Annotated in this window: 99 protein-coding genes (2 of these 99 running past the window's edge); 47 read left to right on the top strand and 52 right to left on the bottom strand. The window is 65.9% G+C overall.

Features of this window, described 5'->3' with window-relative positions:
• Window positions 1-573 carry the 3' portion of an EamA family transporter RarD gene (gene rarD / locus ARTSIC4J27_RS05475; RefSeq protein ID WP_050054196.1) on the top strand. Its footprint begins 489 nt before the window's first position, so only the last 573 of its 1,062 coding nucleotides appear in the window; the start codon falls outside the window, past its left edge; it ends in the stop codon at window positions 571-573.
• A gap of 40 nt (window positions 574-613) precedes the next feature.
• Entirely contained in the window at window positions 614-1,876 is a 1,263-nt protein-coding gene (locus ARTSIC4J27_RS05470) for an NAD(P)/FAD-dependent oxidoreductase (RefSeq protein ID WP_050054195.1), read from the top strand.
• Window positions 1,877-1,957: 81 nt separating this feature from the next.
• On the opposite strand, the gene gabT is transcribed toward ARTSIC4J27_RS05470, so the two are convergent.
• Window positions 1,958-3,328 (bottom strand): 4-aminobutyrate--2-oxoglutarate transaminase, encoded by a 1,371-nt coding sequence (gene gabT / locus ARTSIC4J27_RS05465; RefSeq protein ID WP_050054194.1) that lies wholly within the window; start codon window positions 3,326-3,328, stop codon window positions 1,958-1,960.
• Between the two features lie 26 nt (window positions 3,329-3,354).
• Window positions 3,355-4,785 carry a gamma-aminobutyraldehyde dehydrogenase gene (locus ARTSIC4J27_RS05460; RefSeq protein ID WP_050054231.1) on the bottom strand — a complete coding sequence of 477 codons (1,431 nt, stop codon included), beginning with the start codon at window positions 4,783-4,785 and terminating at the stop codon, window positions 3,355-3,357.
• A 156-nt stretch (window positions 4,786-4,941) separates the two neighbouring features.
• Between ARTSIC4J27_RS05460 and ARTSIC4J27_RS05455 the strand changes: the two genes are divergently transcribed.
• Window positions 4,942-6,378 carry a PucR family transcriptional regulator gene (locus ARTSIC4J27_RS05455; protein ID WP_050054193.1) on the top strand — a complete coding sequence of 479 codons (1,437 nt, stop codon included), beginning with the start codon at window positions 4,942-4,944 and terminating at the stop codon, window positions 6,376-6,378.
• A 17-nt stretch (window positions 6,379-6,395) separates the two neighbouring features.
• Here ARTSIC4J27_RS05455 and ARTSIC4J27_RS05450 read toward each other — a convergent pair whose 3' ends face one another.
• Complete coding sequence (locus ARTSIC4J27_RS05450; RefSeq protein ID WP_235436564.1) at window positions 6,396-7,955, bottom strand: CYTH and CHAD domain-containing protein; 1,560 nt, start codon at window positions 7,953-7,955, stop codon at window positions 6,396-6,398.
• A 148-nt stretch (window positions 7,956-8,103) separates the two neighbouring features.
• On the opposite strand from ARTSIC4J27_RS05450, the gene ARTSIC4J27_RS05445 reads away from it, so the two are divergent.
• The 3 genes from ARTSIC4J27_RS05445 to ARTSIC4J27_RS05435 all read left to right on the top strand — a co-directional run bounded on the left by ARTSIC4J27_RS05445 (window position 8,104) and on the right by ARTSIC4J27_RS05435 (window position 11,573).
• Window positions 8,104-9,432: an MFS transporter gene (locus tag ARTSIC4J27_RS05445; protein ID WP_050054191.1), complete on the top strand. Its 1,329-nt coding sequence runs from the start codon at window positions 8,104-8,106 to the stop codon at window positions 9,430-9,432.
• 6 nt (window positions 9,433-9,438) lie between these two features.
• The gene (locus tag ARTSIC4J27_RS05440) at window positions 9,439-10,119 is read left to right on the top strand and encodes a FadR/GntR family transcriptional regulator (protein WP_050054190.1); all 681 of its coding nucleotides are present in this window, start codon (window positions 9,439-9,441) and stop codon (window positions 10,117-10,119) included.
• Between the two features lie 212 nt (window positions 10,120-10,331).
• Window positions 10,332-11,573, top strand: coding sequence for an AI-2E family transporter (locus ARTSIC4J27_RS05435; RefSeq protein ID WP_050054189.1), 1,242 nt, complete (start codon window positions 10,332-10,334; stop codon window positions 11,571-11,573).
• A 77-nt stretch (window positions 11,574-11,650) separates the two neighbouring features.
• Here the strand turns inward: ARTSIC4J27_RS05435 and ARTSIC4J27_RS05430 are convergent, their stop codons facing one another.
• The gene (locus ARTSIC4J27_RS05430; RefSeq protein ID WP_050054188.1) at window positions 11,651-12,187 is read right to left on the bottom strand and encodes a hypothetical protein; all 537 of its coding nucleotides are present in this window, start codon (window positions 12,185-12,187) and stop codon (window positions 11,651-11,653) included.
• A gap of 154 nt (window positions 12,188-12,341) precedes the next feature.
• Between ARTSIC4J27_RS05430 and ARTSIC4J27_RS05425 the strand changes: the two genes are divergently transcribed.
• From ARTSIC4J27_RS05425 to ARTSIC4J27_RS23145, 3 genes are read left to right on the top strand one after another with little or no spacing between them, the layout of a single operon-like run.
• Window positions 12,342-12,632: a hypothetical protein gene (locus tag ARTSIC4J27_RS05425; RefSeq protein WP_050054187.1), complete on the top strand. Its 291-nt coding sequence runs from the start codon at window positions 12,342-12,344 to the stop codon at window positions 12,630-12,632.
• Between the two features lie 3 nt (window positions 12,633-12,635).
• Window positions 12,636-13,463, top strand: a complete 828-nt coding sequence (locus ARTSIC4J27_RS05420; RefSeq protein ID WP_050054186.1) for a DUF1206 domain-containing protein — start codon at window positions 12,636-12,638, stop codon at window positions 13,461-13,463.
• 27 nt (window positions 13,464-13,490) lie between these two features.
• Window positions 13,491-14,789 carry an SRPBCC family protein gene (locus tag ARTSIC4J27_RS23145; RefSeq protein ID WP_235436563.1) on the top strand — a complete coding sequence of 433 codons (1,299 nt, stop codon included), beginning with the start codon at window positions 13,491-13,493 and terminating at the stop codon, window positions 14,787-14,789.
• A 14-nt stretch (window positions 14,790-14,803) separates the two neighbouring features.
• Here the strand turns inward: ARTSIC4J27_RS23145 and ARTSIC4J27_RS05410 are convergent, their stop codons facing one another.
• The 6 genes from ARTSIC4J27_RS05410 to ARTSIC4J27_RS05385 all read right to left on the bottom strand — a co-directional run bounded on the left by ARTSIC4J27_RS05410 (window position 14,804) and on the right by ARTSIC4J27_RS05385 (window position 21,789).
• Window positions 14,804-15,736: a TM2 domain-containing protein gene (locus ARTSIC4J27_RS05410; protein WP_050054185.1), complete on the bottom strand. Its 933-nt coding sequence runs from the start codon at window positions 15,734-15,736 to the stop codon at window positions 14,804-14,806.
• Window positions 15,737-15,876: 140 nt separating this feature from the next.
• On the bottom strand, window positions 15,877-17,343 hold the full coding sequence (locus ARTSIC4J27_RS05405) for an FAD-dependent oxidoreductase (protein ID WP_050054229.1): 1,467 nt from the start codon (window positions 17,341-17,343) through the stop codon (window positions 15,877-15,879).
• 87 nt (window positions 17,344-17,430) lie between these two features.
• Window positions 17,431-18,696: a uroporphyrinogen-III C-methyltransferase gene (gene cobA / locus ARTSIC4J27_RS05400; protein WP_050054184.1), complete on the bottom strand. Its 1,266-nt coding sequence runs from the start codon at window positions 18,694-18,696 to the stop codon at window positions 17,431-17,433.
• A gap of 165 nt (window positions 18,697-18,861) precedes the next feature.
• The gene (locus ARTSIC4J27_RS05395; RefSeq protein WP_235436562.1) at window positions 18,862-19,902 is read right to left on the bottom strand and encodes an ABC transporter permease; all 1,041 of its coding nucleotides are present in this window, start codon (window positions 19,900-19,902) and stop codon (window positions 18,862-18,864) included.
• Window positions 19,892-20,617 (bottom strand): ABC transporter ATP-binding protein, encoded by a 726-nt coding sequence (locus ARTSIC4J27_RS05390; RefSeq protein ID WP_050054183.1) that lies wholly within the window; start codon window positions 20,615-20,617, stop codon window positions 19,892-19,894. Before ARTSIC4J27_RS05390 ends, ARTSIC4J27_RS05395 begins: the two co-directional genes overlap by 11 nt.
• Window positions 20,618-20,649: 32 nt before the next feature.
• Entirely contained in the window at window positions 20,650-21,789 is a 1,140-nt protein-coding gene (locus ARTSIC4J27_RS05385) for an ABC transporter substrate-binding protein (RefSeq protein ID WP_050054182.1), read from the bottom strand.
• 320 nt (window positions 21,790-22,109) lie between these two features.
• Between ARTSIC4J27_RS05385 and ARTSIC4J27_RS05380 the strand changes: the two genes are divergently transcribed.
• On the top strand, window positions 22,110-22,520 hold the full coding sequence (locus tag ARTSIC4J27_RS05380; RefSeq protein WP_050054227.1) for an Hpt domain-containing protein: 411 nt from the start codon (window positions 22,110-22,112) through the stop codon (window positions 22,518-22,520).
• An 8-nt stretch (window positions 22,521-22,528) separates the two neighbouring features.
• Here the strand turns inward: ARTSIC4J27_RS05380 and ARTSIC4J27_RS05375 are convergent, their stop codons facing one another.
• Entirely contained in the window at window positions 22,529-23,695 is a 1,167-nt protein-coding gene (locus ARTSIC4J27_RS05375) for an RtcB family protein (protein WP_050054181.1), read from the bottom strand.
• Window positions 23,696-23,794: 99 nt separating this feature from the next.
• Here ARTSIC4J27_RS05375 and ARTSIC4J27_RS05370 point away from each other — a divergent pair, with 99 nt between their 5' ends.
• Window positions 23,795-24,232 carry an SRPBCC family protein gene (locus ARTSIC4J27_RS05370; protein ID WP_050054180.1) on the top strand — a complete coding sequence of 146 codons (438 nt, stop codon included), beginning with the start codon at window positions 23,795-23,797 and terminating at the stop codon, window positions 24,230-24,232.
• Window positions 24,233-24,322: 90 nt separating this feature from the next.
• Here ARTSIC4J27_RS05370 and ARTSIC4J27_RS05365 read toward each other — a convergent pair whose 3' ends face one another.
• Genes ARTSIC4J27_RS05365 through ARTSIC4J27_RS05345 form a run of 5 tightly spaced genes read right to left on the bottom strand, consistent with a single transcriptional unit; the run spans window position 24,323 to window position 30,146 of the window.
• Window positions 24,323-25,732 carry a sulfate adenylyltransferase subunit 1 gene (locus tag ARTSIC4J27_RS05365; RefSeq protein ID WP_050054179.1) on the bottom strand — a complete coding sequence of 470 codons (1,410 nt, stop codon included), beginning with the start codon at window positions 25,730-25,732 and terminating at the stop codon, window positions 24,323-24,325.
• On the bottom strand, window positions 25,733-26,680 hold the full coding sequence (gene cysD, locus ARTSIC4J27_RS05360; protein ID WP_050054178.1) for a sulfate adenylyltransferase subunit CysD: 948 nt from the start codon (window positions 26,678-26,680) through the stop codon (window positions 25,733-25,735).
• Window positions 26,677-27,477 carry a phosphoadenylyl-sulfate reductase gene (locus tag ARTSIC4J27_RS05355; protein ID WP_235436561.1) on the bottom strand — a complete coding sequence of 267 codons (801 nt, stop codon included), beginning with the start codon at window positions 27,475-27,477 and terminating at the stop codon, window positions 26,677-26,679. Before ARTSIC4J27_RS05355 ends, cysD begins: the two co-directional genes overlap by 4 nt.
• Complete coding sequence (locus ARTSIC4J27_RS05350; RefSeq protein WP_050054177.1) at window positions 27,477-29,222, bottom strand: nitrite/sulfite reductase; 1,746 nt, start codon at window positions 29,220-29,222, stop codon at window positions 27,477-27,479. Before ARTSIC4J27_RS05350 ends, ARTSIC4J27_RS05355 begins: the two co-directional genes overlap by 1 nt.
• A 54-nt stretch (window positions 29,223-29,276) precedes the next feature.
• Window positions 29,277-30,146 (bottom strand): sirohydrochlorin chelatase, encoded by an 870-nt coding sequence (locus tag ARTSIC4J27_RS05345; protein WP_050054225.1) that lies wholly within the window; start codon window positions 30,144-30,146, stop codon window positions 29,277-29,279.
• A 61-nt stretch (window positions 30,147-30,207) separates the two neighbouring features.
• Here ARTSIC4J27_RS05345 and ARTSIC4J27_RS05340 point away from each other — a divergent pair, with 61 nt between their 5' ends.
• On the top strand, window positions 30,208-30,876 hold the full coding sequence (locus ARTSIC4J27_RS05340; protein ID WP_050054176.1) for a trimeric intracellular cation channel family protein: 669 nt from the start codon (window positions 30,208-30,210) through the stop codon (window positions 30,874-30,876).
• Window positions 30,877-30,889: 13 nt separating this feature from the next.
• On the top strand, window positions 30,890-31,315 hold the full coding sequence (locus ARTSIC4J27_RS05335) for a hypothetical protein (RefSeq protein ID WP_050054175.1): 426 nt from the start codon (window positions 30,890-30,892) through the stop codon (window positions 31,313-31,315).
• Between the two features lie 132 nt (window positions 31,316-31,447).
• Here ARTSIC4J27_RS05335 and ARTSIC4J27_RS05330 read toward each other — a convergent pair whose 3' ends face one another.
• The 4 genes from ARTSIC4J27_RS05330 to ARTSIC4J27_RS05315 form a co-directional block, all read right to left on the bottom strand.
• The gene (locus ARTSIC4J27_RS05330) at window positions 31,448-32,269 is read right to left on the bottom strand and encodes an endonuclease domain-containing protein (RefSeq protein WP_050054174.1); all 822 of its coding nucleotides are present in this window, start codon (window positions 32,267-32,269) and stop codon (window positions 31,448-31,450) included.
• A gap of 437 nt (window positions 32,270-32,706) precedes the next feature.
• On the bottom strand, window positions 32,707-33,807 hold the full coding sequence (locus tag ARTSIC4J27_RS05325) for a polyprenyl synthetase family protein (protein ID WP_050054173.1): 1,101 nt from the start codon (window positions 33,805-33,807) through the stop codon (window positions 32,707-32,709).
• Entirely contained in the window at window positions 33,804-35,135 is a 1,332-nt protein-coding gene (locus ARTSIC4J27_RS05320) for a geranylgeranyl reductase family protein (protein ID WP_050054172.1), read from the bottom strand. The genes ARTSIC4J27_RS05325 and ARTSIC4J27_RS05320 overlap by 4 nt, the downstream gene beginning before the upstream one ends.
• 3 nt (window positions 35,136-35,138) lie before the next feature.
• Window positions 35,139-35,909 (bottom strand): demethylmenaquinone methyltransferase, encoded by a 771-nt coding sequence (locus ARTSIC4J27_RS05315; RefSeq protein WP_235436560.1) that lies wholly within the window; start codon window positions 35,907-35,909, stop codon window positions 35,139-35,141.
• 123 nt (window positions 35,910-36,032) lie between these two features.
• Here ARTSIC4J27_RS05315 and ARTSIC4J27_RS05310 point away from each other — a divergent pair, with 123 nt between their 5' ends.
• The 5 genes from ARTSIC4J27_RS05310 to ARTSIC4J27_RS05290 all read left to right on the top strand — a co-directional run bounded on the left by ARTSIC4J27_RS05310 (window position 36,033) and on the right by ARTSIC4J27_RS05290 (window position 41,615).
• The gene (locus ARTSIC4J27_RS05310; RefSeq protein ID WP_050054170.1) at window positions 36,033-37,421 is read left to right on the top strand and encodes an isochorismate synthase; all 1,389 of its coding nucleotides are present in this window, start codon (window positions 36,033-36,035) and stop codon (window positions 37,419-37,421) included.
• A gap of 169 nt (window positions 37,422-37,590) precedes the next feature.
• Entirely contained in the window at window positions 37,591-38,394 is an 804-nt protein-coding gene (locus ARTSIC4J27_RS05305; protein WP_050054169.1) for an ABC transporter substrate-binding protein, read from the top strand.
• A gap of 147 nt (window positions 38,395-38,541) precedes the next feature.
• Window positions 38,542-39,333: an amino acid ABC transporter permease gene (locus ARTSIC4J27_RS05300; protein WP_050054168.1), complete on the top strand. Its 792-nt coding sequence runs from the start codon at window positions 38,542-38,544 to the stop codon at window positions 39,331-39,333.
• Window positions 39,334-39,345: 12 nt separating this feature from the next.
• Window positions 39,346-40,149, top strand: a complete 804-nt coding sequence (locus ARTSIC4J27_RS05295; protein ID WP_050054167.1) for an amino acid ABC transporter ATP-binding protein — start codon at window positions 39,346-39,348, stop codon at window positions 40,147-40,149.
• Between the two features lie 257 nt (window positions 40,150-40,406).
• The gene (locus ARTSIC4J27_RS05290; protein WP_050054166.1) at window positions 40,407-41,615 is read left to right on the top strand and encodes an aminotransferase class I/II-fold pyridoxal phosphate-dependent enzyme; all 1,209 of its coding nucleotides are present in this window, start codon (window positions 40,407-40,409) and stop codon (window positions 41,613-41,615) included.
• A gap of 32 nt (window positions 41,616-41,647) precedes the next feature.
• Here the strand turns inward: ARTSIC4J27_RS05290 and menD are convergent, their stop codons facing one another.
• From menD to ARTSIC4J27_RS05275, 3 genes are all read right to left on the bottom strand, one after another.
• Window positions 41,648-43,459 (bottom strand): 2-succinyl-5-enolpyruvyl-6-hydroxy-3-cyclohexene-1-carboxylic-acid synthase, encoded by a 1,812-nt coding sequence (menD, locus tag ARTSIC4J27_RS05285; protein ID WP_050054224.1) that lies wholly within the window; start codon window positions 43,457-43,459, stop codon window positions 41,648-41,650.
• A gap of 217 nt (window positions 43,460-43,676) precedes the next feature.
• Window positions 43,677-45,746, bottom strand: a complete 2,070-nt coding sequence (locus ARTSIC4J27_RS05280) for a PhoX family protein (protein ID WP_050054165.1) — start codon at window positions 45,744-45,746, stop codon at window positions 43,677-43,679.
• Between the two features lie 204 nt (window positions 45,747-45,950).
• Complete coding sequence (locus tag ARTSIC4J27_RS05275; RefSeq protein ID WP_050054164.1) at window positions 45,951-46,958, bottom strand: o-succinylbenzoate synthase; 1,008 nt, start codon at window positions 46,956-46,958, stop codon at window positions 45,951-45,953.
• Window positions 46,959-47,025: 67 nt separating this feature from the next.
• Here ARTSIC4J27_RS05275 and ARTSIC4J27_RS05270 point away from each other — a divergent pair, with 67 nt between their 5' ends.
• The 3 genes from ARTSIC4J27_RS05270 to ARTSIC4J27_RS05260 are packed head-to-tail and all read left to right on the top strand — an operon-like array spanning window position 47,026 to window position 48,858.
• Window positions 47,026-47,367: an ArsR/SmtB family transcription factor gene (locus tag ARTSIC4J27_RS05270; RefSeq protein ID WP_050054163.1), complete on the top strand. Its 342-nt coding sequence runs from the start codon at window positions 47,026-47,028 to the stop codon at window positions 47,365-47,367.
• Between the two features lie 27 nt (window positions 47,368-47,394).
• Window positions 47,395-47,895: an SRPBCC family protein gene (locus ARTSIC4J27_RS05265; protein ID WP_050054162.1), complete on the top strand. Its 501-nt coding sequence runs from the start codon at window positions 47,395-47,397 to the stop codon at window positions 47,893-47,895.
• Between the two features lie 57 nt (window positions 47,896-47,952).
• Window positions 47,953-48,858, top strand: a complete 906-nt coding sequence (locus ARTSIC4J27_RS05260; protein ID WP_050054161.1) for a phosphatase PAP2 family protein — start codon at window positions 47,953-47,955, stop codon at window positions 48,856-48,858.
• 25 nt (window positions 48,859-48,883) lie between these two features.
• Here the strand turns inward: ARTSIC4J27_RS05260 and ARTSIC4J27_RS05255 are convergent, their stop codons facing one another.
• From ARTSIC4J27_RS05255 to ARTSIC4J27_RS05230, 6 genes are all read right to left on the bottom strand, one after another.
• Window positions 48,884-50,278: a dipeptidase gene (locus ARTSIC4J27_RS05255; RefSeq protein ID WP_050054160.1), complete on the bottom strand. Its 1,395-nt coding sequence runs from the start codon at window positions 50,276-50,278 to the stop codon at window positions 48,884-48,886.
• A 3-nt stretch (window positions 50,279-50,281) separates the two neighbouring features.
• Window positions 50,282-52,060 (bottom strand): N-acetylglutaminylglutamine amidotransferase, encoded by a 1,779-nt coding sequence (locus tag ARTSIC4J27_RS05250; RefSeq protein WP_050054159.1) that lies wholly within the window; start codon window positions 52,058-52,060, stop codon window positions 50,282-50,284.
• Between the two features lie 24 nt (window positions 52,061-52,084).
• Window positions 52,085-53,563, bottom strand: a complete 1,479-nt coding sequence (locus tag ARTSIC4J27_RS23460) for an aminotransferase class I/II-fold pyridoxal phosphate-dependent enzyme (RefSeq protein WP_050054158.1) — start codon at window positions 53,561-53,563, stop codon at window positions 52,085-52,087.
• Window positions 53,564-53,583: 20 nt separating this feature from the next.
• Window positions 53,584-54,717 (bottom strand): glutamate--cysteine ligase, encoded by a 1,134-nt coding sequence (locus tag ARTSIC4J27_RS05240; RefSeq protein WP_050054157.1) that lies wholly within the window; start codon window positions 54,715-54,717, stop codon window positions 53,584-53,586.
• A 261-nt stretch (window positions 54,718-54,978) separates the two neighbouring features.
• Window positions 54,979-55,797, bottom strand: coding sequence for a gamma-glutamyl-gamma-aminobutyrate hydrolase family protein (locus tag ARTSIC4J27_RS05235; RefSeq protein ID WP_050054156.1), 819 nt, complete (start codon window positions 55,795-55,797; stop codon window positions 54,979-54,981).
• Window positions 55,798-55,906: 109 nt separating this feature from the next.
• The gene (locus ARTSIC4J27_RS05230) at window positions 55,907-56,707 is read right to left on the bottom strand and encodes a carbon-nitrogen hydrolase family protein (RefSeq protein WP_050054155.1); all 801 of its coding nucleotides are present in this window, start codon (window positions 56,705-56,707) and stop codon (window positions 55,907-55,909) included.
• A gap of 249 nt (window positions 56,708-56,956) precedes the next feature.
• On the opposite strand from ARTSIC4J27_RS05230, the gene ARTSIC4J27_RS05225 reads away from it, so the two are divergent.
• The 3 genes from ARTSIC4J27_RS05225 to ARTSIC4J27_RS05215 all read left to right on the top strand — a co-directional run bounded on the left by ARTSIC4J27_RS05225 (window position 56,957) and on the right by ARTSIC4J27_RS05215 (window position 59,723).
• Window positions 56,957-57,430, top strand: coding sequence for a hypothetical protein (locus ARTSIC4J27_RS05225; RefSeq protein ID WP_050054154.1), 474 nt, complete (start codon window positions 56,957-56,959; stop codon window positions 57,428-57,430).
• Window positions 57,431-57,534: 104 nt separating this feature from the next.
• The gene (locus ARTSIC4J27_RS05220; protein WP_152683788.1) at window positions 57,535-58,953 is read left to right on the top strand and encodes a hypothetical protein; all 1,419 of its coding nucleotides are present in this window, start codon (window positions 57,535-57,537) and stop codon (window positions 58,951-58,953) included.
• 35 nt (window positions 58,954-58,988) lie between these two features.
• Window positions 58,989-59,723 carry a class I SAM-dependent methyltransferase gene (locus ARTSIC4J27_RS05215; RefSeq protein ID WP_083435344.1) on the top strand — a complete coding sequence of 245 codons (735 nt, stop codon included), beginning with the start codon at window positions 58,989-58,991 and terminating at the stop codon, window positions 59,721-59,723.
• A gap of 16 nt (window positions 59,724-59,739) precedes the next feature.
• Here the strand turns inward: ARTSIC4J27_RS05215 and ARTSIC4J27_RS05210 are convergent, their stop codons facing one another.
• Genes ARTSIC4J27_RS05210 through ARTSIC4J27_RS05200 form a run of 3 tightly spaced genes read right to left on the bottom strand, consistent with a single transcriptional unit; the run spans window position 59,740 to window position 62,567 of the window.
• The gene (locus tag ARTSIC4J27_RS05210) at window positions 59,740-60,630 is read right to left on the bottom strand and encodes an LssY C-terminal domain-containing protein (protein ID WP_050054153.1); all 891 of its coding nucleotides are present in this window, start codon (window positions 60,628-60,630) and stop codon (window positions 59,740-59,742) included.
• On the bottom strand, window positions 60,627-61,328 hold the full coding sequence (locus ARTSIC4J27_RS05205) for an esterase/lipase family protein (RefSeq protein WP_050054152.1): 702 nt from the start codon (window positions 61,326-61,328) through the stop codon (window positions 60,627-60,629). The genes ARTSIC4J27_RS05210 and ARTSIC4J27_RS05205 overlap by 4 nt, the downstream gene beginning before the upstream one ends.
• A gap of 21 nt (window positions 61,329-61,349) precedes the next feature.
• Window positions 61,350-62,567, bottom strand: coding sequence for an MFS transporter (locus tag ARTSIC4J27_RS05200; RefSeq protein WP_050054151.1), 1,218 nt, complete (start codon window positions 62,565-62,567; stop codon window positions 61,350-61,352).
• Between the two features lie 134 nt (window positions 62,568-62,701).
• On the opposite strand from ARTSIC4J27_RS05200, the gene ARTSIC4J27_RS05195 reads away from it, so the two are divergent.
• Window positions 62,702-63,043 (top strand): thioredoxin domain-containing protein, encoded by a 342-nt coding sequence (locus tag ARTSIC4J27_RS05195; protein WP_050054150.1) that lies wholly within the window; start codon window positions 62,702-62,704, stop codon window positions 63,041-63,043.
• Window positions 63,044-63,302: 259 nt separating this feature from the next.
• Window positions 63,303-63,629: a hypothetical protein gene (locus ARTSIC4J27_RS05190; RefSeq protein ID WP_050054149.1), complete on the top strand. Its 327-nt coding sequence runs from the start codon at window positions 63,303-63,305 to the stop codon at window positions 63,627-63,629.
• A 143-nt stretch (window positions 63,630-63,772) separates the two neighbouring features.
• Here the strand turns inward: ARTSIC4J27_RS05190 and ARTSIC4J27_RS05185 are convergent, their stop codons facing one another.
• The 4 genes from ARTSIC4J27_RS05185 to ARTSIC4J27_RS05170 all read right to left on the bottom strand — a co-directional run bounded on the left by ARTSIC4J27_RS05185 (window position 63,773) and on the right by ARTSIC4J27_RS05170 (window position 69,925).
• A complete protein-coding gene (locus tag ARTSIC4J27_RS05185) occupies window positions 63,773-65,548 on the bottom strand; it encodes a sensor domain-containing protein (protein WP_050054148.1) in 1,776 nt (591 codons plus the stop codon).
• On the bottom strand, window positions 65,545-66,381 hold the full coding sequence (locus ARTSIC4J27_RS05180) for an alpha/beta fold hydrolase (RefSeq protein ID WP_050054147.1): 837 nt from the start codon (window positions 66,379-66,381) through the stop codon (window positions 65,545-65,547). The genes ARTSIC4J27_RS05185 and ARTSIC4J27_RS05180 overlap by 4 nt, the downstream gene beginning before the upstream one ends.
• Before the next feature lie 104 nt (window positions 66,382-66,485).
• The gene (locus tag ARTSIC4J27_RS05175) at window positions 66,486-67,946 is read right to left on the bottom strand and encodes a TrkH family potassium uptake protein (RefSeq protein ID WP_083435336.1); all 1,461 of its coding nucleotides are present in this window, start codon (window positions 67,944-67,946) and stop codon (window positions 66,486-66,488) included.
• Window positions 67,943-69,925, bottom strand: coding sequence for an APC family permease (locus tag ARTSIC4J27_RS05170; RefSeq protein WP_050054146.1), 1,983 nt, complete (start codon window positions 69,923-69,925; stop codon window positions 67,943-67,945). Before ARTSIC4J27_RS05170 ends, ARTSIC4J27_RS05175 begins: the two co-directional genes overlap by 4 nt.
• 286 nt (window positions 69,926-70,211) lie before the next feature.
• Here ARTSIC4J27_RS05170 and ARTSIC4J27_RS05165 point away from each other — a divergent pair, with 286 nt between their 5' ends.
• Window positions 70,212-70,682, top strand: coding sequence for an Hpt domain-containing protein (locus ARTSIC4J27_RS05165; protein WP_200900756.1), 471 nt, complete (start codon window positions 70,212-70,214; stop codon window positions 70,680-70,682).
• 20 nt (window positions 70,683-70,702) lie between these two features.
• Here the strand turns inward: ARTSIC4J27_RS05165 and ARTSIC4J27_RS05160 are convergent, their stop codons facing one another.
• The 4 genes from ARTSIC4J27_RS05160 to ARTSIC4J27_RS05145 form a co-directional block, all read right to left on the bottom strand.
• Window positions 70,703-70,909, bottom strand: coding sequence for a helix-turn-helix domain-containing protein (locus tag ARTSIC4J27_RS05160; protein ID WP_050054145.1), 207 nt, complete (start codon window positions 70,907-70,909; stop codon window positions 70,703-70,705).
• On the bottom strand, window positions 70,909-71,388 hold the full coding sequence (locus ARTSIC4J27_RS05155) for a DUF2975 domain-containing protein (RefSeq protein WP_050054144.1): 480 nt from the start codon (window positions 71,386-71,388) through the stop codon (window positions 70,909-70,911). The genes ARTSIC4J27_RS05160 and ARTSIC4J27_RS05155 overlap by 1 nt, the downstream gene beginning before the upstream one ends.
• A gap of 98 nt (window positions 71,389-71,486) precedes the next feature.
• Entirely contained in the window at window positions 71,487-72,161 is a 675-nt protein-coding gene (locus tag ARTSIC4J27_RS05150) for a DUF6766 family protein (RefSeq protein WP_050054143.1), read from the bottom strand.
• A gap of 95 nt (window positions 72,162-72,256) precedes the next feature.
• A complete protein-coding gene (locus ARTSIC4J27_RS05145) occupies window positions 72,257-72,691 on the bottom strand; it encodes a hypothetical protein (protein WP_050054142.1) in 435 nt (144 codons plus the stop codon).
• A 307-nt stretch (window positions 72,692-72,998) separates the two neighbouring features.
• Between ARTSIC4J27_RS05145 and ARTSIC4J27_RS05140 the strand changes: the two genes are divergently transcribed.
• Window positions 72,999-74,618: a sensor histidine kinase gene (locus ARTSIC4J27_RS05140; protein WP_235436559.1), complete on the top strand. Its 1,620-nt coding sequence runs from the start codon at window positions 72,999-73,001 to the stop codon at window positions 74,616-74,618.
• Between the two features lie 356 nt (window positions 74,619-74,974).
• Window positions 74,975-75,772: a GAF and ANTAR domain-containing protein gene (locus ARTSIC4J27_RS05135; protein ID WP_161799554.1), complete on the top strand. Its 798-nt coding sequence runs from the start codon at window positions 74,975-74,977 to the stop codon at window positions 75,770-75,772.
• 35 nt (window positions 75,773-75,807) lie between these two features.
• Here the strand turns inward: ARTSIC4J27_RS05135 and ARTSIC4J27_RS05130 are convergent, their stop codons facing one another.
• The gene (locus ARTSIC4J27_RS05130; RefSeq protein WP_235436558.1) at window positions 75,808-77,082 is read right to left on the bottom strand and encodes a glycoside hydrolase family 26 protein; all 1,275 of its coding nucleotides are present in this window, start codon (window positions 77,080-77,082) and stop codon (window positions 75,808-75,810) included.
• Window positions 77,083-77,308: 226 nt separating this feature from the next.
• Between ARTSIC4J27_RS05130 and ARTSIC4J27_RS05125 the strand changes: the two genes are divergently transcribed.
• The gene (locus tag ARTSIC4J27_RS05125; RefSeq protein ID WP_050054139.1) at window positions 77,309-78,058 is read left to right on the top strand and encodes an ANTAR domain-containing protein; all 750 of its coding nucleotides are present in this window, start codon (window positions 77,309-77,311) and stop codon (window positions 78,056-78,058) included.
• Window positions 78,059-78,383: 325 nt separating this feature from the next.
• Complete coding sequence (locus ARTSIC4J27_RS05120; protein WP_050054138.1) at window positions 78,384-80,690, top strand: fibronectin type III domain-containing protein; 2,307 nt, start codon at window positions 78,384-78,386, stop codon at window positions 80,688-80,690.
• A 383-nt stretch (window positions 80,691-81,073) separates the two neighbouring features.
• Here ARTSIC4J27_RS05120 and ARTSIC4J27_RS05115 read toward each other — a convergent pair whose 3' ends face one another.
• Both ARTSIC4J27_RS05115 and ARTSIC4J27_RS05110 read right to left on the bottom strand, forming a co-directional pair.
• The gene (locus tag ARTSIC4J27_RS05115; protein ID WP_235436557.1) at window positions 81,074-82,405 is read right to left on the bottom strand and encodes a sensor histidine kinase; all 1,332 of its coding nucleotides are present in this window, start codon (window positions 82,403-82,405) and stop codon (window positions 81,074-81,076) included.
• Window positions 82,406-82,523: 118 nt separating this feature from the next.
• Entirely contained in the window at window positions 82,524-83,870 is a 1,347-nt protein-coding gene (locus ARTSIC4J27_RS05110) for a BTAD domain-containing putative transcriptional regulator (RefSeq protein WP_235436556.1), read from the bottom strand.
• Between the two features lie 547 nt (window positions 83,871-84,417).
• Here ARTSIC4J27_RS05110 and ARTSIC4J27_RS05105 point away from each other — a divergent pair.
• Window positions 84,418-89,595, top strand: coding sequence for a peroxidase family protein (locus ARTSIC4J27_RS05105; protein ID WP_235436554.1), 5,178 nt, complete (start codon window positions 84,418-84,420; stop codon window positions 89,593-89,595).
• Between the two features lie 145 nt (window positions 89,596-89,740).
• Window positions 89,741-90,058, top strand: a complete 318-nt coding sequence (locus tag ARTSIC4J27_RS05100; RefSeq protein ID WP_050054135.1) for a hypothetical protein — start codon at window positions 89,741-89,743, stop codon at window positions 90,056-90,058.
• A 102-nt stretch (window positions 90,059-90,160) separates the two neighbouring features.
• On the opposite strand, the gene ARTSIC4J27_RS05095 is transcribed toward ARTSIC4J27_RS05100, so the two are convergent.
• The gene (locus ARTSIC4J27_RS05095; protein WP_083435333.1) at window positions 90,161-91,459 is read right to left on the bottom strand and encodes an Nramp family divalent metal transporter; all 1,299 of its coding nucleotides are present in this window, start codon (window positions 91,457-91,459) and stop codon (window positions 90,161-90,163) included.
• Window positions 91,460-91,581: 122 nt separating this feature from the next.
• On the bottom strand, window positions 91,582-92,523 hold the full coding sequence (locus tag ARTSIC4J27_RS05090; RefSeq protein ID WP_050054134.1) for a dihydrodipicolinate synthase family protein: 942 nt from the start codon (window positions 92,521-92,523) through the stop codon (window positions 91,582-91,584).
• 164 nt (window positions 92,524-92,687) lie between these two features.
• Between ARTSIC4J27_RS05090 and ARTSIC4J27_RS05085 the strand changes: the two genes are divergently transcribed.
• Window positions 92,688-93,716, top strand: coding sequence for a LacI family DNA-binding transcriptional regulator (locus ARTSIC4J27_RS05085; protein WP_050054133.1), 1,029 nt, complete (start codon window positions 92,688-92,690; stop codon window positions 93,714-93,716).
• Between the two features lie 21 nt (window positions 93,717-93,737).
• On the opposite strand, the gene lepB is transcribed toward ARTSIC4J27_RS05085, so the two are convergent.
• On the bottom strand, window positions 93,738-94,343 hold the full coding sequence (gene lepB, locus ARTSIC4J27_RS05080) for a signal peptidase I (protein ID WP_235436553.1): 606 nt from the start codon (window positions 94,341-94,343) through the stop codon (window positions 93,738-93,740).
• A 348-nt stretch (window positions 94,344-94,691) separates the two neighbouring features.
• Here lepB and ARTSIC4J27_RS22750 point away from each other — a divergent pair, with 348 nt between their 5' ends.
• The 5 genes from ARTSIC4J27_RS22750 to ARTSIC4J27_RS05060 all read left to right on the top strand — a co-directional run bounded on the left by ARTSIC4J27_RS22750 (window position 94,692) and on the right by ARTSIC4J27_RS05060 (window position 98,471).
• A complete protein-coding gene (locus tag ARTSIC4J27_RS22750) occupies window positions 94,692-94,859 on the top strand; it encodes a hypothetical protein (protein ID WP_161799552.1) in 168 nt (55 codons plus the stop codon).
• Window positions 94,856-95,254, top strand: coding sequence for an Hpt domain-containing protein (locus ARTSIC4J27_RS05075; protein WP_050054132.1), 399 nt, complete (start codon window positions 94,856-94,858; stop codon window positions 95,252-95,254). The genes ARTSIC4J27_RS22750 and ARTSIC4J27_RS05075 overlap by 4 nt, the downstream gene beginning before the upstream one ends.
• A gap of 70 nt (window positions 95,255-95,324) precedes the next feature.
• Window positions 95,325-96,620: a glycosyl hydrolase gene (locus tag ARTSIC4J27_RS05070; RefSeq protein ID WP_407681117.1), complete on the top strand. Its 1,296-nt coding sequence runs from the start codon at window positions 95,325-95,327 to the stop codon at window positions 96,618-96,620.
• Between the two features lie 129 nt (window positions 96,621-96,749).
• Window positions 96,750-97,499 (top strand): SDR family oxidoreductase, encoded by a 750-nt coding sequence (locus ARTSIC4J27_RS05065; RefSeq protein WP_083435331.1) that lies wholly within the window; start codon window positions 96,750-96,752, stop codon window positions 97,497-97,499.
• A 162-nt stretch (window positions 97,500-97,661) separates the two neighbouring features.
• Window positions 97,662-98,471, top strand: coding sequence for an ANTAR domain-containing protein (locus ARTSIC4J27_RS05060; protein WP_235436552.1), 810 nt, complete (start codon window positions 97,662-97,664; stop codon window positions 98,469-98,471).
• Window positions 98,472-98,476: 5 nt separating this feature from the next.
• Here the strand turns inward: ARTSIC4J27_RS05060 and ARTSIC4J27_RS05055 are convergent, their stop codons facing one another.
• Window positions 98,477-99,094 carry a type II toxin-antitoxin system HipA family toxin gene (locus tag ARTSIC4J27_RS05055; RefSeq protein WP_407681119.1) on the bottom strand — a complete coding sequence of 206 codons (618 nt, stop codon included), beginning with the start codon at window positions 99,092-99,094 and terminating at the stop codon, window positions 98,477-98,479.
• Between the two features lie 126 nt (window positions 99,095-99,220).
• Window positions 99,221-100,051 (bottom strand): endonuclease/exonuclease/phosphatase family protein, encoded by an 831-nt coding sequence (locus tag ARTSIC4J27_RS05050; protein ID WP_050054130.1) that lies wholly within the window; start codon window positions 100,049-100,051, stop codon window positions 99,221-99,223.
• Between the two features lie 92 nt (window positions 100,052-100,143).
• On the opposite strand from ARTSIC4J27_RS05050, the gene ARTSIC4J27_RS05045 reads away from it, so the two are divergent.
• The gene (locus ARTSIC4J27_RS05045; protein WP_050054129.1) at window positions 100,144-100,947 is read left to right on the top strand and encodes an alpha/beta fold hydrolase; all 804 of its coding nucleotides are present in this window, start codon (window positions 100,144-100,146) and stop codon (window positions 100,945-100,947) included.
• Window positions 100,948-100,995: 48 nt separating this feature from the next.
• Here the strand turns inward: ARTSIC4J27_RS05045 and ARTSIC4J27_RS05040 are convergent, their stop codons facing one another.
• Window positions 100,996-102,189, bottom strand: coding sequence for an acyltransferase family protein (locus tag ARTSIC4J27_RS05040; RefSeq protein ID WP_050054128.1), 1,194 nt, complete (start codon window positions 102,187-102,189; stop codon window positions 100,996-100,998).
• 168 nt (window positions 102,190-102,357) lie between these two features.
• Between ARTSIC4J27_RS05040 and ARTSIC4J27_RS05035 the strand changes: the two genes are divergently transcribed.
• Window positions 102,358-102,828: an Hpt domain-containing protein gene (locus tag ARTSIC4J27_RS05035; RefSeq protein ID WP_235436550.1), complete on the top strand. Its 471-nt coding sequence runs from the start codon at window positions 102,358-102,360 to the stop codon at window positions 102,826-102,828.
• Window positions 102,829-102,867: 39 nt separating this feature from the next.
• On the opposite strand, the gene ARTSIC4J27_RS05030 is transcribed toward ARTSIC4J27_RS05035, so the two are convergent.
• On the bottom strand, window positions 102,868-103,698 hold the full coding sequence (locus ARTSIC4J27_RS05030) for a cation diffusion facilitator family transporter (protein WP_050054127.1): 831 nt from the start codon (window positions 103,696-103,698) through the stop codon (window positions 102,868-102,870).
• 89 nt (window positions 103,699-103,787) lie between these two features.
• Window positions 103,788-105,815 (bottom strand): multicopper oxidase family protein, encoded by a 2,028-nt coding sequence (locus ARTSIC4J27_RS05025; protein ID WP_050054126.1) that lies wholly within the window; start codon window positions 105,813-105,815, stop codon window positions 103,788-103,790.
• 338 nt (window positions 105,816-106,153) lie between these two features.
• Here ARTSIC4J27_RS05025 and ARTSIC4J27_RS05020 point away from each other — a divergent pair, with 338 nt between their 5' ends.
• From ARTSIC4J27_RS05020 to ARTSIC4J27_RS05010, 3 genes are all read left to right on the top strand, one after another.
• Window positions 106,154-108,070, top strand: a complete 1,917-nt coding sequence (locus ARTSIC4J27_RS05020) for a cytochrome c oxidase assembly protein (RefSeq protein WP_161799551.1) — start codon at window positions 106,154-106,156, stop codon at window positions 108,068-108,070.
• Between the two features lie 82 nt (window positions 108,071-108,152).
• Entirely contained in the window at window positions 108,153-108,878 is a 726-nt protein-coding gene (locus ARTSIC4J27_RS05015) for a YcnI family copper-binding membrane protein (RefSeq protein WP_050054124.1), read from the top strand.
• 65 nt (window positions 108,879-108,943) lie between these two features.
• Entirely contained in the window at window positions 108,944-109,348 is a 405-nt protein-coding gene (locus ARTSIC4J27_RS05010; RefSeq protein WP_050054123.1) for a nuclear transport factor 2 family protein, read from the top strand.
• Between the two features lie 18 nt (window positions 109,349-109,366).
• Here the strand turns inward: ARTSIC4J27_RS05010 and ARTSIC4J27_RS05005 are convergent, their stop codons facing one another.
• Entirely contained in the window at window positions 109,367-109,843 is a 477-nt protein-coding gene (locus ARTSIC4J27_RS05005; protein WP_050054122.1) for a hypothetical protein, read from the bottom strand.
• Between the two features lie 752 nt (window positions 109,844-110,595).
• Between ARTSIC4J27_RS05005 and ARTSIC4J27_RS22745 the strand changes: the two genes are divergently transcribed.
• From ARTSIC4J27_RS22745 to ARTSIC4J27_RS04995, 3 genes are all read left to right on the top strand, one after another.
• Window positions 110,596-111,453, top strand: a complete 858-nt coding sequence (locus ARTSIC4J27_RS22745) for a CAP domain-containing protein (protein ID WP_161799549.1) — start codon at window positions 110,596-110,598, stop codon at window positions 111,451-111,453.
• A gap of 645 nt (window positions 111,454-112,098) precedes the next feature.
• Window positions 112,099-112,233 carry a hypothetical protein gene (locus ARTSIC4J27_RS23385; protein WP_268794379.1) on the top strand — a complete coding sequence of 45 codons (135 nt, stop codon included), beginning with the start codon at window positions 112,099-112,101 and terminating at the stop codon, window positions 112,231-112,233.
• A gap of 183 nt (window positions 112,234-112,416) precedes the next feature.
• Window positions 112,417-112,872: the 5' portion of a hemolysin family protein gene (locus tag ARTSIC4J27_RS04995; RefSeq protein WP_050054120.1), read on the top strand. It continues 906 nt past the right edge of the window; 456 of the gene's 1,362 nt are visible here — the first part of the coding sequence; the start codon lies at window positions 112,417-112,419; its stop codon lies off the right edge, out of view.

Here is a 112,872-nt window from a genome sequence, read left to right as displayed (position 1 = left end):
CTGAAGGAAAAGCTGCGCCCGCTCCAGTGGGCGGCCGTGGGCATCGGCTTCATCGCCGTGGGGGTGCTCACCTACTCCTACGGCAAGCTGCCGTGGATCGCGCTGACCCTGGCCCTCAGTTTTGGCCTGTACGGCTTCGTGAAGAAGCGGGTGGGACCCAAGGTGGACGCCGTCACCAGCCTCAGCGTGGAAACCCTGGTACTGGCTCCATTTGCTGCCGCCACCATGATCTACCTGGCTGCGGCCGGAACAGCCACCCTCACCACCCAGGGCCCCGGCCACTTCTGGCTCCTGCTCTCTTCCGGCGTGATCACCGCGGTGCCGCTGGTGTTCTTCGGGGCTGCGGCGCGCCGGCTCCCCATGACCACCATCGGGTTGCTCCAGTACGCAGCACCGCTGCTGCAGTTCGTCCTGGCGCTGCTGGTGTTCAAGGAAGCGATGACCGTGGACCGGTGGATCGGTTTTGGTGTGGTGTGGGTGGCGCTGCTGGTGCTGACGGTGGACATGCTGCGCACCGCCCGCAAAACGTCGGTGGCCCGGCGGCGCGGTAAAGCTTCCGTGAAATCCCCCTAGGCCCCTGTTGCCCGGAACCCCGGTGGAGTAGGTTGCTCGGATGGAGGACTCATATCAGGTCATCGTCATTGGCGCCGGATTCGCCGGCATCGCCGCAGCCAAGGAACTTGGCCGCAAGGGCGTTCGGGTATTGCTGATCGACTCGAACAACTACCACCAGTTCCAGCCCCTGCTGTACCAGGTGGCCACCTCGCAGATCGGCGTCTCAGCCATTGCCCGGCCCATCAGGTCCGTGTTCCGGCGGCGCAGGAACGTGCGCGTCCTGACCGCCGAGGTGGCCGCCGTGGACGCGGCCAACCACACTGTCACCACCGCGGAGGGCGAGACGTTCCGCGCCCGGATCCTGGTCCTTGCAGTGGGCGCTGTGCCCAACTTCTTCAACACTCCCGGTGCCGAGGAGCACGCTTTTCCGCTGTACTCGGTCACGGATGCCACCAGGCTTGGAACCAGCGTGACCCGACTGCTGGACCGGGCCGACAGGGAGCCCGGCGCCGCAGTGGAGATGGTGGTGGTGGGCGGCGGGCCAACGGGTGTGGAAACGGCAGGCGCGCTGGCGGAAAACATCAAATTCGTGGTCGCCAAGTACTTCTCCCCCGACCTTGCGGCCCGGTGCCGGGTGCACCTGGTGGACATGGTCCCGAACGTCCTCACCATGTTTTCCACCAGGTCGCAGGAATACACCTGGAAACGCCTGGCCAAAATCGGCGTCCAGCTCCACATGGGCGTGAGCGTCAGCGAGGTCCGGGCCGACGGCGTGACGCTGGCTGACGGGACGGACATCCCCGGCGGAATAGTCGTCTGGGCCGGCGGCCTGAAGGGCGGCAGACTGCTGGCCGGCTCCGGGCTGCCGCAGGGAAAGGGCGGGCGGATCGACGTCCGCACCGACCTGACCGTTCCCGACGTCGAAGGCGTCTACGTCATCGGCGATGCCGCCAACATCACCGATTCAACCGGGGCAAAACTCCCCCAGCTCGGCTCCGTGGCCCAGCAGGCCGGCAAGTGGTCGGCCCGCAACATTTACGCCGACCTCACCGGGGGTACCCGCCAGCCATTCCGTTACGTGGACAAGGGGTACATGGCGATGATCGGGCGGGGCGCCGCCGTCGCCGAACTCGGCCGCAAACGCCTGCAGCTGCAGGGGCCGCTGGCGTTTGCGTCCTGGCTGCTGGTGCACCTGGCCCTCCTGTCCGGATTCCAGCAGAAAATCCGCGCACTGTTCTCCTGGCTCAACGGATACGTTCTGCACAGTCCGGCGCAGGTGGTTATCGGCGGGCCGGACAACGGCAAGCGACAACTGCCTTAAAACCCCCCGGCCCGGAACGGTAGTTCCGGGGCCGGGGGTTTTGTTCGCGCCGTTGCGAGGGGACGCTAACTCTGTGCAGTGCTACGCGTTGGCCTTGATGGCCGCAGCCAGGACCTCCAGGCCGTCGTTCAGCAGGTCATCGGTGATGACCAGCGGGGGCAGGAGGCGGATCACGTTGCCGTAGGTGCCGCAGGTGAGGATGATGACGCCTTCCTTGAGGCAGGCGGCGGCGACGGCCTTGGTCAGCTCCGGGTTCGGTTCCTTCGAACCTGCCTGGACCAGTTCGATGGCCAGCATCGCGCCGCGGCCCCGGATGTCCCCGATCACAGCGGTGCCGGCGCCGGCCAGTTCCTCCTGCAGGTCCCGCAGCCGGGTGGTGGCGAGGGCTTCGATGTGGCGGGCGCGGCCGGCCAGGTCGTATTCCTCCATGGTGCCGATGGAGGCAAGTGCGGCGGCGCAGGCCACCGGGTTGCCGCCGTAGGTGCCGCCGAGGCCGCCGGGGTGGACGGCGTCGAGCAGGTCTGCCCGGCCGGTGATCGCGGACAGCGGCATGCCGCCGGCGATGCCCTTGGCGAGGGTCATGATGTCCGGGATGACGCCTTCGTGGTTGACGGCGAACCATTCACCAGTGCGGCAGAAACCGGACTGGACCTCGTCGGCGATGAAGACGATGCCCTTTTCCTTGGCCCACGCTGCCAGTGCCGGGAGGAAGCCCTCTGCCGGGACGATGAAGCCGCCTTCACCCTGGATGGGTTCGATGATGATCGCGGCAACCTGGTCGCCGCCGATCTGCTTTTCGATCATGGTGATGGCGCGCTTGGCGGCCTCTGCACCGGTGATCTCCGGGTTTTCCTCGCGGTACGGGTAGCTCATGGGCATGCGGTAGACCTCGGGCGCGAACGGGCCGAAGTTGGTCTTGTACGGCATGGCCTTGGCGGTCAGCGCCATGGTGAGGTTGGTGCGGCCGTGGTAGGCGTGGTCGAAGGCCACGACGGCGTCGCGCCCGGTGGCGAGGCGGGCCACCTTGATGGCGTTCTCCACTGCCTCCGCACCGGAGTTGAACAGGACCGTGCGCTTCTCGTGGTCGCCCGGGGTGAGGCGGTTCAGCTGCTCGGCGACCGCCACGTAGCCTTCGTACGGCGTGACCATAAAGCAGGTGTGCGTGAAGTGCTCCACGGCTTCCTTCACGGCACCGACGACGGCGGGATCGGAGGCGCCCACGCTGGTCACGGCGATGCCGGAGCCGAGGTCGATGAAGGAGTTTCCGTCCACGTCGTGGATGATGCCGCCGTCGGCGTCGGCAACGTAAACCGGGACGCCGGAGGCGACGCCCGCGGCGACGACGGCCTTGCGGCGCTCGGCCAGGGCCAGCGACTTGGGGCCGGGGAAGTCGGCCTGGACGCGGCGCTTCTGCTCGAGGCGGAAGGTGATTTCACTTGCGGTGGCGGTCATGATGTTTCTTTCCTTGCTGGTGGGGACTAGGCGTCGAGTGCGGACATCACGTGCTTGATGCGCGTGTAGTCCTCGACGCCGTACATGGAGAGGTCCTTGCCGTAGCCGGACTGCTTGAAGCCGCCGTGCGGCATTTCGGCGGTCAGCAGGATGTGGGTGTTGATCCAGACGGCGCCGAAGTCCAGGTCGCGGCTCAGGCGCATTGCGGTGCCGTGGTTGGAGGTCCACACACTGGAGGCCAAGGCGTAGTCCACGTCGTTGGCCAGCTCCACGGCTTCCTGCTCGGTGCTGAACTTCTGCACCGTGATCACGGGGCCGAACGTTTCCTGCTGGACGATGCTGTCCGTCTGCCTGGCGCCGGTGACGATGGTGGGCTCGAAGAAGAAGCCCTTCTCCCCCGCCCGGTGCCCGCCGGTTTCGATCCGGCAGTGGGCCGGCAGGTTCTCCACCACGGAGGTGACCTGCTTGAAGTGGTTGATGTTGTTCAGCGGGCCGAAGTAGTTGTCTTCGTCGTTCTGCGAGCCGGTGTGCAGGGTCTTGGTGTGCTCCACCATGGCGGCCACAACGTCGTCGTGCACTGACTCCTCCACCAGCACGCGGGTGATGGCGGTGCAGTCCTGGCCGGCGTTGAAGAACGCGAACTCGGCAATGGCCGCGGCGCTCTTCTTGATATCGGCGTCCTTGAACACGATGGCCGGGGCCTTGCCGCCGAGCTCCAGGTGGGCGCGCTTGAGGCTCTTCGCGGCACCGGAGGCGACGGCGATGCCGGCGCGGACGGAGCCGGTGATGGACACCAGGCCGGGGACCTTGTGGTCCACCATCATGGCGCCGGTCTGGCCGGTGCCCAGCACAACGTTCAGGACGCCGGCGGGCAGGATCTCACCGGCCAGGCGGGCAAGGACCAAGGTTGACTCCGGGGTAGTGTCCGAGGGCTTCAGGACAATGGTGTTGCCGGCGGCGAGCGCGGGGCCGATCTTCCAGATGGCCATCAGGAACGGGTAGTTCCAGGGGGCCACCTGGGCCACAACGCCGATGGGTTCGCGACGGACGTAGGAGGTGTGGCCCTCGAAGTACTCACCGGCGGACTTGCCCTCGAGGATGCGGGCGGCGCCGGCGAAGAAGCGCAGCTGGTCGGCGCCGGCGGCAACTTCCTCAGAAGCGATCAGGGAGCGCACCTGGCCCGTGTTGCGGTGCTGCGCCTCCACCAGTTCGTCACTGTTGGCCTCGACGGCGTCCGCGAGCTTGAGCAGCATCAGCTGGCGCTGGCCGGGCGTGACGTGCTTCCAGCTCTTGAAGGCTTCCTTTGCTGCGGCCATGGCCGCGTCCACATCCTCCTGGTTGGAGATGGGCGAACGGGCCACCACTTCACCGTCAGTGGGGTTCACGATGTCCAGCGTGCCGCTGCCGGCAGGCGTGACAAAAGAACCGTTGATGAAGTTCTGCAAGGTTTGGACCACGGTGTGCAACCTCTTTCCTGGGGGCCATCGGCGTCGAAACTGATGGATCTGACTGCTCTGAGCCTATGCCAGCACCCCTGCCCCGTGAATAGCCACCTGCACACCCTTCCTGCTGATTTTTAGTGCGGTTGACTAGCGCGCGTTTATCCTTGGTCCATGGCCATTTCCCTTGCTGCGCTCCTGGGTGTCAAATCCCTGAACCTGTCCAAAGTGGGGGTCGCCGAGACCACCTGGCATCAGGACATCAACTGGGTGGCAGTGACCGAGCTGGAAGACCCGCAGCGCTTCATCAACGGCGGGGAGCTCATCCTCACCACCGGCCTGCGGCTGAAATCGGCACCCGAGCAGCGGCGCTTTGTCCGGCAGGTGCAGCGCGCCGGTGCCGTGGGCATCGGCTTCGGCGTAGGGCTTTCGCACGAAGCGGTGCCGCCGGCGCTGCTCGCGGAGGCCAACCGCTGGGGCCTTCCCGTGGTGGAAGTCCCCTACGAGACCCCGTTCATTGCCATCGGCAAGCTGGTGGCGGATGCACAGTCGGCGGACCACTACGCCAAGCTGGAACGCCTGATCGCAGGGCACCAGGTGCTGGCCCGCGCGCTGCTGACCGGCGGCGGCCTGGCCGAACTGCTGAAACACCTGGGCGGCATGCTTCGGGCGGACATCGCGCTCACCCAGTTCACCGCCCAGCTGTACAACAGCACCAAGGACAGCCCGCAGGCCGACACCTGGGCCTCCTACCCCATCCCCACCGGCCGGCGGGATGCCTGCACCCTCTGGGTCCGCAAGCCCTTTGAGGACTCCGGCATCATCGGGTACGCCCAGAACCTGATCAGCGTGGAGCTGAACAACATGGTCAAGCAGCGCCAGGCCGAACGCGCCCTGTGCGGGCAGGTGCTGGAGGACGTGATCCACGGGGCGCTGGAAACCAGTGAGGCCCAGCGCCGGCTCGCCGGCGTGGGGATCAACAGCACGCGCAAGAACGTGGTGCTGCTGGCCGTCTCCGCCGCCCATCACAAGGCCCTGGTGAGCACCTCGGTGCCGCGGGAACTGGAGAAGTCCGTTGCCGCCGTCGTGGGCAAGGACCTCGTGCTGGTGATGAACGACGACGGCGGGGCGGCGCCGTCGCTGGCGCGGAAGTTGAGCGACCACCTGGCTGAGGCGGGGATCCATGCGACGATCGGCATCGGCGGCGCGTACACAAAGCCGAACGGCCTGCGCTGGAGCTACTTCGAGGCGCGGGACGCGGCTAGCCACGGACTGCCCGTCAACGAGCCGGAGCGGTTGAGCCTGACGTCACTGCTGCTGGCCAGTGAGGACGTGCCGCTGGCGGACATGGCCCACGAGTCCCTGAATCCGCTGCGGACCTTCGACGCCGCCCACGGTGCCGAGCTGATGACCACGCTGGAAAGCTACCTGAACAACAACGGCTCCGTGGCCGCCGTGGCGGAGGAGCTCACCCTGCACCGGAACACGGTGAGGTACCGGCTGGCGCAGATCACCGAACTGACCGGCTACGACCCCGCCGTGACCACGGACCGGGTGCAGCTTTGGCTTGCCCTGGCGGTGGCCCGGCTGTCCGCCCGGCAGGGCAAGTAGCCGCTGCGCGGGGACCTTTAGATGACCCCGCGCCGCAGCAGGTCGCGGGACTTCTTCCGGGTTTTGCGGTATTTGGCTTCCGCCTCGCCCATCAGGTCGGCCTGGCGCTTCCCCAGGGCGGCCAGGGCGTCGGCGGTCGACTGCGGCAGGGCGGGGCCGGATTCGAGGTCCTGCAGCAGGTTCCTGGCCATCACGGCGTCGTGGTAGTCACCCAAAACCTTCTGCTGCTTGTGCGCAGCCTTAGCCACTTTCCCGGCGCGTTTGCCGGTCACCAGCGCGGCCGATTCGGCCACGTGGCGCAGCCGCTTGGCGTCCTTGCGTACCTGGTGGAGTGCGTTTTCGTGGTCCGTGCCGCGCCGGGCATGGCGGGCGGCCTTGTGCGAGCGCCGCAGCCGGCTTGCAGACTTGTCCACCGCCTTGGCCGCCAGCCTCCGGCCCGGCGCCACCGCATCCGCCCGCACCGGCGGGCGGTCCCGGAAGTCTTCCAGGTTGTCCAGCAGCCGGAAGTAGCGCTCGGACTGCAACGCCTCCTGCACACGGCGGTACCCGGCGTCGAACGCGTCCTTGGCCTTGCGCTCCACCAGGGCCCGGGCGGCATCCGTGCCCTCCCCCGGCGGCAGCTCGTCAAGGTGCCCGCGCAGCCTTTCCAGCGCCACCTCGGCGTCCCGCGGATCACCAAGTACCAGGCCCAGCCAGTCAAGCTCATCGCGCAGGCGCCGCACCGGCATGGCGCGGTAAAGCTTCCGGTACGCTGCCAGCACCGAGCGGAGGCGCCGGATGCTGGACCTCATGTTGTGGATTCCCTCGCCCTCTTCCAGCCTGACGGCCGCATCCTCGGCGAGGAGCCTGCGCAGCTGCTCCCCCAGGTAGATGGTCACGACGGCGGCTGCCGGGGCCTTCTTGCCGGCAATCAGTGCCAGCGGGGTCTCCTGTTCCTGTGCCGCGGCGCCCGAATCCCGGCCGAGCGCACGGGCCAGCTTGGAGGCGTGGCCGGCGGGCCGGGCGCCGGCGGCGATGAGGAGTTCGGCGGCAGGGGCAAACAGATCCGGGCCCCCGTGGACGAGTTCGAGCTCCCACTCGCGCCAGCTCTGCGACTGTTCCGCAGCCTCCCCCTGGCCAAGGCGGGTGGCTTCCACCTGGTCGTCGGCCAGGTCCGCAAGATGGACTCCGTCCCCGCCGTACAGGGCATGGGTGGTGCGCCGGGTGTGGAGCCGGACAACGGGCTTCACTTCGGCTCCGCGGAGATACGCCTGCACGTGCGCCAGCAGGCTGTCAGGCACGACGCCGGGCTGGCCCAGCGGCGCGTGCAGCTCGCGGCGCTGCTGGGGTTCTGTTGCCGCGCCGGCTTCCAGCGGCAGCTTCAGGTGCCAGCCGGCATCGGCTCCGCCGGTGCGGCGGCGGAGGGTGATGCGGCGGGAAGCCAGGGTGTGTTTGTCAGTATCGAAATAGACGGCCTCGAGGACGGCAGTGTTGGGAGTCCCGACGCGGGCCACGCCAGGCAGTTGCTCCAGCGCGGGCACTGTGGCGTCATCGCCGACGTCGTACTTCTCTTCGATCTCGATTCCCTGGGAAGCCATCACAGCCGTCCTTCCGCGTTGGTCCTGCCCGGGCCGGATGGATTGACGCCCCGGCCCCCGCTGGAAGTCTATTGCCCCGGCCCGTGCAGCCGGGAGAGCTTGCCCACAAAACTGGAAACATCAAACGTCTAACCTTTAGCCTAGGAAGATGCCCGCCACTCCCCCGTCCCCTGCCACCGCCCCGTTCACTGCCCCCGCTTCGGCGCGCGCCGCTGCCCCCGCCCCGGCTCGTCCCGCCGCGACCGCACCCGCTCGTGCACGCACCCAGGTGCAGGGCGCAACCAGGCCGCGCTCCGCCGTCGTTTTCGGCGTCATTGCGCTGGTGCTGATCGGGCTCAACCTGCGCGCGGGCATCACGGGGGCCTCCGCACTGCTGCATGACCTGCAGGCGGTCCTGGGTTACGGAACGCTGGTGGCCGCCATCATCCCTTCCATTCCCACGCTGTGCTTTGCCGTGGCGGGCGCGGCCACATCCTGGCTGACGGGCAAGCTGGGTGTAGAGAAGGCCATCCTGCTGTCCCTCTCCATGCTGGCCGGCGGCCTCCTGCTCCGCGGTATCCCCGCCACCGGAATGCTGGTGCTGGGCAGCGTGGTGGGAATGTCCGGACTGGCAGTGTGCAACGTGGCCATGCCGTCCTTCATCCGGGAGCACTTCGCGCACCGGACGTCACTCATGACGGCCGTGTATACGGTGACGATGACCACGGGAGCCACCGTGACGGCCGTCGCCGTTGTTCCGCTGGCACAGGCCCTCGGATCACCGTCCGCCGCCGTGGGCGCCATTGGTATCACCGCCGTGGCCGCCTTCCTCGGTTTCCTCCCCGTGGCCCTGCACGCACACCGCAACGGCACCCGGTCCACAACGCGCCATGTGTCCCCCTGGCCGCTGCTGCGGACCCGGAAAGGGCTGCTCCTGACCGCCATCTTCACCCTCCAGGCCCTGCTGGCTTATGCCTTGCTGAGCTGGTTCCCGTACATGCTCACCACCATGGGCATGAATGCCTCGGACAGCGGGCTGATGTTCGGGCTGATGCAGCTGGTGTCCGTCCCCGCCGGCATGCTGCTCATCGCCATCGGCTCCCGTCCCGGCATGCTGCGCCCGGCGTTTTACCTCGTGAGCATCACCATGGCTGTGGGTCTGGCCCTGCTCCTGGTCCTGCCCGTGGGGCTGGCTGTTGTTCCCGCCATCCTGCTGGGGTTTGGCCTGGGCATCTTCCCGCTGGTGATGGTGATGATCAGCCGCAGCGGCGCGAGCACGGCCGAAACCACGGCACTGTCCACGCTGGCGCAGTCCAGCGGCTACCTGCTCGCCACCACGGGCCCCTTTGGCATGGGACTGCTGCACAGCGCCACCGGCGGCTGGGTGCTGCCCCTTGCGCTGCTGCTGGCCCTGTCGCTCGCCCAGATTGTGGTGGCGCACCTGATTACCGGCAGCGCGATGACACGGAGCGTAGCCGGCGCCGCCGGAAGGAAGTAGGACGCCATGGCACTCAGCACCTCCCACCGCCCGCCGCTTGCCGAGGAAGTCACCGCCAAGCTGCGCACCATGATCCAGTCCGGCGAATGGCCCCTCCACCAGCGGATCCCCTCCGAAACCGGCCTGATGACCGATCTGGGCGTTTCACGCGGCACCCTTCGCGAGGCCATCAAGGCACTGGCGCACAGCGGCATGCTGGAAGTCCGCCGCGGCGACGGCACCTACGTGCGGGCCACCAGCGAGATCTCCGGCGCCGCCCGCCGCATGTACCAGGATCACACCGAGGCGCACATCCTGGAGGTCCGGCTTGGCCTGGATACCCAGGCAGCAAGGCTGGCGGCGCGGAATGCCACGGCCGACGACGTCACAGCCCTGCGCACCCTCCTTGCCGAGCGCGTCCACGCCTGGAACAGCGAAGACTTTGAGGCCTGGGCGCGGGCCGACTGGGGCTTCCATGAGCGGGTGGCCCAGGCGTCCGGCAACCCGCTGCTGCACGAGCTCTACGTCAGCTTCGGCGCCGTGGTCCATGAGGATATGCTCCAGCAGCTCCGCCGGCCGGGGTTCGACGGACTCCAGCACGAGGGGCACGACCTCCTGCTGGTGGCGATCGAGCAGCGTGATGAGGACGCGGCGGTGGCCACGGTTAACCAGAACCTCAACTCGTGCGCGGAGTGGCTGGCGGCCTAGCTCCTCCCCCTCCCTCGAGTTTTTGTCCATATATGCAGGCTTAGCGGCAGGTGAAGTCTGCATATCTGGACAAAAACTCCCCGCACCGGGGGAAGTCAGGCGGCCACGGGGTTTCATCCCTCCTCAATCGGTCAGTAGGCTTACTATCTGACGAAGGTTGTCTCCCTGGTGCGCACCGCACCAGGGCATCCGCCGACGAATGAGGAGTCCCCATGGCGCGAATACGCCTGACCGAACAGGTGCCGGGCACCGACACCCCGCAGGCGGCACCGGCGGCAGCCGACGGCGGGCAGGGGTCCGCCGGGGCCGTCGAACGCGCCCCGCGTGACCCTGCCACGGGCATAAAGAAGCCGGCAGCCAAACAGCCCAGCGCACTCTGGACGGACGGGTTGGGCAGGGTGGGTACCCGCGCGGCCCAGGTGCTGTTGATCCTCACAGTTGCCGTGGTGTCCGTCTATGCCCTGATGCAGATCAAGCTCCTGGTCATCCCGGTCCTCATTGCGTTGATCCTGGCCGCGGCGATAGGCCCGTTCGTCAACATGCTCCGGCGCCGCGGGGTTCCGGGCGGAGTGGCCACCGGAATCGCCTTCGTCGCCCTGCTGGCGTTGCTCGCCGGCATTTCCACCGTGATCTACTTTTCGGTCCGGAACCAGTGGGGCGAGTTGGCGGCCCAGGCTTCTTCGGGACTGGACGAGCTGGAGCAGTTCCTGCTCACCGGCCCGGTTCCCATCGAGCAGGAACAGCTGGACCAGGCACGCGAGGGGATCGTGCAGTTCGCCACCAGCAGCCAGGTCCGCTCCGGCGCCATCACCGGCCTTTCGGTGGTCACCGAATTCATCGCGGGGGCCAGCCTGATGGTGGTCATCCTGTTCTTCTTCCTCAAGGACGGCGCCAAGATATGGAACTTCCTGCTCCGGCCCTTCAGCGGGCAGCGCGAAGCGAAGCTGCGCCGGGTGGGCAGCCGGACCCTCGAGGTGCTGGGCGGGTATGTACGCGGCACCGCGATCGTGGCCCTGGTGGACACAGTGGCCATCGGCGCGGCACTGCTGATCATGCAGGTTCCGCTGGCCTTTCCGCTGGCCATCATCGTGTTCATCGGCGCATTCATTCCGCTCGTGGGCGCCACGGTGGCCGGCATACTGGCCGCGCTGGTGGCGCTGGTGGCGAACGGGCCGGTGGTTGCCCTGATTGTGGTGGCCGTGGTGGTGGCGGTCAACCAGCTCGAAGGCGACCTCCTGCAACCGGTCGTGATGGGCAAGTCACTGCAGCTCCACGCGCTGGTGATCCTGATGGCCCTGACGGCCGGCACTATCCTGGCCGGCATCGTCGGTGCGGTGCTGTCGGTGCCGCTGGCCGCCGTAGCCTGGGCCATCATCCAGGTGTGGACAGCGGAGGATCCCAACCTCGAGGACATGAATCCTGACCTGCCGCCGGCGGGAACCAAACCCGTCTAGCCGCCTCCAAGGGAGGGGATGCACGACGACGGTCCGGCACCTGGGTGCCGGACCGTCGTCGTACGTTTGGTGTTGCGTCAGCCCCGCAGGCCGGCGAACACGTTCTTGGGCCGCTGCATCTCCCCGTGCTTAGCACCGAGGATGACCACCAGGCCGGCGAACGCCGGGATGACCCACTGCAGCACCTTGAGCTGCTGCTGCGCCGCCTTCAGCTCATCCGACGCGTCCGGCCGCGGCTCCGTGGCGCCCTCCGCTCCCTGGTCCGCAAGCTTCTCGACCTTCTTGCCCAGGATGCCGGAATACAGTGTCACGGCAGCGCCCGCAACCGTGACCGCAGTCTTGATCACGGTGTCCCGTGCGACACCTTCCTGCTTGGCGATGCGCTCCTTGTTCTCCCAGGCGATGGCGAGGTCTGCGACCAGGTGCGAGGCGAACGCAGCCGTCTGGAAGGGCGCCCACTTCATCCAGCCCGCGCTCGAAAGCCGGGTACGCTCCGAAGGATCCTTGGCTGCCGCCGCTGCACCGTTCAGGCCGATGGCACCCATCAGGGATCCACCGAACCATGCCGCTGCCGTCAGGTCGTGAACCGACCGGGCAATAAGATTTCCTGCCATGTTGTGCATTCCTAACGTTGAACTGGTTTCAGATGCCGTGCCCGCAGACGTCACTTGCCGTGTCCCGTCAAGGTCATGGTCCGCCCATGGTAAGCACACTTACTAATGTTACGAAAGCCCGTCTTGCGGGGGCAGACCGCGTAATATCGTCGGCATGGGTACTACTGGGAGTTTGTTCGGCTGGGCCTTTGGTGACCCCGCCCGCGAAGATGACGGCAACTACGTAAAAGGGCTTCAGCGAGAAGCGTTCGGGAATGCCCGGGAAACCGCCGAAGCCAAGGGAGTGGCCGTAGTGCCAGGCTCGGAAGTCTTCACGGTGCTCAGCGGGCATGATTCCCTGGTGGAGCTGGAGAATGCCCCCGGCCAACTCGTGGTCCGCTGCACAGTCCACGTTGAGGGACCCGGGGCGGAGAAGATCCGCGCCGAAGGACCCATGAACGGCTAAGCCATGTCGGACAGCGAATCCACCATCAGCCAGGCTGCGGACGCCGTTGAGGAGGCCTCGAACCACCTGGCGCTCGACGTCCTGGCCAGGGCCGGGTTCGCTGTCATGGCCCTGCTGCACATCATTATCGGGGCCATCGCCATAGCTGTCGCGTTCGGCCAGCCCGGGGAGGCGGAACCCACAGGCGCCATTGAACAGCTCGCGGCCAATGCGTGGGGACCTGCCGTGATGTGGGCCTGCGTGGCTGCGTGTCTTGGACTGGCACTGTGGCAGGCCAGCGAAGCAACCCTGCGGGTCCGCCGCAAGGCCCGCAAGGAACGGGTGTCCAAGCTGATCTCCTCGGGATTCCTGGCCATCGCCTACGGCAGTGTGGGCTTCAGCTTCGCCGGATTCGCCGTGGGCCTGCGGGGCGACTCCAGCGAGAGCACCAAGGATTTCAGCGCCTCGCTGATGGGAACCACGTGGGGGCTGTGGGCACTGGTGGCCCTCGGCCTGACCATCATCGGGATCGGCATCTACTTCGTTTTCAAGGGCGTGCGCCGCGGCTTCAAGGAGGAGCTTTTCCACTTCGACGGCACCCGCCGCGGCCGCCTGATCGACAGCCTGGGCGTCTCGGGCCATATAGCCAAAGGCATGGCCCTGGGCCTCACGGGGCTGCTCTTTGTGATCGCCGCCGCCAAGCACGACCCCAACGAATCAACCGGACTGGATGGCGGCCTTAAGGCCCTCCGCGACCACCCGTTCGGCCCGTGCCTACTGGTAGCCATCGGGGCAGGATTTATCGCCTATGGAATCTTCGCCCTGATCCGGTCACGGTTCGGCCGGATGTAGGTCAGGGGTTTTGGGTAGGAAGGAAACATGACGCACTTGCTGCAGGACCACCCAACAACCGGCGGCCCCGGGCCGCGGGAGGTGGCTCCCGGAGTTTCGGAGGCGGCAGGCCATGCCTTTGCAGCCCTGTTCCGGATCCTCAAGGTGGCCCGGCCTGCCCGGCCCATCCATCCCAAGGGAATTGGCCTCACCGGCGAACTGACCCGCACCGGGAATACCGGCGAACCCAGCGGCGTGGACTGGCTCGATGCGCCGGGGACGGACTACGTCCAGGCCCGCTTCTCGCGTTCGGTGGGGCTGCCTGCCAGGCTTCCGGACGTCCTGGGCCTGGCGCTTCGTATCTCGCCGTCCGACGGCGGGACTTCCGGTAAGTCCGACGGCGGGGCGCGCGGCGGATCCCGCGGCGTGGCGGACGTGTTGTTTTCCTCCACCGGCTGGCGGCTCCCTGGAAGGTTCCTGCTCCAGCCCAAATTGGACGCCTCCACCGCAACCCTGAGCACGCTGATGCCCTACCGCGGCCGGAAGGGGCCGGTGCTGGTGGGGCTGCGGACCATCAGCTTGCCCGGCGGGTCGGTAACGTCCGGCCACTGGGTCCTTGGACTGTACTGGGCCAAACCCGCAGGTCCATGGCGCCAGTGCGGTGAACTCCGCCTGACGGCAGCCCCGCACGCGGCCGACACTTCCCTGCGGTTCAATCCGCTCGAGAACCAGCCGCCCGGCGCACAGGCCTACGCTTGGACGCGAAGGCTGCGGGAGCGCTCTTACCAAACCGCCCAGCAGCCGGCGCCGCCCGCTGCCGTCCACGCCGTCGTCCCGCAGGCCGCCGTCGGACGCCCGGAAACTCCAGGTAACCAGCTCGGCCCAGCCACCACAGGAAGGAACACCATGTCCACCGTGTCACAGCTGTTCAACACCCCCGCCGCGGATGTCTGGCGGGTCATTGCCGACGGTTGGCTGTACTCCGGCTGGGTGGTGGGCGCCTCGCGGATCCGCGCGGTGGACGACACCTGGCCGCAGGCCGGATCACGACTCCACCACTCCGTGGGCGCCTGGCCGCTGGTGATCAACGACAGCACCCGGGTAAGCGCTGCCGAACCGGGGAAGTCGCTGGAACTGGTGGCACGCGGCTGGCCGCTGGGTGAGGCCAAGGTGGTGATCACCCTGCAGGACCAGGGAAACCAGTGCCTCGTCACCATGGCGGAGGATGCCATCCGCGGGCCCGGCAAGAGGGTGCCGAAGGCACTGCGGGATCCCATGATCACCATGCGCAACCGCGAGACACTCAAGCGGCTGGAACTGATGGCGGCAGGCGGAGCCGGGAAGTAGCCCGGCCGGGTTGATTACTGCGCCGTCAGGGTGAAGGTCGACGCCTGGTCGCCATAGTCATCGGTGACCACCACCTTGACCGGCCCCTTCTTGACGTCGAAGGCGATGAGTCCCTGGCGGAGGTCCCCCGCGCCCACTTCCTCCGTGGGCAGGCCGCCGAGGCCATCTTCGAGAAAGATCCGCTCGGCCTCGTTACCCTCCGCGTCGTAGACCTCGAAGGCGGCCGGAGCGGCAGTGCTGGTTCCCGTCAGCGTCTCCCATGAGACCTCGAACACCAGGAACCCTCCGTTCGCCGGTTTCAGGTAGGACATGGCCGGGATCTCGGTGGTGTACAGGGAATCGAGGACACCGATCTTAACGGTGTTGCCCTCGGACACGGTGGTGACGAGTGTGTTTTCATCGGCGGCGCTTCCGGACGATGGCGGCCCTGCCTCCGAGGCGGAGGGAAGAGACGGCTGAACGGGAACGTTCCGGCCCTCGAGGGCTGCAGCCGTAATGCTGATGGACACGATGGTGAGCAGGATTCCGGTGATCATGCTGGCGAGCCAGAGGATTCCGGTGATGATCCATGCCTTCTTTTTGTTCTCCGGGTAGCCCTCCAGGGGACGTCCGTCCTTGTCCCTGGCGTTCCCCGTCAGGATGATAATCAGGTCAACGAGGGCCCAGATCCCAAATCCGCCCAGCGTCAGCAGCTTGGCGATGCCGCTGCCAATCTTGCCGAGGTAGAAACGGTCCACCCCGAGGGTGCCCAGCAGGAGGGACAGGATCCAGGTGGTGACGAAGGATTTACCCGGGCCGCCGGCATAGGGAACCTGCCCGTAGGGCTCAGGCTGGTATCCGCCCGGCTGCCCACCCGGGTAGGGGGCGGCAAAACTGGACGGAGCGGGCGGAACAGGCGGAACGGATGCGCTGTTTTCGGGCGCGGGCGGGTAACTGGGGTGACTCATGGAAGGTCCTTTGATGAGGGCAGGCCGGACAGGAGCGGCAGAGCGGAGCCGGAAGATGTTTGTCCAATGAATTTACTTTATGAGCCAAAAAAGTGGGATGGGCAGAAATGCCCATCCCACTGATTTGACTTAGAAAAGCGCTAGACCTGCGCAGCGACACCGTCGCGGGAGATGGCAACCATGTCCTCGCGCGGCACCACCTTGATGCGCTCGCGCCTGACCTCAACACCGTGCGAACCGCCGGATTCGGTGGCGGCTGCGCCGAGGGCGAGCTCGTGGGCGTCCAGGGCCAGCCAGCCTTCCCAGCTGGTGAACTTCACGCCGCGGGCGTCCAGGAGTTCGACGACGGCGTCAGCCTCGGGAACGCTGGCAACCGGAAGGTTCTCGCGGTCTTCCAGCAGGTAGGTGACGGTCTCGAGGGCGTCGCCCTTGGTGTGGCCGATCAGGCCGACGGGTCCGCGCTTGATCCAGCCCGTGGCGTAGACGCCGGGCACGTGGGTGCCGGAGGCGTCCAGGACGCGGCCGCCGTCGTTCGGGATGACACCCTTCTTGTGGTCGAACTCGATCTCCGGCAGGGCGGAGCCGAAGTAGCCGATGGCGCGGTACACGGCCTGGACCGGGTAGTCCACGAACTCGCCGGTGCCACGGGCGTTGCCCGTGCCGTCCAGCTCGGTGCGCTCGAACTTGATGCCGGCCACCTTGCCCGGCGTCTCGGCGTCGTCATAGATCTCCACCGGGCTGTGCAGGAAGTGCAGGTGCAGGCGGCGGGAAGCCTTGAGCTCGGAGAGGTCCTCGGGCTGCTCGGCGATCCAGTTGGTGAGCGTGCCCACCATGGTCTTGGTCTGGTTGTTCGTCTGGATCTGGCGGTCCGATTCCTCGTCGAACTCGAAGTCCTCCGGGTACAGGATGATGTCCACGTCCTTGGAGTGGGACAGCTCGCGCAGCTCCAGCGGGGTGAACTTGACCTGGGCCGGGCCCCGGCGGCCGAAGACGTGCACGTCGGTGACCGGCGAAGCCTTCAGTCCGGCGTAGACGTTGTCCGGGATTTCGGAAACCAGCAGGTCGTCGGCGTGCTTGGACAGGACACGTGCCACGTCCAGTGCCACGTTGCCGTTGCCGATCACGGCGATTTCCTTGGCCTCGAGGGGCCATTCGCGGGGAACGTCGGGGTGGCCGTCGTACCAGGAGACGAAGTCCGCGCCGCCGTAGGAGCCGTCCAGCTCGATGCCCGGGATGTTCAGGTCCGCGTCCTTGATGGCGCCGGTGGCGAAGATCACGGCATCGTAGTGGGTGCGCAGGTCCTCGATGGTGAGGTCCGTTCCGTAGTCCACGTTGCCGAAGAAGCGGATGTCGCCGCGGTCCAGGACCTTGTGCAGGGCGTTGACGATGCCCTTGATGCGGGGGTGGTCCGGGGCCACGCCGTAGCGGATCAGGCCGTAGGGTGCCGGGTAGCGGTCAAAGAGGTCGATGCTTACGGTCAGCTCGCCGCTCTTGACAGCTTCACTCTTGGTGAGGATGTCCGCGGCGTAGACGCCTGCCGGGCCGGAGCCCACGACGGCGACGCGCAGCGGACGGTCGGCAGAACCTACGGTGGTGCTTGATGACACGGCTGTGTTCCTTTTCTTCTGCATCGATTGCTCCGTAGATGCCGTTTTGAACCGTCATAACGGCAGTTATGGAGCAGTCGATGGGTTTCAGGTGGTGACGGAGGTCTTGCGGGGGCTGTTCGGGGTGGTGGTTCCGTAATCAGCGGTTTTGAAGTGCGACGGCGCGAACGGGCTCACGCGCACCACGTCACCGATGACTATGACTGCCGGGTTGGCCACACCGGCGGCTTCCGCCTGGTCCGCGATGGAACCGAGGGTGCCGATGGTGACGCGCTGGTTGGGCAGGTAACCGTTCTCCACGATACCAACCGGGGTGTCTGCCGGCATGCCGGCTTTGCCCAGCGCGGACGCGGATTCGCGCAGCTGGCCCACACCCATGAGCAGCACCACGGTGTGGTCAGGGCGGGCCGGAACTTCGGACAGTTCCTCATGGCCGGTCACCACGCTGAAGCCCTTGGCGAGGCCGCGGTGCGTAACGGGGATGCCGGCTGCGGCGGGGACGGAAATCGCGGAGGTGACGCCGGAAACCACTTCAACCTCGACGCCGTGCTGGCGGCAGTATTCGGCTTCCTCGCCGCCGCGGCCCAGGACGTACGGGTCGCCGCCCTTGAGCCGGACTACGCGGTGGCCCTTGAGGGCTTCCTCCACGAGGATCCGGTTGATGCCAGCCTGCGGCACGGGGTGGTGGCCGGGTGTCTTGCCAACCTCGATGATGCGGACATCCGGGGCGAGTTCGTTGAGCAGGTCGCGAGGGCCGAGCCGGTCTGCGACCACCACGTCCGCCTGACCCAGCAGGCGGCGGCCCCGGACGGTGATGAGGCCGGTGTCGCCGGGGCCGCCGCCCACCAGGGCAACCGACCCATTGCGGGCGGCACGGCGGCGGCGCAGGGGAAGGTCTCCGGTTTCGAGGGCGGTGGCGACGGCGTCACGCACGGCCATGGCGCGGCGCGGGTCTCCCCCGGCGTTGACGGCGATCTTGATGTCGTCCACTTCTGCAACGGCTGGGGTCCAGGCGGCTGAGGCTTCATGGTCGGAGGCGTTCACGCACCAGATGCGCTGCGCCTCGGCGTCGGCTGAAACCTGGGCGTCCACGGCGGAATCACCGGTGGCGGTCTGGACGAACCAGACGCCGTCGACGTCGGAGGAAGAGTAGGTGCGCGGCTCCCAGGTGAGGAGTCCGGCGTCGGCCAGTTCCCGGAGCGCGGCGGAGGCAACGGGAGCCACGACGGTGACCCGGGCACCGGCGTCGAGCAGCCCCTTGGCCCGGCGCGCAGCAACGGGGCCGCCGCCCACCACCAGCACGGGGCGGCCGAGGAGGCGCAGTGCTGTGGGATAGATATCCTGAATTGCCATGAATCAACGGTAGGGCCGCGTCACAATCGCCCACAAAGGCCGAGCAACAACAGGTCACGTAAGGTAACGCTGCGTAACGTACCGGCGCTGCGCCGTACGGACACAGCAAAGCCCGACGGCGGGAGTCGCCGTCGGGCTTTGCTGGAGGTCAGTGCGGGGGCTGGCTTAGCGGGTACTCCCCGAGAGGAGGCCCCGGCTGCGCAGGAGACGCTTCTCAATCGGCGCGAACACCAGCAGCTCGATCAGGATGCCAACGGCGAGGATCAGCAGGATCGCCGCCATCACCACAGTCATGTCGGACAGGATCCGTCCCTGGTCCAGCAGCGAGCCGAGGCCGAACCCGATGGTGCCGCCCACGGCAATGATTTCCGCCGCCATCAGCGAGCGCCAGGAGAACGCCCAGCCCTGCTTGAGGCCGCCCAGGTAACCCGGCAGCGCGGCGGGAAGGATGATCTGCAGCGCCATCTCGAGCCGGGAGGCGCCCAGGACAGTGCCGACGCGCCTGTACTGCGGCGGGATCTGGTCCACGCCGGAAATGAGCCCGTTGATGATGGACGGAATGGCGCCCATAAAAATCACGAAGTACACGGTGGCGTCGGTCAGGCCGAACCAGATGATGGCCGCCGGGACCCACGCCACGGACGGGAGCACCTGCAGGCCGGAAATCAGCGGCCCGAAAGCCCGGCGCAACGGGGCAACCTGGGCCAGCAGTAAACCAACAGGGGTTGCGATGGCCACGCTGATCACAAAGCCGACAACACCGCGCTGCATGGAGGTCCACACTGCTTCCTGGAGCTTGCCCTCGTTCCAGAGCACGCCCATCTGGGTCAGCACGTCCAGCGGGCCAGGCACCAGGTCGCGGCGCTTCACGCCGAGCGAGACGTAGAACTGCCAGATGAGCACCAAAACCACCAGCGCGGCGATGGGCAGGAGCACACGGCTCCAGTCGATCCGGTGTTTACGGTCGGCGTCGGACTGCAGGGAGTCCAGCCCGGACTCAAGTTCCCGCAGGTCCTCGTGCCCCGTGGAAGTCCGCGTCAAAGCGGCATGGACATGCTGAGTGGATGCAGGTGCAGCGCCCGGTGCCGCCCAGGGAGTGGCATCGGGCCTGTCGGAGCCGGCCGCTTCGTCCGCAGGACGAAAGCGGTCCGGCAAAGGGGCGGGGGCGGCACCGGGCGCGGAACCGGACAACGACTTACTTGGCATGGCGGCGAATCTCCTCACGCAGCCGGGCGGTGATGACCCCGGTCAGCTGGCCGGCAAGCCCGGCGTCGGTTCGGTGTTCCTCGGTGACTGCCCATTCCTGGACAACGCGGCCCGGGCGGGAGGACAGCAGCAGCACGCGCTGGCCCAGCCGGACGGCCTCGCGGACGTTGTGGGTCACGAAGACGATGGTGCGCCCGGTTTCCTTCCAGATGCGCTCCAGTTCGTCGTGCAGCAGGTCGCGGGTGATGGCGTCCAGGGCGGCGAACGGCTCGTCCATGAGCAGCAGCTGCCGGTCCTGTGCCAGGGAACGGGCCAGGGAGACGCGCTGGCGCATGCCGCCGGAGAGCTCGTGGGGGCGCTTGTCCCCGGCGGTGCCGAGGTGCACAAGTTCAAGGAGCTCCTGCGCCTTCGCTTTTCGTTCGGCCTTGCCCATGCCGCGCAGTTTGAGTGCCAGTTCGATGTTCTCCCGGGCCGTGAGCCAGGGGAACAGCGCGGCGTCCTGGAACATAAATGCGGCACCGTCGCTGGGCACCTCGAGGGCGCCCGACGTCGGCGCTTCGAGTCCTGCGATGATGTTCAGCAGGGTGGATTTGCCGCAGCCGGAGGCACCGAGGAGGGCAACGAACTCGCCCTGGCCGATGTTGGCGTTGACGTCGTCCAGCACCGGGGCGCCGTCGCCGAAGCGCTTGCCCAGGTTTTCCAGTACGACTGGCATGGTGCCGTCCTTAGGTAGGTGGTGGGGATGGATCAGTTCTGGCCGAGGCCGGCGGCGGAAATCCTGGTGGTGCTGCCTGTGGCGGCGGTGACCTCGTTCAGAGCGCGGAGGTCGAAGAGTCCGTTGAGGTCGGCCTGCTTGGTGGTGCCGGCCTCCACGCCGTCCTGCAGCAGCCGGGGGTAGCTTCCGGCCAGCGGGTCCAGGGTGTAGGTGATGTTGGCCAGGGACCGGGCGAGGACGTCGTCGGGCAGTGCCGCGCCTGCTGATTCCTGCAGGGCCGAATTGATGACGGAGGCCTTCTGCGCGGCAGGCGCTTCGTTCAGCCATGCCACCGACTTCGCGTGGCCGGCCAGGAGAGCTTTGACGGTGTCGGGGTGGTCGGCGGCGAACTTCTGGTTCACGATCAGGATGGTGGTGGGGAACTCGCCCGGCTTGCCGGTGCCCGTTCCGTCCCAGAGGTCCTTTTCGTCCACCAGCACCTTCGCACCGGCCTGGAGCACCAGGCGTGACGCCCAGGGCTCAGGCAACCAGGCGCCGTCGAGCTTTCCGTCCTGGAACAGCTTCAGGGCCTGGGCGTTTTCGGTGGGGTTGATGGCGACGTCGCCGCTGCCGTCCACGTTGGTTTTATAGCCCTGGTCCGCGAGCCAGGCTCGCAGGGCCACATCCTGGGTGCCGCCCAGCTGCGGGGAAGCCAGGGTCTTGCCCAAGAGGCCCGCAGCCGAGTTGATCTCCGGTTTGACCACCAGTTGCGCACCTCCGGCCGCAGCCCCGGCCACGATCCGGACGGACTTCCCCTGGCTCTTGACGAACGAGTTGATGGCCGGGTTGGGGCCGATGTAGGCGGCATCGATGGCGCCGGCATTCAGCGCCTCGATGGCTGCAGGACCGGCATTGAAGGTCTCGGTGCTGAGCGCGGTGCTCCCCAGCGCTTCGGCCAGGAAGCCCTGCTTGACGCCCACCAGGGCGGGCGCGTGCGTGACGTTGCCAAAATAGCCCAGCTTCAGTTCCGCGGCGGGCGTGGGTTCAACCGCCTGGGCTTCGGTATTGCGGGAAACAGTGGATGCCACCACGGCGCCGAGGGCGATCAGCAGGACCAGCCCGATGGCCAGGACAGCCTCGGTAGCACGCTTGCGCTGGGGAACCGCGCTTTCGCCTGCCACGATGCGGGTCATCCCGGGCTTGGAACTAGTCATTGTTTCACCATAGGGAGTGACCCAAACCCGTTCAATGACGCGGAAACGGGGGGTCACGAAGGTTCATCTAGCGTCATATTCCGCTGCACCACTTGGAGCCCCGGCTGTGCCCTGGACGCAAGATTCGAGTACTCACTACTCGTGCTTCCCGCTCCCCTTCCACGTAGCGTCCATAAAAGTCCTGCTGGGGAGGCTCATAAGCGAATTGACTTATAGGGGCAGGTCATGGGTATCGAGCTGTGCAGGCATGTGCGTTATCCGGTTCTGTCCGCCGTCGTGGTTGACCGCGGGTGGCGGCCGTGACACAGGGCGACGGTTATGCACCGCTCCTGGACCCGTCCGTGCTGGAAAGACTGCGCGAAGAACTCGACGACGATGAGGGCGTCTGGAAAGTATTCGTGCAGAACTTCATCGCCAACCTGCCGGAACGGAACGAGAAGCTGCGGCAGACGCTGACCACCGGGGATGTCACCGGAGCCATGGATGCAGTCCTCAGCCTCAAGACGTCAAGCCAGATGGTGGGCGCGGAACGGCTGGCGGGCTTGGCCATCGACCTGGAGCAAGCCATGCGCCATGACATCCTCGGTGCCGATCCCGCGGTGGCACTGCCCCAGTTGGCCGCTGCCCACCTCCGCCGGATCAAACAGTGCAGCCGGCAGACCACCTATCTGCTCCAGGCAACCTTGAAGAAGAAGCCGGACCTCGACTGAGCCGGCCCTCAGTTGCCCTTGACGTTGATCAGTTGCCGCAGCTTGTGCCGGACCTTCACGAGGTCTGCGGCGTCCTGCATCACCTGGTCGATGGGTTTGTAGGCAGCCGGGATTTCATCGATGAAAGCCTCCGAAGCCCGGAACTCGATCCCGCGCATGGCCTTCTTCAGCTCGTCCAGGCTGAAGGTCCTGCGGGCCGCGTTGCGTGAGTACTCCCGGCCGGCCCCGTGCGGGGAGGAGTTCAGGGATGCAGGGTCGCCCAGGCCTTCCACCACGTACGACGCCGTCCCCATGGAACCGGGGATCAGCCCGGGATCACCGGGGCCGGCTTGGATTGCGCCTTTCCGTGACACCCAGACGGACCGGCCGTAGTGGGTCTCCTGCTGGGTGAAGTTGTGGTGGCAGTTGATCCTTTCGCGTTCCTGCACCTTGCCGCCCGCCCAGCGGCCGAACTGCGTGCTGACGCGGTCCATCATTTCCTCCCGGTTCAGGAGCGCGAAGTGCTGGGCCCAGCGCAGCTCCGCCATGTAGCGGTCGAACTGCGGCGTGCCCTCGTCGAGGTAGGCCAGGTCCGGGTGGGGCAGGTGGATCTGGTGCTTCCGGGATACGTGCTGGGCGACGCCGATGTGATGCTGGGCGATCTTGTTGCCGACGCCGCGTGAACCGGAGTGCAGGAACAGCCAGACGGCATCAGCCTCATCGGCACAGACCTCGATGAAGTGGTTGCCCGAGCCCAGGGAACCCAGCTGCAGCTCCCACTTGGCCACGTACTGGGCGGGGTTGAACCCCGCTTTCGAGGCTAATTGCTTCAGCTCCGCGATCCGCGGCCCGGCCGTCGGCAGCACCGTCCTGTTGTTGTGCCCTGCGGAGAGGGGAATGACCCGCTCGATGTCTTCCCGGAGTTTCTTGCGGTCCTTCGGCAGGTCCGCCAGCGAGTACTGCGTCTGGACGGCGATCATCCCGCAGCCAATATCCACGCCCACTGCTGCCGGGATGATCGCGTGCAGTGTGGGGATCACGGAGCCAACGGTGGCGCCTTTGCCCAGGTGGGCGTCGGGCATCAGCGCCAGGTGCGGGTAGATGAACGGCAGTCCGGCCGTCATCACGGCCTGCTCGCGCGTCTGGTCGTCCAGGATGGACGCCCAGTTGAGCAGCTTGCTGTTGATGGTTTCCATGCTGCGCCTCCCACTGCCGGATGAGGACTAACGTGAGTCCTAGGCTATCGCCCAGGTCCCCGCGGCCGCCTGCAACCGGCTCCCAGAAGGAGATGCACCATGGTGAACGTCCAGACCGAGATCCTCATCAACCGGCCGAGGGCGGAGGTGGCGGAGTACGCGGCCAACCCGGACAACGCGCCGAAGTGGTACGTGAACATCCACAAGTCCCAGCGCCTCACCCCGGGGCCGGTGGGGCCCGGATCCAAGGTCGCGTTCACCGCGAAGTTCCTGGGCCGCGAGCTGAATTACACCTACGAGTTTGTTGAGTACGTTCCCGGCGAGAAGCTGGTGATGCGCACCGCCCAGGGCCCGTTCCCGATGCAGACCAGCTACACCTGGACCGACGCCGGCGGCGGGACCCGGATGACCCTGGGCAATGCGGGCAAGCCGTCCGGGTTTTCGAAGCTCGCCGGCCTGTTCATGGCCCCGATGATCCGGCGGGAGACCCGGAAGGACCTGCAGAAGCTCAAGTCGATCCTCGAAGCCGGGCGGTAAACCAGCCGTTAACCACGGAATCGCCGGAATGGTGCGGGGTAGCCGTAGCGTTCCGGCTACCCCGCACCATTCCGGCGACTTGGGCGAAAGCTAGATGCTGTACCGCTCGTCCTCGTGGTCACCCGGGTGGTCCTTGACCAGGCCGGCGGCCAGCGTGTTGCCGTCCTGCGGATCGATCACCAGGAACGCGCCGGTGCGGCGGTGGTGCAGGTAGTTCTCGAGCGGCAGCGGCGCTGCGAGCCGGAGCTGCGCGTGGCCGATGTCGTTGAGTTCCAGGGTGGATGCCGCCTCGACCTTGAAGGTGGACAGGTCCAGCTTGCCGTTGACGTTGCGGACCAGGGCCTGCACGGTGCGGGTGCCGTGCTTGACCAGCACCTTCTGGCCTTCGCGCAGCGGCTTCGGGGACAGCCAGCACAGCGACGCGTACAGGTCGGCGGAGGCTTCGCGGACGGTGCCGGCAGCGGCGATGGTGTCGCCGCGCGCGACGTCGAACTCCTCCGCGAGGCGGATGGCAACGGACTGCGGCGCGGCTGCTTCCTCCAAGGAGGCGCCGGCGAAGTCGATGCCCACCACTGTGGTGGTTCGCGGATCCTGGCCGGGCGTCAGCACGGAGACCTTGTCCCCCACCTTGACCGAGCCTTCAGTGATCTGGCCGGCGTACGCGCGGTAGTCGCGGTAGGCCTCGATGTCCAGGCCCGCTGCAACGGCGTCCGGAGCGAGGGCGCCCTGCGGCCGGATGACCAGCTGCACCGGGAAACGGAAGCTCTCGAGGTGGCTTTCCAGCTCGTCAGCAGCGGGGAGGGTTTCGAGGACCTCGAGCAGTGCCGGACCGGTGTACCAGGGAGTGCGCTCGGAGCGCTCCACCACGTTGTCGCCGTCGAGCGCGGACACGGGAACCACCAGCAGGTCGGCGATGCCATCCGAGCCAAGGCCCAGCTCGCGCCCCACCTGCTGCACGTCGGCTTCGATCTCGCGGAACACGGACTCGCTGAAGTCCACCAGGTCGATCTTGTTCACGGCCACAATCACATGGGCCACGCGCAGCAGCTGCAGCACGGACAGGTGCCGGCGGGTCTGCTCCAGCACACCCTTGCGGGCGTCAATGAGTACGACGACGGCATCCGCAGTGGACGCGCCCGTCACCGTGTTCTTGGTGTACTGCACGTGCCCGGGGCAGTCGGCCAGGATGAAGCTGCGGCGGTCGGTGGCGAAGTAGCGGTAGGCGACGTCGATGGTGATGCCCTGTTCACGCTCGGCGCGCAGGCCGTCGGTCAGCAGCGCCAGGTCGATGCCGCCCTTGTCGCCGCCGAAGCCGCGGTCCGCTGAGGTGCGGGCAACAGCGTCGAGCGTGTCAGCCAGGATGGCCTTGGAATCGTGAAGGAGGCGGCCCACCAAAGTGGACTTGCCGTCGTCGACCGATCCTGCGGTGGCGAAACGGAACAGTGTGGTGGGCAGGCCTTCGTTGAGTGAGCCTGTCGAAATCTCGGAAATCGTGCTCATTTAGAAATACCCGTCCTTCTTGCGGTCTTCCATGGCTGCCTCGGAGATGCGGTCATCTGCACGGGTGGCGCCACGTTCGGTCAGGGTGGAGCCGGCAACTTCAACCACCACGTCGGACACGCTGTACGCGTCTGACTCCACGGCGCCGGTGCAGGACATGTCCCCCACGGTGCGGTAGCGGACGGTCTTGGTGATGACTTCCTCGTGCGGCAGCGGCTGGGACACCTCGCCCACTGCGCGCCACATCCCGTCGCGGGCGAAGACGTCGCGCTCGTGGGCGTAGTACAGGCCCGGCAGTTCGATGTTCTCGCGCTCGATGTAGCGCCAGATGTCCAGCTCGGTCCAGTTGCTGATGGGGAACGCGCGGACGTGCTGGCCCACCGTGTGGCGGCCGTTGTAGAGGTTCCACAGTTCGGGGCGCTGGTTGCGCGGGTCCCATTGGCCGAACTCGTCACGCAGGCTCAGGATGCGCTCCTTGGCGCGGGCCTTGTCCTCGTCGCGGCGGCCGCCGCCAAAGACGGCGTCGAACTTGTTCCGCTGGATGGCATCCAGCAGGGGGACGGTCTGCAGCGGGTTGCGGGTGCCGTCGGCGCGCTCGGCGAGCTCGCCGCGGTCGATGAACTCCTGCACGGAACCCACCACGAGCTTCAGGCCCAGGCGCTCTACGGTGCGGTCGCGGAAGTCGATGACCTCAGGGAAGTTGTGGCCGGTGTCCACGTGCAGCACGGGGAACGGAACCTTGCCGGGCCAGAAAGCCTTGGTGGCCAGGTGCAGCATCACCACTGAGTCCTTGCCGCCGGAGAACAGCAGGGCAGGCTTCTCGAACTCGGCAACAACCTCGCGGATGATGTGGATGGCCTCGGACTCGAGGGTGTCCAGGCTGGAGAGGCGCGTGGATACGGCAGCTTCAGTCACCTGGGGGGTCTCCTCGGATAGGTAAGTGCTCATACGTGTAGTCCGCATTCTGTCTTGTCGGTCCCTGCCCAGCGGCCGGCCCGGGGATCGTCGCCCGGCGCCACCTTCCGGGTGCAGGGCTGGCAGCCAATGGAGGGGTAACCCTGGGAAAGCAGCGGGTTCACGGGCAGGAGGTTGTCGTCCGAGTACTGGACCAGCTGGTCGAACGTCCACGCGGCCACCGGGTTCACCTTGACCAGGCCGTTGGCCTCGTCCCAGGTCACCAGCGGAGTGTTGGTGCGGGTGGGTGCCTCGTCGCGGCGGACACCGGTGAACCAGACTTCGTAGCCGGACAGGGTGCGGCGCAGCGGGGCCACCTTGCGCAGGGCGCAGCACTGGGCGGCGTCGCGGGCGAAGAGGTCCTTGCCCAGGAGCCGGTCCTGCTGCTCCACGGTGTTCTCCGGGAGCACGTCCACCACGTTGACGCGGAGGTTCGCGGCCACCTCGTCGCGCGTCGCGTAGGTTTCCGGGAAGTGGTAGCCGGTCTCCAGGAACAGGACGTCGACGCCTGGCAGCTGGTCCGCGACCAGGGCCGGCAGGACGGCATCGGCCATGGAGCAGGCGACGGCGACAGCGGGCAGCTCAAAGTTGCGCTCCACCCAGGCGATGACATCGCGGGCGGGGGCGTCCCAGCCGAGCTCGGCAGCGCCGGCCTCGGCGAGGGCCTTCAGTTCGTCCTTGCTGCGGAGCCTGGGGGTTTCGGCGGCCTTGGTTTCGGCGAGCTCAACCACCGCTGCTTCCGCTTGGGCCGGCGCAACGACCGGGTCTACTCCGAGTGCATGCTTGCTCATTACTGGAGTGCCTCCTCTTCTGCTGCGTGGGCCCACTCGGCGAAGGTCTGGCCTTCGGCGCGCTGGGCCACGAAGGTGCGGACTACGCGCTCCACGTAGTCGGGCAGGTCGTCAACGTACACCTTGAGGCCGCGGACGGTGCGTCCCAGCCCGGCCTCCTCGCGGTCGTTGGAAGCCAGCCCGCCGCCCAGGTGGACCTGGAAACCCGGGGAGGGGTCGCCGTCGGGCGTGGGGAGCATCATGCCCTTGAGGCCGATGTCCGCGGTCTGGATGCGGGCGCAGGAGTTGGGGCAGCCGTTGATGTGCAGGGACAGTGCGTGCGGCAGCTCGCCCGAGGCGGCGAGGTCGGCCAGGCGGCGTTCCAGCTCGGCCACGGCGGTGGCGGCCGTGTGCTTGGTCTCCACGATGGCCAGCTTGCAGTACTCGATGCCGGTGCAGGCGATGGTGCCTCGGCGGAACACGGACGGGCGGGCGGACAGGCCCAGGGCGTCCAGCTCGGCCACGAGGGGCTCCACCTGGTCCTTTTCCACGTCCAGGACCACGAGCTTCTGGTGCGGCGTGGTGCGCAGCCGGTACGAGCCGCGGGCCTCGAGGGTGTCCGCGAGCTTGACCAGTGCGGCGCCGGACAGGCGGCCGGCCAGCGGGGTTGCGCCGATGAAGAACTTGCCGTCCTTCTGCTCGTGCACGCCGATGTGGTCGCCGGGGGTGGTGGGCTTGGGCGCGGCCGGACCGTCGGCCAGCTTGTAACCGAGGTATTCGTCCTCGAGGATCTGGCGGAACTTCTCCGGACCCCAGTCGGCCATCAGGAACTTCAGGCGCGCCTTCGTGCGCATGCGGCGGTAGCCGTAGTCGCGGAAGATGCTGGTGACGCCGAGCCAGACATCCGCGGCCTGCTCCGGCTTCACGAATGCGCCGAGGCGCTTGCCGAGCATCGGGTTGGTGGACAGCGCACCGCCGGCCCAGAGGTCGTAGCCGACACCGAGCTCGGGGTGGCGCACACCGACCAGGGCGAAGTCGTTGATCTCGTGGACCACGTCCTGGCTCGGGTGGCCGGTGATCGCGGTCTTGTACTTGCGGGGAAGGTTGGACAGCAGCGGGTTGCCAATGAACCGCTCGCCCAGTTCCGCAATGAGCGGGGTGGGGTCGATGATCTCGTCCTTGGCGATGCCGGCCACGGGCGAGCCCAGGATGACGCGGGGAACGTCGCCGCAGGCCTCGGTGGTGGACAGGCCAACACCTTCCAGGCGGTTCCAGATTTCGGGGATGTCCTCCACGCGGATCCAGTGCAGCTGGATGTTCTGCCGGTCCGTAAGGTCGGCGGAGTCCCGGGCGAAGTCCACGGAGATCTGGCCGATGACGCGCAGCTGCTCGGTGGTGAGTGCGCCGCCGTCGATCCTCACCCGGAGCATGAAGTACTTGTCTTCGAGCTCGTGCGGCTCAAGGGTTGCGGTCTTGCCGCCGTCGATCCCGGGCTTGCGCTGGGTGTACAGGCCCCACCAGCGGAACCGGCCGTGCAGGTCCTGGCCGGGGATGGCGTCGAAGCCCTCTTTGGAGTAGATGGTCTCGATACGCTCGCGCACGTTAAGGCCGTCGTCTTCCTGTTTCCAGGTTTCGTTGGCGTTCAGGGGCGTTTTGCCGTCCACTTTCCACTGACCGTGCGGTTTTGCAGTGGGTCGGGACGGGCGGGCCGGGCGCTTCGGGGCGGCGCTGTCCGCGGACGCTCCGGCTAGAGCTGTATCAGTCATGCATCGACTGTAGGTCCCGTTCGAAGAGCGTCACAAAGGGCCGGAAACGCTAAGTCACCTAGGGAAATATTTCGTCACGAAACGCCGGACGGCCTTGAACACGCCACCCTCCTGTGTTTCGGAAGGCACGGCCTTTGATGCTTCAGCGGGCGGCTCGGCAGCTGCTTGAGCCGGCGCCGCCGCGGCGGCTTCCTGAGCTTTGGCGACGGCGGCGTCGTACCGTTCCAGCGCGATCTCGGCCAGCACCGGGGAGGGCAGCAGTGGTGCGGTCACAACGTCAGCCCCCGCTTTGGCGAGCTGGTCGTGGAAGTAGCCCGGCGCCAGGAGGTAGGAGGCGATCACCACGCGGCCGCCGACGTCGACAGCCCCCGCGGACTCCCCCGCACCGGCACCTCCCTCCAGTTCCTCGCGAAGCATCGCGACGGCGTCGGGCACGGAAGGCTTGGCGGAGGCACCATACGCGGCCACCATCCGGTTGGACCGCAGCTCCTGGAGCTGGCCCAGCAGTTCCTCCACGCTCACGGCGGCCCTGGGGTTGGAGGAGCCCGCGGCGGCAAGGACAATCACGTCGTTATCCGTGACCCCTGCTTCGCGCAGCCGCTGGTCCAGCAGCGCGGCAAGGCGCGGATCCGGGCCCAGCGGAGCGGCCGCCGCACTGCCCGGCCGGCTCTTCACGGCCCGGGCGATATCCACTTTCACGTGGTAGCCCACGCTGAGCAACAGCGGAACCACGACGGCGGACTCCCCCGCCGGCAGCCCCGCCACCACGTCCACCAAGTCCGGCTGCTGGACGTCCACGTAGGCTTCCCGGACGTCGAGGCCCGGGCGGAGCGCGGCGATGGCATCGCGCAGGGCGTTGACCTCCGCGGCGCCTTGTGTGTTGGACGTCCCATGGGCGCAGGCGATCATGATGGGGCTGTTCATAGGGGCTAGCGTAACGTTGGAGCCGCCCTGTCCGCCCTCTTTGTAACCGCCGGGACGCTCCATGACATTCCCCTTTGACAACGCGCCCGTCTGGCTGGATCTGCTGGGCGTCTTCTTCTTCGCCGTCTCGGGTTCGCTGCTCGCGGCGCGCAAGCAGATCGACATTGTGGGTTCCCTGTTGCTGGCTTCCCTGGTGGGCCTGGGCGGCGGCGTCATCCGGGACATCATCCTTGGCGTGGTTCCGGCAGCTTTCACCAACCCCGCCTACCTGGTGCCGCCGCTGCTGGCCACGGTCCTGGTGTATTTCCTGTTCTCCAGCGTCCAGCGCTACACGTCACTGCTGACCCTGTTCGACGCCGGCGGGCTGGCCTTGTTCTGCATGACGGGCACGCTCAAGGCGCTGGCCACCGGCCTGAATCCGGTGGCATCGGTGCTCCTGGGAGTGACGTCGGCTGTGGGCGGGGGCCTGCTGCGGGACGTGGTTGCCAACGAGGTTCCGGAGCTTTTTAATGCCAAGGACATCTACGCGCTGCCGGCCTTCCTGGGGGCTGCCATGACCGCTGCCCTGTCGGTCCTGGGCGTGTTCAATGTGTTGACCGCGGCCGTGATCGCGGCGCTGGTCTTCACGTTCCGGGTCCTGGCCTGGCGACGCTCCTGGCAGGCGCCGCTCGCCGTTCGCGGGTGGCACCGGGCAGGGCCCGGCAACGGCGAATCGAAGGGCCGGAATTAGCTAGGATATGAGCATGACTGACATGTTCCTCGAGAAATTCCGCGCGCTTGTTCCGAAGTATCTCGAGGATGAATGGCAGGAAGAGGACGGCCTGTCCCCAGAAGAGCTGGACAAGGCCCTCGCCGACCACCAGTTCCAGATTCCCCTGGTCCTGCGCGAGTTCTACCTGGCCATTGGCGGGTGCGAGGACCTGATGGAGGCCTACCACTACTTCTGGGACCCGGACGAGCTCGAAGTTGATGACGAAGGCTTCCTGATGTTCCTCGAGGACGAGGAAGAGGAATACACCTGGGGTTTCCGGGTGGGCGACCTCAGCGTCCCCGATCCCATCGTTTACCGCCGCAACAATGCCCGCGGCCAATGGAAATCCGAAGAGGGCACCTTCTCCGAGTTCGTGTTCGACATGTTCGAGTGGGCCTTCGAGGACGACGAAGACTAGGTTCTGCCGCCGCCGGCCCTTGGCCTTGTTTTTGACTGCCCGCTGAAATTCCCCAGGTTTTGGGCTTCTGACCCGCGTGTCCCCTAATTTTGGCGGCGTTTCTGCCCGGTTTGGATTGAAACTTGGGGAATCTCAGCGGACCACCCTGCCCCGGAGCACCTGCCACACCTCGTTGACGATCTTTTGCGGGTTGTAGACCACGTCTGCATAGCCGTACCGGAGCACCGCATAGCCGGAGAGCGTGCTCGCGTTGTTCCTGCCCCTGTCCTTCTTGACCTGCCGCGGCTCGAGGTGCGTGCCGCCGTCGATCTCCACAATGAGAAATCCTTCCAGGAGGAAATCCACGATCCCGATCCCCGCCAGCTCCACCTGCGTCTCGGTATGGATTCCCTCGCTGCGGAAAAGTATGCGTGCCAGTACCTCGACGGGCGAGTCGGCCGTCCCGTCCACCAGGTCCAGCACTCTTCGGGCGGCGTCATTCCGCCTGCCCGGCAATCGTTCATGCAGGTAGCCCAGAGTTGTCACCCCTTGCCGCGCCGCGCTTTCCACCATGACCGCAGCTTCCACCGCGGGAAGGCAGCGCAGGCAATGCAGAAGGACGTCGGTGGTACTGGCCACCGGGCGGGGCCCATCGGGAGGAACCAGGGATTCCCGGTGGACTACCGCATCCTTGGGTCCCCCGTGGCGGCACAACAGATGGAGGGCCTGAGGTTCATGCAAGATCCAGAGCCGGCGGTGAACCGCAGCAGAGGCGCAAGTCAGCAATCCGTTGCCGAGGACGGCGCCCGTCATGTCCGCAGCAGCGTCCGGCAACGCCACAACTCCATACCGAAGACGCCGTATTTCGCCCCCTGCCACAGCGTTGCGGATGCTGCGGTCAGTGAAACCGGCCTGGAGGATCGTGGACGTGCGGGCAACCGAGCCGGCGTGTTTGAGGAAACGGGTCAAGTCCATGCAGCCAGCAGACCCAAACTTCGGCATCGGCGGCAGGGCGGCTGGGTCCTATGTGGACAAAGACCGCGCCGAATCTCCCCGGCTTATGACGAACCCGCCTGCGTGTCGTCGAGACATGCCGCGATATCGACCGGCCTCGACCTGAAAGGTGGGGAAATCCAGCGGGAAAAACTTTTGACACCGACCGTAACAAGGGACTTGCGTAATGTGACAAAACTGTCATAGACTGTTCCCGGATCCGCTAAACGCCTCCGGCGGGTCTGATGCGAACGGAGAGATAGCCTCGGTTCACAGCAACATATGACTCGTATTGTTGCTGCGGACCGGGGCTATCCCGTTTAACAGGGGCAGCTTAAACCGGCACAGCTCAACAGAATCACAGCCGCAAAGGAGAAGCCCGGCGCCGTCCACGGAGCCGGGCTTCGATGAAGCAAAAACTAGCTGGCGCGGTCCACCACAGCCATGGCGAAGTTGGACAGCGATTCCTTGACCACACCGTCCGGCAGCGGGGCCAGGGCGGCGATGGCTTCGTTAGCCCACTGCCGCGCCACCACCCAGGACTCGACCGTGACCGGGTGCTCGCGCAGCCCTGCAACAGCCTCGGCCAGGGCTTCATCAGAGGTCAGGTCGCCGTCGATGAGCGTCAGGAGTTCGACGGCGGACTGGTCACCATCCGCGGCCGCCTTACGCAGGAGCAGCACCGGCAGGGTGGGTACACCTTCGCGCAGATCGGTGCCCGGGGACTTGCCGGACTTGACCTTGATGCCGGTCACGTCGATGACGTCGTCGGCGAGCTGGAACGCCACGCCCACTTTCTCGCCGTACTCCACCAGTACGTCCTCGTAGGCTTCATCGGCGCCGGAGAAGATGGCACCGAGCTGCCCGGAAGCGGCAACCAGCGAACCGGTCTTGTCTGCGATCACCGAAAGGTAGTGCTCCACCGGGTCCTCGTCCGGGCGCGGTCCCACGGTCTCGTGCAGCTGGCCAAGGCAAAGCCGCTCGAACGTGCGGGCCTGGATCCCCAGCGCCCGGGAGCCGAGTTCGGAGACCAGGATGGACGCCCGCGCGAAGATGAGGTCGCCGGTGAGGACAGCCACCGAGTTGCCCCACACCTCATGGGCTGTGGGAGCACCGCGGCGGAACGGGGCGGAGTCCATCACGTCGTCGTGATAGAGGGTGGCCAGATGCGTCAGTTCAACCACGACGGCGGCCTGCACCACCGCGGGAAGCGAGGCGTCGCCAAGGTGTGCGCAGAGCAGCGTCAGCAGCGGCCGGATGCGCTTGCCGCCGGCTTCCACCAGGTGCCGCGACGTTGCGTCAGCCAGCGGATCAGAGTTGGCGATGGCTTCCCGGAGCTTCTTCTCCACCCGGGCCAGGTTGTTGGTGATGGCCGGCCCCAGCTCAGCATCGCCGGCGATGGCGGCGAACCCCGCAGGCAGCTGCAGGCCGGTAGCAATGGCGGTGGTGTTCAGGCTGGGTTCAGAGTCCGGCAGGCCGTGTCCGGCGTGCGTCCAGCTGTGGTCTGCGGGTTTGGTCACGGGTTAACCCTAACTTTTTGTTGCGGATACCGCTGGTTCGTAGCCGCGGAGGTATTGGATGTGGCCGGGACAAGCAGCTCAAGGGTCCGGATAACCCGGTCCTCGAAGCCCTTGGCGGACGGGTCGGTGAGGTTCGCCAGGAGCCTGACGACGAACCGCATGAGGACGGGGATGGGCATCCCGGTCCGGAGCGCAAGCTTCATAACGGCCGGCTTGCCGATCAGTGCGGCGAACGCCCGGCCCAGGGTGAAGTGCGATCCCCACTGTCCGCGCACGTAGTCCCCGTACCGCGAAAGGTGCGCGTCGGCGTCGTACGTTCCGCCTGCTGCCGAAGAACGGGAGGAGGCGTCGATGATGAACTCTGCGGCGAACCGGGCGGATTCCATGGCATAGGAGATGCCCTCGCCGTTGAACGGGGAGACCATGCCGCCCGCGTCACCCAGGAGGAGCACGCCGGGCGAGTAGTGCGGGGTGCGGTTGAAGCCCATGGGCAGCGCGGCGCCACGGATTTCGCCCACCTGGTTCTCGGGCGTGAAGCCCCACTCGGCGGGCATCCCGGCGGTCCATTCACGCAGGACCTGCTTGTAGTCAAGCTTGCCGAATTCCTTGGAAGAGTTCAGGATGCCGAGGCCCACGTTGGACGTGCCGTCGCCCACGCCGAACACCCAGCCGTAGCCGGGCAGCAGTTTCCCGTCGCGGCCGGGGAGCTCAAGCCAGCCTTCCATCCAGTCATCATCAGTGCGCGGCGAGGTGAAGTAGGTGCGCACGGCCACGCCGAGGGGGCGGTCGTCGCGTTTCTGGATGCCGAGCGAAACAGCTGTGCGGGTGGAGTTGCCGTCAGCGGCGAGTACGACGTCGGCACTGAACTCGCGCGTCTCCCCCGTCTTGCGTCCGGACTCGTCCAGGATGGCGGCGCGGACGCCGGTGACCCGGCCGCTCTCATCGCGGATGGCGTCGGTGACGCTGTGCCGCTCAAGAATGGCGGCGCCGGCGGCCTGGGCGTGGCGGGCCAGTTCCTCGTCGAAGCCCAGGCGCGTACGGATCAGGCCGTACTGCGGGAAGTCGGACACCTCTGGCCATGGGAGCTCGATGGTGCGGCCGCCGGCGATCAGGCGCAGGCCCTTGTTGCGTCGCCAGCCGTCGTTTTCAGGGTGGGGCAGGCCCAGCTTCTGGATTTCACGGACGGCACGGGGCGTGAGGCCGTCGCCGCACACTTTTTCCCGGGGGAAGCTCGTCTTTTCCACAACGGTGACCTCGATGCCCGCGTTGGCAAGGTAGTACGCGGCGGTGGAGCCGGCCGGCCCCGCGCCGACAATCAGTACCTTCACAGGTCAGCGCGTGATGTTGCGGCGCAGCTTGGCCACCGGGCCCTTGTGCGCGGCGATGGCGGCAGCACCGTTCTCCGCAGTTACCGGCTTGAAGGCGCGGTGGACCGCCACGATGCCGCCGGTGAGGTTGCGGTAGGTGACGTTGTCCCAGCCGGCATCCTGCAGCCAGGCAGCCAGGTGGTCCTGGTCCGGCCAGGCGCGGATGGATTCGGCGAGGTACACGTAGGCGTCCGGATTGGAGGCGACCTTCACGGCGATGGCGGGCAGGGCGCGCATGAGGTACTCGGTGTACATGGTGCGCCAGAGCGGCACCACGGGCTGCGAGAACTCGGCGATGACCAGCCGGCCGCCGGGCTTGGTGACGCGGAGCATCTCCTGCAGCGCCTTTTTGGGTTCGTTGACGTTGCGCAGGCCGAAGGAGATGGTGGTGGCGTCGAACGTGTTGTCCGCGAACGGCAGGTTGGTGGCGTCGCCGGCAATGAAGTCGATGTCCGGGCGGCGGCGTTTGCCTACCTTGAGCATTCCGAGGGAGAAGTCGCAGGCAATCACATCTATGCCTGCATCGGCATATGGCTCGCTGGACGTGCCGGTACCGGCTGCCAGGTCCAGGACGCGCTGGCCCTTGGAAACTTCCATGGCTTCCACCACGACCTTGCGCCAGCGGCGGGTCTGCCCCATCGACAGGACATCGTTGACGACGTCGTATTTCGGTGCGACGTCGTCAAACATCGTGGCTACTTCGTCCGGACGCTTATCCAAGGATGCTCGGTTCACCATGACATTGTCTCAAACGTTCAGGTGCGTCCGGACCAACGCGGACACCGGGGACGCAGTTGCCCCCCTGGTACTTAAGGTACTCAGTAGCTTTAAGTACTTTCAGGTACCGTTGAGGCAATCATGACGAGCACCTTCCGCACCTTGACAGTCCCCCTGGATGGCACAGCGTTCCCCGGGGGGCTGCCGTCGTTTTTGGTCCGGGACGACGTCCTCTGCTGGGCCCGGCGTGAAGCAGGACTGGTGGGTTTCGGCGAGATCGCCCGCTTCACGGCCACCGGCCCCGAGCGCTTCCTCGAGGCGGATATCTGGTGGCGCCACTTGGTCCTCGAGGCCGAGATTTCAGACTCCGTTGAGCTGCCCGGCACAGGTCCGGTGGCCTTCGGCTCCTTCGCTTTTTCCAAAACCTCAGCCCACGAGTCCCGGCTGATCGTGCCCGAAATTGTGGTGGGCGTCCGCGACGGCCACGTGTGGCTCACCCAGCTGACGTTCGACGACGGGCCCCTCACCAAAACGGGCGCCCTTGCCGCGCTGGACCGCTCGCTGGGCAGCAGCTCCGCAGCTCAAAGCACGACGGCGGGAGCGGACTCCGCCGGGGACGGCACCCCAGGTGCGGCTCCCGCCCGGGCGGGTGGCGCCGTCGTCCGTCCACTGCCCCTGGCCGCGGGGGCAACCCTGCACACCGGCTCGCTGGGCGAGGAGGACTGGAAGGCCGCCGTCGCCGCCGGAGTAGCCGAGATCCGGACCGGGGCCTTGGAGAAGCTGGTGCTCGCGCGCGACATCGTGGCCACTGTTCCCACCGGCGTCAACGCCGCGAAAGTGCTGCGGGAGCTCGCCGGGCGGTACCGCGAATGCTGGACCTATGGCGTGGACGGCCTGGTGGGCGCGACGCCGGAGATGCTGATCCAGGTGGAGGGGCGCACTGCGCAGGCACGCGTGCTGGCCGGGACACTGGACCGCCGCGACGCCCACGGGGAGGACGGACTTCCCATGGATTACGCCACGCGGGTGCTGGCGGGGTCGGAGAAGCAACGGCACGAACACGAGATCGCCATCCAGTCGCTGACCACCCAGCTCGCGCCGTTCTCCGAGGCAATGAACGCCCATGACGAGCCGTTCATCCTGGAACTGCCCAACGTGTGGCACCTGGCCTCGGATGTGAAGGCTGAACTGGCCGAGGTGGAAGGCCACGTGCCCACCTGCCTGGCCCTGATCAACGCGCTGCACCCCACGGCCGCCGTCTGCGGGACACCCACGCAAGTGGCCGGGGCCCTGATCCGCAAGCTGGAGCACCTGGACCGTGGGCCCTACGCCGGACCGGTCGGCTGGCTGGACGCGGCAGGGAACGGTGAGTGGGGCATCGCGCTGCGGGGCGCCGTTATCGAAAGCCCCACCACAGTGCGGCTATATGCCGGCTGCGGAATAGTGGACGGCTCCCAGCCCGAAGCCGAGCTCGCCGAAACGTGGGCGAAGTTCCGGCCGATGCTCGAAGCCCTGGGAATCAAGAACTGAGCCAGCGAGTCCGGTATCTGAGACAGCACTGCTTCGCCTAGGCTTGAAAACAGGAGTAATTTAGTTATCCAATAGTGAAACTAAGTTTCCTGTGATGCACATCTCTTATTCGGCGCTACACTATGAACCGATTTAGTACCGCATACTCCTGCAACAAAAGGTAAGAAACATGCAGCTCAAGTCCCTGGCCACGGCCAAAATGACCGCCAAGGCAGCAGCACTCTTCGCCGTTGGCGCCCTCACCCTCACGGCCTGCGGCGGCGGAAGCTCAACCCCGGCAGCGTCCGAAGGCGGCATCCAACTCATCAACTCCGGCAAGCTCACGGTCTGCTCCGACATCCCCTACGAGCCGTTCGAATTCGAAAAGGACGGCCAGACGGTCGGCTTCGACGTGGACATCGCCAAGGAACTCGCCAAGGACTTCGGTGCTGAACTGAGCATCGTGGACAGCTCCTTCGAGGCCATCGAGACCGGCACCGCCCTCACCCAGTGCGACCTCGGCATCTCCTCGATCTCCATCACGGACACCCGCAAGTCCGTTATGGACTTCTCCACCCCTTACCTGGATGACGACCTGGCGCTCGTAGCCAGCGACGCCTCGGGCATCCAGAGCTTGGACGACGCCAAGGGCAAGAAGGTGGGCGTGCAGCAGGCCACCACCGGCGCCGACTACGCCCAGGAGAAGGGCATCGACGCGCAGCAGTTCGAGGACACCGGCCTCCTGGTGCAGGCACTTGAAGCCGGCACCATCGACGCCGCCCTGGGCAACCAGTCCGTCCTGGGCTACGCCATCAAGGACCAGCCCAAGTTCAAGAGCGTTGAGGACTTTGCCACCGGCGAGCAGCTGGGCATCTCCATCAAGAAGGGCAACACCGCCATGGCGGACAAGGTCAACGCCACCCTCAAGCGGCTGACCGACGACGGCTCACTGGAGAAGTTCAAGACCACCTGGTTCGGCGAAACCGCCAAGTAGCCACCGCCCTGTAGTCGCCGTGCCGGGCCCGAGGCTTCCCCGCCCCGGCTCTTTCACGGCCCAAAGAACTACGCAGCAGGGGCCCCGGACGGGCTGTACCGCAGTCCGTCCGGGGCCTCTGCCACGCACAACGAATGTGAGCAACCCATGGCAATGACCGCACGTCAGCGAGCCAGAGTAAGCCTGTATGTCCAGGCAGGAATCTTTGTAGTGGCCATCGCCGCGCTGATCCTGGCCACAGACTGGAAGACTATCGGCAACAGCGTCTTCAACTTCGGCAAGATCGGGCCGATGTTCCCCGGCATCTTCACCACCGGCCTGGTGAACACCCTTATCTACACGTTCCTCGGCTTTGCGGTGGGCCTCTCCGGCGGCCTGCTGCTGGCCCTGATGAAGCTCTCCAGCTTCCCCCTGTACCGCTGGATCGCCACCGGCTACATCGAGTTCTTCCGCGGCATCCCCGCCCTGCTGGTCTTCATCGCCTTCGGCTACGGTGTTCCCCTGGCCTTCGGCGTCTCCTGGAACATCACCCTGGTGGTGATGCTGTCCCTCGGCATCGTGGCCTCCGCCTACATCGCCGAAACTCTCCGTGCCGGCCTGCAGGCTGTGCCGAAGGGCCAGCTTGAGGCCGCCCGCTCGCTGGGCATGCCGCAGTGGCGGGCCATGGTGACCATTGTGATTCCGCAGGCCTTCAAGATCGTCCTGCCGCCGCTGACCAACGAGGTCATCCTGCTCACCAAGGACTCCTCGCTGATCTACGTCCTGGGCCTCACCGCCTCGCAGTACGAGCTCACCAAGTTCGGCCGTGACGGCATCTCCAGCCTGGGTGCCGGCCTCACCCCGCTGCTGGTGGCGGGTGCCTTCTACCTGGTGATCACCATCCCGCTGAGCCTCCTGGCCCGGAAGTTCGAAAGCCGCTCCGCGCGGACCAAGCGATAGGCAGGCAAGACCATGAACGACGTCGCAAACAACTCCCGTGGCGGCACTGCCACCGTGCACGCCGCCGGGGTGTCCATCAAGGATCTGCGCAAGTCCTACGGCTCCAACGAGGTGCTGAAGGGCATCAGCCTGGACGTGGCTCCGGGCGCTGTGGTGTGCCTGATCGGTCCGTCCGGTTCCGGCAAGTCCACCCTGCTGCGCTGCGTGAACCTGCTGGAGCAGCCCAACGAAGGCAGCATCCATGTGGGCGGCTTTGAAGCCACCGACCCCGACGTGGACATCGACAAGATGCGCCGCAAGGTGGGCATGGTGTTCCAGCAGTTCAACCTCTTCCCGCACCTGGATGCCAAGCGCAACTGCTCCATCGCCCAGGTCAAGGTCCTGAAGCGGTCGCAGGCCGAGGCGGACAAGGTGTCCATGCACAACCTTGAGCGCGTGGGGCTGGGACACCTGGCGGACCGGTTCCCGGACCAGCTTTCCGGCGGCCAGCAGCAGCGCGTGGCCATTGCGCGGGCGCTCAGCATGGACCCGGAGCTGATGCTTTTTGACGAGCCCACCTCCGCCCTGGATCCCGAAACCGTGGGTGATGTCCTCTCCGTGATGCGCAACCTCGCCAAGGAGGGCATGACCATGCTGGTGGTGACCCACGAGATGGGCTTCGCCCGCGAAGTGGCGGACCGGGTGGTGTTTATGGACGGCGGCGTTGTGGTGGAGGAAGGCGTGGCCGAGCAGGTCATTTCCGCCCCCACGCAGCCGCGCACCAAGGAATTCCTGCGCCGCGTGCTGGATCCTACCCACATCGAGATCGAGGAATAAGCGCGGCCCGACCCGCTCATCAAAATCGACACGCACATTCCCTGGCGCTTGGATATACCCATAGCGCCAGGGAATGTGTGCGTCACGGGGCTCAAGCGCCGCCGTCCAGGCACGCACGACGGCGGCACGCACCTTTGCTGCGGACCTTTACTTCCGCTGGTGCCGGGCACAGAATGGGTCCCACCAACAGCCCTGGCTCAGCAGCGCGCTGCCCACGGGAGGCCGGACCATCCGGCCGTTCTGCACAGGAGCGTGACATGGTAGACCCGACTTCGCCAACCCCGTCCGTGATATCCAACCGGGCCGCGCGGTTGGCCTCGATACCCTCGTTCCTGCGGGTTGACGAGTACATACGGGGGTTCGGCGCCCGCGGGGACGGGCAGACGTCCGGCTGCGATTTCACTTTCGGCAACCCGCACCAGATGCCGCCGGACCGCTACGTTAACACCTTGCGGGACGCGCTGGTCCCGCAAAACGACCAGTGGTTTGCCTACCAGGCCAACGGCAGCGCCGCCCGGGAGGCAGCCGCGGAATCCCTCCAGCGGCTGCTGGACGTGCCGTTCCGTCCGGAGGATGTCTACCTGACCACCGGTGGCTTCGCCGCCATCGCCCTGGCGCTGAAGACCGTGGCGGATCCGGGCGATGAGGTCGTTTACAGCCTGCCGCCATGGTTCCTTTACGAGCCGCTGATCCTTGAGGCCGGTCTGGTACCGGTCAAGGTCACCGTGGACACCACCACGTTCGACCTGGACCTCGGCGCGATCGAAGCCGCCATCACCGGGCGCACCAGGGTGGTGATCGTCAACTCGCCGAATAACCCCACCGGCCGTATCTATCCCCCCGAGCTGCTGACCCAGCTTGCGGACCTGCTTGAGGCGGCCTCGGCAAGAATCGGCCGGCGGATCTACCTGATCTCGGACGAGGCCTACAACCGGATCGTGTTCGATGGCGCGCGCTTCCATAGTCCTGTGGAGTTCTACCCGCATACGCTGTTGGCCTACTCGTACGGCAAAACCCACCTCTCGCCAGGCCAGCGCGTGGGCTACCTGGCACTGCCGCCCGCCATGCCGCACCGGGACGAGATGCGCCCGGCCATATCCGGGCTGCAGGTGGCAATGGGCTGGGTATACCCGAATGCCCTGCTGCAGCACGCGCTTCCCGAACTGGAGAAGTTCACCATCGACGTCGGACAACTGCAGCGGCGCCGGGACCGCCTGGTCGAGGCGCTCGGCGGCATGGGGTACCGCCTTCAGCCGCCGGAAGGCAGTTTCTACCTCTACGTCACGTCCCCCATCCCTGACGACCAGGCGTTCACCGGATCACTGGCCAAGCGGGACGTCTTCGTGCTCCCCGGCGTACTGTTCGAAACTCCGGGCTTCTTCCGGATCTCCCTGACAGCCAACGACGACATGGTCGAGCGCAGCCTGCCGGCTTTCAAAGAAGCGCTGGAGGAGCACCGCCGGTGATGGGATACGAGTAAACGTGCTGCAACGCACGCCTAACGCGCCAGGACTCCCCCGACGGCCGCGGCCACGGCTTCCTTGATCCGCGCGTGGAGCTGCCGGAGCGAACGGCGGTCCGTCCGCACTTCCACGATGCTGCGGCCCTCCACCGGCAGGGCAAGCGCCTCGGCTAGTGCCGCCGTCGTACTCACCGCGCTGTGGCCGACGCCGTATGCTGCGGCAAGTGCCGCGATGTCCACCGAGTGCGGGGTGGCGAAGAGGCGTTCGACGGCGTCGCCGTACGTTCCAGCCTCACGCACCGCGCCGTGTTCCAGGAGGTCGAAGATCGCCCCGCCGGAGTCGTTGAGGACCACGATCCGCAGCTGCGGTTGCTCCTCCCCTGGCCCGATCAGCAGGCCCCCGGCATCATGCAGGAACGTGACATCGCCCAGGAGCACTGTGGTTTCCTGCCGGCCGCCGAGGGCGATGCCGGTGGCAGTGGAGATGGTGCCGTCGATTCCGGCGAGGCCCCGGTTGGCGTAGACGGTGGCTGCGGGTTCGGGGGCGGGCAGCCCGGCCAGGTCCACGTCCCGGATGCCGTTCGAGGAGCCGAGCAGCAGCTGGCCGCGGGAATGCTTCCAGACGAGCGAGCCCACGGACGGGCCGGTGGCAGGTGCGTTCTGGGCAAGGACAAGGTCCAGTGCGTGCTGGGCGGCCGAACCCGCGAGCAGCCAGGTGTCCAGCCAGTCGGACGGGCCGCGGCCGGCGAAATCTGCGAGGTCGGCAAGGCTTTCCAGGGGCAGCTCCGTGCGCCGGCCCGGCTCGTACCAGGCGACGGGCACCGGCTGGTACAAGGCGGACGGGACATCCGCGCGGGCCAGGAGGGCAGCGACCGGCCGGGACAGGGTGGGGCGGCCAAACAGCACCACCCGTTCGATGGGCTGCGCGGCGCCGGACCCGAAGTGCTCCAGCAGCAGCCGGTAAGGCCCTACAGCGTTTGGGCCGAAACGCGCGTTCGACGACGGCTCCGCCAGCAGCGGCAGGCTGTGGGCGCGGGCAAAGGCCTCGGCGACCGGACCGGCGTCGTGCCCGGCCAGAACCACGGTACGGCGCTCTACCAGGTCCGTCGACGCAGGCGGGAGGTTCATGATGAGCGGCTCGGTGCCGATGCGGTAGCGCTGCCGCTCGGCCGGCACGGGCAGCTGGTCGGATGCTTCCGGAACCAGCGGATCGCGGAAGGCAAGGTTGAGCTGCACCGGGCCCGGGGCGAGATCGGCAAAGGCCCCGGTGGCGGCGGAAAGACCCGTCTGGACGGCCCGTTCCGGGTTGGAGCCCGCCGGGATATCGACGGCGAACCGTACCTGTTCGCCGAAAAGATCAGGCTGGACAGTGGTCTGGTTGGCGCCGGTGCCGCGGAGTTCATCGGGCCGGTCCGCGGAGAGAACGATTAGCGGAACCGCGGCGTGGTTGGCCTCCATCACCGCCGGCATCAGGTTTCCGACGGCGGTCCCGGACGTGGTGAGTACGGCCGCGGGTGAGCCCGTGGACAGCGCCAGCCCCAGCGCGGTGAAGCCGGCGGACCGCTCGTCAATCCGGACCAGCAGCTCCACGCGGCCCTGCGCCGACGCCTCAGCAAGGGCATATGCCATCGGCGCAGACCGGGAACCCGGCGAAACCACCACATGCTGCACCCCGCCGTCGAGCAGTGCCTCGACGGCGATCCGCGCCGCCGCCAGCGCACTCAAGGAAGGGGCACCGTCGGGGGTGTCAGTGCCGGACGAGGCAGTTCCGGACGCGACTGCGTCGGGGGTGTGGGCTGCGTCGGAGGTGTGGGCTGCATCGGGGGAAGGTTCGTTCAGCGAAGTCACCAAACCAGTCTGCCACCCCCGACGCCCCACCACTTCCCGCACCAACCTCCCGACGCTCTCTCACTTAATGCGCCTTAACCCGGAACGCTCTATCACTTAATGCGCCTTAACCCGGAACGCTCTATCACTCTCCTGAAGAGAGTGATAGAGCGTCCTGGATTTTCCCGCGTTAAGTGAGAGAGCGTTGGACTTCTGCGGGTGCAAACACCGGCGGGAGTTAGCCTCGGAACACTTGGATCACCGAAGGGCGCGGGGCGCGCGCTTGGCCGGGTGCCGGCGTCGTGCCTGCCGGGACGTAATCCGGGAAGAAGGACACCTGCGCATCGAACGAGCCGTCCTCGCCCGGGTGCTGCACGGCGACGAACACACTGCGCTCGTCGTCGTGGATGATGGGGCCGCAGGTCTCCGCGTCGCGCGGGACGGCGAGGAACTGCTCCACCCTGCCGCGCTCGGGGCCATCCAGGGTGACCTTGAACAGGCCGTCCGCCTTGCCTATGCCGGAGGGCGCGCCGTCGGTGGAGATCCAGAGGTTGCCCACGGAGTCGAACGCGAGGTTGTCCGGGCAGGAGATGGGCGAGACCTTATCCGTCGGGAAGCCCGAGAAGTAGGTGACGTCGCCCTGGGCAGGATCGCCGCAGACCATGAGCAGGTTCCAGGTGAACGTGGTGGAGGTCTGGTCGCCGTTCTCGGTGATTTCCACGATATGGCCGTCGCGGTTCTGGTTGCGGGGGTTGACCTCGGTGGCCTTTTCGTTGGAGCCGGTGCCGCGGCTAGAGTTGTTGGTGCAGGCCACATAGACCTTGCCGGTGTGGAGGCTGGGCTGCACGTCCTCGCAGCGGTCCATCTTGGTGGGACCAACCTTGTCCGCGGCCAGGCGGGTGTACACCAGGACCTCCTGCACGGACATGCCGGGAACGGCGGAAGCCCCGTCCACCACCAGCGGCAGCCACTCACCGATGCCGTCGAAGGCACCGTCCGAGGGTACAGCGCCGGTGCCGGTGATCTCAGCCGCCGGGGAGTTGCCAGTGAACTTCGCGACGTAGAGGCTGCCGGCGGACAGCAGCGTCATGTTGTGCGCCCGGTCACCTTCAACGTATTTGTCCTTCGAGACGAACTTGTAGAGGTAGTCGAAGCGCTCGTCGTCGCCGGAGTAGGCCACCACGTGTCCCGACTTGGCGATGATGACGTTGGCGCCCTCGTGCTTGAAGCGGCCCAGCATGGAGTGCTTCTTCGGGGTGGAGTTGGGGTCGAACGGGTCGACTTCCACGATCCAGCCGAAGCGGTTGGCCTCGTTCTCGTAGCCGGCATTGCGGGTGTCCCAGCGGTCCTCGTCCAGTTCCCACTGGCGGGCGGTGGGCTTGGACGTGATGCCGTAGCGCTTGTCGCCGGCAGACGTGCCGTTGCCAACGAAGTAGCCCTGGAAGTTTTCCTCGCCGGACAGGATGGTGCCCCACGGGGTGGTGCCGCCGGCGCAGTTGCCCAGCGTTCCCTTGATGAAGCGGCCGGCCGGGTCTTCAACGGTCTTGGTGAGTGAAGATCCGGCGGCAGGACCGGTCAGTTCGTAGACCGTGTTGTTCAGGAAGCGGCGGTTCAGCGGCGCGCCCTTGACGTAGGTCCACGGCTGGTTCTTGTTCTTGCGCTCCAGTTCCACCACTGACAGGCCATGTGCGGCTGCCCCGACAGCCCGTACTTGGTCCGCAGGCATGGTGGCCGGGAACATGATGTTCTCGTTGGTGTATTCGTGATTGGCGAACAGCACGGCGCGGCGGCCCTTGCTGCCCGGGATCTCCAGGATGTCGGTGTAGTCGTTGTTGTAACCGAACTGCTTTTCCTGGGCAGCGGCGGTCTGGTTGTTCAGGTCGAACTCCGGCGCGCCGTTGAAGATGGGGTCACCCCAGCGGATGACCGGCTGCCAGGTAAAGCCCTCCGGCACGGTGACGGCGTCCACCATTGCGTCAATCGACGGGATGGCCGTGAACTGGAGCTTGGACTTGCCGAAGCCTTCCTTAGCTGCCTTGGACAGGCCGGCGGCGCTGGCAGGTTCTGCGGAGGTAACAGCTGAACCGAGGACGACGGCGAGCGCGCCGGCGGCGCCGAAGCCCAGGGCGGCGCGCCGGGACAAGGTGGCAGAGGCGATGTCGCGGAAGTAGCTGTTGGAGCTGGTGTTGCAGACGTCGCCGGCGCAGGCGTTGTCGCACTTCAGCGCGCAGGTAACGGCGCTGCGCTTGCCCTTGGTATGGCCGAGCATCGGCAGCAGCGGAAATTTGCGGGCAGTCGTTTCAGACATGGGGGCCTTCCAAGGTGTTTCTATGAGGTCCCGCCCACCCTGTCAGCCGATTTCTACGTCAAGTGATCAGTAGGGTGAAGTTCCGGTTAACCCCTTATGACCTGCAGGAATGTGATGACGCGTCCGCAGCAAAGCCGCGTTAAGTGAGAGAGCGTCGGCGGAAAAGCCGCGTTAAGTGGGAGAGCGTCGGGGGAAAACCCCGCATTAAGTGAGAGAGCGTCGGTGGGGGGCGAGGTGGGCGTGGACGCGGCGGAGCCGGGCCAGCCACCAGTCGCGGCGCTCAGGGGAAGCTGCATACCGCTTGAGCAGCCCGGTGTCGGCGGAGACATCGCGGAGTGTGATGGCGCCGTCGTCGGCCACTAAGGGATCCGTGGTGACGTCCGATTCGAACAGGGACACCGTCCCCAGCCCGCACGCGTACGGCAGTTCGGGCAGCGCGGCCGCGAGCGCAAGGCCCGCCCGGATCCCCACCGACGTGTCCAGCGCCGAACTGACGACGGCGGGCAGCCCGGCCTGCGCCACGATGTCCAGCGCGCGCCGCACTCCCCCGAGCGGCGCCACCTTGACCACGATCAGGTCCGCCGCGCCGGCCCGCGCCACCTTCAGCGGATCTGACTCCTTGCGGACGCTTTCATCGGCGGCGACCAGTACTGCAATGCCTGCAGACTGTAAAGCGCGGCGCACCTCTGCCAGGCCCTCGATGGTGGGGACCGGCTGCTCGGCGTATTCGAGTCCGACGTCCGCCAGCCGGGTGAGTGCCTCAATGGCAGCGGGCACGTCCCAGCCTCCGTTTGCGTCCACGCGGATGGCGGCATCCGGAAGGGCGGAGCGGACGGCGGCGAGGCGGGCAGCGTCGTCGTCGAGGGCCTGGCCCTGCTCGGCAACCTTCACCTTGACTGCGTCCACCCGGCCAAAGCGGGCAAGAACCTCCGGCACACGGTCGGCAGCGACCGCGGGGACAGTTGCGTTAACGGGGATCAGCGTCCGCAGCGGACTTGGAAATCCCTCCCACCCTGCCTCGATGGCGGAGGCCAGCCAACGGGACGCCTCGGCGTCGCCATACTCAGGGAAGGGGCAGAACTCGCCCCAGCCCGCCGGTCCGCGCAGCAGCAGGGACTCGCGCTCCATGATGCCGCGGAACTTCACGCGCATGGGCAGGCTCACCACGTGCGCGCCGGCCAGCAGTTCGTCAAGGGCGGGGGGCGTGGGCATGGGTCCACTGTACAAGCGGCGGCCGGACCCCTTCCAACACATACACATATGGATATATGATGAGGGCATGGCACGGGCAGCAACAACGGCAGATGCATTCAACGCGGTGGCCGAGCCCCGCCGTCGGGAAATCCTGGACGTCCTCAGCGGGGGCGAGCGGCCGGTCAACGAACTGGTGGACCTGCTGGGCCTGGCGCAACCGCACGTGTCACGCCACCTGCGGGTCCTGCGCGAGGTGGGCGCCGTAATGTCCCGTGACGAGGGCCGGCAGCGCGTCTACCGGTTGAACCCACAGGCGCTCAAGCCCATCCACGACTGGATTTCCAGCTACCAGCACCTCTGGGAGGAACGCTTCGAACTGCTGGAGGATGTCCTAACGGACTTCAAGGACGAAGACACACAAAGCTGAAGACACACAAAGCTAAGGAGCAAGGCAATGGCACACACCAGCACCCTGGACGTCAGCTTCCCCAGCGACCAGGAAATCCTCATCACCCGCACCGTCAACGCGCCGCCCCATCTGGTCTACAAAGCCTGGACCACGCCGGACCTCGTCAGGAGATGGTGGCCAGGAAGGCGCGGCGAAATGACCGTGGCGGACATGGACTTCCGGGTGGGCGGGACCTGGCGGTACGTGATGGTGGCGCACGGGGAATTCGAGGTTGCCTTCCACGGGACATACCGGGAGATCGTGCCGAACAAGCGGATCGTCCACACCGAAATCATGGAGATGCCGGACACCCCGCCCAACAGCGAGGAGGGCGCCGTGGTCAACACCGTCACCTTTGAACCGGCCGACGGCGGCGCCACCCTGGTGAGCATCCGCACCAATGCGGGCAGCAAGGAAGTGCGCGACATGATTGCCCGGTCCGGCATGGAAGGCGGCGTTCGCGAGCAGTTCGAGATCATCGAGGAACTCGCAGCTTCACTCTCCTGAGCCTGCACCGGTCACGCTGCGCGGCGGGCTCCCAGCTTTCTGTGACACCCTTAAGCGGTGACACTTTCGCGGCATACATCCACCAGGACACCCAGCAGGCCCGCTCCGGGCTCAGGCTTCCTGTTTGTGCTTGCCACGCTGGCCTGCATTGCCGGCTTGATTGCCACGTACCACTACTTCGTCCAGACCACCACCGGCCAGTTCATCGACGAGTCCGCACTCGTGGAGGCCGTGCAGATCCACGGGCCGGCGGGGAAGGCGAGCACCAAGTTCCTGGACCTGCTGCCCACCATCTCACTGGTGATGGCCGCCGTTGTGGTCCTGTTTGTCACGGTGATCCGCAAACACTGGACCGAAGCCGGCATCGCGGTGGCAGCGTGCGTGGGCGCGAATATTGCCACGCAGGTGCTCAAGGATCTGCTGCCGTCGCGGCCGGACAAGGGCGTGGTGACACTGGAGCTGAACTCGCTGCCGTCGGGGCACACCACCCTGGCGGCTTCGGCTGCGGCTGCGGTGTTCCTGATGGCATCGCCGCGCTGGCGTCCCATGGCCGGCTTCGTGGGCGGCACCTTCGCCATCGCTTCCGGGGTGTCCACGCTGATCAACCAGTGGCACCGGCCGGCGGATGTGGTGGCGGCGTTCCTGCTGGTGGGCGCGTTTATGATTCCCGCGGGCTGGCTGATCATCCGGCGCGGGACGTGGATCGTATGGGAAGGCTTCGGCGCGCACCTGGGCTCGGCCAGGATCTGGCTGACGCTGCCGGTGCTGATCGGCCTGGCGTCGGCGGCCGTGGCAATGTATTCGCTGGTCCGGATCGCGCCGGGCCCTTGGCAGGAAGCCAGCACCACCAACTACTTCTGGGCCGGGATCTCGCTGATCGTCATTGCCGGGTACCTGGCCACCGTCGCCACCACGGCCCTCTTCGCCTTCACGGCCCGGCGGCGGGACCCGGGACGGCGCTGACAGGTCTTCCCGGGAGAGGGCAAGGTCAGTCCGGGGAATTAAGCCGGGCAATCAAGACGGCCTCGGCGAGTATGGCGTTTTCGAAGTCGCCCAGGTGGATCGACTCGTTCGCCCCGTGCGCGCGGGAATCCGGATCCTCGGCACCAGTGATGAGGACCTCGGCCCGCGGGTACAGCCTGGTCAGGATGTTGACCGCGGGAATAGAGCCGCCCACCCCCATGCAGACCGCGGCCACTCCCCACGTCTCCTCCATCGCCGCAAGCATGGCCGTCGCAGCAGGCGAGGACGCGTCGCCGGCGAAGCCCTCGGTCCGGCCCGCGGGCGTAAAGGTCACGTCCGCACCGAAGGGAGTGTGTTTCTCCACATGCCGGCGGACCGCTTCCATGGCAGCTGCCGTATCCGTCGACGGCGCCAGGCTGAGGCTGAACTTGGCCCGTGCCACCGGCTGCAGCGTGTCCGAGGACAGTGCCACCGAAGGGACGTCCATCCCGATCACCGCCAGCGCCGGCTTGGTCCACAGCCGCGACGTCAAGGATCCCGAGCCAACCAGCGGCACCCCGGGCCTCACGCCGGAATCGGCCCGGAACTCCTCTTCAGACAGCGACGGCCCGGGCGTTTCAGAGGAAAGCAGCCCCGCCACGGCAACGCTCCCGTCGTCGTGATGCAGCGTGGCAATCAGCCGTGAGAGCACAGTCACCGCATCCAGCAGCGGTCCGCCGTACGTGCCCGAGTGGAGCGCGTGGTCCAGCACCCGCACCTCGATGGTGCCCAGGACCAGCCCGCGCAGGCTGGTGGTCAGCGCCGGGACCCCCACCTTCCAGTTTCCGGAGTCGGCCACCACCAGCACATCGGCGTGCAGCAGGTCTCCGTGCTGTTGAAGCAGAAGGGGAAGCGACGGTGAACCGGCTTCTTCCTCACCATCAATGAACACCGTCACGCCGAGGTCAAGATCGTCCCCGAGGACCTGCAGCACGTTCCGGAGGGCGGCCAGGTGCAGCATTACCCCCGCCTTGTTGTCCGCCACTCCCCTGCCCCACAGCCGGCCGTCCCGCTCCACCGCCTCAAACGGCGGGCTCTCCCACAAGGCGATGTCCCCGGCCGGCTGGACGTCGTAGTGCGCGTACAGCAGGATGGTCGGCCTGCCGTTGCGGGCGGGCCTGCGCCCCACCACCGCGGGCGCCCCCGGCGCACCGTCCGGCCGGGGAGCCTGCAGGATGTCGACGTCGGCAATCCCGGCCTGGTGCATCAGTCCCGCCACGTGCCGCGCGGCCTTGTCCAGTTCGGCGGGGTCGAAGGAGTCCCAGGCCATCGCGGGAATCCGCACCAGCTCCGACAAGTGGCAGACGGCGGCAGGAAAGTCCGCGCGCACCGCTTGCCGGAGCGGGGCCAACAGGGAGGTGGAGGCAGGAAGCCGGGCCAAGGCTTAGCCCACCCCGTGCTGCTGGAGCCACATTTCCAGCAGCGCCAGCTGCCAGAGCACGTTGCTGTTCACGGGGGTCCGCTGCATGTTGGGGTTGGCCAGGAGCCCGTCGAGGTACGCGGGCTGGAAGAGACCGCGCTGCTTGGCCTCCGGCGCATGCAGGGCTTCGCGCACCAGGCTGATGAAGGGTTCTTCCAGGTGCCGGAGTGCCGGAACGGGGAAGTAGCCCTTGGGCCGGTCCACCACCGCGGCCGGAAGCAGCTGCCGGCCAAGGTCCTTCAGGATCCCCTTCCCGCCCTGCGACGCCTTCAGCTCCGGCGGGCAGGCGGCGGCGAGTTCCACCAGTTCATGGTCCAGGAACGGGACACGGGCCTCGATGCCCCAGGCCATGCTCATGTTGTCCAGACGCTTAACGGGGTCGTCCACCATGAGCAGGTGCGTGTCCAGCCGGAGCACCGCATCCAGGGCAGTCTCCGCTCCTGGAGCCTGCAGGTTGGCGGCCAGAACCTCATTGCTCACATCCGGGCCGCAGTACCACTCGGGTTCCAGGATGTTCAGGAGCTCCTCATGGCTGTGGTCCACAAAACCCGCCGAGAAAGCCGGCAGAGCCCGGGCACGGCCCACGGACGCAAGCGGCTGGTGGTACGCATACCCGCCGAATACCTCGTCGGCGCCCTGGCCGCACTGCACCACCTTCACGTGTTCCGTCACCGTCCGGCACAGCAGGTGGAAGGCCGTCACGTCGTGGCTGGCCATCGGTTCGGACATCGCCCCCACTGCCCCGGCAATGGAGGGTGCGAATTCGGAGGTGCTGACGTGCAGCTGCTCATGCCGCGTGCCGAATTCCCGCGCCACGAGGTCGGAGTAGGCGAACTCGTTCCCGGAATCCCCGCCGGCGCCGTCGAACCCGATACTGAACGTCGAGAGCCCGTGCTGGCCCTCCTCCGCGAGCAGCGCAACCAGCAGGCTTGAATCCAGTCCCCCGGAGAGAAGGACACCCACCGGCACATCGGCCACCATCCGCCGCCGTACTGCTGTTTTGAGTGACTCGCGGACCGCGTCCTGCCAGTCCGCGGCGGACCAGCCCGCGTGCTCCGCCTTCCGCGTGTAGGAAGGCTTCCAGTACTCGCGGTCGCGCCAGGTCCCGTCCGGGCGGATGGTCCGGATGGTGGCCGCCGGCAGCTTCTGGACGCCGGCCAGGATGGTCCGGGGCGCCGGTACGATCGAGTGCCAACTCAGGTAATGGTGCAGTGCCACCTCGTCGATGGAGGTGTCGATCCCGCCGGAGGCCACCAGCGCCGGAAGGCTGGACGCGAAGCGAAGCCTGCCGTGCAGGTGCGAGACGTACACCGGTTTGATGCCCAGCCGGTCCCGGACCAGGAGGACTTCGTGCCGCCGCGGATCGTACAGCGCGATGGCGAACATTCCCACCAGGTGGTGGACGAAGTCGTCGCCCCATTTCCGGTAGGCCTTCAGGATCACTTCCGTGTCGCTGGTGGACCGGAAGGTGAACTCGGGTTCGAGTTCCCGGCGTAGTTCCTTGTAGTTGTAGATGCAGCCGTTGAACGTGATGGTCAGGCCTCCGTCGTCCACCATGGGCTGGGCACCGGCCTCCGAGAGGTCGATGATGCTGAGCCGCTGATGCCCCAGTGCAACCCAGCCCGCCTCCCATGTTCCCCGTCCGTCCGGTCCCCTCGACGTCATTGCCCCCATGATGTCCAGGACGGCCTCCGTGGAGGCCTGTCTTCCGTTGAAGGCGATTTCGCCGGCTATACCGCACATGCTGCTGTCCTCGTTCCTTGCGATTTACTGCGATCGGTGTGGTTCTTCGCGGACCACCCTGATGGTTTTCAGTGTTGGATCGGCGGGATCGGGCAGGACCATGCCTGCCTCCACGCCGCTCCTGAGATAGTCGATGGCGGCCTGGTTGATCCGTTCGCCCGGCAGCAGGAGCGGGATGCCGGGCGGGTAGGGCGTGGCCATTTCCGCGGCGATGCGGCCGGGTGCTTCCTCGCACGGGATGACTTCCACCGGCCCGAAGAACGCGTCCCGGGGCAGCATCGCCGTCTCCAGGTAGAGGTCCTCCTCATCGGGGATGACGACGGCGGGCGGCCGGGGCAGGTCCGGGGCGGCTTCAGTGAGTGCACGGAGCCCGGCCAGAAGACGCTCCGCCGTCCCGTCGTCGTCGGAGATCGAGATGACGGCCTCTGTGCGGCGGTGGTCTGTTGTGCCCATGTCGATGCGGCAGTTTTCACGGAGCCAGTCCGTTGCCTGGAACCCGCTGATGCCCAGCCTGGAAACGTCGATCATGATGTGGAGGATGTCCAGATCATGCGAGGCCTCGGCATGGACCAGTTCGTCTTCGAGGACATGCAGCCCGGGGAGCGCCTCAATGTCCCGCCGGAGTCCTTTGGCCAGCTCCAGGGCCTTGTCGATCAGGGCCTTGCCGTCCTGCACCATCTGCCGGCGCCAGCCGTCCATCGCCGCGTACAGCAGGACGTTTGCGCTGGTGGTGGACAAAACGTCGGCGCACTGGTTCAGGCGGACCGGGTCCACCAGGTTGCCCTGGAGGTGGAACATGGAGCCCTGCTCGAAGCCCAGCCCCATCTTGTGGACGCTGACCACGCAGATGTCCGCGCCCGCGGACATGGCCCAGGTGGGGGTGTCCGGGTGGAAGGGCAGCTGCGCCCCCCAGGCCTCATCGACGATCAGCGGTTTGCCCCGCTTGTGGCAGATCTCCACGATGGCCTCCAGGTCCGCGCAGGTGCCGTAGGGGGTGGGGCTGACAATCAGCGCAGCGGAAGCGTCCGGGTACCGCTGCCACATCTCCTCCACCGCCTCGGGTGACGGCGGATGGGCCAGTTTCAGCTCGTTGTCCCACCGCGGCTTGATCCAGCGCGGCTGGAGCCCGGAGAGCACCAGCCCCGAGACCACTGACTTGTGCGCGTCCCGGCCGATCAGGAGTTCACCTTCGCCGCGGGTGACCGCGAGGATGGCTGCCTTGACGGACAGTGAACTGCCGCAGGTGGTGAAGAAGGCTTTGTCCGCGCCCACGGCCTCGGCCATCAGCTGCTCGGCTTTGGACAGGTAGCCGTTGGAGGACTTCCGGTCGTCCAGGCCAGAGGAGGCAACGACGTCGGACTTGAAGCTTTGCCCGCCCAGCACCTCCAGGACGCGTGGGTCGACGCCGCGGCCCTGGCGGTGCGCCGGGGGTGTGAAACCGTACCTGTCCAGTTTCTGGTGTTCGGCCAGTGCATCAAGCACCGGTGTTTCGTTCTGGTCCATGTGTCCTCCTGGATCGTTATCTAGGAACTCTGGTCGGTGGCCAGCAGCGGCAAACCCCTCAGCGTGTGGAGCGGTGTGGTTGGCAGACTGCTGATCCGGATGGCGTCGGCAATGACACCACACAGACTGCCCGTCTCGGCGAAGGCGGCCCGCTGGCGGGCAGCGCCGGTGCCCCTGGTCAACACCTGGAACAGCAAGGACTCCACAACGTCGAATTCGCCCTGGCTCTTCAGCGCGGCCTGGACGTGGTCCAGCAGCGCCATGGCCACCTCGAAGGCGGGCCGGGGGCTGCCGGTGAGCGGGTCCAGCAAGTCGCCGTCGAGCCCGAAGCGGCCCGCCTGCCAGGAGGCAAGCCGCAATTGTGTGGCAGAGACAGGGGCGGGAGGCACGCCATCACGCCATTGCCTGGCCGCCGTTTCCACCAGGCCCCGCACCAGGCCGGCCAGGAGGACGGCGTCGTCGGCAAACAGGCATACATCCCCCACCCGCACTTCAACGGTGGGATGGCGGTGGCTGAGCCGGGCGTCAAAGTAGATTTGTCCCCTGTCCAGCAGGACTCCGGAAGCGAGGATCTCGTTGACCTGGCGGTGGTAGGCCGCGGCCGATCCGAAGATCTCGCAGGGCCCTGCGGTGGGCCACCGGTTCCATGCCTGGGAGCGGTAGCTTGCGTATCCGGAGTCCGTGGCATTCCAGTAAGGCGAATTTGCTGTGATGGCCATCAGGACCGGCAGCCAGATCCGGATCCGGTCCAGGACGGCAACGCCTTCCTCGTCCGACTCAACCTCTACATGCACGTGGCAGCCGCAGGTCAGCTGCTCCACAGCAGTGAGGCCAAACCGCTCGATCATCCGCTCGTACCGGACGCCGGGGCTGGTGGTGGATTTCACGGGAAGGGGTGAGGTGGCAAGGGCTACGGACCGTGCCCCTACTGCACGGGCCGTTGCGTCTGCGCTGGCCCGGCGCAGTGTAATGTCCTGCGCCAGCTCGTCCAGGCTGATCCTCGGCAGGGTGCAGGTCTCGATTTGTTCCTGCTTCATCTCGCGGCTCAGCCCGTCGTCATCATTGAGGCGTTCCAGGAGGTCGCCGAGCGGCACAGCATGCCCGTCCGCGTTATCCACGATGAGGAACTCTTCCTCAACACCTACCCGGCGCATCACAGCTGCCCCTTCGAACCGGCCACTCCCCCGATGGGAAAGAGTCCGCGGACAAAAAGAACATCGTTACGGATACCAGCCATTTCTGCTCCCTGGTTCAAAACCCATGAAGCGTTTGGCTTAACCTCAGTGTCTAAAACATACTAAGCATGCTTATTTATGCTCCGCAAGCTGCAATGCAAAGAACCGCCCCGAAAGCCACGCGGGTGGATGCGCGGTTTCGGGGCGGTTCTATTGCTCCTTTGAGGGGAAGTTTGCGCGTCAGCCGAGCGGCGGCCCGGCCAGGCTGGCATTGATTTCTGCGGAGACGGCCGACGGCGGTGTGGCCGGGACCAGGCGGGACAGGAACTTCGCGGCGGCGGCTTCGACAAAACCGCGGAACAGGCCGAAGTCCTCGGGCAGCTCCTCCGGGTGCCACTGGATGCCCATGGCGAAAGTAGCCGCGGGATATTCGATGGCCTCCACCACCTGGTCCTCGCTCCAGGCAGCGGCGATGAGGCCCTCGCCGAGCTTGTCCACGGCCTGGTGGTGGGACACGGGGACGGGGCCGGGGTTGGCGCCGATCAGCTGTTCCAGGCGGGACCCGGCCTTGACCTCCACGGGAATGCGGTTGAAGGTGTAGCCGCCGGGCTGGTACTGGCTGTTGCCGATCACGTCCGGCAGGTGCTGGTGGAGGCTGCCGCCGAGCGTTACGTTCAGCAGCTGCTCGCCGCGGCAGATGCACAGCAGCGGTACGTCCTGGTGGATGGCTTCCTGGATAAGGGCCTGCTCCCAGGCGTCGCGTTCGAGGCGCGGTGTATCGGTCGCGGGGTGTGCTTCCTGGCCGTAGAGGGCAGGGTTGACGTCCCAGCCGCCGGGAACAACCAGGCCGTCGAGCCTGCTGACCAGCAGTTCAACCATGCCTGCCATCACCGGCTGCGGCGGCAGGAGGATGGGCATACCGCCGGCGGCGATGATGGGTTTCAGGTACGTCTCCGGCAGGAAAGCCGCACTGACCGTGCCGCAACCATCGGTGCCGGCCTGCTCGAGGTAGGTGGTGAGTCCGATGACAGGTTTCATCGCGGCGTCGGTGGTGTGCACTGTGGTCCCTCCAGGAAGATCTAGCTCCCTACAATTTTATGGCGGCGGAGGGCCCGGAATGTTTCGTCGCCGTCAATTCCTCGTGTCAAGACGATCACACTTTTTGGGTTCATTCCGTATCCGCCGGGACCACCTTGAAGCGGCGGTTCCGGAGGGACGGGACGCGGGTCCGGACGGCCGCGATCCTCTCGGGTTCAAGCTGGGCAAAAACGACGCCGGGCGCCTCTCCGGCGTTGGCGATCACCACCCCGAAGGGGTCCACCACCATGGAGTAGGCCGTGGCCAGCGGTCCGCACTGGTTGGCCGTGACAACGTACGAGGTGTTCTCGATGGCCCGCGCCCGCACCAGGGTGATGAAGTGGTCCTCCTTGCCCGGACCCACGATCCACATGGCGGGCAGGAGCAGGACGTTTGCTCCGGCGTCCACCAGGTGGCGTGCGCTCTCGGGGAACCTCGCGTCGTAGCAGGTAAGCATGCCCAGGCGCAGCTGGCCGTAGGAGAGCAGGTCCGGCTCCCCGATGATGCCCTGACTGGTGCCGTCGCTTTCGCGGTAGCCGAAGGCGTCATAGAGGTGGACTTTGCGGTACGTGCCCTGGATGTCGCCGTCGCCGTCGAGGGCCACCAGGGTGTTGAACGGAAGGCCGCCGGGATTGGCCTCGGTGGTTCCCACAACCACCGGCAGCCTAAGGGACTTTGCGAGTGTGGCGATGCCGCTGATAAAAGGGCCGTCCAGGGGCTCCGCCACGTCCGCGAGGACGATGGAGGGTTCACTGCTCGCATAGAGGCTGGACTCCGGAAGCAACAGCAGGTCCGCGTTGCCCAACGCGGCGGCCTGCATCAGCTGGGCGATCTGCTGCAGGTTCTTCCGGGGTTCCCTGCCCGCGCTGAACTGCCCTGAGGCGATCCTCATTACAGTCCTCCTGCCATCGCGAAACGGCCCCTCTTCAAAGACTGGCACACCCGGGTCTCCGGGGACAGCCCCCTTCCTGCGCTCCGGTCGGAATGGCTCTGACCTGCGCAAACGTCGATCAACTTTTGACCCAACCTTGAGTGATTACCCGTGTGTAATTTGAGGCAGCTCCAGCAAGCTATTCCTATCGGAGCCGCTAAGGCTCAAAAGGTCTCAGCGGAACACCGCACAAACTTTTAGGGGCACATCATGGGCAAGGTAGCAGGACGTAAAAAGCGCATCATCGGTACCACCGTTGCATTGGTGGCTATCGGCGGCGGCGCCGCTTTCGCTTACTGGAGCGCCACCGGCACGCATGACACCACCACCGCCGCGGGCACCGCCACCAACTTCACAGTCACCAGCACCATTGCCGGGGATCCGCTCTCCCCCAACGGCCCCGTCAAGACCGCCACCTTCACGGTGACCAACCCGGGCACCGGCGTCCAGAAGCTCAGCAACATGGCCGTCACTGTGGCCGGCACCGGCGGCGCAACCTGGACCGCCGTCAGCGGATGCTCCGCAGCGGACTTCGCTGTCGGCACACCGTCCTTCACCGCCACCGAGATCAAGGCCGGGGAGTCCGTGACCGGCACCGTAACGCTTCAGATGATCGACCGCCCGGGTGTGAACCAGGACGGGTGCAAGGGTGCGGCGGTACCCCTGCACTTCGCGGCCAGCTGAAGAGGGCCCGGATTCGCCTTCCTTCAACAGTCAATCAGCTTCATAGCCCGATGGTGATGAAGTCCGCCTAACTGCTGCAAGCTCGATTTCTTTGGAAGGTCCCCGTGCCCGCAGACGCCAGCTCCCCCGAAGCCTCCCCCCGGCTTCGGCGGGAGCTGGTTTTGTTTTCTCCGGTGGTCCGGTCAGTTGCCTTGGCCGTTATCGTCGCGGTCATCGCGGCCCTTGTGGGTGCCGTGCCGGCCGCGGCCTACTGGCGCGCCACCGGAACAGGAAGTACGACGGCGTCAGTCGCCACACTGCTTCCGCCCACGGACGTGCAGGTGCCGGCAAGCAGCAACTCCAGCGTAGCCGTCAGCTGGACTGCTTCCCTGGGTGCGATCGTTCCCACCGGCTACTACGTCACCCGCCTGACCGGCACCACGGCCATGGCAGCCTGCGGATCGGGCCCTTCGGCCCTGGTCGCCTCCACCTCCTGCACGGACACCTCGGTGCCGGAGGGGACACACCGGTACGTGGTCACCGCGGTCTACCGGTCATGGACAGCCGCCGGCACCGCGAGCGGCAACGTGACGGTGACCAGCCTGCGCGATCTCTCCTACACGTCCCAGCCTGCCGCCACCGTAACTGCCGGCTCGGCCATCACGTCGTTCCAGGTCCAGTTGCGGACCATCTTCGGGTTTGAAGTGTGGGAGCAGGGCGTGCCCATCACCGTCAGCATCGGGGCTAACCCCGGCGGCGGAACACTCTCCGGGACAGCAACTGCCTACACCAACTGGTCCGGCACAGCCACGTTTACCGGGTTGTCGATCGACAAAGCCGGCACCGGCTACACGCTCATCGCTGCCAGCCCCGGCTACGCGGGTATCGCCAGCCGCAGCTTCGCGGTCACCCCAGCGGCTGCGAACAAGCTGGTCCTCATTGCCGGCAGCACCCTGACAGGCCCCGCTTCCAGCGGCGCCCTGCTCGGCCCGGTGACAGTGCAGCGCCAGGATGCGTACGGAAACCCTGTCACGGCAGGAACCACCACCCTCATACTGGCAACCTCAACAGCCGCGGGCTTCTTCGCCGCAGCATCAAACGGAGTAAGGACCACCACGGTGGGCATCCCCGCGGGCTCGTCGTCGGCGTCGTTCTTCTACGGCGACACCAAAGCCGGCACGGCAACCATCACCACAGCAGCACCGGGCCTGGCGGCTCCCGCGGCAGTCACCGCAACCATCTCAGCGGCACCGCCACGAAAACTTCTCTTCGACGCCATCAGCACTGAAATCGAAAAGAACAAACTGATCCTCCCCGCGGTGACCGTCCGGATCGTGGATGCCTTCGGCAACCCCACAGACGCCACGGTGCCGGTAACCCTGCAGTCCAACTGCAGCCTCAAAAACAATCTCCCCAAAACCTCCACCGGAGGCGTGGCTTCCTTCCCCGAGCTTGAGGTTCCGGGAAAGGCCACCGGCTGCGTGTTGACTGCCCTGAGCGGGACGCTGCCCGCGGCTACCAGCAACACCTTCAACGTCAATTAAAAGTCCTGATGCCCGCCATGCTCGGGGCCGATAGCATGGCACAACACCGGAACAGGCTTCGGACGAAGGACGCGATCGTGGGCAAAGGCAGGCGCGAGCCGGACCGCACCGGGGAGCACGGGCCCGCGGACCTCCAGCATCCCCGCTTCGCACGGGCCTACGCCCGGGGCGTGGAAGAGATGGACAGCCGCGGAGGCAGCCGGCACCGGCGCACTATCCTTGCCGGGCTCAGCGGGAACGTCATCGAAATCGGGGCCGGCAGCGGTTCATCCTTCGACCTCTACCCCAGGACCGTGACGCACGTTCTTGCCATCGAACCCGATGACTATCTCCGCAACCTGGCCCTTGCCGGTGCGGCCTCGGCACCAGTGCCCGTTACTGTCAGGGCCGCGGCCGCAGATCGGATCCCGGCCGAGGATGCGGCGGCGGACGCCGTCGTTACCAGCCTTGTCCTGTGCAGCGTCCCGGACCAGGCTGCGGCACTGCGCGAAATCCGCCGCGTGCTGCGACCCGGCGGAACGCTCGCCTTCTATGAACATGTCCGTTCAGCAAACCCGCTGGTCGCGGCCGCAGAAGACCTCATCACCCCGGTCTGGCGGCGGCTGGCCGGCGGCTGCCATCTCAACCGGGACACGCCCGCGGCCATCACGGCAGCAGGGTTCACCATCCAGGCCTGCCGGCGCTTCGGCTTCTCCCCCGGACCGCTGGCCCCGGCCCTCGCCCACATCCTGGGCACAGCCACCAGCCCGGAACATCCGGGCAACGGCTGACCCCCCAGGAGCCGCCCTATGAACGCGGGCCCGTCCGCCGCAGCCGCTCGGGCGGGTGCAGGTCGATAATGGGGAGGTGCCCGTCGGTGCGGATGGCGTCGCCGCCGCCGTTGCGGTGGTGGTAGCCGCTGGAGTAGTTGAGGATGATGTGGACCGATTCCACGGCGTTGGCCGAGCGGAGCGTCTCGATGATGAAGTCCCGCTCCTCATCCGTGCGGTCGGCGATTTTATGCGTGATCTGGAACGTGAACAGGGACAGCCCCACGCTGCGGTCATAGGTGCCGGCGCCCACCCAGTCCACGGCCAGGCCGCCCGGCAGCCGCCACCCGGCCGGGCATTTCCAGAACCGGACGTGGTGCCGTTTCCGGGGATTGCCGTCGATTTCGCGCTGGAAGGCGAGGTCCTGCTTATTGCCGAACACGTAGAGCGAACTCACCGGGGCCGACCGGTAGCTGCGGCCCATCACGGTGGACGTGAGGGTGCGCCAGGCGGAGGCAGGCGTGATGGGATCAGCCTCCACCCAGCCGGACGTCAGCATGGCCTGCCGCAGTTCTTCCCTGGGCCCCACCACCGCGAGGTTCACGGGATCGCCCAGGACGCCGTCGCCCGTCCTTGTCCGCCCGATGAAGTAGTCCGGGATGTACAGGCTGCTGAGGATTTTGTGGACGCGCGGCAGCAGGGCGTAGGCCAGGATCAGCCAGACCGGCAGGAAAACCCATGCCTGTTCCGGGCCTCGCGAGAGCCGCGCGAGCAGGAAGTAATAGACGGCCCAGCCCACGGCGATGGTGACCACCAGGTACAGGAGCCGCTGCAGGACCGCCAGGACGGTGGCCCACCTGCTTTGCCGTCGCACCACCGCGTTGCTGGACGGTGAGTGGTCCGGTTCTTCCACAACAGCGCCCGTCATGCCGGAAGGTTCAGCTGCTCCACGATGATCCGGGCGGTCTCCGGGTCACCGAGGATCCGGAAGTGCCCGGCCGTGGGCAGCTCGATATTGGTGGCGCCGGGCAGGACGCTGCCCTCGGGAATGTGCGGATCAAACGGGCCGTAAATGGACGTGATCCGGCTGTTAATGGTCTCCTCGCGGGCCAGCTGGAGGGTCAGGGCGTTGTTCGGGGAGAAGATCCGCAGGCTGGGCAGCAGCATGTAACGGGCGTAGCGGGACCCGGAAAACGGCGTGCACACCGCGATCATCCGCTCGATCCGGTGCTCGGGATCCAGGTTCAGCATGGCGTACTTTCCGATCAGCCCGCCCTTGCTGTGCGCCACGATGGCAGCATCGCGCAGCCCCGCTTCCTCCAGGTGCTGCGCCACCATCCGGGCGGCGGCGGGAACGTCCAGCTTATTGCGCTGCAGCACGGTGACCACGTGGACGGGATGGCCGGCGTCGTGGATGGACCTGATGAGCGGCATCATAAACTGCCAGTTTTCGTACACGCCCGGAATAATCAGCACGGGGTTGAGGTGGCCTTTGTGGAAGGAACCCGGCTGCACCCGGGACACCGCGCCCTGGACCTGGCAGATGGCGGCATAGACGTAGTCCTGCAGCCACCACATGCCCTTCTGCAGCGGACTGATACGAGCGGGGGTCCCCGTTTCACTCATCTGTTGAGGATAACGCCTGCGTCAGTAGTTCCGGCGGTGCTTCATGCGGGGAATCACGACGGCGAACACGGCCGCCGCCGCGAACCCCAGGATGCCCGTGGCTGAGATCCCCGCGCCCAGGGAGGCGAGGGCCGTCACCCCGGAGAGGAGTACCGGCCCGCCGGTGGACCCGGCGTCGGCCATGAACCGCCACAGCCCCAGGAACTGGCCGCGGCCGCGGTCCGGCGAGAAATCCGCCCCCAGCGTCATCACCAGCCCGGAACTGATCCCGTTGCCAAACCCGATCAGCAGCGCCGCCAGGAGCAGCCCGCCGAAGGAACCTGTCAGCGGAATCAGCAGCAGCGCAGCACCCATCAGCAGCGTGGACGGGACGGCCACAAACTGCCGGCCTTTCCGGTCCATCAGCTTCCCGGCGGGATAGAACACCAGCATGTCGATGGCCCCGGACAACCCGTAAATCAATGACGCGGAGCTGGCGTCCATGCCCAGGTGGTCCGACCACAGCGGGATGACCACCTGGCGCGAGGACCGGAGCGCGCTCAGCAGCAGGATCCCCACGCCCACGCTCAGGAGCACCTTCGCATGGGACACCGCGACGCTGCGGAGGGTGGGCTCCGGACCCTTGTGGCCGCCGCCGGACCCGCCCGCAACTTCCAGGTCAGGGATGGTGAGGGACAGCAGCGCGGCCGCGGCCATGGCCACCACGCCCACCCAGTACGCGCCGCTGATGCCGGAGAACTGCATCACCGCCGCGCCCAGGAACGGCCCGATGAACACCCCGATCCGGTTCATGCCGCCCAGCGTGGACAGCGCCCGCGCCCGGAACTCCACGGGCACCGCTTCCGTCAGGTATTTCTGCCGTGCCAGCGCGAACACCGCCCCGGACATTCCGACGACGGCCATCGCCGCCGCGAGCAGCCACAGCCCGTTGGGGATCAGGGAGGACAGCCCCGCCGCGGCGAGCGCCAGACCGGCGGCCCCGGCCGCGCCCACGATGGCCCAGCGTTCACCGAATTTCAGCGTCACGAGGGATGCGGGCAAGTTGAAGAACCACGAGCCGAGCCCGATCAGCGTGACGATCAGTGCCGCGAGAGCCACGGAAGCGCCGAGGTCGCGCGCGGTCAGTGCCACTACCGGAAGGATGGCGCCCTGCCCGATCCCAAAAAGCAGCGTGGGGCCGAAAGCGGCCACGGCGATGCCGCGCAGGGTGAAGGGCTGTGGGGCATCCGGGGAAGTCATCAGATTTATTTTAGGTTGGCCGGCAGCAGCGGCGAGAAAGGCACCCGTTTGGGGGTCACAAAACCCTTGCAAAGGACTAGCGTTTGCCTTATGGGTGCTGATCCGCGCCCATAACCAAAGGGGAGGTTCATTTCATGGGTGAAGTGTGGATCCGTACGCTCGGCAACGGGTTGGTCCGGGCAGACAATGTCACCGAGATTTCATCCACCCGCGGGTCCCTCCATGAGGACCAGGGGTATTCGCTGAAGGTCATCGTGGACGGCAAAGGCCATGTCCTGATTGATGACAGCGACCTGCAGGGCGGGCTGGCCGAGCGGCTCGAATACGCGCGGCACGTTGAAGACGCCCTGCTGCTGGCCATGGACGAAGCGCGCGACATCGATGCCGCAGTGGTGATCTCCTACGAACCGGAGCGTGAGCGCTGGTCTGCTGCCCCGGTCTCAGTATTAACAGGAAGGCTTCCCGAGTCGGTGTGAGCCCGGCGCGGAAAGGCTGCGGGAGCGGACGACGGCGGCCGGCGGCGTGGGAGCCGACGGCCGCGGCTTCCAGGGCTTCCGGCATGCTCCCGGCAACAGGGGGCTCTGCGGCGTCACAACATCAGCATCCACAATCGGTGTAATAAATCCGTAACTGTTGCGTGGATCACATTCACCCCCTACTCTGATTGAGGCTTAAGAAACAGGCCAATGCAAGAAGCTGCAGCGTCGCAGCCAATGCCGGGGAAGGCTTTACAACGTGAATTCAAAGCTCAACATTGTTGTCCGTGTAGATCTCGACCATGCGAAAGCTCTGGTGATTGCAAAGGGGCACATCACCGTGCACAGCGTGAACGCGCTTTATGTAGTAGTCAAGCGCGCCAATTCCATCAAGCAGGGACTGGACCTGAAGTTGGATATCTCCCATGCCGTGGTGGATGACGAGGCACTGGAGCAGCTGCAGGCGTGCTCCGATACCCATCATCTGCCGGCCATGATCGATCCGTCGCAGAAGCCGTGCACTATCAGTGTCCTGGCACCGCGGCGTCAACATACCACCTCGCGGCCGGCACTGCTCGCCGCATAAGGCTTTAGGCCAGGCACCCGCCGCGTCCACAGATCGGACCAGGGTGCCGGCCGCACACTTCTTATCTTTCAGGCTTTCCACCGACTGGAAGTGCAGCTGTATCCGAATAGCGGGTAGCTGCACTCCCAGTCCGGTGGAAACTTTTATGCGCTGACAGGATCGCCGTCGGCATGGGCGTCCAGCCACTCCTTCAGGGCCGGGGCAGGCAGCGGACGGGCGAAGTGATAACCCTGGGCGAGGTCGCAACCCATCGATTTGAGGGTCTGCACCTGCCCGGGCGTTTCCACTCCCTCGGCGACTGCCCGGATTCCCACCGCATGGGCCAGGTCAATGCAGCTGCCCACGATGGCAGAGTCCCCGGAATCGGATCCGAGGCCGTTGATGAAGGACCGGTCGATCTTCAGCTCGTCGATGGGGAACTTCTTCAGGTATGTCAGGCTCGAGTAGCCCGTGCCGAAGTCGTCCACGGCGAGCCCCACCCCAAGCTTCTTGAGGGCCGTCAGCGAAACCAGCGCACCATTGGGGTCTGCCATCAGGGCCGTTTCGGTGATTTCCAGCAGCAGGTGCGAAGGCTCGATGTCCCGCAGCCGGAGGGCGCCTTCCACCATGGCCACCAGATCCGGGTCGCTGAGCTGGCGGGCGGAGAGGTTGACGGCGAATTCGAGGCCCGCGCCGCCGCGGCCTTCCCGGCGCCAGTTGTCCGCCTGCCTGAGCGTTTCGCCCAGGACCCAGGCCCCGAGCGGGCGAACCAGCCCCGATTCTTCGGCCATGGTGATGAATTCCGACGGCGGCAGCAGTCCCCGTGTGGGATGCTGCCACCGCACCAGGGCCTCAACCCCGACGGTGCGCCCCGTACGCAGGTCCACGCGGGGCTGGTAGTGCACCCGGAGGGCGCCTTCATTGATTCCCCGGCGGAGCTCACCCAAGGCGCGGAGCCGGTCCACGGTGGGATCGGACGCGGCCGGCTCATGCAGTTCCCAGCGGCTGCGTCCCAGTTCCTTCGCCCGGTACATCGCGATATCGGCCCGCCGGATCAGGTCTTCAAGGCTTTCCTCTTCGTCCCCTGCGGCGGCAACTCCGATGCTGGCGGAGGTGACTATTTCCAGCCCTTCAATCCGGACCGGAGCCTTAATGACCTCCAACAGTTCCGCGGCAAGGGCAGTGGCTTCCCCGGCACCGGCGAAGGTGCCCGCCACAACGAACTCGTCTCCGGCAAGCCGGGCCACGGAACCGGGATCCGGTACAGCCTTTGCCAGGCGCTCGGCGACGGAAACCAGCAGTTCGCCCCCTGCCGCGTGCCCTAGGCTGTCATTGACGGCTTTGAAGTGGTCCAGGTCAATGAACAGGACCGCCAACCGGTCCCCGCCGGCCCTAACGTGGTCCGGCGCGGCGTCCAGCTTGGCCTTGAGTCCCGCCCTGTTGGGCAGCCCGGTCAGGCCGTCATGGAGGGCGAGGTGCTGCAATTCCTTTTCAGCCTCGGCGCGGCGGGCATCCGCTTCTTCCGCAGTCCGAAGTGCCGCTACCAGCTCCCGTTCATACATCCGGCGCTCATGGGCGCTGAAGATAATGACGCGGACGCTCGCCGGCTCCCCTCCCGAGCCGGGTGACCGTGACGCCGAGAGCAGCGCCGCACGGCGTCCGCCGTCGGCGTCGATGATTTCAACAGCTATTTCAGAGACGGCGCCGTTGATGCCCAGCTGCGGAATGCAGTGGGTGGAGTAGAGGATCTGGTCCCCCACCGGCATCAGGGACTGCAGCCTGGAGCCCACCAGCCGGGGCCGACCGTAACCCGACCAGCGCACAAAGGTATCGTTGACCGCCGTGATCCGTCCGTCGTCGTCCGTTACCAGGTACCCGCACGGCGCCTGCTGGAACAGCGCCTCGAAATGGCCTGGGCCCGGCCCGTGGGAATCTGTCACGGACTGGCCGAAAGGTATTCCAGGATGGCCCTGGCGGTGTCCTCCGGTGCGCTGATGTGCGGGCAGTGGCCGGTGGCCTGGAGCTGGACCAGCGTGCTGCGCTCAAGGTGCTGGTGCACGTAGGAACCCACTTCCTGCGGCGCAAGGAGGTCATCGGAGCATTGCAGGATCAGGCTGTCATTGCCCACCTTTTCCAGCACGGACCGGGTGTCCGAGAGGAAGGTGACCCGGGCAAAATGCCGGGCGATGGACGGATTGGTCCGGCAGAAGCTGCTCCGGAGTTCCTCGGAAAGCTCCGGCGCCTCCGGGTGGCCCATGGCCATGGGCGCCAGTGCTTCGGCCCAGGCGAAGTAGTTGCTGTCCAGGGAAGTGAGCAGGCCTTCAATATCGTCCTGCGAGAATCCACCCACGTAGCCGTCGGCTGAGTCGTTGATGTAGCGCGGGGACGGAGCCACCAGGACCAGCCGGGAGAACCGGTCCGGTTCCCGGGCAGCGGCGATGACAGCGACCATCGCGCTGACGCTATGGGCCACCAGGATAACGTCTTTCAGGTCCAGTGCGTCGCAGATTTCCAGGAGGTCCGCCGCGTAGCCGTCCAGCGTTCCGTACTTCTCGCGGTCGTAGGCGTTGACGTCGGAGCGGCCCGCGCCGACGTTGTCAAAGAGCACCAGGCGGTAGGTGTCGGCGAAGTAGGGCAGGAGCCGCCGCCACATGTCCTGGTCGCAGCCGTAGCCGTGGGCGAACATCATCACCGGCCCGTCCGCCCGCCCGGATACGGTGACGTTGTTCCGCTTGATGACCGGCGAAACTGCTGAAGTGACTGTTTCGACCATGCCGCACTGGCCCCCGGGTAATAAGAAGGGATACTTGCCTCAGATATTAGCGGCGGGCGGCCGGGGATTCCTAGGACCGGCCACCGCTTGATGCAATCTTGCCCCTACCCGATGATGGGGCGTTCCTCGGGGAGGTGGAAGAGCCGGGGCCGGGCGGAAAGAGCCAGTGCGGAGGCAACCGTTACCGTGCCGATGCGGCCCGTGAACATCAGTACCATCAGCACCCACTCCGCGGACGGCGGCAAATTGTAGGTGATGCCGGTGCTCATCCCTACCGTAGCGAAGGCGGAGATGGATTCGAACAGGACCTTTTCCAGGCTGTAGTCGGTGAAGAGGAGCAGCAGCATGGTTCCGATGACCACGGCGGCGACCCCCAGCAGCGCCACGGACAGGGCCTGGCGCTGGGAGGAGGAGCTGACGGAACGGTGGGCGATGGTCACCTGGTCGCGGCCGCGGACTTCGTTCCAGATGGCGAAGCCCAGCACCAGGAACGTGGTGATTTTGATGCCGCCGGCGGTGCCCGCGCTGCCGCCGCCGATGAACATCAGGATGTTGGTGACCATCAGGGTTTCCGGGGCCGCGGCGCCGTAGTCGATGCTGTTGAACCCGGCGGTGCGGGGGAAAACGCTGCCGGCGAAGGAGCCCAGGATCTTGCCGGTGAAGGAGAGCTGGCCCAGCGTTTCGTTCCGGTTCCACTCAAACGCCGCGAACAGCGCCATCCCTGCGAGAAGGAGGAACAGCGTGCCGTAGATGGTCAGGCGCAGGTGGACGGTCCAGTTCCGGGGTTTGGTCCCGCCCCGGCTGAGCTGGATGATCACCGGGAAGCCGAGCCCGCCGGCGATGACGGCCAGGCAGATCGGGGTGATGATCCACGGGTCCTCGGCGAAGCCGATAAGGCTGTCGCTGTAGACCGAGAACCCGGCATTGTTGAACGCGGAGATGGCGTGGAAGATCCCGTGCCAGAGGGCGGTTCCGGGGTTCTGGTCATAGGCGATCCAGAACCGCGCTGTGAGGATCGCGGCCGTTGCGGACTCAAAGGCCAGCATGATCTTTGCAACCCGCACCAGCACTGCCCGGACGTCGCCGAGGTTCAGGGTGTGGGTTTCCGTCTGCGCCACGAGCTGGCCGCGCAGGCCGATGCTTTTGCGGACCAGCAGTGCCAGCAGGGTGGCCAGCGCCATGATGCCGAAGCCGCCCACCTGGATGAGCGCCAGGATGACCACGTGCCCGAACGGGGTCCAGAAGGTAGCCGTATCCACGGTGATGAGGCCCGTGACGCAGACCGCCGAGACCGAGGTGAACAAGGCATCCATAAAGGCCCCGGCGTCGGGGTCCGTGCGTGAGACCGGAAGCATCAGCAGTGCCGCCCCGATGATAATGACCATCAGGAAGGCGACCGGTACAGCCCTGACCGGGTGGGTCAGGATCCGGCGGACGATGTTTGCCTTCCTGCCCTCCTTTTCGTTCCGGGCGTCCCGCAGCAGCTTCCGGACGGCGGCCACGCTGGAAGCGTCAGGCCCTGCTGTGGCAGGGCCCGACGGCGGGATGCTCTTTCGCAGGCTCATCCCACGTGGATGCCCGGGCGCTGCGCCGGGTCCGGTTCGTTTTCACGGATGATCTCCCGGACCACCGGGGCAGTGTCACCGCGGCCCAGGAGCAGGTAGCGCATGAGGTGCGCCAGGGGATTCCCTTCCGACCACTCGAAGTAGGCATGCGGCTTCACGCCCGTACCGTCCCTGAGCGCCAGCAGGATGGCGGCGATGGCATTGGGCGCGGCCGGGCTCTGCGCGCGCAGGACCCGGTGGCCGTCCACTTCAACGCCGCGGACGTGCAATGTGTCGCTGAACTCCGACGGATCGGTGATGTCGATTTCCAGGAAGATGACATCGGCCGATCCGGGCACGGGATTGTTCTCCCGCTGTTCTGCTTCTTTGTCCGCGTATTCTGCACCGTTGCGCGCCTGCGGCCGGTTGGCGATCAGGTTGATCCGGCCGTCGTAGTCCAGGGTGTCGCTGATGAAGCGGCGGGCGTCGTCGTCGAACTCTATTCTGTCCACGCGCAGCTCCGTGGTGCGGCTGATCCGGGAGACGAGCGAGACCGCCACGATGCCCAGGATGAAGAACGCGGAGATGGCCAGGCCGTCTGGTTTTTCGATGGCGTTGGCGGCCAGGGCGTAGAGCATCACCAGGGTGAGCACCGTGAAGCCGACGGCGGCGGGCGGCTGTTTGCGCCGGATGGCGGAGATGGTGACGGCGATGGCACCGGAGACCATCATGGCCAGGATCCCGGTGGCGTATGCCCCGGCCTGCGCGTTCACGTCCGCGTTGAAGCCGATGGTGATCAGGATGCTGATGGCGGTGTAGACGAGCACCACCGGGCGGACTGCGCGGGACCAGTCCGGGGCCATGCCGTAGGAGGGCAGGTACCGGGGGACGATGTTGATCAGGCCGGCCATGGCCGAGGCGCCGGCGAACCACAGGATGAGGATGCTGCTCACGTCATAGACGGACCCGAAGCCGTTGCCCAGGTGTTCGTGGGCCAGGTAGGCCAGGGCGCGGCCGTTGGCCTCTCCTCCGGTTTGGAATTCCTCGGCGGGAATCAGCACGGTGGTGACGAAGCTGCTGCCCAGCAGGTACACGCTCATGATGAGTGCCGCCGTCGTGAGCAGTTTGCGGGTGTTGCGCACCCGGCTGGCCAGCTTTTCCTCGGCGGTGGCGCCGTGGGAGGCAACCAGGGGCATCATGCTGACGCCGGTCTCGAAGCCGGAGAGACCCAGGACCAGCAGCGGGAAGGCCATCAGGGCCGGGCCCACGATTCCGCCCGGCCCGCCGCCGGCGGAGGCCAGGGCGTCGGTCCACGTGCTGAGTGCGCCGGGCGTTGCGAGGATTTCCACCATCCCGGCCACGATGATGACGGCGTTCAGCACCAGGAACACGGCCACCAGGGGAATGGCGACGGCGACGGCTTCTGAAAATCCCATCAGGAACACGGCGCCAAGCACCAGCAGGAAGAAGACGGTGATGCCTACCGCCTGGCCTTCCAGGAACGGCGGCAGGTACGGGTTCTCGAGCAGGTGCACGGTGGCGTCGGCGGCGGAAAGGGTGATGGTGATGATCCAGGAGGTGGCCACGAAGCCAAGCAGGACCAGCACAAAAACCTTGCCCCGCCAGAAGGGCAGGAGCCGTTCCAGCATCGCCACGGATCCCTGCCCGTGCGGGCTTTCCCTGGCCACCCGCCGGTACATGGGCAGCATGCCCAGGAGCGTCAGGGCCACGATGAGCAGGGTGGCCAGCGGGGAGAGGGCGCCGGCCGCGAGCGCTGCGATGCCAGGCAGGTAGGAGAGGGTGGAGAAGTAGTCCACGCCGGTCAGGCACATGACCTTCCACCAGCTTTGCTGCCCGCCGTGGGGCTCGTTGGCTTCTGGGCCGACGGGCTGGCTGACCCGGTGTTCCAGCAGCCACTTGGCCAGCACACTGCGCGGTTCGGTTTCGAGTTCCGGATTGGGAACGGTGGCGGGAAGGGAAGACCGGGCGGGAGCCGTCAAGGACGTGTCTTTCGTTGGTGCCCGTCACGGGCACCATTCCCCGTTCCAGGCGCGACGCTGAGCTGATAACTCACGGAGCCTAGCACCGGGCGAACTGCCTCCGGCCGGGTGTTCCGGGGATCTTAACGCTTTCTTAACGCCTCCGTGCGGGCAGGCACGTGCGGGCCTGGCGGAACTTCGAGTACCGGCTACTCGTGCCTGCGGGCGGGCCTCGGGATAACGTTTAATGACGTTCTTCTGGGGGCAAAAGCAGGATCCATTTGGCGGAAGTAATGCGGGGACAATGATGACTCACGGCGATAGTTCCATCCTGCCCTTCCTCGACAGGACGGTACTGGACAGGCTCCGCACGGATCTCGCGGACGATGAAGGCGTGTGGAAAACGCTGGTCCAAAGCTTCATCGAACGCCTCCCCTACCGGGTGGAACGGTTGCGCCTGGCCCTGGCCACGGGTGACTTTGCCGGCGCAGTGGAGGCTGTGCGCAGCCTCAAGATCTCCAGCCAGCGGCTCGGCGGGGAACGCCTGGCGGACCTCGCCCATGGCCTGCAGGTGGATCTGCATAACAGCCCGGGCGCCGACCCGGCCCAGGTCCTGCCGCGGTTGGCCGAGGCCCATCTGGAGCAGCTGAGTACGTGCGGTCGCCACACCGCCTACCTCCTGCAGGCCCACCTTGAAGGCCGCCGCGCGTCCACCCCCGAGCTTTCGTCCGCCCTCCACCTGTTGGGTTTCCCTACCCCGGGGTACTCCCGGGAGTAGGTTGCCGGGTGGCAACCCGTTCAGTCCTCCACAAACTCGAGCAGGTCACCCGGCTGGCAGTTCAGGACGCGGCACATCGCTTCGAGCGTGCTGAAGCGGACGGCCTTCGCGCGTCCGTTCTTGAGCACTGCCACGTTGGCAGGCGTGAGGCCAACCCTGTCGGCAAACTCCCCCACGCTCATCTTCTGCTTCGCCAGTTCGACGTCGATGCGCACCACGATAGGCATCAGATCACCGCTTCCATGTCGGAGCGGAGGTCCGCAGCCTGCCGGAGCAGGGCGCGCAGCACCACCACCACCAGGCCGACGGCGGCACCGGCCGCCAGCATCAGGATCAGCAGGAGCGGCACGCCCGGGTCATCGGCGTTGAGGACCACGATGGCCGAGAACACGGCCAGCATGGTCCAGGCTGCGGCGATGGCCCACATGATCGCGTCCACCCATACAAAAGCCCGCCTGCTGAAGATCTGGTCCTGCTTGACCATGGTCAGCAGCTTCCAGGTGCTGACGATCACCACCTGCACGCAGGCCACCTCGAGGATGCCGAAGATGGTGAGCGGCCACTGGAGGTAGGCCCGCTCCGGGTTTTCAGCTGCCATGTGGGCGAACTGGCCGGGAAGGGACATGACCTGGAACAGGACCAGGAGGAGGAACGCGCCCACAAGCACGATCCGGAGGGCGATGACAGCCAGGCGATTGATCTTCATGCATCGAGTTTCAGTTATTACCTATCGAAAGTCAATCGACCCTATCGCCGCATCCCTCCGCCTTGGGGTTTCAGGGGGCTCCGGCCGGCCTGTCCGGGCTAGCCCGTCGAGGCAGTATCGTCGTGGGCAGCCCCGACGGGCTTCGATTCGGGTGAACCGCGCTGGCGGAGGTAGATGGACAGGACCACCATGGAGCCGACGGCGAGGAATTCCGACTGCCAGTTCTGCAGCGTTCGGTTCCAGAACTCTGCCGATGCAATGTACTCAGTCCAGGTCACGGGCTGCTGAAAGTTCTGGATCTGCTCTTCGTTGTAGGCACTGTTTCCGGCGAAGGACTGGACCAGCCAGCACAGGACGAAGATCAGTCCCATCGTCATCCCGAGCGAATTTGAAAAGACGGTGCGGCGCCAGCCGGCGGCTTTAGCCCAGGCCGGCGACTTCTCATTGCTGTGCTCACCCACCAGCTGGTCCTCGTCGGATTCGGTTCCCGTCTGGTCCAGTTCCTTTGATTCGGGTGACCCTTTTTGGACCAGCCAGATGGTGGCCATGATGTAGAGCAGGAACTGCAGGTATTCGGACTGCCAGTTCTCCGAGACGTCCACGGCGAAGTGGGAAGAGGTGAGGTACTGGCCCAGGCTGATTTCCTCAAGCCCGTTGACGAGCTGTTCCTCGTTGAACAGGGCATGGCCGGTCAGCCCCTGCCCCAGCAGCGCCAGGAGGAAAATGAGCCCGAAGAAGAGGCTCAGTCCGTTGTTCCTGAGTGCTTTTTTCATGGCTTCCTCCTATCCGTGGACGAGTCCGACGACGGCCATGTAGGCCAGTCCGCCGAAAATCAGGATCAGGTACAGCGCAAAACTCCACCGCATGACTAGTTGCCTCCCACTTCGCAGGTGTACGGCGCATCACCGTTCGGAGTGCACCCGGCTGCCGTAATCTTCCAGCCGCCTTCGGCGGCAGCCAGGAAGACCGCGTCGTTCTCGAATTCCACGAAGGCGCCACGGCCGTATGTCTCGGTGCGCGCCACTGTTCCGGGTTCCTGGATCTGCAGGTTCCTGAGGTGGTCCTCGCAGCTGCCCTCCTGCTCCCGGGCCGTCTTCTCGCGGGTATCGGACTCCAGCATGGAGCAGGCGGAGGACCAGTCCGACGAGCTCATCGCCTGGTGAAATTCCTGCGCCGCATCGGCAGGTGCGGTTCCGTCAGGGGCGCAGCCGGATACGGCCAGCAGGGCGGCGATGCCGGCGACCACCAGCAGGTACCTGCCGTGCCTGCCGGGCCCCCAGATGTCAGCAATCCGGTCCACCATGGCCGTTTTCCTTTCGCCCGGGACAGCCCTGTCCGAGTTCCGCCGTACTGCTGGATGACGGGTTAAAAGTACTGTTTACGCAGGTCAACCACGAAGTCATCCTTAATCGACAGTAGCCTTACTAATCAGGAGAGTAAAGCTCCGCTATGACTGGCCGCACAGGAAGGTTACGCCCGTTCTATTCCCGGGCGCAGGGCACGCAGTAGGCTTCAAATAGCGACCTGTTGGGGCGGGGCCGGGGGGAAACATGTTTTTTGAGTGGATAGCACGCTATTTTCGAACGCTGGGGCCAAGAGGCCGGACTGTTATGTTCCAGCTCCCACTGTCCATCACCATGCTGCTCGTCGTTGTCCTGGCTGCGATCCTGCATCCACAATTCGAGTGGTCCGGTCCGTTCCCGTACACCTTGCTGGGCCATCTCGCCCTGTTGGCCGCCTGCGGACTGGTGCCGTGGGAACGGCTTCCGGAACGGGCACCGCTCATCATCCCGGTACTGGACTGCCTCGCCATTGGCCTGTCGCGCGAAGCCGGCGACCAGTACTTGTCGGCGCTGAGCTTCCTGCTGGTTTTTCCGGTGGTCTGGCTGTCCTACGGGCCGCAGCGCAGCGGGGTCTTTATCGCTGTACTGGCTGCCCTCTTCAGCGTTGTGCTCCCGCCGGCAATCCTCGGCACCGGCTACACCAGCGCCTCCTTCATCCGTATTGTGCTCGTGACGGTCATCCTGGCAGCGATGGCACTTACCGCCTATGGGGTTGCGAAAGCCGTTCGGCAACAGCGGCTGCGGCTGGAAAACCAGGAAGCAGAGGTCCGGCGGCTGCTGGCCGCCAGCGAGGACCGGGAGCAACTGCTGGGCACCGTGGTGGATACCGTCAGCGTCGCGGTCTGCGCGCTCGACTCCCAGGGCCGGACCATCCTCACCAACCAGCATCAAAGCACCCACTCCGCGGGAGCAATCTTCGCGGATCCACGTTCCGCTGAGGGTGCAAGCCTTCCGGTCTACGGCATGGACAGGAAACAGCCCCTGCCCCCGGAGCGGCATCCACGCACCCGCGCGGCCCGGGGCGAGACCTTCACCGATGAGCTGGTCTGGATCGGCAACGGAACCATGCAGCGTGCGTACTCGGCCACCTGCAGGCTGATCCGGACTCCGGACGGCCGGCATTCCGGCGCAGTCCTATCCCTGACAGACGTCACTGCACTGGTGGAGGCGCTCTCGGCGAAGGACCAGTTCGTGGCAAGTGTCTCGCACGAACTGCGGACGCCGCTGACTTCGATCCTGGGCTACCTTGCCCTGGCGCTGGACGAAACGGGGCTCGATCCCGACGTCGAACATTCCCTAAACGTTGCCAAACGCAACGCCGAACGGCTGCTGACCCTGGTGGGCGACCTGCTCACCACCGCCTCAGGCACGGTGACCGTGACGCCCCGCCCGGCGGACCTTGCAGAGGTTGCCGCCAACAGTGTCGAAGCCGCCCAGCCCCGGGCCAAGGCCGGCGGCGTCACGCTGAACCTGCAGACGGCAGGCCCGGCCACCGGACGCTTCGACCCGGACCGGATGGGGCAGGCCATAGACAACCTGGTATCCAACGCCATCAAATACACGCCCACCGGCGGTACCGTCACAGTCTGTGTCGGCACCAAAGGCGAAAACCTCACCTGCGAGGTGGCCGATACCGGGGTCGGTATGACCGAGGAGGATCTGGCCCAGGCTTTCACCCGTTTCTTCCGCACCGCCAAAGCCCACTCCTCCGCCATTCCCGGTGCCGGCCTGGGACTTGCCATCACCAGGGCCATCATCGAAAACCACCGGGGAAGCATCAGCCTCACCAGCACCCATGGGAAGGGCACCACCGCGACGATCACCCTCCCGGACGCGGACGCGGCGGCCCGGCCGCTGGTTTCCGCCTCAAACAGTCCCGGTTTTTGAGCCATTCTTGAGCAAGCCTTGATCGATTCCTCCCCGGCCCTTGAGCATCGCCGTGCAAAGTATTCCGTGTAAGGCCTGAAGCGCGAAGCAACTGCAACCGGGATCTGGGCCCGGTAGCGCCAGGGACTTAATTCGGGAACAACCGAAGGTCTTAGCGCTTGGCGGTGTCGAGAAGCCGGCACCGCCAAGCGGATCTTCGACACAGATTTCCCCGCACCGGCCAGAGTAGTTCCAGTAGCCGCCTGCCCGAAAACCGAGTAGTCACTACTCGTGTACCCCCTCCATGGCGCCCCGTAAGGTCTTGACGAGCGCGGCACATGATGCCTCCAGTGGTTCTACTGTCAGGGGGACAGGTTATGGATACGAACCGTCAGCAGGCGCACCATCAGGCTGGGGCCGGTGGGCAAGACAACGGGACAACCGGGTTCCACGGCCAGTCACCAGTCCCGATGACGCCGGGGCCGCTCCTGAACCTGAGGTCCAACAGCGACCAGGACTCACTGCGGCTGCTGGCCCGTGCAGCGGCATCGGAACTGCCGGAACCCGGCTGTTCCATGGACTGCGTGGTGTCCCTGCCCCGGCCGGGCAAGGCGGTCCTGACGGCCGGAACACATGAACGCGCCGTTGGCATCGCCCGGGCAGATCAGGAAAACGGCCGGGGGCCGGTGTCGCATGCCCTGGCAGGGCGCCGGTCGGGCATCGTCAACAGCTCCGCAACAGATTTCCCATGGCCTGACTACTCGGGCCCCCTGGGCAAGGCCGGCTACCGGTCCTTGCTGTCGGCACCCCTTGCCCTGGTACCCGGCGGGTTTGCAGCACTGACCATCCTGGCGGACACTGACCAGGCTTTCCCGCCCGCAGTACTCGCCCGGCTTACCGCATTCAGTGCCGTGGCAGCCACCAGTTATTCCATGGCGGTGCAGTTCCGCGATGCTGGGGTGGCGGTCAACCGGCTGCAGGCATCCATGCAGGACCGCACCTCCATCGAGGTGGCGTGCGGGGTGATTATGGGGCGGAACCGTTGTTCCTACGAGGACGCCCTCCAACTGCTTGCCGATGCTTCAACCCACAGAAATGTCCAGGCGCGGGTGGTGGCGGACAGGCTCCTCAATCAAATGCCGGGCGGGGCTCCGTCCCCACACTTCGGCCGGTAACCGGACCGGCGTTCGGTTGCTCACCGGACCGGCGTTCAGCCCCGCGGGCGGCAGGATTGGGCGGGACCGTAACGCAGCCAGTCGGGCAGGGCGGCTTTGAAGGCATCGCGGATGGCCGGGGTCTGGTTCACGGTCCAGTCCACCCTCGCGCCCACTTCAGTTTCCTCCCGGTCCCACTCGAACCAGTTGATCATCTTCAACTGCGGGAACTGCGCGGCCGTGCTGGGGTTGAACAGCTGGCCCCACCAGGCCTGCTTGATCGCCAGTTCCCCATCACCGCCGGCGTCGGGGGCGAACATTGCCGCGGTTTCCGGGACGGCCACCGGCTTGCCGTGGGCCACGCCGTAGACCTGGTAAAAGTCCGGAACCGGGCTGTCATCACCGTTAATGCCGATGTAGCTGCCGGTCAGCTGCGCTGCGAACTTGCCTGGCTCCGGGACCTCGTTTTCACCCCACGGAATGGCGTTGCCCCAGTGGAAGAGGGCCAGTCCCACCCAATCCACCACATCGTCACCCGGATAGTAGGGTGCATAGGAGTCATCGTTCTCGTTGAGGGCCCCATCGGCATTGGTGTCCAGCACGGAGAAATCGGGCGTCCCGGGCTTGGCCTCGAACTTTCCGCCGGTGTACGGGTATCCCCCGCCATAGCTGGGCGCCCACATCATGGCGGAGCCGGGAGCATGCTCGCGCACGGCGGCGGCGATGGTGCGGAAGGCGGCGATGTAGCTCGTGGGCTGCTGCCCCCAGGAATACCAAGATCCGTTCATGTCGGGGGCAAAGCGGACGATGACGGGTACGCCGTCGGCATTGAACTTCGCGAGATCGAACGCCAGTGCGTTGGCGGCGTCGGATGTAACAACGGCGAGGCCTGCTTCGGGGTTAAGCGTCAACAGCATCATCTGCCCGTGAGTGCGGATTTGGATCACCTCCCGCTCCAGATCCCTTTTGTCCTCCTCGCCGTAGGGGAAGGTGACAAATGAGACGCTGACCGCGGGTTTGCGTCCCAGGTCGAATGCATAGCCTTCCAGCGACCTGGCACGCGAGTCCAGGCTCACGCCGAAGAGAACCCCCGACGCCGGGACCAGCGACGCCTTGTCCGTCACCTGGCAGACCGGGGCGGCCGGCGCGGACTCCGTTGCCGGGCTTTGGGCCACAATCTGCCCCTGGCCTCCTCCACGGCCAAAGTAGTCAACGCCGGCAATCACGACGGCAACAACGGCGAAGACCGCGAAAATGCCCAAAACCTGGCGCATCACCGAAAAGCCAAAGGAGGCGTAACGGCCGTTCTTCTTCGGCATCGGTTCAGACATGCGCATACCCCCACTTGAATTGCGGTTGGACCCATCCTAGGACTGGTACCGGAGGGCTGAAAGGCCCGGGCCTACTGATATTGCGGCCCCTAATGGACCTTCGCCTACCGCAGTAATGCCCTGCCGGAAAGTCGAGTACCGGTTACTCGGGTACTCCCGCTCCCCCGCCCCGTAACGTTCAGGAGGAGGTGTCGGCGAGGACGCCCGCTGGCGACGGGAGCAGTTTGTGGGAAGCGAGCTGCGCCTGGAGCGGGCGCCCTACCCGGCCCCGCCCAGCTTCGGGGTTCTTTTGGACCTGCGTGCCCCCAGCGATGAAGCCTCCCTCCAACTCCTCGCACAGGCTGCCACCTCAGCCCTCTCCGAGCTGGCCGGATGCACCCTGGACTGCGCCGTCTCCGTTGTCCGCCCCCAGGGGACGCTGACTGCAGGCACCAGCAGCGGCGCCACCGGCCTCGCCCAATGGGACAAAGGCACCGGGGACGGTCCTGTGTCCCATGCACTCGCCGGGCACTTGGCGCACCTTCCCAACAGCTACTCCGCGGCTGCGCAGTGGCCCTCTTACTGGCACACGCTCAGCGGGGCCGGCTACAGGTCGCTTCTGTCCGTGCCGCTGCATCTCCACGCGGGCAGCAAGTCGGCACTGACCCTGGTGGCCCGGCAGGACGACGCCTTCACTCCCAGCGTCGTGGTTGCCGCCAGCGCCTTCAGCAAACTGGCGGCCAGCAGTTATGTCTCGGCGGCCGAGCTGCGGGCCGCGCAAGCCACGGTGCAACACCTCCAGGCCGCACTGCAGGGCCGTACCACCATCGATGTTGCCTGCGGATTGATCATGGGACAAAACCGGTGTTCCTACAAGGCCGCCTTCCACATCCTGGCCCAGGCCTCCAGCCACCGGAACGTCAAAGCCCGCGTCGTGGCGGAAACCATGCTGCGGGAACTGCCGGGCGGCGCCCCTTCCACGCACTTCATGGAATGAAGCCGAGGGCTGTACTTAGAGACTGCCACCGGCTTAGGCGATACATCACGACGACGGCGGCCATGCCGGCTGCCGCCGTCGCCTTCGTGTCGAGGTACTTCGTTCCCCCGCAGTCAGGACCAGGCCGGAGGCTTACGCCTTCCATTCTTGGGAATCCCTAGGAGCCGTTGAAACTGCGCATCACTGCCCAGGCATTGCGAGCCCCTGGAGAACTCTTTCTAGGGCGTGGCTCCAAACACCGGCCAGCATTTCCACAAGGTGGCCCTCCTAGGTTGTGAGCGTGCGTGAAGCCCTTACGCAAGCACCCAGGATCTGTGAGGTTGTAATGAAAACAGCACCAAACCAACCAGGAGAGCCGAGGTTCCGGCTCCAAGGCTACGGACGGGCAGGCATTGTCGGCTCTGTCTCCGCCCTGCTCTGCGCCACGTCCCTACTGGCGATCCCGACGGCGAACGCGACCGTTCCCACGTTCCCCAACAACCTGGTGGTCTTCCCCGACCGTGACTTCGTCACGATCGAGGGTTACCAGGACAAGATAGGCCACACCGCCACGGTGGAGGTCCACCGCCCGGGAGTCGGAATCGTGGGTTCTGCGCAGAGCGTCGTGGCCGCAGGGGACGTCGCTTTTGAAATCAACCATCCAGGTGGAGTCTGCTGGGGTGACGGGACAGGCCTGAAGGTCACTCCAGACATCAAGCCGGGCGACGCCGTCACCATCAAATTCGATGGCAAAGAAGCCGGCACCACCACCGTCCAGGACACCTACGTCACAGGCAGCTCCGTCCTGACCGACGGCACCACCGTGACTGTGAAGGGCCGCGTCGCGGCAGGCGTCAACAAAGACCAGATGGAACAGCGCATCATTGACCCGGCGCTCAAGGACACTTCTGTCGGTCGGCGCGACGTCCGTGCAGTCTCCGGCCCGCTGACAGCGGACGACGGCTATCGGTCCAGCCTTGAATTCGGCCTTGATGGTCCGGAAACCTTCACCGCCACGTATATCTTCGATGAACCAGCCGCCGCCGAGATTGTGGCCAACGCCGGTGGCGCGCGCTCCATGGCGTGGCAAGAAGAGGATGCGGACGCAAACCGCCAAGGCCTGACAATCGCGGAGTACGGCGAGCTGGGCGGCCCCGGAATGGGCGGTTGCCCGAATGGCCCTCTGGGCTCCGGCCCTGCCGGACCCACCCAAATTTCGGCGGCCAAAGTCAATGGCGACATCAAGGTCAACTGGGCCCCTGCCGTGGCAGTCCCCGGAACGCCGGCAATCACAGGGTACCGCGTTACCGCTGTTGCCAAGACTGCCACCGGGAACGAGCGGGTGGAATCCGGAGTGCGGATCAGCGACCCGAAAGCCTCGAGCACCACTCTTAAGGGCCTGTTATCAGACGAGGAATATGACGTCTACGTCGTGTCCGTGAGCAGCGTCGGGGAGACATTCCCGGCCACGCACGCCATCCCGGAAACGGATACCACCGCCCCCGTGGTGACGGCTTCCCCCAACGGCGGAACCTTTTCCACCGCCCAGGAACTGAGGCTGGAAGCCAACGAGCAGGGCAGCGACATCTACTACACCCTCGATGGAACAGATCCTGTCTCCGGCGGCGTCAGCTCCGAAGGTGCAATCCTTTACAGTGCGCCGGTGAAGGTTGCTGAGAGCAGCAAGTACACCTTCGCCGCCATCGACCCCTCCGGCAACGTCTCCGACAACGGCACCGTGGAATTCAAGATCACCAACGATCCCGTACCTGCCGCCCCGACCTTCACTGCCGCTCCTGTGGCAGGCATGGGAACGGCGGAAGTTTCCTGGACAGCGCCGGACGCCGGGGCGGAAGGACTGACCATCACCAGCTACACGGTCCAGGCCTACACCACCGACGGCATCCCGTTCGGTGATCCCAAGAAGGTTGCAGGGGATGTCACCACGCTGGTCTACGAAGGACTGAACGGTGACACCAGCTACCAGTTCACAGTCCGGGCCGGAAACACCAACGGCGACGGGCCCGAATCAGCCAAGAGCGCACCGGTCACCGTTCATGGAGCTGTTGTGGCCATTGCCGGCCCCGACCAGACCGTGGCCCGGCGTACTACGGCCACTACTGTAACCCTGGACGGCACCGGTTCCACCAGCACCAACGCCACCTACAAGTGGGAACAGGTCCTGACCGGAGCCACAGATCCTGACAAGGTCATCCTGAACGCGGACACCACGCTGAACCCAACCTTCAGCCTGCCGGTCTACAAGACGCCGATGACCAACAATCCGCTGACGTTCAAACTGACGGTCACCGTCGGCACGGATCCGGCGACGGCCACCGTGCGGACGGATGAGGTCAAGGTAACCCCGGTTCCGGACAGGGTCACTATCAGCCAGGCCCAATGGAAGAGCGGCGATATTCGGATCGGCGGCACCAGCAGCGCGGTTGGCGGCATCATCACGGTCCGCGTTGGCGGTCCTACCGGGCGGGTGCTGGGCCAGGTGAACGTAACGGCAGCGGCCGCTCCGGAAACCGGTGGCGTCTACCTCCTGCGGTTGCGGAACGCCGCAGCAGGCACCACCAACCCCGGCACCGTCTGGATTGAATCCACGCTTGGCGGTACTGCCGGCCCCGTGGCTGTGGTGAACAAATAAGGATTAGGGATACAGCACAAAGGCCCGGTGGCTTCCGGTAATGTTCCGGAAGCCACCGGGCCTCAGTGTGTCCACCGCAGAGTTTTTGGCCAGATATGCAGGGTTCCGAGGGGGTAAAGTCCGCATATCTGACCAAAAACTCCAAGCCTGGAGGGGAAGCTTCAGCATCGGGTCCCTCTATACACAGCTGCTGGACACTGCAGACCCCGGCCTGGAGCCTGGCTCACCCGGATGGGCATCCGGTTGCTCCCGCACTGCCCGGGCTGCTTAAGCTGCTGGTTCCTGGTTTGCGGCAACTGTCTGCTGTCCTTGGACGCACGGCAGAAGGCCCGCCAGGCGGGGAATGCCTGGCGGGCCAAATCGCAACAGCCAAATCGCAACAGTCAAAGAGTGCTGGTACCCCGCAGTGCCGGTACGGCCGCAAATTCCTGTCCGGAAGCGGCACCCGGATGCCGCAGGCCGGCGAAGCGGAAGGAGGGCCCTGCCACGCCGAACGTTGCGGTAACGGTGGTGCCTGCCCCGGGAGTGGAGCGGACTTCAAGCGCTCCCCCGGCCTGCCGGACTGTATCGCCGAGGATTCGAAGGCCAAAGTGGCCTTCCGGGCACGGCTGCGCCGGATCGAAACCCAGGCCATCATCCGCCACCAGGATGTGGGTGATCTCGCCGGCCTGCCGGATGCGGACCATCACCGAATTAGCCGCTGCGTGTTTCGCGGCGTTGACCAGTGCCTCGCGCGCCACGCGGTAGAGGAGGACCGCCCGGTCGCGGTCCAGTTCCAGCTTGTCCGGGATCTCCACGGTCAGCCGGATGCCGCGCTCCACAAGGGGTGCCTCCAGCCTGGTAAGGGAAGACTTCAGCCCGAGCTCATCGAGGTCCGGCGGGTAGAGCTCGCTGGTCATCGCCCGGAGGGTACGGATATTGTCCTGCAGCATGGTCCGCGCCTTGCGGAACACCGGCCCCTGCTCAGCGGGGCCCCGATTCTCCACCGACTCCAGGGCATACGCCAGCCCGGACAGGTCCTGGATCACTTCGTCGTGGAGTTCGCTGGCGATCTGCCGGCGCTCGTGGTCCGATGCCTGGATCGCCAGGTGCAGCATGGCGTTGCGTGCGGCCTGGTGGACCTGGATCCTGCGGGCCAGCCGGACGGCCGGAATCAACTGCGCCAACTGCAGGACCGCCAATGACAGCAGCATTGGCGGGATCATCCCCATCAGGACTGCGGCCTGCTCATGCCGGACTCCATCCCCCGGAGAGTAGGTTTCGAAGATCATCGGCGCACCGCTTTGGGAAGACGAGCGGGCGTAGACTTCCACGAGTTCGCCGGAGTCCGCCTCGTAGGCGTTCTCTTCGCCGTCCTGGGGCTCCAGGGTGGCCGTCGCCGGGCCGCCTGCGAGGAGCTCGCGCGCCCATTCCTCCTGTTCGAACTCCAGCCCGATGAGGGACTCGATGTCTGAGTAGACCACCCGGCCCTGCTCATCCCACACCTTGATCCTCGTCACGCCGCTCTCCGCCAGCCATGGCTCCAGCCGCTGGTCCAGCAGTTGCAGGGCGGCAGGATCACCGGCCAGGAGCTGGTCGGTGATCAGGGGCCCCACCACACTGTCGGCCAGGCGCTGGGTGATGTCCCGCGCGTTGTCCAGCGCGTGCCGTTCGGCAGCGGCCCGGATCCAGAAGGCCACCGGAGTAGCCACCAGGACCAGTGCTATAAAACCCACAGTAAGAAAGCGTGCAACAGCTGCCCTGACCTCGCGCCGCTCGGCAATGCCACGGGCACTTGAGGTGGCCGGAGAAGCGGCTCCGGGATGTCGTCCTTCCATGGTCAGCCTGCTGCGGCTAGGCCGAGAGTCCCGGTGCATGCGCCGAGGTGCTGCCCAACCTGGCCACCAGCGACGGATGCACAATCAGGTTGCCGGGATGGGCGTGCCGCAGGGTGTCCAGCATGACTCCCAGGGCGCCGTCCTTTGGCAGGAAGGCGCACACTCCCATGCCGGCGGCTTCACGCAGCGCTTCCTGTGACGGGTTGCCGGTCAGCATCACGATCCGGGCTTCCGGGGCCTCCGAAAGAATGCGCTCTGAAGCTGTCAGGCCGGAACCGTCGGAAAGGTGCAGATCCATAATGACGACGTCGGGCCGCAGGTCCTGGAACATCCTTACGGCTGATGCCACTGACTTAGCCGCTCCCACGCTTTTCAGGTCCGGCTCCCGGTCCAGCGCTCCGGCCAGCAGGTCCGAAAACGTAGTGTGGTCGTCAACGATCAGGATCCGCAGCCGTTCTGTTTCCTGCCGGGCTGCAGCTGGAGCCGAGTGGCGGCTTTCCTTGACCACCTGGATGGGGCCGCGGATTTCCGTCGGTCCGGACTCCGCCGCGGTGCTGGTCAGCAGTCTGGCCTGGGCCTCCTTCAGCACCGGCCCGGGGGCGCAGCCCAGTTCCTCATCCATAACCCTGCGGCAGCGGTCGAACGCCCGGAGCGCCTCGGTGTTCTCCCCGTTGCGCTCCAGCCCAAGAACCAGGGCCGCCCATCCCCGCTCGTTGAGCGGGTCCTCCTTCACGGCCGCACCGCCAAAGGCGATTGCCTTGCGGGGTTCCCCGACACTAAGGGCGGTTTCCGCAGCCAGTACGCGGGCAAGATTGACCTGCGCCGCATGCAGGGCCCGCTCTTCCTCGGCCCAGGCGGGCAGCAGCTCGTCGCCGAGCAGCGGAGCCGAAGCCAGTTGGAGAGCCTCCGTGAAGAGAGCGAGTGCCTCGCGCGGTTCGGCCTGGGTGGCAGCTTTTGTCAGCGTTCCGAAGCGGTCCAGGTCCAGTTCCACCAGTGACCGGTCAATGGCATAGCCCCCCGTGACGGTGCGGAGAGGGCCTGTCCGGCCGGCGCCCGGCTGCAGGTGGCGCCGAAGGACGCTGACGTAGCTTTCAAGCGTGGGCAGGGCAACGGCGGGATGGTTTCCGTCCCAGAGCAGATCCATGATGCGGGTCTTGGACACCGCCGAGCCGAAACTCAGCAGGAGAATCTCCAGCACCTGACGGGGCTTGGGTCCACCGAGATCCTTGGCCGTCAGTTCCTTGCCGCCGCGGCGGATGCTCAGCGGGCCGAAAACGGAAATCTGTAGCGCCGGTGGCTCCGGCGGCGCGCCGGGAACGGTACCTGCAGCGGGTGTTTTTTTCGCCAGTTCCAGAGTAATCACGAAGGCTTCCCCCATTTAGTTCAGTGCGTGAGTCTCATTGAAATGGCGGGAAAAAATGCGAACAACAGTGTTGGATACTCAGATACCCATGGCACCGGTACTTAGGTGCGGCGGTCCCTACGCAAGGCCGCCTCAAGGAAACCCACCCGGGAAACGGACTGCTAAAACCCCGCAGGGAAGCGTTTCCGCTGGTTAGACCAACGATTTGATGACTTCTGGGAGTGACGTTGGGAAAAGCCTAGGTAGCCCGTGGCGGCAGTCAACGGAAGCCCCAAAGCTTTCCCCAAGAGGACCCCCCTAATTTTGCGGAAGAGGGCCAACCAACCGGTTTAAGACAAAAGCTCTGGTGCTGGCATTGGATGCACAACCCGGAGTGGAAGCACCCCCAGGAAAGGCGAACCGATGAAGAGGTTCTGGCGCTAGCACCTGATCACCCCTATCCAAGGTTTTCCCTAGGAGGCCATAACACCATGGCCTTGTTTCGCCGGCTCTACTGGGGAGCCGGCCCTACGGGGGGAACCGATTGAGGATGCAGGCTTTATCGCGCATGTCACCGTCCACGCCACACCACAAAACCGCAAGCTCGCGCCTGCGGTTCCTGGCTGCCTCCGGAGCGCTGGCTTTGGCCGCCTCCATGGGCCTGCCGCCGGTGGCGGCCAACGCCGTACAAGCCCCCGTAGGCGCGGGCTTCACCATCACACCTGCCGATTTGTCCTTCATCCTGAAGCAGATCAAGATCGCCGAGGCCCACGCGGCCAACACCACGTCCGAAACCGGGCCGTGCGGCGCCCTCGTGGGTACGGGCCCCAACCAGCTGGCCAGCCCGCTGCTGTCGCACGGCCTGCGCACCGTGGACGGGAGCTGTAACAACCTCCAGCCCGGCCAGGAAACCTTCGGCGCGTCGGACCAGGTGTTCCCCCGGCTAGGGTCCAAGTCCTTCGGTCCCGCCGAGAGCGGGTCCTTCGGCGGACCCCCCAAAGCCACGAGCTACGCGCAGAAATCCGGCAGCGTCTTCGATTCCCGGCCGCGCACCATCAGCAACCTCATCGCCGACCAGACCTCCACAAACCCGGCAGCTGTCGCAGCGGCCGGCTTCCCGGCCAGGACGCAGGGCAACGAGGGCGTGGTGCCCTGCACCACGGACCCCGATCCTGAGGCGACTCCCCCGGTCGCAGCCAGCCCCGACGGCTGCGTCCCCTCGCACAACACGCTGTTCATTCCCAACGTGACCACCGACGTCGGACTCTCACCGCCCTACAACTCCCTGTTCACCCTCTTCGGGCAGTTCTTCGACCACGGCATCGACCAGACGGTCAAGGGCGGAGGCACCGTATACGTTCCGCTCAAGGCTGATGACCCGCTCATCGCCGGCCCGGACCATGTGTTCGGCAACGCCGATGACCTCAACCCGCACATGCGCTTTATGGTCCTGACCCGGGGCCAGAACCAGCCGGGCCAGGACGGCATCCTGGGGACCGCCGATGATGTCCAGGATGCCCTGAACACAAATTCGCCGTGGGTGGACCAGAGCCAGACCTACTCGTCGCATGCCTCGCATCACGTCTTCCTGCGCGAGTACGTCAACAACCCGTCGGGCCGGCCCGTGGCAACCGGGAACATGTTGGGCGGCCCCGAGGGCACTCCCGCTGAAGGCGGCATGGCCACCTGGGCTGATACCAAAAAGCAGGCCCGGGAGCTGCTCGGCATTCAGCTGCTGGACAAGGATGCCCTCAACGTCCCCATGCTCGCCGCCGATCCCTACGGAAAGTTCATTCCGGGGCCGAAAAACGGCCTCCCGCAGTTCGTGACCAGGTCCGGCCTGGTGGAGGCAGACCGGACTGCCGACGGCGGGCGTGGCACCTTGGTGCCGCAGGACGTGCTGTACTTCAACACGCCGTTCCTGACGGATATTGCCCACAACGCCGACCCGTCGCCGCAGGACGCGGACCACAACCCCGCCACTCCACCGGCGGCCCCGGCACCGGACGCGGACACCAACGCTTCGGCCGACTTCCTGGGCCAGGCCCCCGGCACCTACGACGATGAGATGCTCAATGCCCACTTCATCGCCGGCGACGGAAGGGTCAACGAGAACATCGGGCTGACGGCCATCCACCAGGTATTCCACTCGGAGCATGACCGCGTGGCCGCGGACATCAAGCGGGTCCTAAGCAACGACACTTCCGCCAAGGGCGTTGCCGCCCTGGCCGAATGGAAGCTGGCCGAAGGCGCCGCGGGATGGAACGGCGAACGGCTCTTCCAGGCCGCGCGGTTCGTCACGGAAATGGAATACCAGCACCTGGTGTTTGAGGAGTTTGCCCGGAAAATCCAGCCTGCCCTCAACATCTTCGAGCCCTTCGCCTTCGCCCAGACGGACATCAATCCGGCAGTCAGCGCCGAATTTGCCCACGCCGTCTACCGCTTCGGCCACTCAATGCTCACGGAAACCATTTCGCGCCGCAACGAGGACAGCCCGGGCGCGGACACTGTGTTCGGGACTCCCGACGACGTCAGGGGCTCCCAGAATGACATTTCCCTTCTTGAGGGCTTCCTGAATCCGCCCGCTTACACCGACGGCGGCCCGGCCGGTGCGCTGACCTCCGAGGAAGCCGCAGGCAGCATCATCATGGGCATGTCGGACCAGGTGGGCAGTGAACTGGACGAGTTTGTCACCGACACTCTCCGCAACAAGCTGCTGGGACTGCCGATGGACCTCGCGGCGATCAACCTCACCCGCGCAAGGTCCGAAGGATTGCCCACGCTGAACAACCTGCGCCGGGAACTCCACGGCGCCACCAACGATGGCCAGCTCAAGCCGTACACCAACTGGATCGACTTCGGCGAAAACATCAAGCATCCCAAGTCCCTGGTCAACTTCGTGGCCGCCTACGGAACGCATCCTTCCATCCTGGAAGCAACCACCTTGGAGGCCAAACGCACGGCAGCCCGGCTGATCGTCAGCCCGGACGCGCTGGCCGGCGAGGTTGCACCCGAGGACGCCGTGGCGTTTATGAACAGCACGGACGCCTGGGCGAACAACGGAAGCTCCTCGATCACCGGACTCGACGATGTGGACCTGTGGATGGGAGGCCTGGCAGAGCGGACCAACCTGTTCGGCGGCTTGCTCGGCAGCACCTTCAACTACGTTTTCGAGAGCCAGATGACCGACCTGCAGAACGGTGACCGGCTGTACTACCTGGCGCGCACCCCCGGCATGAACCTGATGGCCCAGCTCGAAGGAAACTCCTTCGCCGAGATGATGATGCGCAACACCAACGCCCAGGCCCTGAAGGCTGATGCGTTCGCCACTGCCGACTGCAAGTTCGAGCTGAAGAACCTCAACGGAACGGCCCAGGGCTTCGCATCTGCCGGCAATACGGTGGCAGACGATCCGTCGTCGGAATGCAACGAGACCGCGCTGCTGATCCGGATGCCCGACGGCACCATCAAATACCGGGCCTCCAACTCGGTGGACCCGGCCGGCATCAACGGCCAGGCCGTCTACAACGGATCCGTCAATACGGACCGCATCCATGGCGGCGTGGACAACGACACCATGTGGGGCGGCCCGGGCAACGACGTCATCGAAGGCAACGACGGCGCCGACACCGTCCTGGGCGGCGACGGCAACGATATCATCACCGACTCGGCCGGCGATGACATCCTCAAAGGCGGGCCGGACAATGACGCGATCGACGGCGGCCCGGGCCTGGACCTCCTCCTCGGCGGGGACGGGCGGGACTTCGTCAACGGCGGCGCGAACTCCAATGAGACCTTCGCCGGTGAAGACGACGACTTTGTGATCGCCGGGGAAGGCCTGGACGCCGTGTTCGGCGGCGGTGGCAACGACTGGGCGGAAGGCGGCGACGGTCCCGACCTGCTGATCGGCGACTCCAGCAACCTCTTCTTCCTGGACGATTCCCAGAGGCCCGGCAACGATGTCCTGGTGGGCCAGGGCGGCGATGACGACTACGACATGGAAGGCGGGGACGACATCGGCCTCGCGGGCCCCGGCGTCGAAAAGGTGGCCGGCGCGTCCGGCTACGACTGGGAGACCGGAGAATACGATCCCCAGCCGCAGGACGCCGACCTCGACCTCCCGATTGCGCCGCTGGACATCCTCCAGGTGGGTGTCCGCGACAGGTACAACGAGGTGGAAGCGCTCTCCGGCGGTCCTTTCGACGACAAGCTCCGGGGCGACAGCATCATCCCGAAGACGAGGGGCGGCGGCGGCTTCATCGGCTGCGACGCACTGGACCAGGCAGGTGTGGACCGCATCAAGGGACTCAGCGAACTGATCCCGTCCCTGCCCACTCCCCTTGCCGACGTCGTCAACGCGTCTGCTTCCAAGGAATGTCCCGTACTGGGCGGCACCCATGTCTGGGGCGAGGGCAACATCCTCCTGGGCGGCGCAGGCAGCGACCTCCTCGAGGGCCGCGGCGGCGATGACATCCTCGACGGCGACAGCTACCTCAGCGTCCGGCTGAGCATCCGCACGGACCCGGACAACGCCGCCACGGAAATCGGCAGCGCCACGGGAATGAACGCCCAGTACCAGCGCGATTCCGACGGCGCCCTCACCGGCCCGACGCTCCAGCAGTCCGTGTTCGCCGGGACCGTGGACCCCGCCAACATCATCGTTGTCCGCGAAATCCTCACCGCCAACGGGGGAACAGACAGCGCGGTCTTCTCCGACTTCGAGTCGAACTACACCATCACCACCACCGGCGGCGACGGCACCCTGGGCTCCCCCGGCTCCGTCACCACCGTCCGGCACAACAGCGGCGAGGACGGAACCGACACGCTCCGCAACATCGAACAGCTCGTCTTTGGCGACGGAACCGAAGGACCCGGCGACGACGTCGGCGAGGTGGAGGACGACGTCGACGAAGTTGAGGACGGTGCCGACGAGGTTGAAGACGGCGCCGGCGAGGGTGAAGACGGCGCCGGCGAGGGTGAGGACGAAGTTGAGGGCGGTGACGAAGGAACCGATGCAGGCGCCGATGACGGGATAGACGAGGTCATTCCGGGCGACGGTGAGGTTGTTGTGATCGTCACGCCGACGCCGGACACCCAGCCCGTTCCGGATCCCGCCCCCTTGGAGCAGGCACCAGTTGACCAGGCCCCGGTGGAGCAGGCACCAGTGAACCCCGCACCCGTGGCCCAAGCCCCGGTAGATCAAACCCCTGCGCAGCAGGCTCCCGCGGATCCGGCACCAGTGGCGCCCGTGACCGGAGGCTTCTCCGTCCGGACAGTTGATTCCACCGGAACCCAGGTGGGAGAAATCCTGACAGCCGAACCCGGTGCCACCAGGATGGTGGTCCGTGGCCTGGAGAACGGTGCCGCGTACAGGTTCCAGGTTGCACCCCCGAGCGCCAACGGCCCGGTTTTTTCAGATCTGAGCGAACCCGTTGTCCCCGGCGCCACCGAGGACCAGCGCCGCATCTTCAACCAGGAAGCGGAGCTTGCAGAAGCAGGAGCAGATGACCCGGTGGCCCCCGCACCGGCAGCTGCACCTTTCGGGGACGCCTTCGGAACCGCACCGGTTGTCACGCTGGCGGCACTGGCCCACTACTTGTCCACCAGCCCCGGAACCGCTGCCCTCGCCATCACCACAGGAGGCCTTTTGGCCGCCTGCGCCCTGCTGGCCTACAAGCTGTACCGTTCCCGGGCCAACACCCGGAAGGTGCAGTCCAGGGAACCGGCAGGTTCCACAAAGGCCTGACGGATTGGGAGCCCGCGCGGGCTCCCAATCGGCCTCATACCAGCGGACCTTGGAACACAGGGAAACAACAAGGTGGGTGCACAAGATTCCCCCAGCATCCCCTCATTACTCTCGCAGCATGTTCACTTGTTCAGTCCTTCGATGCATGAATCCCGGCTCTGCCTTCACAGCAGGCAGCCAAAGCCTCGTGGCGGGCTACCGCGAAGCCTACGTCTGTACGGAGCATAAGGCGGTGATCGACGCCGGTGCCCCCTGGGACATGGAAGGGCATACGGTCCTGATGGGCCAGGACCTTGCACCGATCCTTGAGAATTGGCACGCCCGCCCCAGTGCTGGGTCTGAGGGCTTCACCCTCACCCTTGAAATTGCCGGGCAGATAAAACCCGTTGAGGTTTTCCTGATGCCCACCGAGGCCATGACGCTGTCCAGTTTCATCGACGCAGCAAATAACAACGCCGGCTGAAGACCTGACTCCCAGGCTCCCCGCAAAAAGTTCAGGGTCCTGTCCGCTTGGCGGACAGGACCCTGAACTTTGTGCCAGCAGGGGTGGATACGGCTCGGGTGCTTAACCGATCAGGGTGGTGATAAGCCGGATGGAGGAGGCGATGATGGCGATGAGTCCGATGGCGGCGAAGAGGTTGTGCCACCACTTGTTGCGGAGGTCTCCCATGACGGTGGTCTTGTTGGCCATGATGACGATCAGGACGCCAAGCAGGGGTGCGATGAGCACTGTGAGGGATTGGGCGATGACGATCAGTCCCACCGGGGAGGATTGGAAGGAGAGGGTGATGATCAGGCCAAAGGCCAGGATCATGCCGGTAACGATACGGGCCATGGGTGACCCGGCCCGGGCGCCACGGCTGAGGGCGTCGGAGAGCATGGTGCCGCCGGCTGTGGCGTTGGCGATCATGGATGAGAAGGCGGCACCAGAGAGGCCGAGGGCGAATACCATCGCTCCGACCGGGCCGGCCAGGGGCGTGAAAACGGATGCCAGGGCGTTGATGGTTCCGGCCTCGGCCCCGGTTTTGCCGAGTACGGCGGCTGCGACCATGATGACGAGGGCGGTCATGATGCCGGGGGCCACGATGCCGGGGATGGTGTCGACCAAGGTGATGTCGCGGTAGTCGTCACGGGTCCGGCGGTGTTCCTTGACGCCGTAGGAGGTGTAGAAGGCGGCGTTGATGGAAAAGTTTGTGCCGACGAGCGCCACGATCAGGATTTCGCTTCCGGCGGGCAGTTGCGGCACCATGCCTTCCATTGACCGGTACCAGTCGGGCTGGGCGACGACGGTGCTGGCAATGAAGGCGATGCCCATGAGGACGACGATGACCAGGAGGGCCTTTTCGACGATTCCGTAAACGTTCTTGAAGGCCAGGACGAACCCGACGGCGGCGGTGCAGACGACGGTCCACAGCACCGGGGAGCCACCGAAGATGAGGGAGAGCCCCAGGCCGGATCCCACTGCGTTGCCCACCGAGAACATCAGCGTGATGCCGAAGACCCCGAAGCCGGCGAGGATGCCGATCGGTTTGCCGAGGTGTTCCTTGATGGAGGTGATCAGGGAAGTCGGCGTTGCGATGCCCAGCCGGACGCTCATGTCCGTGAAGAAAATCATCAGGATGGTTGAGACTGCGATGACCCAGACGAGGCTGTAGTCGAACCGGCTGCCGGCCTGCACCGCGGTGGTGAGGTTTCCGGGCCCGAACTGCCAGGCTCCGACCACGAAGGCCGGGCCCATGAGGGCAAGGTAGCCCAGGAAGGTACGGTGCTTCCTGGTGGTGCCTTGCGCGGGGTTTCCTTGCTGGGTGGCCATCTGTTCTTCCGTGGTTCCGGGATGGGTGATGGTCCTATTGTGCTCGCGCATCTGCGAGTCCTCCTTCTGCAGCAACATTGCTGTGGGTCGTCGTTGACCGGGTGGAGAGTAAAACTGGGGACCGGGTGGCGGGCGCTGGCCCGCCACCCGTGAAGGACCCTTGAGGGGCCGGGTTAGACGGCAGCGCTGGCGGTGACCTTGCCGATGTTTGCGGCGGCGAAGGCTTCCGCAATTTCGGTCTCGGCACCCTCCGGCAGGGGAAGGAGCGGGGTGCGCACGGTGGCGTGGTCCAGAATGCCGCGGTTCACGAGTCCCCACTTCAAGGCGACGGTGCCCTCCATGTGGGACCCGCGGTGGTAAACGTTCTTGGTCACCGGCAGCAGCCGCTCATGAATTGCGTGGGCGCGCTTGTAGTCCTGCGCCTTCCCGGCCTCGATCAGTTCGACGAGCAGTTCGGGGGCGATGTTGCCGTAGCCGACGAGCAGACCGTCGACGTCGAACATCGTCGGCAGCAGGTACTCGTCATGGCAGGACAGCACCTGCAACTCGGGGTACGCGGCGCGCAGCGCGGGAATCTCGGTGTACCACCGGCGCATGTTCCGGACACCGTTCTTCGTGGCAAAGACGCCTTCCTGGCCGGCGATCTCCAGCTGGGTGTCGAGGTCGTAGGTCGCCTTGGTGTTGTCGGGGTACTGGAAGAGGATCAGCGGCAGGCCTGACTCTTCATAGATCTCCTGGTAGCGCGACTGCGGGGCGCCCTTTTGGTATCCGAAGCGCAGCCACCCGTGCGAGGGGTAGACGAGGCCAGCTGACGCGCCGGCCTCGACGGCCTTCTTGGCCTCGAGGGCCGCGGTCTTGTTACCTTCCTTCGTGATGCCCGCCACGACCGGCACACGGCCGTCGGTCGACGCCACGAACGCGCGGATAACGTCCAGCTGCTCCTCTTCGGTGAGGAACGTGCCTTCGCCGGCGTGCCCCAGGACGACGAGGCTCTTCACGCCCTCAATCGAACCGAGCCACGAACCCAGACGCTGGATCGCAGCGAAGTCGACAGCGCCATCTTCGGTGAACGGGGTGACAGGTGCGGGGCTGAGGCCGCGGAGATCGAGTGTCATTACAGCTACCTTCTTCTTCTTTGATGGTCGGCAGTCCCGCGGTGTTGAGAACGTTTGCGGGAACGTTTTCAAGTTTGCACGTGTCCCAGCTCACTGTCAAGAGAACGTTTGCAAAAAGGTGGAATAGAGTGTCTCTTACGCCCCTTTCGAAGAGGAGAACCGCCATGGAACCGGCCGCCCCCGGAACGATCGTCACCCTCAAGGACGTGGCCGCGGCCAGTGGCGTCAGCATCTCCACCGCCAGCCGCGCCCTGGATGAACGCATGTCATCCCGTTCCGCTTCTGCCGCCCGGGTCAGGAAAATTGCCGAGGAACTGGGCTACCGCCGCAACTCGTTCGCCTCCAACCTCCGGAGGGGTGAGACACGGACCCTCGGCGTGCTGGTGCCCCGGCTCAGTGACACCGTCATGGCCCTGATGTTTGAAGAACTGGAGCGGGCGGCGTCGGACCGGGGATACTTTGCCATGGTCGCCACCAGCGGCGATGATCCCGATGATGAACGCCGGGCAGCCGAAACGCTCCTGGACAGAAATGTGGACGGCCTGATCCTCGCGACTGCCCGGATCGACGACGAACTGCCCAGGCACCTGCGGGAACGGGGCGTGGCGCACGCGCTGGTGCTGCGTACCGACGGGGTCAGTCCATCGGCTCTTGGCGATGACGAGGTGGGCGGGTACCTGGCGGTGCGGCATCTGATTGATCTCGGGCACCGTGACATCGGGATAGTGACGGGCCCATCATTTACCTCCACAGGGCGGGGCCGCCTGGCCGGCGCCCGCAATGCCCTGGAAGGGGCAGGCATCGAAGCCCGGGAAGACTGGCTGATCGCCGCAGGCTACGGCATCGAAAGCGGGTTCTCGGCCGCAGAGACACTCCTCGCCAGCGATACGGGACCACGTCCCAGCGCGGTGTTCGCCGCCAACGACAACCTGGCCATGGGTGTCATCGCCGCCGCCCACCGCCGCGGAATCATCGTGGGTGAAGACCTGGCACTGGTCGGCTACAACGACATACCCCTCTCGTCCCGCCTCTCCACCCCGCTCTCCTCTGTTCGGGTGCCCCTGGACCAGATTGCCGGCAACGCCATCGACCTCATCGTGAACCCCGGCAAGGAACCAAAAATCCGGACGTCCATGCCCACCCTCATTCCCCGCCAGTCGAGCGGCATTCCCCGGTCCCAGCAGGGTCACTAGCGGCACCAACAAACATGCGGCCTACTTCTGGCCCGTCAGCAAGGTGCCCCGGATCGCCGTCAACGGCACGGCACCGTAGTCCCTGGAATCGATGGACACACCGCGGTTGTCCCCCAGGACAAAGACACTGCCGGCCGGAACTTTCTCCGGCCCGAAGTAGGTGGCATCGATGCGGCTGTGGTCGATGAACGGCTCTGGTACCGCAACGTCATCGACGTAGAGTTCCGCATCGCGGATGGCCACGGTCTGGCCCTCCCGTGCGATGACCCGTTTGATGGCTGTGTGGCCGTCGGCCGGGCTGGTGAATGCGACCACCACGCCATTCTGTATCCAGCCAACATCGGCACCGGGCTTGAAGAGGAGCACCACGGCGCCTTCGCGAATGGTGGGCTCCATGCTGTCCGAGGAGACGGTGAACGGCTCCACGAACCAGAGTCGCAAGGCCACAATGGCCATGGCGGCGACCAGCGCCCTCGCCACGAGGCGGGAGTGCCGTTGCCCGGGGACATGTGCTTTTGACCGCGGCAGGCGGTGGCGCGGACGCCGCCGCCTGCCGGAAAGCTTGAGAACTCCTGCCCGGAGCATGCCAGGCAGCGTCCGCGGGGAGGTCAAGGCTGTTGATGCCATGCAGGCAGTCTCCCAACGGCTCCTAGGGAATCCCTTGGAGCCCGGAAAATCCCTAAAAGTGGCCAAAAACCTGAGCAAGTCCTGCGTCATTCTTGACGCTCTGCTCGGCGGCCCTTGAGCCAGGACGTGCACAGTAGTTCGTGCCAGGCCTGAACCACCGGAGGGAAAATCCGGGTCCCAGAGGCTGGCGGTGTCATGAAGCCGGCACCGAAAACGAGCGCAGTAGGCAGTCGCTGAATAGTTGAGTAGCAACTACTCGTGTGCTCCAGATACCCGCCCCGTAACGTGCAGCACAGAGTGCCACAGTGGTCACTCGTACGTGTTTCGGACGGTCAGGCGGGACAGGTTATGCGGACGAATCCTCGGGTGCGGGCAGCGCACCTCCAGGCCGGGGCCGATGGCGGAGGCGGCGGAACAGCGTGGTTCCGCAAGAAGCCATCGGTCCCTGCATTGTCCGGGCCGGGCCTGGATGTGGGCGCAACCGCCGCCGGCTTTGCCCCGCGGGACCAGCCATGAGCGTCGCAGAGTACGACGACGACCGCGCGCCGTTGCTGGACAGTTCAGTCCTGCTCCGCTTGCGTGAGGAGTTGGACGGCGACGAAGGCGTCTGGAAGGTATTTATCCAGAACTTTGTGGCCCACCTGCCCGCCAGGACGGAGAAGCTGCGCCTCGCACTGACCACCGGGGACAGCGCCGGAGCCATGGTGGCAGTGCTGAGCCTCAAGACCTCGAGCCAGATGGTGGGCGCCGAACGGCTGGCGCGCCTGATGCTTGAACTCGAACACCTGCTCCGCGTGGAGTGCTCGGACCGCGATCCCGCTGTTGTCCTCCCCCGGCTGGCAGCCGGCCGTCTGGTGCCCATCAAGCAATGTATTCAACAGACCAGGTATTTCCTGGAGAGGCACCTCTAGCAAAAACACGATCAAGAAACTTGAGCGGATCTTGAGGCATTCGGGTCACCGGGACTTTAGGATCAGGGCAGTGCCTGGTGGCATGAAGCTGTGGCTGCCGGAAGCGCAGCCCCGACGATTGCGGGGACCGATCGCTGTGTTCAAGTTTGTGAAAGTACTCACTGCTGCCCTTGCCGTTAGCGCAGGAATAACGCTGGCCGGGGTACAACCTGTCCAGGCCGCACCGGCTGCCGCGGCTCAAATCACGCTCAGCCCGGCCACCGGCCCGGCAGGATCTGCCGTCACGGTCAGCGGGACCGGTTTCAAGGTGTCCACTTCCGGAAATGTCATAGTCGGTTCAACGACTTTTGCCTTCCGCACAGCATCAACCGGTGCATTCAGCACGGCGATTACCATCCCGGCGGCCGCAACGGGAAAGCTGACCATTACCGCAAAGACCTCCTCCATCCAGGCGTCCTCAGTGTTCACGGTGGCCCAGCCGGCGCAGACGCTCCCGCCGGTCAGCACGGCCCGCCTGCGCTTTGGGGTGGCAACCGCCAATGGCCCGCTGGCAAGCACAGAACTGGACGAGGTTTCCCAGCTGGCAGGGGAAAGCCCATCCAGCATCCTCTTCTACAAGGACTTCCTCCAGACACCGCCCATCAGCGAGATGAACGCTGCGCGGGCACGGGGCGCCGTGCCGTTGGTGACGTGGGAGCCGTGGGCCTGGGGAGGCGGACTGGAGCAGCCCGCCTATTCGCTGGACCGGATCGCTGCGGGTGATTTCGATGCCCGGATCATCCAGTGGGGCCAGGCATTGGCCGCATGGGGCTACCCGGTGCAGCTGAGGTTCGCCCACGAGATGAACGGGAACTGGTATCCGTGGGCGGAAGGCGTCAACGGCAACGAAGCCGGCGACTACGTCCAGGCATGGCGCCACGTGCATGATGTTATGGCTGCCGCGGGCGCCTCCAACGTCTCGTGGGTCTGGGGCCCCAACGTTCCGTATTGGGGTTCCACAGACCTGGCCGGATTGTTCCCGGGTGCTGACTATGTGGACGTGGTGGCACTGGACGGCTACAACTGGGGCACGTCCGCCTCCTGGAGCGGCTGGATCTCGCCGCAGGATCTTTTTGCTCCCGGCATCGCCGAGCTGCGGGCCCTTGCCCCGGGGCTGCCGATTCTTATCGCTGAAACGGCGTCGAGTGAGGCCGGCGGGTCCAAGGCCGCATGGAACACAGACCTGGTGGCCTACCTGGCGGCCCAGCCGGACGTGATGGGTTTTGTCTGGTTCCATATTCAAAAGGAAGCCGACTGGCGCATTAACAGCAGCGACGCCTCGGCGGCCGCCTTCAAATCTGCCTTGGCGGCGCGCCGGGCCTTATAGCGCTCGGGGCGCGTCAGGGCCGGGTTGCGGGATCCTGTATTGGCCAAAGCGGCGCCGGGTGATCTTGGGGGCTACCCACTGGGCCCCGGTTCCACGTGAGGGGCACCCAACAGGCATAGGATTTCTTCCATGAGGATTGCCGTTGCAGGGGGAACCGGTACAGCAGGCCGGCACGTGGTGGCCGTTGCCAGGGAGCGCGGCCACGACGTCGTGAGCCTGAGCCGCGCGGAAGGCGTGGACCTGGTCAACGGCCGCGGCCTGTACCAGGCGCTTGAGGGCGTGGACGCGGTCATCGACGTCTCGGGCATCCAGACCGTTTCCACCAAGAAGGCCGTGGATTTCTTCACCAACGCCACGCAGAACTTGCAGGCCGCGGAGAAGAAGGCCGGTGTGAAGCACCACGTGGCGCTGTCCATCGTGGGCATCGATAAAGCCAACTCGGGCCTCTATGCCGGAAAGCTGGTGCAGGAGGACGAAGTCAGGCACGGCGGCATCCCCTGGACCCTTCTGCGGTCCACCCAGTTCCACGAGTTCGTGCCCATGACCGTCAAGGCCGCCTCGGCTGGCCCGCTGGTTTTTGTGCCCACCATGTTCACCCAGCCCGTGGCGGCACGGGAGGTGGCTGTCGCCCTGGTAGACGCAGCCGAGGCGGCACCCAAGGGCCGCATCCCGGACCTTGCCGGGCCCAAAACCGAACAGTTGAAAAGCCTGGTCAAAGCCTATCTCGCCAAAACCGGGCGAAAAAAGCGGATCGTTCCGCTGCACGTCCCCGGCCCCATGGGCAAGGCCATGCGCAAAGGCGGGCTGATCCCGGCGGCGGGTGCCGCCGTCGGACGCCAGACGTTCCTGGAGTGGCTGGACGCCGGCACGGACGTCTGACTGGCGGGCGGGAAGCGCTGCAACCCCAGGAAACAGGTATCCCCCGCAGTCCCGCAAAAATTCGAGTACTCACTACTCGTGCCCTCCCCCGCCCGCGCGCCATATGTTCGAAGGGCAGCCCGCGAACAACTCCGGGCAGGTGGGTTCTAACGGGGGGCTCGAGTGACGATACACGTGACAGGCACCGGCAGGCAGGTGCTGAAGGACGACGGCGGGCGGCAGGTTTCGGCGGGCTCCGCCGCTTCACGGGCGTGGCCGGCGCCGTCGGGGTTCCTGCTGGACCTCAGCACAGATGCGGACTCCGACGCGGCATCCCTGCGGCGGCTGGCCGAAGCGGCCGCGATGGCCCTTACCGATTTCGCCGGCGTGCAAATCGACTGCGCGGCCATGCTGGCCCCGGCCCAGCGGGCTCCCCTCCGGGCAGCCAACAACGGACGCGCCGCAGGCCTCGGCTACCTCGAGCAAGAGCTCGACGGCGGCCCGCTGGCCCACGCGGTGGCCGCCGACGGTCCCGTGGTGGTGGAGGCAGCCGGAACCGCAGCGCGGTGGGACGCTTACCGCCGGCGGTTCCTCGAAGCGGGCTACGGTGAGGTGCTCGCCGTTCCGCTCCGGCTGGAGCCCGGCAGCACCGCTGCCCTGGCATTCTTCGCACCCCCGGACGTGCGGTTCGGCGCGGACGTGGTCAGCCGTGCCAGCTGGTTCGCCGGGGTTGCATCCCAGAGCCTGAAACTGGCACTGGAGGTCCGGAGCGTCCGGTCCGCCGGGGACAACCTGAAGCGCCTGCTGGAGAGCCGGACGTCCATCGATGTGGCCTGCGGCGTGATTATGGGCCGGAACCGGTGCACCTACACGGAGGCCTTCAGCCTGCTGGCCAACGCGTCGAGCCAGCGGAATAAGCAGGTCCGCGAGGTGGCCGAGGGCATCCTGAAGACGATGCCCAGCGGCCCGCCCGGCACCCGGTTTCAGGTCTGAGCCCCTCAGCCCGAGAGTTCCCCACGGCGGTGCCGCAGCTCGCGCTCTGCCCCGTTCAGGGGCAATCCGGCGAACGGCAGGGCCGCGAGGTTGACGGTTTGGGCGGCGGCCAGTGCACTCTTGTTGGCCGCAGCCGCGGCCCGTTCTGGAAGACCGATGCTGGCGGCGAACTCCTGCCAGTGCTTGGCCTTGAGGTTCTTCACCTTGCCGCTGACGGTGAGGGCCATGGTGTCGTCGCCGTAGAGCAGGGTGCACGGAATGTCATAGACCGGAGCCACCGTCCAGCCGCCGCGCCCGCCCTCCAGTACGGCGGCGTTTTTGGCGTGCAAGTCCCCGTTGCCGGTCAGCCAGGCAAAGACGAACTGCAGGTAGAGGTTCCGCACGGCCACTGCCCGTGCCTTGCATGGACCGGCCAGTGCAAGCACAACCTCCTCAGAGCTGACGGCATATTTTGATGCGGGAGGAAGGTCCAGGACCTGCGCCGCGTCCTCCAGCGCAAGTCGCAGAAGTCCCCCGTCTGTGGTGCGGTCGAACCGTTCAACCAGCTGCCCCCGCAGACCGTTTCGGTCCGTGACCACGCTGTGCCTTGCCACCGGGATTTTCAGCGCCTTCGCTCCAGTCAGATGCGCCAGTATGCGCTGCCTTCAGCAAAAACTGCAACATATTGCTGAATTCTTGGACTGGCCCCGGGAACGCTGGCAAGAAAAGCCCAATCAGCAATATATTGCTGATCTTAGTTCTCAAGACTCTCAGTACCGCAGGTCCGCCTGCACAGCGAAGTGGTCCGACGGAAACACGCCCGCCAGAGGCTGGGTGCCCAGCAGTTCCGCGGCAAGGGGGTGCCCGGCCCCGCCGCGCCGTGGCGCCGCACTGAAGATGTAGTCGATCCGGCGGTCCGGCCACAGCAGCTGGGTAGCCCAGGAGTTGGCATTGGACCAGGTGCACCCACGCGCATCCCCGCCGGCCACTTCCCACGCGTCGTAGAAGGACAGACCTCGAGCCGGCGCGGCCATCCGGCCGGTGATCATCCGGATCTCGTCACTGTCCGGATCCGCGTTGAAGTCGCCGCATACCACCAGCGGAGTGCTGTCATCCTGCGACGAGTGCAGGTGTTCGAGCAGGCCCCGCACGGACTCCTGGCGTTCCCGACTTTGGTCCAGCCACCAGGCGTCCATCACCACGCCGTACACCTGGAGGGGCCCGCGCGGGCCGGCGATCTCCGCCTGCAGGACACGCAGTGCGCCAAAACTCCTGCTGGCCTGCGAGGTGATGGGCCACCGGGACAGCACCGCGACGCCGGACAGCGCGGCCTCGTCTTCCTGCGCCGGCACCCCGCTGTAAACGTGGTGCGGCAGGCCGAGCGGTCCAGCCAGCCGGGCGGCCTGGCTGTCATCGCCCTTGGCCCACGCTTCAGCCAGTACGACGACGTCGGGCCGGGCAGCTGCCAGCGTGGCAGTAATTGCCGCCTCGCGTTCCTCCCACGGACCGTAGAGCCCCCAGACATTCCAGGTGACAATCCGGACGCTGGTCTCGATCAGCGGACCGTAGAAGGTGGGCGGGATGTCCAGGTCAGGTGCCATGCGTCCTCCGCTGGATCAGCGTTTCCATGCCGGGAAGTCTAGTACTGCACACCCACAGCCACCGGTTGCGGCCGGCTGCCTACACTTGCTGCATGGATGTCAGGATCGGCGGTGTGTCCGTGCACTGCGCGGAGTACGGCGCCGGCATGCCCGTCCTCGCCCTGCATGGCGCCGGCGTGGACCACCGCGAGGTGGCCGGCGCCCTCGAACCGGTATTCAGCGAAATCCCCAACTACCGGCGGCTGTATCCGGATCTTCCGGGAATGGGCCTCACGCCGGCGCCCGGAACGATCACCAGCAACGATGACGTCCTGGACCTGCTGCTTGGCCTCATCGACCACGTCATCGGGGATGAACCGTTCCTTCTCCTTGGCCACTCCTACGGCGGATACCTGGCCCGGGCCCTGGCCGCATTGAGGCCCCATCAGGCAGTGGGGCTGACACTGATCTGCCCGGTCGGGGCGCATACCCAGGACGTGCCTGCGCATGAGGTCCTGGTTTCGCAGGCTGGCTTGCCCGGCGGGCTGGACCCGGATCTTGAGGCAACGTACCGCGACTACTTCGTGGTGCAGACGCCCGAAACCCTGCGCAGCTTCAAGGACCGCGTGGCGCCCTCAGCCAAACTCGTTGACGAGGCGGCACTGACCCGGGTCTTTGCACGGTGGGAGCTGCGGGACCGGCCGGAGGCGGCGCACACTTATCCCCACCCCGTGTTGATCCTTGCCGGCAGGCAGGACGCCACAGCAGGGTATGCGGGCCAGCTGGAGTTGGCGAAACACTATCGCCGCGCCACCGTGGCGGTCCTGGACCGCGCCGGCCACGCCCTGTTCCATGAGCAGCCCAAACTCGTCCAGGCCCACATCGCCGAATGGCTCCAGCGGGTCCGCGGGCGGTAGGCGCGTGAAGGAGGACACACGGGCGCACCCGCTATCCCGAGAAGCATCTTACGAAGCCCGTCCCGCGGAAACGAGTTCCGGCTCCCGTTCCAGCGTGGCTTCGGGAGAGGGACGGACGACGGCGGCGTCGAGCCTTTTGTTCGCCCAGCGCCGGAGGGGCTTTTCCACCACCCGGAAGGACACGTAGGCAAGCGCTACTGTCAGTACTGCCGCGAGCGGAACGCGGAGCCACAGCGACGGAACCAGCGGCATCAGCAGCAGGTAGACGGGCAGGTGCCAGAGGTACATGGCGTAGGACAGGTCGCGGCCGGGGCCGGCGAGCCAGGGGTGGCTCAGGATCCGTGCGGTGAAGTTGGCCGGGCGAAGGACCAGCCAACCGATGGCCAGTGCCGCCAGCAGCGCCAGCACGGTGGGCCCGGCTGTCCAGAAGGTGCTGAACCACAGGCCTGGAGTGTTCGGCTCCTGCAGCAGGAACACGGCAGCCAGCAGGATGAGGCCTGCCGGCGGTCCCGCCCAGCGGACCGTGCCCAGGAGGGAGGCGTGGAACCGGGAGCCTGGCCGGACCAGCGTGAAGACAAGCGCCAGGGTGCAGCCGATCAGCAGTTCATCGGCCCTCGTGTCAGGCCCGTTGTAGAGGCGGTTCAGCGGCGCCCCGGCCAGGACCAGGGCGAACCGCTCCAGCAGGAACGCCGCGGCCAGGCCGGCGGTGATCCAGGCGACCGTCCGGAGCTTCCAAAACCGCAGCAGGACCAGGAGCAGCGGCGGCCACACCAGGTAGAACTGTTCCTCGACGGCCAGTGTCCAGGTGGGGCCGAGGGTCTCACCGGTAATCGAGCCGCCGAACATGCCGAAGTGCGCCAGGTTCATCACGTAGCCGGCGGCGGGCAGGACAAAGCCTTCCTGGCCTGCCCACTTCGACGCGGGAAACACCAGGCCCACCGCGACGATCACTGCGCACAGTGCGAGGAGCGCGGGCCACAGCCTCGCGAGCCGTTTGGCGTAGAAGATACCCAGGCGCAGCCCGCCGGTTGCGAGGTATTCCTTCATGATCAGGAGGGTGATCACAAAGCCGCTGAGGGTGAAGAAGACGTCCACGCCGATCGATCCGCCGGGGACAAGCCCGGTGGCGGCATGAAAGAGAAAGACGAACACCACGGCAACCGTCCGGAGCCCGTCCAGGGCATGCTTGCGCCCTGAAATGAGCCCGGACGGGGGCACTTCCGCGCGTTCCAAAGCTGACACATTTCCACTGCTTGACCTAAAAACCACTAAGCAAGCATATATAACGTTTCCATAACTGCGCTGGGCAAAGGCTGGGTGAATGCTCCGAAAGCGGCACCTTGGGAAAGGCTAGGACCGTCGGCGCGAGGCTGCAGGTTTCCCCCAACGTCCACCTCGTACCGTTCCAGCATGAGAGCAACCACTGCACCGCTGCACACCCTGGTCAGCACCTGTCCGGGCGGCAATTCGCCGTCGACGGGCGCCCATGGTTCCTCCAGCCGTCCCCTCCTGGACCCTGCGGTGCTGGACAAGTTGCGGGCAGACCTCGACGACTATGAGGAAGTCTGGCGGGTGTTCGTCAGGAACTTCATTGCCGCCCTCCCCCTGAAGACGGACAGGCTGCGCCTGGCCATGACCACCGGGGATCTCACCGGCGCCATCGACGCGCTCCTCAGTATCAAGACCGCCAGCCAGCAGGTGGGCGCGGAACGCCTCGCCGCCCTCGCCGGGGATCTTGAGCTGGCTGTGCGCGAGGCCACCCGTGACCGTGATCCATCCGGAGTCCTGCCCTGGCTGGCAGCGGAGCATCTGCCGCGGATCCTGCAGCGCGCCGGACAGACTTGCTACATCCTCGAGTCACACCTGAAGAAGACGCCGTAGCCCGAACCGCAGCTTATGCGGCAGCAGCCCTGGCTGCGCTCATCGATCGGCAGGCTTCGGTCCAAGGTCAACGCTGACAGGCTCCACTGTGGCATCTGACTCCACTGTGGCATCTGATCCACACCCCGCGCAGCAGGAATCCGCCGCCTTCGTGGCACCGACGGTTACTGCAAGGGCGGACGCGGATGGCGTCGTCTTAACGGGCGAGCAGCAGGCATCCTCTTCCGTATCGCCCTTTGTGGCGTGCGGGATGGCGCAGCATGATTCACCCTTCCAGGCTTCGATGCCTTCCCGGACGGCAATGCCTGCGATCACCAGTGCCGCGCCGGCGTCGGCCCACCACCACCCCAGCGTGCTGTTAAGGACCAGACCGATCAACAGGACTGCCGAGAGATACGTGCAGAGCAGTGTCTGCTTGGAGTCCGCTACGGCCGTCCTGGAGCCAAGCTCCCGTCCGGCTCGGCGCTGCGCCCACGACAGGACCGGCATGACTGCCAGGCTCAGGGCGGCGATGATGATTCCGGGAGTGGAATGCTGGGCTTGGCCTCCGCCGGTCAGCGACCGGACGGCATCCACTGTTACGAATGCAGCCAATGCAAAGAAGGAAACCGCGATGATCCGCAAGGTCAGGTGCTCCCGATGTTCCGGGTCCTTGGCCGAGAACTGCCATGACAGTGCCACAGCCGACGCCACCTCGACAACAGAGTCCAGGCCGAATCCGATCAGTGCCGAAGAATCAGCCACACCGCCCGCCCACAGCGCTGCAACTGCCTCCATGACGTTGTACGTGATGGTCCCGGCCGCGAACAGCCGGATCCTCCGGGACAGCACAGCCCGGCGCCCGCCCGGAACGGCCATGAGCGTTTCCATGCCCACAAGTTACCTTCGGTGATGTCGTCAGGCAAAGTTGCCTCGGGAAGGTCAACGCTCGTGGCTGCCCAGGCGGGTGAGCCGGTTTGTCAGCGCGTGTCCACCCTGCGGGTGGCACTTCCGCCGCGAGTGGATTCGGCCTTCACGGAGGTGACCTGCTGGGCCGGTCCAGGCTTGGCTGAGAGGGACCAGCTCCCCAGCGAATTGATGGGGACGGTTCCCAGCTTGGTGATGGCACGTCCGGGCGTAACGTCGTAGAGCGTGACCGAGGCTGAACCGGCGGGGACGGACCCGTCGATCCTGGAGGTTCCCGCGAAGTCCATGTCCTTGTTGAGGCGGTGCCGGGCGGTGGTGATGGAGAGGACCTCGGTTTGTGACGTCGGCGTTGCTGTCGCCGTCGGCTCTGCCGGAGCAGTGGTGGCCGGAGCGGCCGGCTCCGTTGGCTCGGCAGTCGCGGTTGCGCCGGCGGTCGGTTCAGCCGTATCCGGCGTCGGATCACCGGTCGGTTCCTCAACCGGCGTCTCCGGAGTGATCGGGTGCGGGCGCGAGGCGTCGATGGGATGGTTGGGGTCCGGATCGTTGGTGTCGATGCCCACGCTGAACTGGGCCATCATGTCGTGGTCCTCGTGCGGGAGGTTGTGGCAGTGGATCATGTACCTGCCGCGGTGGTGCTCGAACTTCATCAGCAGCCGGACCGTTTCGCCTTCGCCGACGTAAACGACGTCCTTAGGTCCGCGTTCGTAGCTGAAGGGTGCCCTGCCGTTGCGGCTCAGGATCTGGAAGTCCACCAGGTGGATGTGGACCGGATGGAACCACCCGCCCGAACTGTTTTCGATTTCCCAGATTTCCACATCATCCAGGTCCGGATCGGCTAACACTTTCTTGTAGCCGCTTTCGACCACCTCGTCCCACGTCATGCCGCCGATGGTCCAGATGTCGTTGTCCCGCTTCACCCGCATGTGCCGTGTCTTCACCGACTGGGATGTTTTCAGGCTCATGGTGGTGCTCGAGGCGAGCAGTGTGGGCATGACTTTTGCTGCCGGCCCGGATGTATCCACCGGGTCACCCGTCACATCAAAAGCCATGACCTTGCCGGTGTAGTCGTAGTCCACGTTGTTGTCATTGGACAGGTTGCGCAGCTCCACCCGCTTTCCCGCCGGGTACTTGGAGAAGTCGATGAGGACCTCGTAGCGTTCCCCGCCGCTGTGCCGCCAGGAGGAGACCTGTTGGGCCGTGGGCATCAGGCCGCCGTCCGTGGCCACCATGGTGACGGGGTCCCCTGTGCTGAGCGAGAAACGGTAGGAGCGTGCGATGGACGCATTGAGGATCCGGAAGCGGTAGATCCTGCGCTGGACCTTCATCACCGGCCATGGGGTCCCGTTGACCAGGATGATGTCTCCCCAGAGTCCGGAGTGGGTGTTGTCGTCATAAGCCAGGGAGCCGTTGGCGGCGAACATGGCGTCGGAGACGGTGAGCGGCACATCGAACTGGCCTTGGGGCAGGAGGTTCCGTTCGACGTCGTCATGCAGGTGGTACTGGCCGGCCAATCCCGAATAGACACTCTGGGCTGTGTTGTGGACGGCGTGGTCGTGGTACCAGAGCGTCCTCGCCGGCTGGAAGTTGGGGTACTCGTAGTCTTTGCAGTAACCCAGCCCGGTCACATCGTTTGCGTACCCGTCGAACTGCGGAAGCGATGCCGAACCGTGCAGGTGCGTGGACGTATCAAGCCGGTACCCCCACTGCGGGTGGAGCAGCGGCAGCACGTTGTCCATCATCAAGGTGATGCGTTCGCCCTGGTTCACCTTGATGGTGGGGCCAGGGAACGTCCCGTTGTAGCCAAGGATGGGCGTGCTCAGCCCGGGCACAATGTTGGCCGAGGCGAGTTTCTGCTGAAGTCGGTAATGGCGCCGGACGTGGCCGTCGGCGTCCATGGTGGTCTTCGAGTACGGGAGCACCTGGGGGACCGTCAAGATCCCCTGGTAGGGCTTGGGCATGTTGCGGGTAGCGAGCTGGCTGGCGGACTTGGCATCCACGGACCGTAACGGCACCGCAAGCCCAAAGGCGCCGATGATTCCGATCCCACCTATTTGCATTGCCTGGCGGCGTGTAATGGTCATGAACCAACAGTGGGGCAACCACGGTGCGAAAACGTTGGGGAAATCTGGGACTGCGTCACCGCCATCGGGACTGGACAAATAAGTAGCCGGCCCTGGTATCGCATTCTGGGGTGCGATACCAGGGCCGGCTACGGCCGGAACGGGGGCTGGGGGCTGACGCCGATTCCGGATAAACACACCTTCACACCGAGGGCTTGCGGAAAACCTAGGGAGCCCTGCCCGGTGGTTCCGAAGCCATGCCAAGGATTTCCCAAGTGGCGCACGCAAGGCTTGCAGGCAGTCAGGGGCAACGTTGTGCGCAACGAAATCAAGGCCTGGCAGGAAGCGGGAGGGGCACGATGTCGCCGAGAGTACAGATGCGGGCATGGATGGCCTTCCTGGGGGCCGGGGTGCTGGCACTCGCCTGGGCCTACAGCTATGGCGGCGGTTCGGTTCCGGGCCTGTTGGACAGAGCAGGCCCGGTGGTCACGTGGGGCCTGCCGGCTGCGAAGCTGGTGTTCAACGTTGCCAGCGCCGGGACCATCGGGGCTCTCACACTGGCGGTTTTCGCACTCCCCCGCGGCGGGGCTGCTTACGCAACGGCACTTCGGTTTGCCGGTTGGTCAGCAGTTGTCTGGGCCGGCAGCGCCGCGCTGCACACCTACGCGAACTTCTTATTCATTGCCAACACTGCACCTTCTGCGGGTCTCGGTGAGGCATTCCTGACGTATGTCACCAGGATCGACGCCGGCCGCGCCGGCGCTTTGACCACTCTGATTGCCGGAGCGGTGGCAGCCTCCTGTTTCCGGTTGCGCAGCCCCCGCTTGTTGGCCGGCACAGCCGTTGCCGCTTTCGTTGGCCTGCTGCCGCTTGTTATGAAATCCCATGCGGCCGGAGGCACCGATCACGCGGACAGCACCACCGCAATCTTCGTGCACGCGGCTGCCGCCGCGGTCTGGGTGGGTGGCCTGCTGGTGCTGCTGGTGCTGCGGCGCGTGCTGCCTCATGACCAGTTGGTGGTGACGGTAAGGCGGTACTCGACGCTCGCGTTGATCTGCTTCATCTCCCTTGCGGTCACCGGAGTCCTGGGCGCCCTGGTGAGAGTCAGTACTGTTGAAGCACTGCTCAGCCCCTACGGCATCATCGTCCTGGCCAAGGCCGGAGTATTCGTCATTCTCGGCGTGTTCGGCGCCCTGCACCGGCGTTGGTCGATCAACCGCATGGAAAAGATCCCCGGCCGCGGCGGCAGGCAGTTCGGCGCTCTCGCCGTGGCCGAGCTGGCAGTTATGGGTGCCGCTTCCGGAATGGCCGCGGCCCTTGCGCGAACGGAGACGCCGGCCGGCACAGGTGCCGGGGCTGTCCGGAAAGTGGGCGCACAGGAATTTGTTTCCGAGCTGCCGGAGCCCGGCCTGTGGGAATTCACCACCGCGTGGGCGCCTGATCCGTTGTGGAGCCTGGCCTGCGGTTTCGCGGTCTTTGCCTATCTGGCCGGAGTACGGCGGCTGCACGTAACCGGCAGGAGCTGGCCGCTGTACCGGACCGTGCTGTGGCTGGCGGGGGTGGCCGTCCTGTTGATGGTTACGAACGGCGGCGTGCACCTCTACCAGGGTTACCTGTTCAACGCCCACGTTTTGACCCAGATGATGCTCACCGCCGTCGTCCCGCTGTTACTGGTTCCGGCGGCCCCGCTGACCCTGGCCCAACTCGCAGCCAGGGCCAGGACAGACGGCAGCACAGGGATCAAAGAGTTCGTGGACCGGTATGCGCAACCGGCGCTGGCAATGCTGCGCAAAGATCCGGTCCTGACCATCTTCATTCTTGCTGCGTCCCTCTTCGCCATCTACTACTCCCCGCTCCTGGAATGGGCAGCCGTGGGACAAGTCGGCTACAGCGCCATGACCCTGCTCGCCCTTTTGAGCGGCTGCCTCACCACCGCCGCACTCACCGGGATACGGGACTCCGGCACCAGCACAACATACGGGCGGCTGCTTGCCCTGGCTGGAACAGCCGCACTCTACGCCTTCGGCGGATGGAAGCTCACCGAGCAGGCACCGTCCATGGAAGTGCCCTGGTTTACCGCCGTGGGCAAACCCTGGGGGCTTTCACCCGCTGCAGCCGCGGAAATGGGCGGCAGCATTATGTGGTCCGTCGCGGCAGCGTCGCTGGCCATTACCGCCGCGATCATCATCAGCACCCGGCGTAACGGAAATCCCGGGCCTCTCGATCGAGAACGCCCAAAAACCGCCCAAGACCTGCAGCTGGATGTGGCGAACTGAGCCACTCCCAAAGCTTGCCCCTTCCCAATCCCACCGCCTCCGGTCCCGCGTCTTCCGGGCAGCATCAGCAGAGGAAATCCCCATGAATTCAACAACCCGTTCCATCAAAGTCGCTGCCGTCGGGGCAGCCACTGCAGCCCTTATGGCCTTAGGGCTGGGATCTGCCGCCGCCCACGTCTCGGTGGCTCCGGACAGCACCAGCGAAGGCGGTTACTCGCAGCTGACATTCAAGGTTCCCAGCGAATCCAAGACCGCCACAACCAGCAAAATCACAGTAGACCTGCCTGCCGCTAGCCCGTTCACCTCGGTGCGTGTGAAGCCCGTCCCGGGATGGAATGCTGAAATCGTCAGAGGAGCGCTGCCCCAACCGGTGACGATTGACGGCGCCACCATCACCGAAGCCCCGCTCTCCGTAACCTGGACGGCCAACAACGCGGAGAGTCAGTTGTCCACTGACCAGTACCAGGAGTTCTCCTTGTCCGTCGGCAGACTTCCAAAATCCGGCACCACCGTGACGCTGCCGGTCGCCCAGTCCTACTCTGACGGCAGCGTCCGGAACTGGGATGATCCCGTGGTCGAGGGCCAAGGCGAACCGGAGGAGCCCGCCCCTTCCTTCGTCACCACGGCAGCCCACGGCGGACACGGCGCGGCTGCCCCCGTTGCAGAAACGGCAGAACTGTCGGCAACTGCAGCAGTGACGCCGGCGGCAGACAACACCATGGGTTTTGCCGGCTTGGGCGCGGGAATCCTGGGCCTGGCGCTGGGAACAGCCGCCCTCATCCGTACGCGTTCACTGCGGAAGCCATAGCCAGCAACCCCAGCTACGGCCCAGGGACCTCGCCGTCGCCGCGGGTCCGGGACCATACTGGTGGCATGAGCGATCGTGCCGATTTCCTGGCCTGGGTGCGGACCGAACTGCACAATGCGGAGCTGGCCATCCACAACGGTGATGCGGCCCCGCGCAGGGCACTTTGGTCCCGCAACGAACCCGTCAGCGTCCTTGGCGCATGGCGTAACGCCATCGGGCAGCAGGAACTGAACGAGCTGTTCACCGGCCTTGCCAAGCAGTTCTCCGACTGCACCTCATACAGGTTCGAGCTGCTCGCCTACGACGTGGTGGGCGACATGGCCTACACCGCTGGACTGGAACACACGTCAGCCTCAGTGGACGGCGAGCCCCGCACCTACGTCCTCCGGGCAACCCAGATTTACCGCCGCGAGGACGGTGCCTGGAAAGTGGCCCACCGGCACGGCGACACCGTCACCGGCTCGCCCTGAGGACACAGGACGCAGCTCTTACATCCGGCCCGATGCGAGATCCGGGTCATCGTCGGACGTTTTACTGCCCGTCTCCGGCGCTGTGATGGAGGGCGCAGGTTCTTCCCTGGATGCCTGCATGGAGCGCCATGCGGCCACACCGGCCGCGACGACAAGCAGCAGCCCGCCGGCCCACCACAGCTTCCTGCCCGCTGAAGGCCCCGTTTCAACCGGAACAGGAGCCGCGGCTTTGGGTCCAACACGCTTCAACTGTTCCTGGACGCGCGGAGTCAGCGTCTCCACCCCGCCCGCAAGCTCGTCCGCCAGCCGGCGCAAAAGCGTTTGCAGGCGCGGGGACGCGGTTTCGATGCCGGTGTCCAGCCCGGCTACCGCTCTTTGCAGTGCAGCCTGGACGCCGGGGGTGGCCCATTCCTTGCCCCTTGCCCAGCGGGTTGCGACGTTCTCCAAAAGATGGTGGAGCTGCTCGGCTTCGGTCATCGGTTCTGCAGTGCGCATGGTGCCTCCTGTTTGCGATGGATGCCCATAGCTTAGGGTGGGCGGCACCAGAGGAACAGGCCCCAGCCACAACCATTTCACAGCCATGGATGACTTGTTCGGAACTAACTATGAAACGGATGGGCGAGGGTTGGCCGCAAGGGCCGCGAGGTCGCGGATCAGGCGCTGCACCTCATGCTCCCGGCCCCTGGAAGGCCTTGATTGTTGTGCTGCGCAGGGCCTTACCAGGCGGGTCTTGGGTGGAGCGGGCATGGGAGCCGCCGTTCGCGGCTCCACGGACCGCGTTTCGGTTGCTTCGAGCGGACTGTTGGTGGCCATACGTACGTCCCCCTTGACGTCGATGTTCTGGTGCCGTGTAGGGACACTCTAGGAAGCCGAAGGGCCCAGGCGGAAGCTCGTTCGTCCATTTTCGGGATTTATTGTGTCGATCTTGAGCTTCGCACGGGCACGGCATCCGCCGCTCACTACCCAGGGGTGCGGAGCCGGCGACGGCTGGGGGAGGCGCTCGTGGTCTCAGGGCGAACGCCGATCGCCGCCGGCTCCGCTCATCACCCTATGGCCCTGATCTTGGTGAGAACCCGAGTAATCGGTACGCGTTTCAAATAAGCCGGGGTACCTGCCCACAGCGCCAGCGGGACATCCAGATGAAGGTGCGGGCGTCGTGCAGGACGAGATGAAACGAAAGTCCAATAAGAAGTGAGCAGTATCACTGGATGTGAGGTGTGGCGCGGGCAGTCGGTACTGTTCTCCGGGTGTTAAAGGACAAGAGATTCATCGCTGCCCCTCTGATCACCCTGGTTCTGGCCGGCGGGCTGCTGACCGGAGCTTCCGTTCCTGCCGGAGCCGACTCCTGGCCCTTCGGCTGGTGGAACTGGATCACCGCCAGCGCCGGGTCCCCCGGTTCGGCGACGCCGGCCGCAACCGCCTCACCCACCTCGGCTCCCTTAACGTCTTCCCCTGCTGCCGCTCCGGCCACGTCAGCTCCTGCCGCGGTGCCCGAAACGCCGAGCGCCGCCCCGGCTCCGGTCGAGGAGCCGGCTCCCGCCCCAGAGCCCGCCCAGGTCCAGGCCCCCGCGGTGCAGGCTCCTGCTCCTGCGGCGGCTGCCCCAGCGCCGGCTCCCGCAGCTCCCGCGGCTCCGGCGCCTCAAGCCCCCGCTCCGGCTGCACCGGCTCCGGCCCCCGCAGCTCCGGCAGGTGGCGGCACGCCGTCCAACGCGGTGGCCCAGCGGTCCTTCGATCTCATTAACGGATACCGGGTGGCCAACGGCCTCGCCCCGTTGCGGTACAACAGCGGACTCGAAGCCGTGGCGCAGAACTGGTCGAACACCATGATGAGCGATATCAACGCCCAGGGCAGCACCGGCTTTAGGCACAACCCGGATGCAGCCTCCCAGATCCCCTCCGGCTGGACCCGCTCTGCTGAAAACATCGCGGTCAACGCCGACGCCGATGCGCTCTTCGCTGCCTGGAAGGCCTCCCCCGGCCACAACGCCAACATGCTCAACGCGGCCCTGACGGACTTCGGTTTCGGCTGGGCCCGGCTCTCGGCAAGCTCCCCGTACGGGGCGCAGCTGGTGGCCACGCAGAACTTCGCCACCTACGGGCAGTAAGAAAAAGGAACGACGGCGACCTGCCGCCGTCGTGCCTTATGTGCGGGAGGCTGCCCGGGCGGTCGGGCAAAGGGAAAGCCCCTCCTAGGAGGGGCTTTCAAGGTTGTGGTCAATTGTCTTCTGGTAACGGTCAGCGGTGATGCACTCCCCCTTCCCGGACGCCTCCCAGCGCCCCTCCGGACTATGACAAGACAGACTTTAATATCGCGTCCAATGCCAGTAAAGGGGTGGCGTAAAGGAAAGTTGATGGAAAATATCCGCCCTGCTCAGGCGGATACCACCCAGGCGTACGACGGCGGCAGGCACCTCCGGGCGCGATGATCCTGAGTGAGGGCAAGGAGAAAGCCCCTCCTAGGAGGGGCTTTCAACGTAGTGGTCATGTGTCTTCTGGTTTAGGTCAGCCTTGATGCATTCCCCCTCTCCAGACGCCCCCCGGCGTCCATCCGGATTATGAACTCTAGTGATGGGCCCGGTCCCAGTAAAGGGGTTGTGCTGGAGAATTTCTCCACAGGCAGGCCCGCGATGCGGACTTCCGCACGTTTCCGGAGATTTACTTTGGCGAAACACCCGAGGCCGTATTATTCAGGCATGTGGACTAAACAGCACCAGGCTCTGTGCGGCACGTGCGGAAGGAATACCAACCACGTGACGCACTATCACAAGGACGACGTCGGCGGCTCGCTGATTGCCGAAGTCCGGTGCGCGGAGCACAAGGATGTTCCGGTCATCAACGAGGCATGCCCGGTTGCGTGGATGGCATCGGAGGAACCGGCCGCTTGACGTAGCAGCCGTCCGACCTGTCAGAGATAGAGCCGATCGGCTTCTGCTGTGGGCATAGCAGCGGTTCCGGGAAGTTGTGGGCCGATAGAATGATCTGCATTATGGATGACCCTCCTTCACATTTGCCCTGGCCCCTCCACCTTTTGACCGGTTCACCGGCCACCGCGGGAGAGGGGCGCCCGAATGTATGAATGGATCATGCTCGGTATCGGCCTTGTCCTGACAGTCGGTACCGGTTTCTTTGTCGCTTCAGAGTTCGCGCTGGTCAACCTTGACCGCGGCGACCTTGAAGCCCGCCAGGAGCGCGGCGAAAAGCGCCTTGGGGCCACCATCAAAGCCCTCAAGATCACCTCGACCCACCTCTCCGGAGCCCAGCTCGGCATCACCATCACCACGCTGCTGACCGGTTACACGTTCGAGCCTGCCATCAGCAAGATGCTCAGCGGCCCCCTGCTCGCCGCCGGACTTCCTGAAGGCGCCGTGCCCGCGGTGGGCTCCGTCGTCGGAATTTTCCTGGCCACCATTTTCTCGATGGTGATCGGCGAGCTGGTCCCGAAGAACTTCGCGCTGGCGCTGCCGCTCGCCACGGCAAAGGTGGTGGTGCCGTTCCAGACCCTCTTCACTGCCGTGTTCAAACCC

It is taken from the genome of Pseudarthrobacter siccitolerans (genome assembly GCF_001046895.1).
GTDB classification, from domain to species: domain Bacteria; phylum Actinomycetota; class Actinomycetes; order Actinomycetales; family Micrococcaceae; genus Arthrobacter; species Arthrobacter siccitolerans.
Note: the sequence above shows the minus strand (reverse complement) of the source record. Positions and strands in the feature narration are given on the sequence as shown.

Excerpts from the sequence above, each read along its gene's own strand:
- cysD (WP_050054178.1), bottom strand. The coding sequence starts at position 26,680 with ATGAGCACTTACCTATCCGAGGAGACCCCCCAGGTGACTGAAGCTGCC.
- ARTSIC4J27_RS05195 (WP_050054150.1), top strand. The coding sequence starts at position 62,702 with ATGGGTGAAGTGTGGATCCGTACGCTCGGCAACGGGTTGGTCCGGGCA.
- ARTSIC4J27_RS05100 (WP_050054135.1), top strand. The coding sequence starts at position 89,741 with ATGAATCCCGGCTCTGCCTTCACAGCAGGCAGCCAAAGCCTCGTGGCG.
- ARTSIC4J27_RS05430 (WP_050054188.1), bottom strand. The coding sequence starts at position 12,187 with ATGGCAGGAAATCTTATTGCCCGGTCGGTTCACGACCTGACGGCAGCG.
- ARTSIC4J27_RS05010 (WP_050054123.1), top strand. The coding sequence starts at position 108,944 with ATGAGCGATCGTGCCGATTTCCTGGCCTGGGTGCGGACCGAACTGCAC.
- ARTSIC4J27_RS23145 (WP_235436563.1), top strand. The coding sequence starts at position 13,491 with ATGACGCACTTGCTGCAGGACCACCCAACAACCGGCGGCCCCGGGCCG.
- ARTSIC4J27_RS05045 (WP_050054129.1), top strand. The coding sequence starts at position 100,144 with ATGGATGTCAGGATCGGCGGTGTGTCCGTGCACTGCGCGGAGTACGGC.
- ARTSIC4J27_RS05085 (WP_050054133.1), top strand. The coding sequence starts at position 92,688 with ATGGAACCGGCCGCCCCCGGAACGATCGTCACCCTCAAGGACGTGGCC.
- ARTSIC4J27_RS05295 (WP_050054167.1), top strand. The coding sequence starts at position 39,346 with ATGAACGACGTCGCAAACAACTCCCGTGGCGGCACTGCCACCGTGCAC.
- ARTSIC4J27_RS05420 (WP_050054186.1), top strand. The coding sequence starts at position 12,636 with ATGTCGGACAGCGAATCCACCATCAGCCAGGCTGCGGACGCCGTTGAG.
- ARTSIC4J27_RS05455 (WP_050054193.1), top strand. The coding sequence starts at position 4,942 with ATGGCCATTTCCCTTGCTGCGCTCCTGGGTGTCAAATCCCTGAACCTG.
- ARTSIC4J27_RS05370 (WP_050054180.1), top strand. The coding sequence starts at position 23,795 with ATGGTGAACGTCCAGACCGAGATCCTCATCAACCGGCCGAGGGCGGAG.
- ARTSIC4J27_RS05435 (WP_050054189.1), top strand. The coding sequence starts at position 10,332 with ATGGCGCGAATACGCCTGACCGAACAGGTGCCGGGCACCGACACCCCG.
- ARTSIC4J27_RS05150 (WP_050054143.1), bottom strand. The coding sequence starts at position 72,161 with ATGAAAAAAGCACTCAGGAACAACGGACTGAGCCTCTTCTTCGGGCTC.
- ARTSIC4J27_RS05330 (WP_050054174.1), bottom strand. The coding sequence starts at position 32,269 with ATGGACTTGACCCGTTTCCTCAAACACGCCGGCTCGGTTGCCCGCACG.
- ARTSIC4J27_RS05385 (WP_050054182.1), bottom strand. The coding sequence starts at position 21,789 with ATGACCCGCATCGTGGCAGGCGAAAGCGCGGTTCCCCAGCGCAAGCGT.
- ARTSIC4J27_RS05335 (WP_050054175.1), top strand. The coding sequence starts at position 30,890 with ATGACTGACATGTTCCTCGAGAAATTCCGCGCGCTTGTTCCGAAGTAT.
- ARTSIC4J27_RS05450 (WP_235436564.1), bottom strand. The coding sequence starts at position 7,955 with ATGGCTTCCCAGGGAATCGAGATCGAAGAGAAGTACGACGTCGGCGAT.
- ARTSIC4J27_RS05250 (WP_050054159.1), bottom strand. The coding sequence starts at position 52,060 with ATGTGCGGTATAGCCGGCGAAATCGCCTTCAACGGAAGACAGGCCTCC.
- ARTSIC4J27_RS05280 (WP_050054165.1), bottom strand. The coding sequence starts at position 45,746 with ATGTCTGAAACGACTGCCCGCAAATTTCCGCTGCTGCCGATGCTCGGC.
- ARTSIC4J27_RS05310 (WP_050054170.1), top strand. The coding sequence starts at position 36,033 with ATGACGAGCACCTTCCGCACCTTGACAGTCCCCCTGGATGGCACAGCG.
- ARTSIC4J27_RS05225 (WP_050054154.1), top strand. The coding sequence starts at position 56,957 with ATGGGCAAGGTAGCAGGACGTAAAAAGCGCATCATCGGTACCACCGTT.
- ARTSIC4J27_RS05470 (WP_050054195.1), top strand. The coding sequence starts at position 614 with ATGGAGGACTCATATCAGGTCATCGTCATTGGCGCCGGATTCGCCGGC.
- ARTSIC4J27_RS05120 (WP_050054138.1), top strand. The coding sequence starts at position 78,384 with ATGAAAACAGCACCAAACCAACCAGGAGAGCCGAGGTTCCGGCTCCAA.
- ARTSIC4J27_RS05065 (WP_083435331.1), top strand. The coding sequence starts at position 96,750 with ATGAGGATTGCCGTTGCAGGGGGAACCGGTACAGCAGGCCGGCACGTG.
- ARTSIC4J27_RS05230 (WP_050054155.1), bottom strand. The coding sequence starts at position 56,707 with ATGAGGATCGCCTCAGGGCAGTTCAGCGCGGGCAGGGAACCCCGGAAG.
- ARTSIC4J27_RS05275 (WP_050054164.1), bottom strand. The coding sequence starts at position 46,958 with ATGCCCACGCCCCCCGCCCTTGACGAACTGCTGGCCGGCGCGCACGTG.
- ARTSIC4J27_RS05145 (WP_050054142.1), bottom strand. The coding sequence starts at position 72,691 with ATGGTGGACCGGATTGCTGACATCTGGGGGCCCGGCAGGCACGGCAGG.
- ARTSIC4J27_RS05390 (WP_050054183.1), bottom strand. The coding sequence starts at position 20,617 with ATGCCAGTCGTACTGGAAAACCTGGGCAAGCGCTTCGGCGACGGCGCC.
- ARTSIC4J27_RS05035 (WP_235436550.1), top strand. The coding sequence starts at position 102,358 with ATGAGAGCAACCACTGCACCGCTGCACACCCTGGTCAGCACCTGTCCG.
- ARTSIC4J27_RS23460 (WP_050054158.1), bottom strand. The coding sequence starts at position 53,563 with ATGGACCAGAACGAAACACCGGTGCTTGATGCACTGGCCGAACACCAG.
- ARTSIC4J27_RS05340 (WP_050054176.1), top strand. The coding sequence starts at position 30,208 with ATGACATTCCCCTTTGACAACGCGCCCGTCTGGCTGGATCTGCTGGGC.
- gabT (WP_050054194.1), bottom strand. The coding sequence starts at position 3,328 with ATGACCGCCACCGCAAGTGAAATCACCTTCCGCCTCGAGCAGAAGCGC.
- ARTSIC4J27_RS05030 (WP_050054127.1), bottom strand. The coding sequence starts at position 103,698 with ATGGAAACGCTCATGGCCGTTCCGGGCGGGCGCCGGGCTGTGCTGTCC.
- ARTSIC4J27_RS05305 (WP_050054169.1), top strand. The coding sequence starts at position 37,591 with ATGCAGCTCAAGTCCCTGGCCACGGCCAAAATGACCGCCAAGGCAGCA.
- ARTSIC4J27_RS05290 (WP_050054166.1), top strand. The coding sequence starts at position 40,407 with ATGGTAGACCCGACTTCGCCAACCCCGTCCGTGATATCCAACCGGGCC.
- ARTSIC4J27_RS05200 (WP_050054151.1), bottom strand. The coding sequence starts at position 62,567 with ATGACTTCCCCGGATGCCCCACAGCCCTTCACCCTGCGCGGCATCGCC.
- ARTSIC4J27_RS05015 (WP_050054124.1), top strand. The coding sequence starts at position 108,153 with ATGAATTCAACAACCCGTTCCATCAAAGTCGCTGCCGTCGGGGCAGCC.
- ARTSIC4J27_RS05135 (WP_161799554.1), top strand. The coding sequence starts at position 74,975 with ATGGATACGAACCGTCAGCAGGCGCACCATCAGGCTGGGGCCGGTGGG.
- cobA (WP_050054184.1), bottom strand. The coding sequence starts at position 18,696 with ATGGCAATTCAGGATATCTATCCCACAGCACTGCGCCTCCTCGGCCGC.
- ARTSIC4J27_RS05240 (WP_050054157.1), bottom strand. The coding sequence starts at position 54,717 with ATGCGCCGGGTAGGTGTTGAGGAAGAGTTCCTCATCGTGGATAACGCG.
- ARTSIC4J27_RS05020 (WP_161799551.1), top strand. The coding sequence starts at position 106,154 with ATGTCGCCGAGAGTACAGATGCGGGCATGGATGGCCTTCCTGGGGGCC.
- lepB (WP_235436553.1), bottom strand. The coding sequence starts at position 94,343 with ATGGCATCAACAGCCTTGACCTCCCCGCGGACGCTGCCTGGCATGCTC.
- ARTSIC4J27_RS05180 (WP_050054147.1), bottom strand. The coding sequence starts at position 66,381 with ATGGTCGAAACAGTCACTTCAGCAGTTTCGCCGGTCATCAAGCGGAAC.
- ARTSIC4J27_RS22750 (WP_161799552.1), top strand. The coding sequence starts at position 94,692 with ATGCGGACGAATCCTCGGGTGCGGGCAGCGCACCTCCAGGCCGGGGCC.
- ARTSIC4J27_RS05425 (WP_050054187.1), top strand. The coding sequence starts at position 12,342 with ATGGGTACTACTGGGAGTTTGTTCGGCTGGGCCTTTGGTGACCCCGCC.
- ARTSIC4J27_RS05165 (WP_200900756.1), top strand. The coding sequence starts at position 70,212 with ATGACTCACGGCGATAGTTCCATCCTGCCCTTCCTCGACAGGACGGTA.
- ARTSIC4J27_RS05210 (WP_050054153.1), bottom strand. The coding sequence starts at position 60,630 with ATGACGGGCGCTGTTGTGGAAGAACCGGACCACTCACCGTCCAGCAAC.
- ARTSIC4J27_RS05215 (WP_083435344.1), top strand. The coding sequence starts at position 58,989 with ATGGCACAACACCGGAACAGGCTTCGGACGAAGGACGCGATCGTGGGC.
- ARTSIC4J27_RS05345 (WP_050054225.1), bottom strand. The coding sequence starts at position 30,146 with ATGAACAGCCCCATCATGATCGCCTGCGCCCATGGGACGTCCAACACA.
- ARTSIC4J27_RS05270 (WP_050054163.1), top strand. The coding sequence starts at position 47,026 with ATGGCACGGGCAGCAACAACGGCAGATGCATTCAACGCGGTGGCCGAG.
- ARTSIC4J27_RS05365 (WP_050054179.1), bottom strand. The coding sequence starts at position 25,732 with ATGAGCACGATTTCCGAGATTTCGACAGGCTCACTCAACGAAGGCCTG.
- ARTSIC4J27_RS05410 (WP_050054185.1), bottom strand. The coding sequence starts at position 15,736 with ATGAGTCACCCCAGTTACCCGCCCGCGCCCGAAAACAGCGCATCCGTT.
- ARTSIC4J27_RS05350 (WP_050054177.1), bottom strand. The coding sequence starts at position 29,222 with ATGACTGATACAGCTCTAGCCGGAGCGTCCGCGGACAGCGCCGCCCCG.
- ARTSIC4J27_RS05005 (WP_050054122.1), bottom strand. The coding sequence starts at position 109,843 with ATGCGCACTGCAGAACCGATGACCGAAGCCGAGCAGCTCCACCATCTT.
- ARTSIC4J27_RS05090 (WP_050054134.1), bottom strand. The coding sequence starts at position 92,523 with ATGACACTCGATCTCCGCGGCCTCAGCCCCGCACCTGTCACCCCGTTC.
- ARTSIC4J27_RS05375 (WP_050054181.1), bottom strand. The coding sequence starts at position 23,695 with ATGGAAACCATCAACAGCAAGCTGCTCAACTGGGCGTCCATCCTGGAC.
- ARTSIC4J27_RS05265 (WP_050054162.1), top strand. The coding sequence starts at position 47,395 with ATGGCACACACCAGCACCCTGGACGTCAGCTTCCCCAGCGACCAGGAA.
- ARTSIC4J27_RS05050 (WP_050054130.1), bottom strand. The coding sequence starts at position 100,051 with ATGGCACCTGACCTGGACATCCCGCCCACCTTCTACGGTCCGCTGATC.
- ARTSIC4J27_RS05095 (WP_083435333.1), bottom strand. The coding sequence starts at position 91,459 with ATGCGCGAGCACAATAGGACCATCACCCATCCCGGAACCACGGAAGAA.
- ARTSIC4J27_RS05300 (WP_050054168.1), top strand. The coding sequence starts at position 38,542 with ATGGCAATGACCGCACGTCAGCGAGCCAGAGTAAGCCTGTATGTCCAG.
- ARTSIC4J27_RS05130 (WP_235436558.1), bottom strand. The coding sequence starts at position 77,082 with ATGTCTGAACCGATGCCGAAGAAGAACGGCCGTTACGCCTCCTTTGGC.
- ARTSIC4J27_RS05160 (WP_050054145.1), bottom strand. The coding sequence starts at position 70,909 with ATGCCTATCGTGGTGCGCATCGACGTCGAACTGGCGAAGCAGAAGATG.
- ARTSIC4J27_RS05355 (WP_235436561.1), bottom strand. The coding sequence starts at position 27,477 with ATGAGCAAGCATGCACTCGGAGTAGACCCGGTCGTTGCGCCGGCCCAA.
- ARTSIC4J27_RS05395 (WP_235436562.1), bottom strand. The coding sequence starts at position 19,902 with ATGCCAAGTAAGTCGTTGTCCGGTTCCGCGCCCGGTGCCGCCCCCGCC.
- ARTSIC4J27_RS05440 (WP_050054190.1), top strand. The coding sequence starts at position 9,439 with ATGGCACTCAGCACCTCCCACCGCCCGCCGCTTGCCGAGGAAGTCACC.
- ARTSIC4J27_RS05025 (WP_050054126.1), bottom strand. The coding sequence starts at position 105,815 with ATGACCATTACACGCCGCCAGGCAATGCAAATAGGTGGGATCGGAATC.
- ARTSIC4J27_RS05205 (WP_050054152.1), bottom strand. The coding sequence starts at position 61,328 with ATGAGTGAAACGGGGACCCCCGCTCGTATCAGTCCGCTGCAGAAGGGC.
- ARTSIC4J27_RS05105 (WP_235436554.1), top strand. The coding sequence starts at position 84,418 with ATGTCACCGTCCACGCCACACCACAAAACCGCAAGCTCGCGCCTGCGG.
- ARTSIC4J27_RS05075 (WP_050054132.1), top strand. The coding sequence starts at position 94,856 with ATGAGCGTCGCAGAGTACGACGACGACCGCGCGCCGTTGCTGGACAGT.
- ARTSIC4J27_RS05155 (WP_050054144.1), bottom strand. The coding sequence starts at position 71,388 with ATGAAGATCAATCGCCTGGCTGTCATCGCCCTCCGGATCGTGCTTGTG.
- ARTSIC4J27_RS05445 (WP_050054191.1), top strand. The coding sequence starts at position 8,104 with ATGCCCGCCACTCCCCCGTCCCCTGCCACCGCCCCGTTCACTGCCCCC.
- ARTSIC4J27_RS05140 (WP_235436559.1), top strand. The coding sequence starts at position 72,999 with ATGTTCCAGCTCCCACTGTCCATCACCATGCTGCTCGTCGTTGTCCTG.
- ARTSIC4J27_RS05175 (WP_083435336.1), bottom strand. The coding sequence starts at position 67,946 with ATGAGCCTGCGAAAGAGCATCCCGCCGTCGGGCCCTGCCACAGCAGGG.